The sequence below is a fragment of the Lactobacillus bombicola genome (genome assembly GCF_900112665.1).
GTDB lineage: Bacteria > Bacillota > Bacilli > Lactobacillales > Lactobacillaceae > Lactobacillus > Lactobacillus bombicola.
In genome coordinates this window covers 1-115,343 of sequence record NZ_FOMN01000004.1, presented here as the reverse complement: position 1 = coordinate 115,343, position 115,343 = coordinate 1, and the positions used below count along the sequence as shown (strand labels likewise).

Here is a 115,343-nt window from a genome sequence, read left to right as displayed (position 1 = left end):
TCCATATCCTTACGAGTATAATAATAAGCAATTGGACAAGCGGTAATCCCAATTTGTTGACTAATTAAATATTCCATTAAATCGGCATTTTGCACTATACTCATACCATGGTCGAGCCGATCAACTTCAATAATTTCAAGAGCTTGCTTAACATGCTCAACCGAGTCAACTTGCTTAGGGTCACAATGCATGGTCAAAAAATATCCTTGTCGCTGTGCCTCATCAAAGACAGTCATAAATTTTAAAGGCGGATTATGGTGTTCAGCTGAATCAAGCCCCACCCCAATAATCCAACCTTTTTCATGATATGGTTTAGCTGATGCTAAGGTTTCCCATGCCGATTGTTTGGAAAGCTCACGTAAAAAACACATGACTAATTGCGTATCAACTCCTAAAGCTTGCGCATCCACAATTGCGGCGTGAATTCCCTCGATCACAGTTTCAAAAGCAATCCCCCTAGTAGTATGGGCTTGAGGATCAAAAAACAACTCAACATGTTTAACATTACTTTGAGCCATCTTTTGTAAAAAGGACCAAGTTACTTCATAAAAGTCTTGTTCAGTACGCAAAACTTTCATACCTCGGTAATAGGCCTTCAAGAATTCCGTTAGACCATAACCATAGCTATGATCTATATCAGCCGGTGACTTAGCTTGAATATCAATTTGATTACGTTGCGCACAGGTAAATTCTAATTCTGGTTCAAGCGTTCCTTCAATATGAACATGTAGTTCGGCTTTAGGTAAACCAGCAATAAATTCACGGGTCAATTCTTTATTCATTTGTTCCTCTTTCTTTTTCTTAAATTTATTATTTATACCTAAATAAGCACTATAAATAATTGCTTTTCAGCAAATATAATCAACTTAACACAAGAAATATAACTACTTATTTTTAACTTAAAAAAATAATATCACTTCGCTTAAATGTTTACAATAAAAATAAAAACTATTTTTTTGTTCGGATTACATAAAAAATTTAATTTTATTAAAAATTAACACTTGACCGCCATGCAATTCCCTAGTAAAGTGTAATCAATTTAACTTTAATAATTCTAAGTAAGGAGAGTGCACTAAATGTCAAATTGGTCAACGAAATTTAATAAAGAAGGTTTAACCTTTGATGACGTCTTATTAATCCCCGCTGAAAGTCACGTTCTACCTAATGAGGTTGATCTTCACACGCAACTAGCACCAAATATTAAGCTAAACATTCCTATTATTAGCGCCGGAATGGATACTGTAACAGAAGGTGCCATGGCAATCGCAATTGCTTTACAAGGTGGGTTGGGAGTCATTCATAAGAACATGTCAATTACAGCTCAAGCCAGTGAAGTTGCCAATGTTAAAAATGTCGTTGTCCCAAATAATTTTACTAAAGCAGCCATTGATCAAAACAATCATCTGCTAGTAGCTGCTGCCGTTGGAGTTACTAGTGATACCTTTGAACGCGCTACTGCTTTACTTGAAAATGGCGCTGATGCAATTGTTATTGATACCGCCCATGGGCATTCAGCAGGTGTTCTTCGTAAAATCAAAGAAATTAGAGAGCATTTCCCTCAAGCTACTTTAATCGCTGGCAATATTGCAACTGGTGATGCAACCAGATCCCTCTTTGATGCAGGTGTTGATGTTGTTAAAGTAGGAATTGGCCCTGGCTCAATCTGTACTACTCGGGTAGTCGCTGGGGTTGGCGTACCCCAAATCACTGCTATTTACGATGCGGCTACTGCAGCGCAAGAATATCATAAACCAATCATTGCAGATGGTGGTATGCAATATTCTGGCGATATTGTTAAGGCCCTAGCCGCAGGTGGAAATGCGGTAATGCTTGGCAGTATGCTTTCAGGTACAACTGAAGCACCGGGGGAAATTTTTGAAAGTAATGGGCAAAAATATAAAGCATACCGCGGGATGGGTTCAGTTAGTGCAATGGCCCAATCTCATGGCTCATCTGACCGTTATTTCCAAGGTGGTGTTAACGAAGCTAATAAACTCGTGCCAGAAGGAGTGGAAGCTCGGGTTGCCTATAAAGGCGATGTTTCAGACATTATTTTTCAAATTCTTGGGGGCTTACGTTCAGGTATGGGCTACGTTGGTGCTGCTTCAATCACTGATTTACGGGAAAATTCACAATTTATACGTATTACTAATGCCGGACTACGTGAATCTCACCCCCATGATGTCCAAATTACTAAAAAAGCTCCAAATTATACTAAGTAATTATTGCTAATTTAAGTTAGACCCGCACAAATAGCCTAAATTTGAATTTTTTAAAAACGCAACAAAATAACCGCTAGTCTTTAAGACTAGCGGTTATTTATCTAATTAATCATTTAACATTTTTAATTATCATGTCCATTTTTTTTCGTAATTTTCAAAATTGGTGGCCAGAGAATCAGAGCAACCAACCCGATGGCTAAGCCTAACCAAAGTGCAGACGAAGTGATTAACGTGATACCATGATATTGCATTTGTAAATTATGCAAAACATTATTACTGTAGAACTGTAAGGCTCCAAAAGAGCCAACAGTAGCTAACAAAATAGCAATTGATGCCCACCATTTACCAAATAAAACAAGGATAATAGCAATTGCAAAGAGAATAATCAAACCAAAAAAGCAATAATGAAAGATAGCAATAGTTTGGTTAACATCTTTTTTATTTTTTTTAAGGTTATCATTAATGTTATTTATAATTACATAATTTACTGCTTCTTGTACTTTGTTATTAGCTGGTAGAGCTAAATTTTTTGCGGTTAACTCTCCATTTTCGCGATAGGTAACACTAAGGTTATACATACTAACATAAGATATATTTTGATGGTATTTGCGCGGCAATTGTTCTAGAATTTTATCTTCTACGCCCAATTCCTTAGCCAACCGATATGTACCTTTAAAACTATCATTATCTGATTGGTCAATACTCTTTTGAATAAGTGTTTTAGCCATTTGCGGGACATTAGGTACAGCCATAATTACTGGACTTTCCAGTAACAAAAATCCTGATACACATAACAAAACAGTAAATACCAAACGCATTAAAATACTGCCAAACCTTCTCATTTATAACCTCCTAATTATTAATTTGATTAACAATTGTGTTGACCTGAAGCTAAACAATTACAAGGAACCATTTTAGGTGCATGGGCTTTTTTTAAAATAAGCTCATTTTCAATAGTTGCAATATCACTTTGAGATAGGGGCAGCCCTTTTAGTATTTCAATCAATACCTGACCCTTATGCATATCACACATATGATCCATTAATTGGTTAGTCACCTTAATCATCATTTCAATTTGACTAACTGTCGCCGAATAAGCAAACCGTCGCCCATCTTTGCGCGTTTGTAGTAAGCCCTTCTTGACCAAACGTCCCATTAAAGTCTTGATTGTTGATTCTGACCAATGCTTTTTTGTTTGCAGTTGTTCAATCACGTCACCAGTATGAGTCTCACCAAGGGTCCAAATAATCCGCATTACTTCCCACTCAGCTTCTGAAACATTATGTTCTATCTTTTTTTCTACCATAATAATCAACTCTACTTTATTTTACTACAAAACAAATTTTTTTATTGCTTTAGCAATTCCATTATGATTATTATCATCAGTTACATAATCAGCTTTATCCTTAATTAATTCGATAGCATTACCCATCGCTATTTTTTTAAAGTTGGGGTTAGAAAACATTGAAATATCATTACCCTGGTCGCCAAAAATCATCACGTCTTTTTGCTGAATTTTAAGGCGATCAGCTAATTGGATTAAAGCATTACCCTTAGAAGCAATCTTATCATTGATTTCAATGATTTCTGCAAAACTTCTTACTACATCGTACTTCTTAAATACCCATTCAGGAATATTATTCCATAGCTTGTCCATTTCTTGAAGATCATCAATTAAACTGAAACCAATCTTGTTAAAAGAAAAAGCTTGCGGAATTTCTTCTGGTCGTCTAATTTTAATCATATTGTTAGTAACTGCACCGTTATTTGCCAAGTTAGTTCCTATATCACGATCACAAGTCCAAAAGCAATCAGGCGTTTCAAAATGTAAATTCACATGAGCTAAACGTTGTAAACGTAACATATTAGTAAAATCTTGATAGCCCATCTTTTGATTCATTAAAATGTTACCAGCTAAGTCTTGAATTACTGCACCATTAAAAACAATGTCATATTGGTCTTTTCCCATTAATTCTAATTGTCGATTATAGGGCATTGCACCAGATAAAGGACGACCTGTTGCTAAAACAACTTTAATTCCCTGACGACTTACCTGCTTTAATACTCTCTCAGTTTCAGGCAAGATTTGATTATTACTTGTGAGCAGAGTTCCATCCAAATCAACTGCAATTATTTTAATTGCCAAAATTTTTTCCTCCCACTTTTTAGCATTATTAGCTTCATTATACAAAAAGTCGTAATTACTTACGACCTTTTCTTTTTATTTAGATATACTTTATTCTACGGTAACACTTTTAGCTAAGTTTCTTGGTTTATCAACATCTAGTCCTTTTATTTTAGAAGTATAGTAGGCAAATAACTGTGCCGCTACAACAGAAATAAGTGGACTTAAATAATAATTAAGATTAGTCAAAACGATATCATCATTAGCTTTAGCCAAACTTTGACTAGCAATAGTAATTACTTTTGCCCCTCTGGCAATAACTTCTTGAATGTTTCCGCGCATTAAATCTGCAGTTAATGGATCATTGATTAATGCAATTACCGGCGTACCGGGTTCAATTAATGAAATCGTACCGTGCTTTAATTCTGCAGCTGCAAAACCTTCTGTTTGAATATACGAAACTTCTTTTAATTTTAATGCTGCTTCTAAAGCAACAGGGTAATCAATTCCCCGTCCAATATAAAATGCATTACGCGATGATACTAAATATTTTTGGGCTAGTTGAGCAATTTTATCTTGGGTCGAAAGAACCTGCTCAATTCCTTGAGCAGCCAAGGCAAGGTTTTCTTTTAACAAGAAATCTTTCGCTCTTTTTTTAGCTAACTTCTCACCTACAGCCTTAGCCAAAATGGCTTCAACTGTAATTTGGGCAATGTAAGCTTTAGTTGAAGCTACTGCAATTTCTGGCCCCGCCTCAAGCGACATTGCATAATTAGCTTCACGGGCTAGAGTTGAATTGGGAACATTAGTCAAAGTTAAACAAGGAATTTTATGCTTTATTGCTTCCTGCAAAACCACCCGAGAATCAGCCGTTTCTCCAGATTGCGAAAGAAAAATAAAGAAAGGATGCTGCGATAAGATTGGAAAATGATATCCTGCTTCTGAAGCAAAAGCAACTTCGGTCGGTATCTCTGTCAATTCTTCAATAATTTCTTTGCCAACTAGACCTGCATGATAACTTGTACCTGCAGCAAAAATATAAATACGATCAGCACGAGATAGACCAGTGGTAATTTTCGGATCAACTTGAGGTGTACCAGCCTGATCGAGATAAGTTTGTGCCAAATGATGTAAAACAGTTGGTTGTTCACAAATTTCTTTTAACATATAAAATTCGTAAGTTCCCTTACTTGCAGCATTAGGGTCAATATTAACTTGATATGACTGATGTGCCACCGCTTTTCCATCAAGTGTTTCTAATTTATAGTTATTTTTAGTAATATCACCAACTTCACCATCTTGGATATCAATAAAAGTTTTTGTTTGATCCAAAACTGAAAGAGCATCTGAAGCTATAATATTAAAATTATGGCCTAAACCTAACATTAACGGCGACTTGTTTTTAGCGATATAGATATGATCAGGATATTTATTATCAACTAATAAAATTGCATATGAACCCCTAATTAAATTCAAAGCTTGTTTTAGTGCACTAAAGGTATCTAACTCCTGTTCTTGAACAATTTTACTGATTAATTGAACCATAACTTCAGTATCCGTATTTGATTTAAAAATTACATTTTTTAAGTATTTATCTTTTATTTCCTGATAATTTTCAATTACCCCATTGTGAACCATATAAAAGCGTTTCATTTGATCAAATTGAGGATGAGCATTGTTATCAGTAGGTTCGCCATGTGTAGCCCAGCGAGTGTGCCCAATTCCTACTAATCCTTGCTCTTTTGTTTGCATTTGCTCTTTTAAATTTTGAATTCTACCGGTAGTCTTAGTCAAATATTCATTACCCGCCAAATCATTCAAATAGATTCCGGCAGAATCATAGCCGCGGTACTCTAACTTAGTTAGACCATTTAGCACGATTTCTTTTGCTTCTTTACCTACGAGACCAACAATTCCACACATATTATTCTCCTTTGGTATATTTAATTTTGTTAAATTGGTTTTGTTTAAATATTAGTTGTAACAAAAGGAATAATAGCCTTTTTATTAAAGATGGTCAAGTTAAATTATCTAAATTGGTATATACTAAATGCAATATTTTTATATTAATCTAAAAATAAAAAGCAGATCAAACACATTTTCTCAGTGTTTGGTCTGCTTTTTTATCACTTTATAAAATTTAAATACCCATCTCTTTTTCAACTACATCAGTAATTTGCTTTACATAAGCATCGGTTATTTCCTGTGTTGGACCTTCAGCCATTACCCGTAATAATGATTGTGTGCCAGAAGGACGAACCACTACCCGGCCATCTCCCTGCATATCTGCTTCAACTTTCTTAATTACATCAACAATCGCTTGATGATTTTCCCAACTATGTTTATCAGTAACTGGAACATTTACTAGACATTGAGGATAGTCTTTAAAGTCTTTTAATAACTCAGTCAGTAACTTACCCGTTTTTTTCATTACTAGCATTAACTGTAACCCAGTTAGCATCCCATCCCCAGTATTATGATAATCACTCATAATTACATGACCAGATTGTTCACCACCTAAGTTATAGCCATGCTTTCTCATTTCCTCGGAAACATAGCGATCTCCAACTTGCGTACGTACATTCTTAATACCATGTTTTTCTAAAGCTTTTGTAAATCCCAAGTTGCTCATTACAGTAGTCACAATTGTATCATCTTTTAAGCGCCCACTATCTTCCATGTAAGTACCTAAAATGTACATAATGTGATCACCATCAACTTCGTGACCATTTTCATCTACAGCAATACAGCGATCAGCATCGCCATCAAAGGCCAAGCCTAATTGAGCCTTTTGCTTAACCACTTCTTCTTGTAATTTTTCAGTATGTGTGGCACCAACATGGTCATTAATATTTAAGCCATTAGGATGAGTAGCAATGGTGGTAAAGTCAACACCGCAATCAGCAAATAAGCGTGAGATTAAACTACTTGCCGCTCCGTTAGCGCCATCAATAACTACTTTAATACCGTTGAGATCTTCAGGAATAGTATTTTCAATAAACTGCAGATATTTGGCACTACCTTCATGAAAATCAGTTACCGAACCTAGTCCTGTAGCTGATGGACGTGGTAAGGCATCTTTTTCATTATCAATTAATTTTTCAATTTCTTCCTCCATCTCATCGGATAATTTTAGACCATCACTACCAAAAAATTTAATACCATTATCTTCAGCTGGATTATGCGAGGCTGAAATTTGAATGCCAGCATCAGCTCCTTGCGCTCTAACTAAATATGATAGACCTGGAGTAGTAATTACACCAACTTTTAATACTTCAATTCCCACTGAAAGTAATCCTGAAATCAAAGCATATTCAAGCATTTGTCCGGAAGCCCGAGTGTCTCTTGAAACTAAGACTTTCGCCTGTTCATTTTTAGTATTCTTAGTTAAGATGTAACCCCCATCACGCCCTAGTTTAAATGCCAGCTCAGGAGATAAATCTCGATTAGCTACGCCACGAACACCATCTGTACCAAAATATTTCAACATTTTATAAACAACCTTCCTTATCCATTATTTACCTTTAATTTTTTCATTATTCGTATTCTCGACTTTTAGATCCACACTAATTTGACTCGGATCAGCCTTCACTATACCTTGAGGCAATTTTAACTTTACTAACTTAGTCGTTGAACTGTTAATCTTGCTTAAATCAAGCGGTACTTTCAAGTGTTTCACTTTAGTCAAAGCCTCTTCGGTCCCAAACAAAGTAACATAATTACTTCTAGTACTAATCGAGTATAATTTATTTTGCTTTTCATGCATTGGTTGTAATTCAACTTTTACCATTTTTTGAGCAATTGTGATTGGAATTATTACCTTAGCCGTTGCCGGTTCGATGACTACGTTGAGTTGGCGTCCTTTATGATCTTCAGCAATCAAACTGACTTGCCGTTCAAAGGTATGATCAATACCATTAGGTAAAACTACTTTAGCTATTATTTGATCAATCTGGTCAACTTCACTACGAGCACCGGTTACTTCAGCTTCTTGTGGGTAAATGTTAACATCCCCTAACCTATATCCACGAGCGACTGCCCCTTTATTATACTCTGTTTGTATAGGCATTGTGGTAGATTTTCGTCGTTGAATATTCACATTTACTGTTTTAGGATTAACAGAATATGATACCTGTTTACTCATTCCAGTAATCTTTATTTTAACCGTATGCCGACCAATATTTTTATTAGTCAAATCAATATATGCCCGAAAGTTTTGAGTATTGACCATTGATGTAACTAAAGCCGTCGAACCTTCTAAAGTAACACTAACTTTTTCAGGATAACCAATCACATAATACTTATCAGTGTCAACCGAAACTTGCAAAGGAACTTTAATAGTTTGCGTTTTATTAGCAGTTTGTTTAGTCCGTTCAGGCTGCCCCTGTGTCCAAAATCCACTTTGAGTATAATTTACATAAATCACCAGTAAAATAGCAATTAAAAGTGAGACTAAACGAATGAACCATGCTTTGCGCCAAAATTCTTTCATCGGTCGGCACCCCATTTCCAAATTTTACGTAAAGCCTTTTGATACCATTTTTCATTATTATTTTTCTTGGGAACAAGCGCGGCAGTTAAATACTTCATATACTCATCCCGACTAATATCCAAAAGTAGCCGCCCATTACGAGTAATAGTTACGCCACCGGTTTCTTCAGATACTACAATCGTAATTGCATCAGTTACTTCCGAAATACCTACAGCAGCTCTGTGTCTAGTACCAAGTCTTTTAGGAATCATCGTACTATCTGATAAAGGTAAATAAGCCGCTGCGACCGCAATTTCATGGTCTTGATTAATAATCACTGCCCCATCATGTAGTGGAGTATTAGGAATAAAAATATTAATTAATAATTCACCTGTAACACGAGCATCTAAATTAATTCCTGTTTCGATATAATCATCAAGCCCAGTCTCTTGTTGCAAGGTAATTAAGGCACCAATCCGCCTTTTGGACATGTACTGGATAGCCTTATCAAGTTCATTAATAAACCTAAGCGATTCATTACGCTCGCTATCTTCGCGCTCACCAAAAATTGGTAATCGTCCTAAATGCTCAAGTCCACGACGTATTTCAGGTTGAAAAATAATAATGATACCAATGACTGACCAAGAAACAATTTGATCTATCAACCACGTTGTCGTGTGCAGCTGTAAAACACCTGCGATAATGCGGACAATAAAAATTAAGACGATACCCTTGGCTAGTTGAACTGCCTTAGTACCCCTGATTAAGATAACCAAATGATAAACTAAGAACCAAATGATTAATACGTCAAGAATAATTGACAAGTTATTCCAAGTAAAGATGTTGCTAACATTAAAATTCATCTCTGCTCCTTTCCACTATTAGAGATTTACTTTTTTATTCAGTGGGTTTTCCAATTATTCTAACTTCAGTTTGTAAATCCAGCTTAAACTTTTCTTTAATTACACGTTGAATCAAGTGAATTAAATTCAAATAATCAGTAGCAGTGGCATTGCCTTTATTTACAATAAAACCAGCATGTTTCATGGAATCTTGTGCCCCCCCAATTTGCTTACCTTGTAAGCCAGCTTCAATAATCATTGGGCCCACAAAATGACCTTTTGGTCGTTTGAAAACACTACCACATGACGGATACTCTAGTGGCTGTTTATACTTACGCAAGGCATTTAAATAATTCATATCAGCTAAAATTTTACTTTTAGTTTCCCTTTTTAAAGTAAAATCTGCAGCTATTACGATATCACCATTTTCCTGAATAAGTGAGTGTCGGTAAGCAAATTTCATTTCTTCATTAGAATATACTTTAAACTCACCTTTGCGTGTCAAAACTTTTACATTTTTCACTACTGCACAAGTTTCTCCACCATAGGCTCCTGCATTCATAAAGACAGCTCCGCCTACACTACCAGGAATCCCAGCGGCAAACTCTAGCCCACTTAAACCATGTTCAGCTGCGGTAAAAGCAGTATCAATTATACGTGCACCAGCTTGAGCTGATACTTGCTTATCTGCAACCTTAATTTGGTTCATTTTAGTTAAAATAACCACTAAACCATCTATTCCGCCATCACGGATAATTAAATTAGATGCATTACCAATTACTGTTAAGGGTATCTCATTCTCAAATGTATAGCGTACTAGTTCCTTTAATTCAGTTATAGTTTGCGGAAAAGCTAAATATTCTGCTGGACCACCTGTTTTAGTAAAAGTATATTTGCTTAGCGGAACTTGTTTCTTAATTTTAGTTCCTGCTTGTTCTATATTAAATAACTCCAACGTTAAAATCCCCTTTATAATACTTTTTCTATTTTACCGCATTAAGGCATTTGCTTCACTCTATGTTATACTAAAATTAATTATTTAAGGAGAAAAAATGAATTTTATTGCTATGGATTTTGAAACTGCCAATCGGCAGCCTGAAAGTGCTTGTTCCCTAGCACTTGTAATGGTGCGAGATAATAAAATTATCGACCGCTTTTATACCTTGATTAATCCACAAATGCCATTTGACAGTCGTAATATTCAAGTACATGATATTACCGCAGATGAAGTAAAAACGGCACCAACAATGGCTGAAGTTTGGCCTCAAATTAAAGACTTATACCAACCTGGCATGTTAGTGTGTGCACATAACGCTCGTTTCGATACTAATGTCATGCGTAAAAGCTTAGCACGTTATGATATTACCGAACCGCATTATTTCGTTCTTGATACACTTAAAACTAGTAAGTTATTTGAGCCTGATTTGCCAAACCATAAATTGGATACTGTAGCTAAAGCACTTCAAGTTGAACTATGGCATCATCACAATGCCTTAAGCGACAGTGAAGCTTGTGCGGGAATTTTGATTGCCCAAAATAAGCAATTTGGTGACGAGGCACTTAAGAATTTAGTTGAACAAGTATAAAGGCTAGAAATCGGCCATATTTAAAAGAGTTAGCACTGACCAATGCTAACTCTTTTTACTAATAAAATATTTTAAAGCTAAAAATTTAAGCTTCAGCTAATGGATTTAAGCTGCACTAAAATATCCGCTAACCATTGTTTAGCACGCTCACCCTGCACTTCAAATTCAACCGTTCTTTTAGTCGAATCCCACTGATCATCAACACGGCGGATAGTCAATTGCAAAGCATACTCTGGTAATTGCGCTTTAATCACTTGGGGCCATTCAATCACAACTAAGCCAGGTTCAGCTAGATAACTATTTAGATCAATTGAGGACAAATCGTCGTTTTCTAAACGGTAAAAATCCATATGAAAAAGGGGCAGACATGCCTCGCGATATTCCCGAACAATTGTAAAAGTTGGGCTCTTTACTGGTCGCTTAATTCCAAGAGTACGACCGATTCCTTGCGTTAACGTCGTTTTGCCTGCACCCAAATCACCTTTTAAAAGCAAGAGATCATGTGGCTTAGTTGTTAGAGCGATAGCTGCACCGATTTTATTCATTTCAGCTGCCGAATTTACAGTTAATTTCATCTTACTCACCCTCTGCACTTACTTGAGCAGCAGTTAATATTGCCATATTATATATATCTTGACTACTAGCACCTCTTGAAAGGTCATTAATGGGTTGCGCAATTCCTTGCAAAATTGGTCCTATTGCTGTGAAATTTCCTAACCGCTGCGTCATTTTATAAGCAATATTACCTGACTGTAATTCTGGGAAAATAAAGATATTAGCTCGCCCTTTAAGCGGAGATGTCGGCGCTTTTTTTCTAGCCACTTCAGGTACAAAGGCTGCATCAAATTGCAATTCCCCATCAGCAAGAACATTGGGGTGATTGTGAACAAATATTTGATAAGCCTCCGCTACGCGGTCAACCATAGTCCCCTTAGCTGAACCTTTAGTTGAAAAACTTAAAAAAGCTACCCGGGGTTCAAGGTCAATCATACGAGCAGTGGCAACTGACTGATAGGCAATTTCAGCTAGGGTTTTACTATCAGGTTCAGGATTAATCGCACAATCTGCAAAAATATATCTTTCTGCTCCACGTTCCATAATAAAGCTACCAGAAACTCGCTTCATCCCTGCAGCTGTATGAATTAATTGTAGAGCTGGTCGGACAGTATCGGCTGTAGAATGAGCAACTCCAGAAACCATTCCATCAGCTTTACCTAATTTGACTAGCATTGTTGCATAATAATTAGCATCATTCAGTGCTCGTAACACATCGGCCTCAGCCACCTCTTTACCGCGAGCAGCAATGAAGGCTGGTACTAATTCACTAATTGCTGAATCATGCTGATAATCAATAATTTTTGGTTGCGGATAAGTTAACTTGCTACTCCTAATAGTAGTCATAATCTTTTGGGGATTACCTAATAAGATTGGCTCAACAATTGATCCCGCAGCTAATTTACTGGCTGCTTCCAGAACCTTTTGCTCATTTCCTTCAGGAAACACTAAGCGATATTTTACGCCCGTTTTTTTTAATTTGTCTTCTAATAATGTAAAAATACTCATTTTTCATTCCTTATGCTAAGTCTATCTGTTTAATTTCTGCGGGTAGCTGCCAATCAATGGGACCTGTCCCAAATTTTTTCAAAGCAGCATTACAACGTGAAAATGGTCGGGACCCAAAAAAGCCACGGCTAGCTGACAATGGGCTAGGGTGAGCTGATTTAATCACAAAATTACGATTTTGGTCAATTAAATTAATCTTATTTTGAGCGTATCTTCCCCATAAAATGAAGACCACTTTTCCGCGATCACTAAGTGCTTTAATTGCTGCATCAGTCACCTGCTCCCAACCTTTACCTTGATGACCATTTGCCTGACCCAAAGGCACGGTTAGAACGGCATTAAGCAGTAAAACACCTTGATCAGCCCATTTTTTTAAATAACCATGATTAACTGGCGCACAGCCAACATCATCATACAATTCACGGTAAATATTAACCAATGATGGCGGTAACGAGATGCCAGGCATTACGGCAAAACTCAGACCAGTTGCTTGACCAGGGTTATGATATGGATCTTGACCAAGAATTACTACTTTAGTTTTAGTAAAAGGGGTTAATTTAAAAGCGGTAAAAATATGGTACATATCTGGAAAAATTTGCCTAGTTGCATACTCTACTTTTAAAAATTCATGCAGCTTATGATATTCATTACTAGCAAATACTGGAGCTAAGACTTGATCCCAGTCATTGCCGATATATTTTTTCATTCTGTAAAACGTCCTCGCTTTCATTAGCTTTTATGGTATCATGAAATTAATTGTTATTGAAAAGAAGCTGAATAATTTTAGCGCTTCTTTAGCAAATATAATCTTAATAGACAGAATATTTATTACCTTATAGAATTATTAGGAAGGGGAACATTTAACCTTGATTAAATTAGTAGCTTGTGACCTTGACGGAACACTATTCAATAGTAGTTTAGACATTTCCGCCGAAAATATTGCCGCAATTAAAGCAGCCCAACAAAATAATATTGAATTTTTAATAGCAACTGGCCGCTCACCTAAACAATCACGTCAAGCAATTAGAAAATATGGGTTACAGACCGGTTTTATCAATATTAATGGCGCCTTAGTCTATGATGCTAATGACCAATTACAAGTCAAACATGCCCTTCCTCAATCAAAGGCTAAGCAAATTGCCGCTATTTTAGAACGACATCAACTTTATTATGAACTTGTAACTGCCGATCAAATTTATTCTACGGACACGAGCCAGCGGATTGCTAATTTAGCACGATCATTGATGCAATTAAACGCTGAACTAACTTTTAAAAAGGCCGTAGCAATTGCTGCTGGGAGTAATGCGATGTTAAGCATGAAATTTGTAGCTAATTTTGCCAAACTTTTAAATGATCCGCAAATCGAAGTCATGAAAATTATTTCTTTTAATGCTAATGGGCAACAGGCATTTACGCAAGCCAAACAAGAAATTGCTGCCTTAGGCGGCCTAGCAATTACTTCTAGCGGTCCCGTCAATATTGAAATCAATGATGTTCACGCACAAAAAGGACCAGCTTTACTTGATTATGCCCACAAGAAAAAAATCAAGCGGGAAGAAGTTGCAGCTATTGGAGATAATCTAAACGATTTAAGTATGATTCGTGATGCAGGCGTCGGTGTAGCAATGGGCAATGCGGTTTCTAAAATTAAAGAAATAGCCCAAGTAACTACTAAATCAAATGATGATCATGGTGTCGGTTATATATTAAGGAAGTTTATTAGCGCAAATGCTAAGGAATAGGAGTCGTTATGCGCTATTTATTGGAACTCAATCAACGACAAGAATATGGGCAAATTCCTGTCGCCAATGAAAATGGCAAAATTCGCTACATTATTGAAGGTAACTTGAATAATCCTAATCATACCCTATATTTAAAAACGGTAAATGGAACAGAAATTGGCCGCTTATATGCTGATGGTAATGGGTTAATCTCCTCTTTTACAATTGATGTGGTCAATCATTCGCTGGTTAAGGTCAAGCACCTGAATAATAGCCTGGCCAATCTTTTTTATATTACAAGGTTAAATTACCTTGTCACTGGTAATATCAAAAATGGGCGTTATAAATTTTTAACTGGCGTTAAAAAAATTGCTACTGTTCAAACCACTATGGTTAAAATCGGCGTGGTGCTAACTTGTAAAATTTCACGTCCAGAAGACGTCCCCTTTATCCTCTTATGCGCAACCCTTTTTACTCAATGGCACACAACTCCCTTACGCTTGCCTACCTTTCCACCAATTGGTCCGCGGTATAATGTGAATTTTAACTAATTTACCGCTACAAATAAAATTAGCTCCATTACAATTTCCGCTCCACAGAGTTACTAAAAATAGGAGCGGATTTGTTTTACTTTCAATTACTTAATAAATATTTTATCTTTGGTTTCTTATAATTCGCACAAACAAAAAGGGTCTTACTTAGTAGTAAGACCCTAAATAACTATTTAACTAACTTATTTGTTTTTTGATCTAAGCAAAACCCATTTACTATATTCCATATTCTTAAATTGGTGCTTACCATACTTATCAGCTAATTCCTTAGTACGGAAATATTGTTGGGTAGCTGCACCAACATGTGGATTAGCTTCAAAAATAACAGTTTCCTTTTTGCCATTAAGTTTTTCAGTTCTAGCCGCAAAAGCAAAACCATTATCAATTGACTTTTTACCAACTGGAGTAACAATAATCCAGTCAATACCGTTTACCTTCTTTTTACTTACACGAACGTACTTATTTAATTCTTTAGCATTCTTAGCTTGCCAATCAGCAGACATTTGCCATGGATACTTATTAGTCCCCTTTAATTTTGCACTTGTAACTGCTTTAGCATATTCACCACTTCTTGGTGACCCTAATCCATTTTTATGAAAATCTAATGGCTCCATCCGTAAAAGATCATTACTATACCATTTACCAGCCCACTCTTTAGGGAAGGTATATGACTTACCAAAGGCAACTTTAACTGATTTAGCTTGTTTACTTGGCTTAACCGTCTTAGCTTGCTCAGCAGCCGCATGAGATGTTTGGACTTGCGTAGCACCTAGGCTAGTAGCAGTAGAAACACCAATTGCAGCAGCTGCCAATACAGTTAAAATTTTATTACTTTTCATTTTTTATCTCCTAATAAACTTTTATTATTCTTAGGATTATACCACAGGTAATTTGCGATACAAGCTAATTGGACCACAAAATTTAGATGTAAGGTTATAGTAAACAAACGGTCATATTAGTAATCAAAAAGATACAATAAAATTACTGGCATTCATAACCTAATTTGCTTAATAACAGTCATAGTACGCCCTTTTACTTCTTGGACCTATTAAAGACAATATTCACTATAGTATCTTTAGTTATTCATTCCATAGGCATTTGTTTTCCTGCAATATAGTCAACTAGTTTGACATACTGCCCTTTATGTTGAATCGCAATGTACTCTTTTGAGGCATCATAGCCACCAACAAAGTTTAATTTGTAAGGTAACTTCTTGCCTAATTTATTAACAGCTTGAACATTATAATATTTTTGTGTGTTTTTAGGCACCTGAGCATAAGAAATTTCCGTTTTTAGTAAAGGGTTAAAATAATCAGTATATTTATTATGAATTAAAAATGGAAAAGTCAATAAAACAGCTAAAGTAGCAATCATTGAAAAAAATATTTTTTTCATTTTCAAACCTTACTTTTATTAATTTTTATTTTTTTATTATTTAATTTAATCATATAATCACATTATTACCAAACATTTGGACCATGTGGTGCCACCATAATTATGGCTACTTAATTAAAGCCTGTTAATATAGTATTTTATTAAAAAGAAATTTATCATTATTGAGGCCTTGGTTGCACCTTGCAAGCAGCAACTTTATAAAAAAATTAAAAAAAGGAAGTAAAAATATACTTTACTATCTATACTAATTACTTTATTATTACCCAGTATTTCAATAAAAAAACAGCTATTACACTATGCAATAGCTGTTTTTTAGATTTTATAACTTAGTCTTGGTAATTAACTAAGTCTAAGTATGAATCTGATTTTAAGCTGGCTCCGCCAACTAAACCACCATCAATATTTGGTTTAGCCATTAATTCCTTAACGTTAGCAGGATTAACTGAACCACCATATTGAATGCGAACATTTTCAGCAGTTTCATTATCATATAGATCTCTAACTGTATCGCGAATGGTTTTACACATTTCTTCAGCTTGATCTGATGTTGCAGTTTTACCAGTACCAATAGCCCAAATTGGCTCATAAGCAATTACCAAGCTTGAAACTTGGTCTGCAGTCAAACCATTTAAGGCAGCCTTAATTTGACCAACAACCCATTCTTCTTGCTGATTAGCTTCACGCTTTTCAAGTGATTCACCACAACAAAGAATTGGGGTAATGTTATTGGCAAATAATGCTTTGGCCTTCTTGTTAATATCTTCATCAGTTTCGTGGAAATAATCCCGACGTTCTGAATGCCCAATAATGCAGTAGTTAATACCCATTTCTTTGAGTACTTTAGGTGAAGTTTCACCCGTAAAAGCACCTTCATTTTCAAAGTAGGCATTTTCTGCACCAATCTGTAAATCAGAACCTTGGGCTGCTTTTTGTAAAGCATCAAGGTCTACAGCTGGAGCACAGATTAAGGATTCAACTTTACTTGCTTGGGGTAACTTATCCTTAACAGCAGTCGCAAATGCAACAGCTTGTTCAGGATTCATATTCAACTTCCAGTTACCAGCAATAATTGGTGTACGCATATCTTAAATTCCTTTCTAAGAACTATTTATCTGAAATGCAGACAATTCCAGGTAATTCCTTACCTTCAAGGTATTCAAGTGAGGCTCCACCACCGGTTGAAATGTGGGTAATCTTAGGAGCAATACCTAATTGTTTAGCAGCTGCAGTTGAGTCACCACCACCAATAATCGTAGTGGCATCAGTTAATTCTGCTAATGACTTACCAACTTCTAAAGTACCTTCAGCAAAGTTTGGCATTTCAAAGGCACCCATTGGTCCATTCCAAACAACTGTTTTAGCATCTTTTAAGATGTCTTTGAACTTCTCAACACTCTTAGGACCAATATCAAGTCCCATCATGTTGTCAGGAATATCATCACCAACAACTTCACGAGCAGCATCATTTGAAAATTCAGTTGCAGCTAAGTTATCAACTGGTAATACAATCTTACCATCAGCATCGTTTAGCAATTGCTTAGCCAAGTCAACCTTATCTGGCTCAAATAATGACTTACCAATGTTATGACCTTGAGCTGCTAAGAAGGTATAAGCCATCCCACCACCAATTAAAATGTGGTCTGACTTTGGAATTAAATTGGTAATAACATCAATCTTGTCAGAAACTTTAGCTCCACCTAAGATAGTTACAAATGGGTGAACCGGATTAGCTACGGCATCACCTAAGAATTTAATTTCTTTTTCCATTAAGTAACCAGCTGCTGCAGGCTTGCCAGCTTTCTTCATAGCTTCGGCAATACCAACGTTTGAAGCATGGCTTCTGTGCGCAGTACCAAAAGCATCGTTTACGTACATGTCGCCAAGAGATGCCCAATATTCACCAAGAGCGGGATCATTCTTACTTTCACGCTTGCCAAAGTCGTTATCAATGTCTTGGAAACGTGTATTTTCAAGAACTACAACATCGCCATCTTGCATATTGTTAATTGCATTTTCAACTTCTTGACCTTCATTTTCAGGTACAAAGGTTACTGGCTTCTTCAATAATTCACTTAAACGTTCAGCAATTGGCTTAAGTGACAATTCTTTTTTATCATCAGCAGTCTTTACTCGGCCTAAGTGACTAAGTAAGATAGCCTTACCACCATTATCAATAATATAATTGATGGTAGGAAGGGCGGCAACAATACGGTTGTCATCACCAATCACACCGTCTTTAATTGGCACATTGAAATCAACACGAACTAAAACCTTTTTATCTTTTACATCAAGGTCTGAAACAATTAATTTAGCCATCTATATCCTCCGATAACTTAATTATTTTAATGATAAGAAAAAAGACGGAAGGAAGAATTTCCCTCCGCCTTCTCTTTTACTACTTAATTAATTTAAAAATTAAAGAGTAGCAAATTTCAACAAAGTACGAACCATTTGGCAAGTGAATGAGTATTCATTGTCGTACCAAGCAACAGTCTTAACTAATTGGTTGTCACCAGCAGTGGTTACCATAGTTTGAGTTGGGTCAAAGATTGAACCAGCAGTCATACCAACGATATCACTTGAAACAACTTCATCATCGTTGTAAGCAAATGAGTCACTTTCGTATTTCTTCATTGCTGAGTTAACTTCATCAGCAGTTACATTCTTGTCAAGAATTGAAACTAATTCAGTTAATGAACCGTCAGTAACTGGAACACGTTGTGCGTGACCGTTAACTTTGCCGTTCAATTCTGGAACAACAAGACCAATAGCCTTAGCAGCACCAGTTGAATGAGGAATAATGTTAACAGCAGCAGCACGGGCAGCACGCTTGTTACCACCACGAACAGGTCCATCCAAAAGCATTTGAGTTGAAGTGTAAGCGTGGATAGTAGTCATAGTAGCTACTTTAACACCAAATTCTTTTTGCAATGCATCAACCATTGGTGCTAATGAGTTAGTAGTACATGAACCAGCTGAAACAATAGTGTCGCTAGCATCTAAAGTGTCATCGTTTACTGCGTAAACAATAGTCTTCAAGTCGTTGCCAGCAGGAGCTGAAATCAAGACTCTCTTGGCACCAGCATCAAGGTGAGCTTGTGACTTAGCCTTGCTGGTGTAGAAACCAGTACATTCAAGAACGAAGTCAACACCATCGTTCTTAACCCATGGAATGTTTTGAGCTTGTGGCTCAGCGTATACACGGTAGTTTTTACCATCAACAACGATTGAATCTTCAGTAGCTGAAACTTCGTGGTTGAAAGTACCATGAGTTGAGTCATACTTCAATAAGTGAGCCAAAAGTGCTGGAGTAGTCAAGTCGTTAATAGCAACAACTTCAATATCCTTTGACTTTTCGCCTAAATCCATAATGCGACGAAATGCTAAACGACCAATACGGCCAAAGCCGTTAATACCAATTTTAACTGTCATATTCTAAAGTCCTCCTTAGGAACTATGTAAGAACTACATACATCTTTTATTTTAAACGAGAATTATTTCTCCTTTAAAATCTTATTTGAGGCACCTTCATCAGTTATTAGCCAGGTTTGATGAGGTGCATTAGGCATATAAGCATTGATTGCTTTAGCCTTATGGCTACCGCAAGCAAAAGCAAATATGTGGGGTATTTTATTTAGATTCTCGAACTGCAAGCCAACCTGTTGCACGCGGTCGACAATCTTACCTTTGTTATCGAAGAAACACCCAAAACATTCGGTAACGACTCTTTTTTCACGCAATTCAGATAGCCGCATTGCGTCATAACCTCTGCGTCGAGCCATATCATGAGCAAGTCCAATGCCGTGAATTAAAACATCTGTTTTAGAAATGTCTTCTAAAACATCAGCCACGGTAGATTCACGAATTAGTGATTTATAAGCTGCAGTTGAAACTTGCTCGGGCAAATACAATGTCTTGTATTTGCCGCCAGTTGCTACAGCCATTTCTTGAACAATTGTATTGCTTTGAATAGCAACATTTTCGCCCAAGGCACCACGTCCAGGAACAAACTCTAATTGCCGATTTTTCCCTAAACTTTTAGACAAATTTTTAGCAGATTTAGCAAGTGCTGCCCCACCAAGTACGGTGATAATCGAATGACCTAGTGGTAAAAGCAAGTCAAGCGCTGCACTGAGCTCTTCACCCATTCTTTCAAAAACTAGTTCTTGTAAATCACTATCACCTGGTACAATGATTGTTCGTTCAATGCCCAGTTTACGTGCCAAATCAATTTCGGTTTTGCGAGCATTAAACAAACGGTCAATCAATGGTGCTGCATCTTGCAACATCTTCTCGCCCTTCTCTGTCATAAACATGCCAAAATTCTTAATTTCGATTAAACCGAGATTGCGAAGATTCTCTGTTTCCGTTCGCACGTTTCTTTCAGAAAGACCCAATGCCTGAGCCACACTTCTGCGACCAACGGGCGCATTCAGCGATATCTGTTCAAGAACAAGATATCTTTGCCGAAAAACTTTTAGTATGTCAGGAACGAGAGCTTCAAGCACTGGAAATTCCGCGTACATCAACTTCTCTCCTTATCTTGGGACGCAAATTGACCCATTAGTTGTCATTTTTTGTCCCGCTTTGCCTAAAAATATAAGAGAAACGTAGACTAATAGATATTAAATCTCCCATTTCTCAATCGACACCTATAGTATAACAACCAATTTTAAATAATTCAAGAAAAACAAAGTTATGCAAGATAGCCAAGTTCTTCTTTAACTTAATCATACTACAACTTTCTTTTTTAGCGCTAAAAAAAGATTTCATTTTTACTTCTTTTTCTGCTATAATAGCTAAAGTATTGTTTGGGTCCTTAGTGTAATGGATCGCACGTAAGATTCCGGTTCTTAAAATCTGAGTTCGACTCTCAGGGGACCCATTAAGATAAAAAGCTAAGTAGTAATACCTACTTAGCTTTTTTATTATTTATTTTTATCAAAGATGCCGTAGACTTATATTTTGAAAAAAAAAAAAGGCTCACACCAATGAGCCTGCTTTTAAACTTAATTAATTTTTCCTGCTGTTAATTCACCTCGTTGGGCAAACTCAACATATAACTTGCCCTTATCGGCCGATAACCCCTCAATTTCACGTTTAACATGTAAATGATGGGTTGCTTGATAAGTACCATTTTCTGCAACTTTAAAAATGTAATCATTAAAACCAATAAAGAATTGACGGTGCTTTTTATCATAGGTAAAGCCTTGGACGGGCGAGCCATTGCTAATAAAATTACCTTTAGTAGCACCAACTTGAATAGGAGTCCAAGTATCACCTGAACGCGTTACTTTCCAATATTCATAGTAATTATTAGCACCATTATGGAAGAGACAATACATCGTGTTGTCATCCGCAAATGTCGCATTATGGATATAACGAGGTGATGTACCGCTCCAAATACGAAAACTCCAAATTTGATTAATCTTCATGTCAGACTTGCGAATTTGCAATATTTCTTCCGAATTATTTGAATTTTTCGACTTGTTATTATTGGCAATTACATAAATGTAATTCTCTGACGAACCAATCGCTTGACCATGACCCAACTTAATATATGGACTGACTTTAATATGAGAGGCATAGTGCTTAAAAGTTGACCACTTAAGTTGCGGTAAATTTTGTGCCTTAAACTTATTTATCTGATTTAAATTATATGAAACAAGGTGCCCATAAGCAGCACTGCTAGAATTAAAAACTGCAACTGTAAAATTAGCGTCCTTAACCGTTATTCCTTCTGGAATTACCCCAACTTGTCCCATCTTATCTGCGGCCTTATTATAGTCAAGGCTGACAAATCGTGGTTGAAATAGTATTGTTTTCAAAGTTAAACCATTATTTCTAAAGGCGTTTGCTCTAGTCTCTGATCTAAAATTATGGGCAGCATTCCAATTACGAGAAGAAGATGGAGAGCTACCTTTCCAAGTCGAAACTTCTTTAGGTCCGTTCATTGGACGTAAAGAAGCCCGAGCAATCCCTTCATTCTTATCAGAGCGAACTACAACATCAACACTAGCCTTAGCCGAACCATAAGTGTATTCAACTGTCGTCTTTCCTGGTGAAGCAGAATTTATACTAGAATGAGATGTTTTTACTTTAGCAAGATCAATGGCCGTTCCTTGAGCATCTGTAACATAATTAACTGCATCTTTAGGATCAAAATTAAAGGCACTATTTTGGACTAAGCTAACATTTTTGGCAACCGATATTTGATTGCGGACAAAAAAATCTTGTTTTACCCATCCTACTGGTCGTCCATCCACAATAATTTTCCAATATTCTCCCTTTTTAGTAGAAATTGACTGTTTGGACTGAATTTGAGCAAATTTAAAATATTTAGTAGAAGAAAATTTACCGGTAGGTCCCTTCTTTGAAACATGATGGTAAATCGGATAATTTACATTACCAGCAATTTTAGTAACAGCTTTATGATAAGTCTTAGCACTTACAACTGAATTATTACTTCCAATAAATAAAGCAATAACTAAAATCAAGTTTGTAATAAGCGCTAAGCTTTTAATTCTTTTCTTCATTATATACCTACCTTCTAAAATTATATATATGTATTCTTGCATAATTATTAATTATAAGCAATAGGTGTATTATGTTATCTAATTATTTATTTAAGCTATAAAATGATAGATTTTTTTCTTTGTCTAGTTTAAAATAAACTAGTTATTATAGTTTTCATTAGGAGCATTAATTTTATGATTGAATCAGAAAAAAATTCAAAAAAAATGATGTGGACCACCCTAGCAATCATGGCCTTTTCGACCGTGTGGGGATTTGGTAACGTAGTTAATGGTTTCATCTACTTTGATGGAACAAGAGTTATTTTTAGTTGGATTTTAATTTTCCTACTATTCTTCGTTCCATATTCATTAATGGTCGGCGAATTAGGATCTGTTTTTAAAGATTCCGAAGGTGGTGTTTCTTCTTGGATCAACGCTACCATGGGACCAAAATGGGCCTATTATGCCGGGTGGACTTTTTGGGCAGTCCATGTTGTTTACATCTCAAGTAAAGGTACCGGTGGTTTAAGAAGTATGGCTTGGGGCATTTTCGGTAATACTAATTGGTATGATAGTTTACCTACTGCCTGGACACAATTAGCTACTTTAGTTGTCTTCTTATTCTTCTGCTGGGTAGCCAGCCGCGGTGTGCCAGTTATTAAGACTTTGTCAACAATCGCTGGATCGTCAATGTTTATAATGTCTATTTTATTTATTTTGATGATGTTTGCCGCACCAGCAATTAATCCTCACGCAGGTTTTATGAACATAAGTTGGAATGTGAAGAATCTTATCCCTGACTTTAACGTTAAATACTTTACTTCCTTATCTATTTTGGTTTTTGCCGTAGGTGGGTGTGAAAAAATATCACCTTACGTTAATAAATTAAAAGATCCTTCAAAGAATTTCCCTAAAGCAATGATTGGTTTAGCCATAATGGTTATGGTCTGTGCCATTCTGGGAACAATTGCTTTAGCAATGATGTTTGATCCAAAAGTTGTTAATAATAACCTTAACGAATACATTTCTAATGGACCTTACATGGCCTTCAACAAGTTAGGTGAATATTATGGGGTTGGTGGCTTATTCATGTACATCTATTCATGGTGTAATGTGATTGGTCAATTCTCTACATTAGTATTAAGTATTGATGCCCCATTGAGAATGCTTTTAGGTAGTAAAGAAGCAAAGGACTACATACCTAAAAAATTACTCAAAGTTAATAAGCATGGCGCATATATCAATGGTATCTGGATGATTGTTATTCTATCTGGTGGCTTAATTGTCTTCCAGGCTCTGCTACCTGATGCTCAAGCAGTCATGGCACAATTAATTAAGCTTAACTCAATTGTGATGCCAATGCGTTATTTGTGGGTATTTGTGGCTTACATTGCTTTGCGTAAGCAAATCAAAAAATTCCACACTCCTGGTAATTACCAGATGACTAAACACCAATGGTTAGCATATTCTGCTGGTTTTTGGGCTTTCTTTATTAATTTTGCTTGCTGTCTGTTGGGAGTTTACTCAACCGATCCAGTAACTTTAACTCTAAACATTGCAACACCGATTGTCTTGTTCTTACTCGGGCTGATTCTACCGGCTATTCGCAATCATCAAGAAAATAAAGCTTAAATCAAAAGGACATTTAAAATTAACTATTTGATTTACTTTAAGAACTCATTCTGACCTATAGTTGGAGCGAGTTCTTTTAGTTTGTACTAAAATTCCATTTGAAAGTAAAACTTTAATATAATTTCCCCAATAATTAAACTCACAATTTACTGATAATTTCGCACATGAACAACTTCTTTAAAATTACAGCTAATTACTATCATTCAGCACCTCAACTTCAAACTGATGTTGTTACACTCTCATAAAAAGTGGCGCCAATAATTAATACCAACAATAAACCCGCAAATAGCTGATTCGCTGTTTGCGGGTTTAGAAAATATTGATTCATTATTTAAAAATGTTTAGCAAGGGGCCAAATTACTCCGCCAAAACTTACTAATAATAAAATGCCTCCTAATAAAAAATATAGATTCGCCAGTTTCTGATTGGTGCCAGTCTGTGGTAAAGAATTGTTAGGTGCAGCAGGATGAAGATGCCTTGAGTTAGTAGGTCGAGCTAAGTGATTAACCTTAATTGCCAATTGCTTTTTTGCTTTATTAACTGGGCAAGCTATCTCATAATGACCCAAGTCAGGATCAGTATTCTTAGGTTTCTCTATAACAGAAGCACCAGATTGAGGACCGTCACTAGTAGTAGATTTGATATACACATAAATAACTACTTGCGGCCGATCAGTAAAAAATCCAATCGCATTATCTGGCCGAGCTTTTAATTGATAACCAGCTATTTCTTTACTCATTGAAATATAGCCATCACCAACATTACCGTGAAGAATTTCATCTGAAGCTATTGTATTACCCTGAGCATCCTGATAATGAATTGTTACATCAGCGCCCTTAAGTGGGGGACGACTAGAGCCACTATCCTTTAGCAGGGAATAAACATAGATGACTTCTTGTTCAAATATGCCAAATTTCCCCTGAGCATTGCTAGGATGGTATTTAAGGTAATACTTTGCAATGTTCTTAGGTGTAGTTACATAATTTTCACCAAGTTTTCCAGTTAAAACATCATCCGGCGCTAACGCTTGATTATTTTCATCAACATACTTCACTCTGACAACTGCATCTAAATCAAAACGAACATAAGTATCTGCATCTTTTTCACCATGATAGTTTTGCTCTAAATCTGCTGCCGCAAAAACTTTACTACCCTCTGGAGAATTAATCGTACCGCGACCAACATTAGTCCATTTACCACCAATAGTTGAAAAATAGGTGCTCTGCAAATCAGTAATTTCCGTACCCAGATGAATAATCTTTAACTTAGGTAGCCCCAACATCCAAAATTTGTCCGTAACTTGCTTAGTATTAAAATTTTGAATATTTAATTCTACTAAACTGGCACAATTATCAAACATTGCCATCATACTAGTTACTTTAGCAGTATTGAAGTTGCTCAAATCCAATTTAGTTAAACTTTTACAAGAATTAAACATAATTTCCATCGTTTCAGTATTTGAAGTGTCAAAATTACTTAAGTCGAGCTGTGTCAAACTATAACAATTATGGAACATCCACCTCATATTCTTAACTTGGGCAGTATTAAATGATGACAAATCTAATTTAGCAAGACTTTCACACCCATTAAACATACCACACATATTAGTAACCTGGGTAGTATCAAAAGATTGGATATTTAAGGTGGTTAAATTACGACAGCCATTAAACATATCTGACATATCAGTTACTTTAGCTGTGTCAAAATTAGTTAAATCAAGCGACCTCAGTTGATCACACCATTCAAATAAAGAAAACATATTAGTAACCTTACTAGTATTAAAATGGCGGACATCAAGCTCCTTTACTGAATTACAGCCTTTAAACATTGCCTCCATTCTCGTCACTTTACTGGTATCAAAACTACTGATTATACTTAAATCTGCTAAGTTTTTACAATTTGCAAACATTACAGCCATATTTGATACATTAGAAGTAATTAGTTCTCTATGCAACAATTTAGTCAAATTATAGCAATTATTAAACATATAGGCCATACTAGTAACCTTGCTAGTTTCAAATGACTGTAAATCTATCTCTGACAAAGTTTGACAATTACCAAACATTCTCTCCATATTGGTTACTTTAGTAGTATTAAACGCACTTAAATCAACACTAGATAACTTCTGACAGAGATAAAACATTCTTGACATATCAGTAATTGTTGTAGTATCTACCTGATTTAGACCTTCAATTGTAGTCAAATTCGGCAATGAGGCAAACAGAGAACTTGCTGATCCAGTGATTGTTAATGGAGCTGTGATTTTTATACTTTTGATATTATTTCGCTCTTGTGGGAGTGCTCGAAAAATTGGTAGTGGATTATTAACTAGACCCCCGTTAATTGTCAATACACCCGTAGTTTGATCAAAAACTAACTGTGAATTTCCCCATTGAATCGGTGCTAGGGCTGGCCGAGGAGTAGGCGGATCAGTTTGAAATTCTGTAACCACTTGACTAGACTCTTGTTCAGATACAGCACTTGTACCTTGATCTTGGTTTGACTCAAAATAATTAATTTCTTCATTATTACTATTATCTGCACTGGATTGAATTTGATAAGAAGTAACTGTTTCTTGGTCAGTTGCACTAATAGTCTGAGTATCTGCTTTAATGACATTAAAACCAATCATGAATAAGACAAATACGTATATACTAATCAATAATAACTTTGCTTTCAATAATTTTTTGTTTACGTACATATGAAATATCTCTTCTTAGATAAGATAACTTGAGGCACTATAGTTGGGATAATTATTTAACAAAGTATACATAATATCCACCAAATATGCAAGTATGTACATAAAATATATGCAAATATATTATTGAATTATATGATTTAAAAATACAAAAAAGCGACAAACCATAATAGCTTGTCGCTTTTCATATGTAAGCTAAAGATATATTAGCAAAATCATTTAAAATGTTTACATTTTATTTTGAAGGAGTTATAGCTTTTATATCTGCCTCGGCACTCGCTTGTAATGCTTTAAGTTCAGAATGAGATTGAGCTTTCATAACTTTTGATTTAAATTCAGCTACTGTTTGCTTGATTTTATTTGCATCACCAGTTGTGTTAGCTTTAGCATATCTATTAATTCTAGTAATCACATTTGCTTTTCTTTGCTCTATAGAGATAAGCAAAGTAGCTTTATTGTTAATAGCAGCTATATCACTTACCTCTTTAGCTGATTTTAAATCTGTATTCACATTAGTTTGAATATCTTTAATCTTGTTGGCTATTTGTTCTTTATAAGTCTTATCTTCATCACTTGTAAGTTTTGATAAAGCTTTAGTATTCGAACGATCTACAGAAGCTGTGATATCAGCTGTAACTTGATCAACTACTTTGTCCTTAAGATTAAAATTTTTCATTAAACTATTAACTGTTTCACAGAAGGTACTTTGCGCATTTTCAATATCAGACAATTTACTTGCGTTATCAATTGCAAGATTAGCAACCTGTTGCGCTCCATTTAATCCCATGGAAATTGAACCCGTTGGATCCACAGTTTTATTAATCGCTCCATTAATTATAGAAAAAATACTTTCAATATTACTTTTTATACTATCTTTTTTATTTTGCAATTCGTTTGGAACTACTAATTTACCAGTATTATCAGTGGCAACCAAATTATCAATTGCCTTTAGCCAAGTATTTTTAGCATTTTCAATCAACGCAACATTAGAAGATGCCTTGATTGACTTTTCAGCACTAGAGCTTAACTTTGTAATTAAATTCTTACGATCAGTTTTATCAATATCACTAGCTTTGCTATTATCAATAGCTTCATTAGCTGTGTTAACTTTAGCTTTAATTTCATCAATAGCTGCGGCTTGCAAATCTGCTACAGGGATAGCTTTATCAATTGCACTAAAGAAACCTTCTCTTGCACTTTTAATTTCTGCAGGCTTGGTAGCTTTGTCAATCGCAGTTATTGCTGATGTAAAAGCATTATTTATTGCATCTTTAGCTGCTTGCTTCTTATCGTCAGCTAATTTATCAGCCGCTTTTAATACTGATTCTTTGATATCACTAATTAAATTACGTGCTAAAGTTCTTTGCTCTTTAAATGCATCTGGAGCTGTAACTAAGTTTTGAATAGTATTAGTCCATGTATTTTTCAAACTTTCAATTAATGCAGCGTTAGAAGCGCTGTCGATAGCCTGCTTGGCACCTTTTACTGCATCTGCAACTAATTCTTTACGAATTGCTTTATCATTCTCATCAGTTAACTTGTTTATAGCTGCATTAGCTGCGGCGGCGGCATTATCAATTGCGGCATTAGCAACGTTCTTTAAAACCTTCAGTGAATCTTCTGAAATACTGTTGCTTTTAGCATTAATACTGTCAATACCTTCTTTTTGAGCCTTAGCAACTTCTTCTGCAGTCTCAGCATTATTAATTGCATCTTTAGTCTGAGTAGCTACTGTGTCAACTGCCTTCTTGGCTTCCGTTTTTTGGGCATCATTTAAAGCAATATCCTTACTAATTCTTTCTTTAGCAGCAGTTACTGCATCATCAATTGCAACCTTAGCTGTTTGTTTAATTTCAGCAAGTTCTTCTACATTAGTAATAGCTTGCTTGCCAGATTCCACTTCTTTAGAAATTTCATCAGTTGATTTAGCTGCAGCAATTTTACTTTTTATAGTTTCAACTACTTTATCGATTGCATTTGCGCCTTCTACATTATCTTTACCAATTGAAGTTTTTGCTCTAGATGCGGCGCCAATAATTTCTGACTCTGCCAGATATTTTGGAAGGGCTAAGTTAATAGCATCTTTCCCACTAGCTATAGCTGCAGTTATATCAGCTAATGATTTACTACTATTAATCTTTTCAACAGCATTATTTTCAGCATCATCAATTACTTTATTTTCAGCAGCTAAAACGTCTTCTGGCAAATCTTTACCAATCTTACCTTTAGCAGTTTTTGCAATATCCTCTATTGTTTCAATTGCTGTAGCCTTAGCTTCTTCCAAAGAAATTTCTGTACTACTTGGAACTTGTTTTCTAATTTCATTTACAGCCGTAGCCTTTAACTGTAAGACTTCTTCAACTGTATTACCTTGTTCAACTGCAACTTTACCTTCACTTAAGGCCTTGTTTACCGCATTGATTGCCTTGGACTTATCAGCATCAGATAAAATGGAAGAAACAATTTTTAATCTAGCCTCATTTGCGGCGTCTTCTAAAACGTTAACCGCTGCAGTTTTAGTTTCTTTCAAGGTATCCGCTGGAACTTGTTGCTTGATCTGTTTTACAGCCTTAGTCTTAATTTGTAATACTTCTTCAACTGTATTACCTTGTTCAACTGCAACTTTACCTTCACTTAAGGCCTTGTTTACTGCATCAATTGCTTTTGCCTTATCAGTATCAGATAAACTAGAAGAAATAATCTGTACTCGAGCTTCGTTTGCTGCATCATCTAAGACACCAACGGCCATTAATTTTTGATCTTCTAAAGAATCACCCGGCTTAGTTGTATCTTTAGCATTAACATTAGCAACACCGTCTTTTTGAGCTTTAGCAATTTCTTCAATTGTCTTGGCATTGTTAATTGCAACCTTAGCTTGACTAACTACATCATCAACTGCTTTATTAGCTTCTGTTTTTTGCGCATCCGTTAAACTAATATTTTTACTGATTCTGTCCTTAGTTGCTTTTGCTGCATCATCAATGGCCTTAGTTGCTGCTGCTTTAGTATCTTTTAATGTATCTACTGGGGTAGTAGTATTACCTGCACCAGTATTAGAACTTGAACCAGAATTATTTGAACTAGAATTATTTGTATTTGCGTTGTTAGAGCTTGAATTATTAGTATTTTCAGCTGGCTTGTTGGTATCAGCTGGCTTGTTGGTATCAGCTGGTTTATTAGTGTCTGTTGCTGGCGTGTTTACCTTGTTGATTGGAACTTCATCGGCAACTTTCTTAGCCAAAGCCTTTACTGCAACATAACCCTTACCAGTTGAGTAATACTTCTTACCTTTAATAGTTACAGCAGTACCATAAACTTTAACACTTTGACCTTTACGTAACTTGCTATGTTTAATTACTTTACCGCTTCTAGTATACAAAGCTACACTCTTAGCAAGCTGACGGGTTTTACCATCAAGGTTAGCAGCCTTAACATATTGGTCTTTACCAATACTGTAATATGCTACACCAGCAATGGTCTTTTTACCATAAGTCTTAACTTTCTTACCAGCACTAATAGTCTGCTTAGTCTTAACTACTTTTTTACCAGCTTTTTTATAAACAGCAGAAGTCGCACCAACAACCTTGGTTTTTGCAACAACTTTCTTAGCTGATTTTACTGTAGCAGCGCTAACATTATTAGCAGCAGTAGTGCCTTCAGTAACGCCAACGGATAATAGCGCAGCACCAGCTACAGAAATTATCATTTTTTTATAAAAACTATTTTTACTCATTATTCTAAACCTCACAAACCTAAGCAAGTTATTAACAGTAACTTAAGTAGCAAGCATTAACTAAATTGTAAAAATTTTTGTTATCTTCATTGCGTGTCTAATTTACCATTAACCAATGTGACTATTTATGTTAGATTAGTCAACTTATACACATGTATAATTAAAAAATCTATCCCTTTCAACTGTCACTATTATTAGAGCCACTTATCATACAAAGAAGTAACCAAATTAATACTTAGCGCTTACTTTACTGTTAAAGCAGTTGCTCACAGCAAACATTTTTCATTGGTGATAATTTATTATAAATAGTTAATGAATATACAGACAACTGTGCAACTATATCTGCGCATCAAAAACTGAATATAAAATTACTATGTTTATGTTAGCTCTATCAGCCAAGTAGTTGAAGTTTATATAAAATAAAATTTAATTGACAATATAAAGGGATACAAATATACATATCAAATGTTATTTTTAAATAATAAGCAAGCGCTTAAATTTACTTATATACCAAAGTTTTTGGTATACGCTTTCAGAATATAAATTTATATAATAATTAATTATTTATGTCAATTATTGGAATTTTTTAAGTTTTAATAACATTTATTATTAAATAGATTAGTCTTTTAATAATTTTTTATTTTTAGCAAACTGAAATTTTAGCAACAAAAAAAAGAGCTGAAAAGCTCTTTTTTTGTTTCAACAACTTACTTAATAGCCATACTTTCTAATAATTCTGCTCGTTGAGCCAGATTAACATATAATTTATTGCCACTAACTGACATTCCTTCAATTTCGCGTCCAGTATCAAATGAGTAAGTTTGCTTTAAAGTACCATCACGCCCGAGTTTAAAAATCAAATCATTAAAAGCTAAATAGAAATTTTTGTGTTTAGGATCATAAGTAAGGCCTTGACAGGGAGCATTGTTATTAACAAAACTACCACTAGTCTTACCCACTAATTTAGGATACCAATTATCACCGCTGCGTGTTAATTGCCAAAATTCATAGCAATCATTTTTAGTATCACGGTAAACGGTATACATCTCATAATCAGACAGCATTACTCCATTTTGGAAATAACGCGGATTAGTTTGATCACCAACCCAGGTTTTAATTGTCCAAATTTTATTGATTTGTAAGTCACTTTTACGTATTTGAATTAATTCTTCTGAATCAGGTCGACCATCACGAATCGTATTAATATTATTTAAAACGTAAATATATTTATCACTAGCCCCCATGGCTTGACCATGCCCAATTGGAATATATGGACTAACCTTAATATGTTTGACATAATTGTTAAAAGCTTTTTGTGACATATCAAGTAAGTGTTGCGCGTTATAAGGGCTCTTTAAATTATTCAAGTCATAACCAACAATATGACCATTATTTAAGTTTGTATGACTTAAAAGACTAGTATAAGCCCAGCCTTGTGAAACAGTTAATCCTTCTGGAATATGCCCTACACGGTTAATATTATCATCACTTGGATCTTTAACACTTAATAAAACAGGTTGATAAAAACGCGTTCTAAGCGTTAAGTCGCCACTAATCAATTCGCGCGAATCATTTTCGGGGCTATATTCATTAGGACTGATGTAGTTAACGGAAGAACCATAATGTGTTTTCCAAGTTTTATAGTCATTGGTTCCTTCCTGTGTCGGAAAGGAATTAACTACTTCGGCGTCAGCAATACCTTCTGTAGTACTCTTTCTGACAGTCACTTTTACGGTTGCAGAAGTATCACCGTAAGTATACTTAACTTTATAAGTTTTAGGAGTAGCGCAATCTATACTATCTCTTGAAACTTCAACTTGTTCATTATCAATTACTGTACCCATGCCGTTAGTTACATATGAGATTGCATCTTTAGGGAAAAAGCTATAATACTCATTACGTACTAAACTTACAGTCTTGGGTACAGCAATTTGATTACGGGCAAAGAATTTTTCATTAACATAGCCTACTTCACGACCATTTACATATATACGCCAGTAGCGATTTTTCTTAGTTTCAATTAATTGATCTGATTGAATATGGCTATAACGATAGTTAATTCCATCAGCGATTTTTTTGCTAACTTTACCATCAACTACATCTTGCCATACCGCATAATTCTTAGTACCGGCAACTTTAGTCATCATTGCAAAACCTGTAATAGTTTGCTTAGGCTTAGATTTTTTTTGGACTGCTGACTGGCTATCATCAGTCTTATCCTTGGCAGAGCTATCAGTCTTATCCTTAACTTGACTGTTTGAATCATCACTATCAGATTTAGTATCATCAACTGATTTACTAGCATCATCTTGCTCTTGGTCTTGCCTTTGTGCTTGCGAATCACTTGCATCTGCCGCTAAAACTGAAACAGTTGCTAATTGGCTTGAAACAGCAAAATTTGACATTAATAGTGTAATCGCAGCTAATTTTTTAAAAAGCTTCAAAATAGTTCCTCCAAAATTTTAAATTCCTTTTACATTATAATATAAAAATAACATTACAGAGAATACAAATTTGATACACTTTCATTGACAGCACTTAATGTAAGTGATTTAATTAGCACTGTACTATTTTGAGTGCTAATATTTCTAATTTAAACTAGGAGGTAGAAAAGATGCTAGTACCTACAGTTATCGAACAAACTGCACGTGGTGAACGTGCTTATGACATCTATTCACGCTTATTAAAGGACCGCATTATTATGCTTAGCGGTGAAATTAATGACGACATGGCTAATACAATAATCGCACAATTATTGTTCCTTGACGCCCAAGACAATACTAAAGACATTTCTCTTTATATTAATTCTCCTGGTGGGGTGATCACCTCCGGCTTAGCAATTATGGACACCATGAATTTCATTAAATCTGACGTTTCCACTATTGCTATTGGTATGGCTGCTTCAATGGCTTCCATCCTTTTAACCAGTGGAGCTAAAGGCAAGCGGTTTGCTTTACCAAATTCAACGGTCTTGATTCATCAACCTTTAGGTGGAGCTCAAGGACAACAAACTGATATTCAAATTGCAGCTAATGAAATTCTGAAGAGTCGCGAGAAGATTAACAAGATTTTGCATGAAGCTACCGGTCAACCACTTGAGAAAATTCAAAAAGATACTGAACGTGATAATTATCTAACAGCCCAAGAGGCTAAGGATTATGGCCTAATTGACGAAATTATGGTCAATCAAAAACAAGATTAGTAATAAAAAATGCCTCCCTTTACAGGAGGTATTTTTTATTACTAATCTTGCAAACTCTGCGCCAAATCATGCAACTTTTTTAAGCGGTGATTGGCACCTGATTTAGAAATTGGACCATCTGGTATTTGCTGGGCTAGCTCCTTTAAAGACAATTCCGGATTAGCTAACCTAAGCCGGGCAATCGTCTGTAATTTTTCTGGAATATTTTCTAAGCCAATTTTACGTTCAATTAATTCAATGTCTTCGACTTGCTTAGCAGCCGCTGTAGCTGTCTTTTTTAAGTTAGCCGTATCACAATTAACCAACCGATTAACTGAATTACGCATATCCCGCATAATACGTAAATCTTCAAACGATAACATTGCGTTAAAAGCTCCAACGATATGCAAAAAATCACCAATTTTTTCTGCTTCTTTTAAATAAACAATAAAACCACGCCGCCGTTTAGTCGTCTTAGCATTAAGATGAAAATAGTGATTCATTAATTCCAGCAAGTCATTATTATGATCTTCATAAGCTGAGTAAATTTCTAAATGATATCTACTAGTTTCAGGATTATTCACACTACCACTAGCCAAAAAAGCCCCCCGTAAATAAGACATAGCACCTTCACGCGAAGAGGTAATTCGGGGAGGAACTCGCGTAATTATCCCTAAATCAGTAGCTAAGATTTCTAGATTAGTTAGAATTTCATGAACATGATTTTGCAAACGAACTAAGTATTGATTATTTTTTTTTAATTTCATTTTACGTGAAACAATCAAAAGTGGTTCTACTTGATAAGCTGTTTTTATCAAGGAAAAAATTCGGCGGGCAATTGCAGGATTTTCAGTAGTAATATCAAGACTATACCGGTGATCATGAAAATTCAAAACACCATTCATACGTAAAAAAGCAGCCAGCTCCGCCTTAGCATGTTCTGGATGAATTGTTAATGAAGTTAATTCTTTTTTCACCTTACTTGCATAGCTTGCCATTATTTAACTATTCCTTTCTACGAGACATTGCAGCAAAAGCCAAATTAATAATCTCCTTAGCTACTTTTTGTCCATCATGAAAAACTAACCCACTACGTTGATCAATAAAATCATCAGTGATTACGCGGCTACCTTGAGCACGTAACCCAGCAAAATCGTTTTTAACTGGTTCAATATATGCATCATAATCCTTAGGATTAAATTTAGACATATCAATTTTGGCCCCATTAACCAAGGTCGTATTAATATAATGTCCCCCTAAGTGCTTATTAATTACTGAAACATGCTCGCAATCAGAAAAATGATCTGTTTCACCTAGCTGAGTCATAATATTGCATATATAAATAACTTCAGCTTTAGTTTGACGCACTGCTTCACCTAAGTTAGGTATCATTAAATTAGGTAAAATCGAAGTAAATAAACTACCAGGTCCTAATACTACTGCATCAGCCTGCATAATAGCATCAAGTACAGGTGGCATTGCCTCAGGTTCAGCGGTCAGATTAGTATTAGTTACCCAAACTCTTTTTATTCTCTTATCTTGATTAGTAATTTCTTTTTCACCAGCTTGGATTGTACCATCAATAAATTCAGCATTTAAAGTCAACGGTTCATTAGAAGCCGGAAAAACATGACCATCAACCCGCATCATTCTGGAAAGGGATTGAACGGCATCAAAAATATTACCGTGCATTTCGTTTAGAGCGGCAATAATTAAATTACCAATTGCATGACCAGAAAAGAAAGCGTCAGATGAATCAAAGCGATATTGAAAAATATCCTTTTCTTCTTGCGAAATTTCACTCAAAGAAACCAAAACATTCCGAATATCACCTGGTGGAACAACATTAATAAAATTACGAATCGAGCCTGATGAACCACCATCATCAGATACGGTAACAATAGCAGTAATTTCGGCATTTTGGTCTTTTAAAGCATTTAAAACTACAGGCAGACCGGTACCACCACCAATCACCACAACTTGTGGTCGTCTACTTTTAGTTATCCGAACTACTTTTGCATCTTCATATTTCATACTTTACCTTTTTCTAATATAACGACTAATTTCACGATGGGTAAGATCAACTGTATAATTATTGGCTAAATCATGAGCCAGTTGCTTAGCAATTGCAACACTACGATGTTGACCACCAGTACAGCCAATAGCAATTGTCAACTTAGCCTTACCTTCCTTAATATAACTTGGTAAGGTACACTCGATTAGATTAAGCAGTTTATGGTAAAAAACTTGTGTTTCTTCTTTATTCATTACATAATCAAAAACTCGCCTATCAAGACCCGTAAATGGTCTGAGTTCAGGCAAATAAAAAGGATTCGGCAAAAAACGAACATCCATTACAATATCTGCATCGATGGGGAGACCATATTTAAAACCAAATGACATTACTTCAACTGAAAATGGCTGTTTTGCTTGATCACTAAACTCATTAAGCAATTTTTGCTTTAGTTGTTGCGGAGACATATCTGAAGTATCAATTATATAATTAGCGCGGTTTTTAATGCCTGTTAGTATCTGACGTTCTTCTAAAATACCATCAAGCAAACGTCCGCTTTTACCTAGTGGTGGAATTCTCCTAGTCTCCTTGTAGCGGGCAACTAAAGTGTTATCAGCCGCGTCCAAAAAAACAATGATTGAACGAACACTACCATTATCTTCTAATGAATTTACTTCATTGAGCAAATCTTTATAAAAATTTTTAACGCGTAAATCTACAACGACAGCCACTTTAGTAAAATCATCTGAATTAACAATCAGTTCCCAAAAGCTAGGCAAAAGCGTCGGCGGTAAGTTATCAACCACAAAATACCCCATATCTTCTAAGGCATGTGATGTTACAGTTTTACCGGCACCACTCATTCCCGTTACAATCAGCAACTGTTTTTTTTCATCAGCCATTTCATAAGTCTCCTATCATCTAAATTATAGCACATGCAGTTTTTATATTTTTTTATAAAAAAAAAGCTCTAAAGCGAACTTTTTATCTATAAAATTAACGATTTCCAAATGCTGCTACAATCTCACTTACTCCAAAAATTAATAACCAGAATGAAACTAGCCAAATTAGAGTTAATGCTGATAATGCTGGGTTAAACATCATCCCAATGGCGATAAATAAGCTTAAAACACTTAAAATCATATTAATCCAAAAGTAAGGACCTAATGTACTTTTTAAATGCCAAGTAAAGCTAATACCTGATACTGAATCAAATAAAAACCAAAAAGCAAATAAATAAGCAATAGTTAGTCCTGCGGCATCATACGAATAGAGAAATAAAATACCAATTATAATATCAATAACTCCAGAAATAATTGCTAACCAACTAAAGGAAATAAAATAACGTAAATGGCTATAAACTGCTAACCAAACAAAACCTTGAACGATCGACAAGATAGCAAAAAGCAATACAAAAGCATGCAAAGCTCGGCCAGGATGAAGTATCAAGAATAGGCCAGCAACAATCATTAGTACACCAGCTATTAAAGCAGCCCAGTTAAAGCCATGCTTTTCCCTATAAGTAGAAAAATTATCCATCTCTTTTCCCCCTTGCAGAGTATTCTACACTGTATTAAAAATAATTACTATTTGTTTGCTTTTTTGTGAGCGTTTTCTGTTAAAATTTTGTCACGTTTCAGCACTGGTTTAAGGTATTGTCCAGTATAGCTTTCTTTAACTTGAACAAGTTCTTCTGGAGTTCCAGTTGCAATAATTGTGCCGCCTCTTTCTCCTCCTTCAGGTCCTAAATCAATCAACCAATCTGCACTTTTAATAACATCTAAATTATGTTCAATAATCAAAACAGTATTTCCTTGATCTACTAACCTTTGGAGCACCTCAAGCAAACGTTTAATATCGTCAGTATGTAACCCAGTAGTTGGTTCATCTAAGATATAAAAGTTTTTACCAGTTGAAAGTTTTTGTAGTTCAGCCGCTAACTTCATCCGTTGAGCTTCACCACCAGATAATGTAGTAGCAGACTGACCTAATTTAACATAACCCAAGCCCACATCAACAATTGTTTGTAGCTTACGTGCAATTTTCGGAATGTTTTTAAAAAAGTCACACGCATCAACAATTGTCATGTCTAACACTTGTGCAATGTTTTTATTACGGTAAGTTACCTCAAGTGTTTCTGAATTATAACGATTACCATGACAAATTTCACACGGTACATAAACGTCTGGTAAAAAGTTCATTTCAATCTTAATAATTCCATCCCCATGACACGCTTCACAACGTCCACCTTTGACATTAAATGAAAATCTTGCTTTAGTGTAGCCCCGTAACTTGGCTTCATTAGTCTGCGCAAAAAGCGAGCGAATATCATCAAAAACGCTAGTATAAGTTGCCGGGTTACTTCTTGGAGTTCGCCCAATTGGACTTTGATCAATATCGATAACTTTCTCAATATTCTTATACCCGCTTATGCTCTGATATTTACCAGGTTTAGTTTGATTGCGATTTAACTTTTGCGCTAATACCCTTTTCAAAATCATATTAATCAAAGTTGACTTGCCTGAACCGGAAACGCCAGTTACCACTATTAATTTGCCTAGTGGGAAGTCTACCTTTATATCTTTAAGATTGTTTTCCGCTGCTCCGGTTATAGTTATCTTTTTGCCATTACCCTTACGTCTTGTTAAAGGAACCGGTACAAATTTTTTACCAGCTAGATATTGTCCGGTTAGTGATTTGGTATTTTTTTCAACTTCTTTTGGTGTGCCAGCAGCCATAACTTTACCGCCAAAACTACCAGCACCTGGTCCCATATCAATTAAGTAGTCTGCCTGGCGCATAGTTTCATCATCATGTTCAACCACAATTAGGGAGTTCCCCAAATCACGCATTCTTTTTAGGGCAGCAATCAAGCGATCATTATCACGTTGATGCAGACCAATTGATGGTTCATCTAAGACATACATTACACCTGATAAATTAGACCCAATTTGGGTGGCTAATCTTATACGCTGCGCTTCACCACCAGATAAAGTATTAGCAGTTCGTGATAAAGTCAGATAATCAAGACCCACGCTATCTAAGAAAGTTAAGCGATCACGCACTTCTTTTAAAATTGGCTTAGCAATAACTTCTTCTTGCTCACTAAGCTGAATATGATTAAAAAATTCTATTGCTTTACTAATCGCTAAACTTGATGTTTCCGCAATATCTTTACCCATTATTTTAACAGCTAAAGCTTTACGATTTAATCGCTTGCCATGACAGGTTGAGCAAGTTAATTCTGCCATATACTTGGCCATCACATCACGCATAAATTTAGACATAGGGTGCAAATAACGCTTTTCCACATTCTCCATTACGCCCTCAAAAGGAGCAGTTGTATCATTGACACCAAAATCACCAGTCACATGAAATTTTATTTTTTTAGTTGAACCATGCAAAATTATTTCTTTTTGTCTTTTGGTTAATTTGGCGAAGGGCTTATCTAGCGGTATCTTTAAGGCCGCGCAAGCTTGAGTTAACATTTCACTGTAGTATTTAGAATTTTTCCATGGTGCAATTGCCCCTGCTGCCAAGGTTTTACTTTGATCCGGAATAACTAATTCTTCATCTACTGCTAATTTTATACCTAAACCATCACAATCTGGGCAAGCACCAAAAGGAGCATTAAATGAAAAAAGCCGTGGTTCCATTTCGCCAACTGTAAAGCCACATTTCGGACAAGCGTAGTATTCTGAAAAGTTGAGTATCTCACTATTAATCACGTCCACATTCATGTACCCATCAGACAAGCGCAACGCTGCCTCTACTGAGTCAAATAAACGCGAGCGAATACCATCTTTAATAACTAAGCGGTCAACTACAATATCAATAGTATGCCTTTTATTTTTATCAAGCGTAAAATCATCACCGATTTCATGCATCTCACCGTCAACAATTACACGGACATAACCTGCACGTTGAACACGCTTAAATACCTCTTGGTGAGCACCGCGCTTAGCTCGAATAACTGGGGCTAGCAATTGAATTCGACTGCGATCAGGTAATTCTAAAATACGGTCAACCATTTGTTCGACTGATTGCCGTTCAATTGGGGTTTGATCATTAGGACAAATTGGATGACCAACTCGTGCCCATAATAATCGCAGATAATCATTAATCTCAGTCACTGTACCAACAGTTGAACGTGGATTATGCGATGTGGTTTTTTGATCAATCGAAATTGCGGGATTTAAGCCATCAATTGCATCAACATCGGGTTTATCCATTTGTCCTAAAAACTGTCTTGCATAACTTGAAAGTGATTGGACATAACGTCTTCGTCCCTCAGCATATAGGGTATCAAAAGCTAATGAACTTTTACCTGAACCAGATAAACCAGTTATTACAACTAATTTATCCTTAGGAATTGTTAAGCTAATATTTTTTAAATTATGTTCTCGTGCGCCACGAATAACAATTTGATTATTTGCCATTTATTTTATTTCCTTTTTTGATACTTGGTTTTCTAGTAGAACTCTCCAATTCCATTATCGCATCGCGCAAAGTGGCTGCTCCTTCAAAATCCAATTTTTTAGCAGCTTGCTGCATTTGCTGACGCAAGTCTTTAATCATTGTTTTCTTCTGTTTAGCATTCAATTCGTCAAAATTTAAATCAGCAAAACTTTCATTTTGTTCTTCATCAACTGCTTTAGTTGCCGAAATAACTGCTCTAATTGGTTTAATAATTGTCTGCGGTTTAAGTTGATGTTCTTCGTTAAATTTAATTTGTAAGTCACGTCTGCGCTTAGTTGACTCAATTGCTTGGCGCATTGAGTCAGTAATCGTATCCGCATACAAAATAACTTCACCATTTGCATTACGTGAAGCTCGCCCCATTGTTTGAACTAAGGGACGATAAGCCCGCAAAAAGCCTTCTTTGTCAGCATCTAGAATAGCCACTAGGGAAACTTCTGGTACATCAATTCCCTCACGAAGTAAATTAATCCCAATTAAAACATCATACTTACCTTCTCGTAAATCATGCAAAATTTGCATCCGTTCTAGGGTTTTAACATCTGAATGCAAATATTGCACTTTAATTCCAATATCTTTTAAATAATCCGTTAAATCTTCAGCCATTTTTTTGGTTAAGGTTGTTACAAAAACACGTTCGTTATGGTCAATGCGTTGATTGATTTCTCCAACTAAATCATCAATTTGACCTGCAACTGGTCGAACATCAATTTTAGGATCAAGTAGCCCTGTCGGCCGAATTATCTGCTCCACCTTGTGATCTGTTCGTGCTAACTCATAATCACCTGGAGTAGCTGAAACATATAAAATTTGATTAACATGCTGCTCAAATTCTGCTATTTTTAGTGGCCGATTATCAAGGGCTGAGGGCAAACGAAAGCCATAATCAATCAAGGTTTTTTTTCGGTTACGGTCACCATTATACATGGCCCGAATTTCAGGCATTGTAGCATGCGACTCATCAATCAAAATTAAAAAATCATCTGGAAAAAAATCTAACAGTGTATAGGGCGGTTCACCTTCTTTTCGTCCCTCCATATGCCGCGAATAATTTTCGATCCCGTTAGTGTAGCCTACTTCGCCCATCATTTCGAGATCGAAAGTTGTCCGCTGTTTAATCCGTTCCGCTTCTAATAGTTTACCTTGTCCCTCAAATTCTTTTACCTGAACTTTCATTTCTTGCGAAATTGCCTTAATAGCACGCCGCAATTGTTCTTCATTAGTCATGAAATGAGTAGCAGGAAAAAGTGAAATACTTTCTCTTTCACCTATTACTTCACCAGTTAGGGAATCTATCTCCACAATCCGATCAATTTCATCACCAAAAAATTCAATTCGATAAGCATGATTAGAATTTCCAGCTGGAAAAATTTCCACTACATCCCCACGGACACGAAAACGTCCCCGTTGAAAATCGATATCATTACGGTCATATTGAATATTGACTAAATTTCGCAAAAGCGTATTGCGCCCATAGTCATCACCCTCATGAACTGTAATTACACTAGCAGAATATTCCTTAGGATCGCCTAAACCATAAATACATGAAACAGAGGCAACCACAATTACGTCATTTCGCTCCATTAAATCACTAGTTGCTTGATGACGTAACTGATCGATTTCATCGTTAATAGCGGAGTCCTTTTCAATGTATGTGTCGGATTGAGGCACATATGCCTCTGGTTGATAATAATCATAATATGAAACAAAATAATCAACTGCATTATTAGGAAAAAATTCCTTGAATTCACCATAAAGTTGGCCAACTAGCGTTTTATTATGTGAAATAACCAAAGTTGGTTTATTAAGTTGAGCAATAATATTAGCCATCGTAAAAGTTTTACCTGTCCCGGTGGCTCCTTCAAGAATCTGCTCTTTATATCCTTTGTTAAAGCCAGCTGTTAGTTTAGTAATTGCCTGCTCTTGATCGCCTGCAGGCTTAAACTTAGATACAAGCTCAAATTTACGTTTTTCTTGTCGTTTAATCATAGAAAGGCTCCTTCTAAAAAAGTTGGACATTTATAAGTCCAACTTCAATTGGCAGATATTATTTTACGCTCTCGAACATATTTTCGCACAATATTTGCTTATTGTAATAATTGTTTTAAAGTTAGTTGGTACTGTTCAGCTTTAGACTTAGCTTTTGCAATACTTGACTGGTTAACTCCAACATAGGCTTTAATTACTGGCTCAGTTCCAGAGGGACGCAGAGCAAGCCAAGTTTCATCAGCTAAGTAATATTTTAATACGTTAGCTGGTGGTAATTCGGTTAATGGTTTTATTTCATTATTAACTATTTCTTTTTGCTGTAAGAAATCTTGCGTTTTGACAACTTTACTTCCATTAATTTGTGTTAGTTGCTCACTACGCAATTGACTCATTAACTTGTTCATTTGGCTTTGCCCATCAATTCCAGGCATCTCAATTGCAGTAGTAATTTCATAAGAAGTGCCATATTTTCCCCATATTTCGTTTAAGCCGTCAAATACGGTCATTCCTCGACTAGCATAATATGCAGCAACTTCAGCAAACATCAATGCCCCTTGCATCGCATCCTTATCACGAGCAAATGGCTTAAATAAATAACCATAGCTTTCTTCAAAGCCCATTAAAAATTTGCCATCCTTTTCTCTTGCCATTCGATCAATTTCTTCGCCAATAAACTTAAAGCCAGTTAAAACAGACTTAGTTCTTATCCCGAAATCTTGAGCAATTTTAAGTGGCATGCTACTTGAAACTATTGAAGTGATTAATTCATAATCATTAGAAAGGCGCTGACTTTCTTTTAAATTATTCAACAAATAATAAATCATTAATGTTGCTATCTGATTACCGGTTAAAACCTCAAAACTACCAGTTTTTGTTCTGACACAAGCCCCCATCCGATCAGCATCTGGATCAGTTGCAATAATCAAATCCGCATTTTTTTCATTAGCTAATTTAATTCCTACGTCAAATACATCCCGGTACTCGGGATTGGGTTTCTTAGTAGTTGGAAATTCGGGGTCAATAATCGATTGGCTCGGAACTGGTATTACATTAGTAAACCCCCCTTGCCTAAACGCACGATCATATAATATTTTACCAGTTCCGTGTAACGGCGTATAAATAATTGTTAGTTTGCTAGCATTTTTGGCAATCATATTTGAATTAACACAAACCGTTTGTAATCTAGCTAAATATTTTTCATCAATATCTTCACCAATTAATTTAAGTAAGCCAGCAGAGCGTAATTCATCAACACTAGCTGCCTTAACTTGAAAAATATCTTCTACATTTTGGGCATAAGTAAATACTCGATTTGCGTCAGCAGGTCCCATCTGCGCGCCATCAGCCCCATAAACTTTATAGCCATTATACTCTTTGGCATTATGCGAAGCTGTGATATTGATTCCTGCAAAGGACTTTAAGTGACGAACAGCGTAAGATAATTCTGGTGTGGGCCGAATATCATCAAATAAATAAACTTGAATACCATGAAATCCTAAAATTCTAGCCGCATGTTCAGCAAACTCACGCGAATGATAGCGTGAATCAAAAGAAATCACTACTCCCGCTTTTTTTTCTTTGCAGCCTTTTTCAACAATTAAACGAGCTAATCCTTCAGTGATTCGACCAATTGTAAATAAATTAATCCGATTAATTCCAGGTTCAAGTTTGCCACGCATCCCAGCTGTACCAAAATTTATATCTTGACCAAAGGCATCATCAATCCACTGTTGATTTTGACCAAGTAAATTTAATTGTGCTTGCAAATAATCAGGCATATTTTGCGCTTTTTGCCATATTTTAAAAGTTTCTTTTGCACTCATTACTGCACTAAACCTCTTTTTCTATAATAAATTCGTTTTCATAACCCCTATTCTAGCATTTATTAACTTAAAAAAAGAATTCAACCCACAAGCTGAATTCTTTTTTAAGTTTTTTAATCATTTAAAGCTTGCAAATAATTATAAGCTTCTTGTCCAGCAATGCTACCGTCACCAACAGCATTAGCAATTTGCCGTAAATCTTTCGCACGGACATCTCCCACAGCAAAGATACCGGCCACTTTAGTTTTCATATGTTCGTCAGTAGGAATCCAGCCCTGTTCGTTAACAATGCCGATGTCTTTTAAAGGAGCAGTTTGCGGAATCACACCAACATAAATAAAGACCCCACGAGTAGTTAATTTCTTAGTAATACCCGTTTCCTTATCTTTATAGGTAACACTAGTAACGCGATTGCCATCCCCATCTATTGATTCAGTTTCTGCGTTCCAAATGAAATTCATCTTTTCATTGGCAAAAGCCCTTTTTTGTAAAGTTGGTTGTGCGCGTAATTGATCGCGGCGATGGACAACTGTAACCGACTTAGCATTTTGAGCTAAGTAAATGCCCTCTTCAATAGCCGAATCGCCACCACCAATTACAGCAATATCCTCATTTTTAAAGAAAGCAGCATCACAAACAGCACAGTAAGAAACACCTTTACCAGCGTATTCATCTTCACCAGGAATATTCAAATGCCGATGATCTGCTCCAGTTGCAATAATTAAAGCAGGTGCACGATATTCACCGGTATCAGTTGTTACAACTTTGTAGTTACCTTCAAGACTAACCTGTTGTACATCACCATATTCAAATTTTGCACCAAATTTCATAATGGAATTGTACATTTTTTCGCCTAATTCCGGACCTTTAATTTCGCTAAATCCAGGATAATTATCAATTGCATCAGTGTTATTCATTTGACCGCCATAAAGTCCGCGATCAAGAAGCAAAACTGACAAATTAGCTCGCGAGGCATATAAAGCTGCGGTTAAGCCACCTGGCCCAGCCCCTATAATAATTACATCATAATTTTGAGTCATTTTTTCACCTTAGCCACTTTCTTTTAGTAAGTAAATACTACTCCTAAATAACTCTAAAGTCTAATTTCCTGTTTTGGCTTTCTATCCATCATTTTAGTGATTTCAGTAGCAACACTACTTTTTTCATATAAAACACGATAAACAGCTTCGCTAATTGGCATGTCAATTGCTTTTTCCTGACATATTTCATGAATTGCCTTAACAGTTGTTGCGCCTTCAATTACCTGCCCCATATTTTCAACAATATAAGCAAAACTCTTACCTTCACCCAATTGCTTGCCACAACGCCAATTACGAGAATTGACTGATGTACAAGTTACGATTAAATCGCCAATTCCCGCTAACCCACTAAAAGTCATCGGCTGTGCTTGGTAGCAGTTTACACCTAAACGCGTAATCTCAGCTAATCCTCGCGTCATTAGTGCTGCTTTTGCATTATCACCATAACCTTTACCAGCTAAAATGCCTGCAGCAATTGCAATCACATTTTTAACCGCACCAGCCACTTCAACACCAATTAAATCACTATTGGTATACAAGCGTAAATAGTCATTAGTAAAAATAGTTTGCACTCTTTGTGCATTTTCCTTACTGATTGAAGCACATGTAATGGCAGTAAGGTCTTTTTGCGCTACACTTTCAGCATGGCTCGGCCCAGAAATAGCAACTATTTTCTCTGGATTTTCCGGATATATTTCTTCTGTTAAAATTTCTGAAATTAATTTTTTAGAACCGGGTTCAATTCCTTTAGTAGCAGTAACTACCAATGGCTGAAGATTACTTTGGTTTAAAACAAGCTTAACTTCTTTTGCAACACTGCGAATTGCTTGTGTAGGTAAAACAAATAAGATAATTGCAACATTATTTAAAGCCTGCTTTAAGTTAGCTGTTGCCCAAACCGTTTCATTCACTTGCCAATCCTTCATGTAATGTGTATTAGTATGCTCAGTGTTAATTTCTTGATTAACTTGAGCATTATTACCATAAAGTATAACCTCATTACCTTTATCAGCAAGTAAGGATCCTAAAACTGTTCCCCATGAACCTGCTCCTAAAACTGCAATTTTTGTCATTTAACTTCCAAACTTTCTTTAATAACTATCTCAATATTTAATCCCTTGTATACGGGTATTTTAACCCACTACCATCTAAGTACCACTTAGGCTTAACCACTACTCGACGGTAAATAAATAACAAGAAAACCACGATAAACAAAACTAGACTTAGCAGTTGCGATACCCTGATTGTCTTTGCAATATATAAACTATCTGTGCGCAAACCTTCAACAAAAAATCTTACCGCAGCATACCAAGCTAAATACAGCATAAAAACTTCCCCCTGCTTGAAAATATGTCTGCGATGGCGCAAAAGTAAAATTAAAATTAAGCCAATAAGATTTAGTACAGATTCATATAAAAACGTCGGCTGATAATAAGTGCCAGCTATTTTCATTTGATTAATGATAAATAGTGGTAAATGTAAACTCTGCAAAAATTGGAGTGAAGTCGCTGCGCCATGGGCTTCTTGATTAAAAAAGTTACCCCAACGACCTAAAATTTGGGCTGCCATTACTCCAGGAGTGATTATATCTAACATTAAAAACGGTGGTAATAATTTTTTATAACAAAATACCAATAAAACAATTAATCCAGCTATCAATCCACCATATATAGCAATGCCACCATTCCAAATTGCAATAATTTGATCCGGATGTTGCGCATAATAGTCCCATTCAAATGCAACATAATATATCCTCGCACCTAGATAGCCAATCGGTACTGCCCATAAAAGTAAATCTACAAAATCATCGCTTATAATATGTCTTTTTTGGCCTTCAATAATTGCCATTACTACTGCTAAAATAATTGCAGTTGCCATAATGACGCCATACCATTTAACACTAATATCACCCAAGTTAAACGCAACTGGATTGATTGTTAAAGTCATTTTATTTTCCTTTATTTAATTATTTAATTTTCTCGTGAATTCTGGGCAATTAAAGTAGTTAAATTATCATCAAAAGCAGAAGTTGCATTGTAACCCATTTTTTTAGCTCTAAAATTCATTGCTGCTACTTCAATAATATCTTCCATATTGCGACCGACTTTAACTGGAATTGTAATTTGCGGTACTTCTACATTACAAATATCACGTTTACTCTCTTCAAAGCCAAGACGGTCATAGTTAGCCTTATTATCCCAATTAACTAATTTAATTACTAATTGAATATTAGCTCGATTTTTGACAGCTCCTACGCCAAATAAATCCATTGCATTAATAATACCGATGCCACGAATTTCCATCAAATGCTTTAAAATTTGCGGTGGTTCACCCATCACAGTTTCAACATCTTTTTGATAGACATCAACACGATCGTCAGCAATTAACCGGTGCCCGCGTCTAATAAGTCCTAAAGCCGTTTCTGATTTCCCTACACCAGAATCACCGATTAACAAAATACCTAATCCCTTGACCTCAATAAACACCCCGTGAATTGTATCGCGAACAGCAAGGCGCTCACGTAGATACTCCGTCAAAATACTAGCTACATAAGTAGTTGATTCTGGTGAAGAAAGAATCGGGATTTGCGCCTTATCAGCAGCTTCTTTTAATTCATGTGGTACTGGCAACGAACGTGAAACAAAAAAACATGGTGTTTCTGGTGTACATAGTTTGGTGAAAACCCGCACTAGACTTTCATGATCTAGTCGAGCAGCATAAGAAATTTCTGTACGACCCAAAAGTTGAATTCTTTGCTGCGGATAAAAATCAAAATAACCAGTTAATTCTAAGCCTGGTCGATATATATCAGAAACAACAATTTCTTTCTCACTAATATATTGCGCTCCCTGAACAACGTGAACTATCCGATTATCACGAATTAGATTTTTTAATTTAATGGCATTTCCCATTCTTATACCTCTAGACTTTACTTATCAACATCCTTAGTTTCGGCATCACGCACTTTTTTACGCTTATGCTTGGGGGAATTTTCGTTAGCCCAACCTGTATTCCAAGTTTTTTTCTGATTAGCCGAGCTATTATCTTTGCCTTTAGTGAAATAATTGATTAGCCAAATGATTAAAGCAATAACTATAATTGCCGGTAAAAGCATAAAGATAATATGAAACATAGCAAAAATAATGCATAAGGCAATTAACACTAACAATAAAATACTGACAATTCCCAAAAAACTCATTTTTACACCTATTATTTAACCTATTCAGGATTCTCTTGACTAAGCTGCCATTGTAAATATGCATAAACAAATGGCTGCAATTTTCCATCCATTACACCGCTAGTATCAGCAGTTTCATAACCTGTACGCAAATCTTTAACTAAATTATAAGGGTGAAAGACATAAGACCTAATTTGCGAACCCCAGCCATTCTCCATTTGCTCACCTTTAAGCTCTTGTTTATGCTGGCGTTTTTTTTCTTCTTCTAAATGAAAAAGCTTTGCGCGTAACTCATTCATTGCAGTTTCGCGATTTTGTAATTGTGAACGCTGTGCTTGCGAAGTGGTAACAAAACCTGTTGGCAAATGAGTAATTCGCACTGCACTCGATGTTTTATTAATATGCTGGCCGCCTGCGCCACTTGAACGATAAACATCAATTCGTAAATCTTTGGGATTAATATCAATTTTAATACTATCATCAATTTCGGGAATAATTTCAACCGCAGCAAAAGAAGTATGTCTTCTTTTAGCCGAGTCAAACGGTGAAATTCTTACTAAGCGATGAACTCCATTTTCTGATTTCAATAAACCATAAGCATTTTTACCGCTAATTCTTACGTTAACACTCTTAAGCCCGGCTTCTTCACCTGCTTCATAATTATTAATTTCAAAGTTAAAACCATTCATTTCACAATAACGCTGATACATTCGCAATAGCATCTGTCCCCAATCCATTGCCTCTGTACCACCTGCACCAGGATGAATTTCTAACAGGGCATTATGGCTGTCATATTTACCTGCTAAAAGCAAATTCATCTCATAGTTATGGAATGCACTTTGCAGCTTTTCTAAATCAGCCTCAACTTCTATTTGTAAATCTTGATCTGGCTCTTCATTTAACAATTCAATGGCGGTCAATTCATTTTGATAATTTTCCTGCAAACTTAAAAAAGAATCACGCTTTTCCTTTAACAAGTTTGTTTCGGCAATTAATTTTTGGGCACGCTCTTGCTTATCCCAAAATGAGGGCTCTTGCATTTTACTTTCATTAATCGCAATACTTTCAGCAATTGCATCAAGGTCAAAGAGACCCCCTAAAGTGGTTTAACCGCTTTTGCAAGTTAGTCAACTCACTTTGAATTTCACTAATTTCCATCATAAGTGTTTCTCCATCATAAATTTATAGTAAAAAAGAGAAAGCTGTAACTTTCTCTTCAATCTTAACTTTTACCGACTAAGATTTTGTCTGATTTCAGCCTTCATAAATAAGCGAGTTACATCAAATTCAATATTTGAAATCATTTCTTCAAACATACTGTAACCAGAATCTTGATATTCAACAAGTGGATTAAGTTGCCCATAACCACGCAAGCTAATTGACTGCCGCAATTGATCCATTGCATCAATATGATCTGTCCAGCGGTCATCAACCACTCGCAAAATAACAACTTTTTCAAATTCAAGCATCTCAGATGGGTCAGCCAATGCTTGCGACTTTTCATTATAATTAGCTTCTACAGCATCATATAATTTTTGCTTTAATTCAGGAACTGTAATCGTCTTGAAGTTGATTTTATCTACTTCATCTTCTCTTAACAAACTTGAACTAATGAAGTCCCGCAATGAATCAAGCCGCCACTTACTGTGATCTCCTTGAGTAAACATATCAACTTGACTATCAATTGTACGCTTAATCATCGGTATTAAAACAAAGTTAAGTGAATTATCTTCATCAATAACTCGCATTCTTTCACCATAAATAATTTCACGTTGAATTCGCATAACATCATCATACTGTAGTGTTTGTTTACGGGTATCATAGTTATTACCTTCTACTCGTTTTTGAGCAGATTCAACTTGGCGTGTGATTAAGCGACTTTCAATCACTTTTTCATCATCATTGTCAGATAGTCGATCCAAAAAGTCCTTAACCCGATCACCACCAAAGCGTTTCATTAAATCATCTTCAAGTGAAAGGTAAAAACGGGTAACACCTGGATCTCCTTGCCGACCAGCACGTCCACGAAGTTGATTATCAATTCGCCGTGATTCATGCCGTTCAGTACCAATCACTGCTAGTCCACCGAGCTCTTTTACTCCAGGTCCAAGTTTAATGTCAGTCCCACGACCAGCCATATTAGTAGCAATAGTTACAGCACCACGTTGACCTGCATTCATGATAATCTGGGCTTCTTTAGCATGATTCTTAGCATTCAAAACAGCATGTGGAATACCCGCTTCTTTTAGTAGCTGACTCAACCGCTCTGAACTTTCAACAGCAACTGTACCAACTAACACGGGTTGACCTTTTGCATGACGTTCTTTAATTTCTTCCACTACTGCAGTTAGTTTTGAAGTTAAAGTTGGGTATAGGATATCAGACTTATCTTGACGAATTTTAGGTCGGTTAGTTGGAATCGTAATCGCCTGCATATTGTATATTTCACGAAATTCTTCTTCTTCTGTTTTAGCGGTACCAGTCATACCAGATAGTTTCTTATACATTCTAAAGAAGTTCTGGTAAGTAATTGTCGCCTGCGTCTTTGATTCTTCTTGAATTTTAACGTTTTCTTTTGCTTCAATTGCTTGGTGCAGACCATCAGAATAGCGCCGTCCACTCATAACCCGACCAGTGAAAGAATCAACAATTAAAACTTCCCCATCTTGAACAACATAATCAATATCTTTAAGCATGATGTAATTAGCGCGTAAAGCTTGGTCTAAATGGTGAACTAATTTTTGATTTTCTACATCATACAAGTTCTTCAAGCCAAAGTGATCACAAGCCTTCTGAATACCAGTTCTAGTTAAAGAAATCGTCTTAGTAGGCCAATCAATCTTGTAATCGCCATGATCTTCATCGTCATCCGCATCATCACCACTAGTATCTTCTTTCAAAGTCTTAACAAAACGATCAGCCCGAATATAATCACCATTAGCCTGTTCTGCTTCACCTGAAATAATTAATGGCGTCCTTGCCTCATCAATTAGGATGGAATCGACCTCATCAATAATGGCATAGTTAAGTTCTCGCTGCACCATTTGTTCCTTATAGACAACCATGTTATCCCGCAAATAGTCAAAGCCTAATTCAGCATTAGTTGAATAAGTGACATCACAATTATATGCTTCTCTTTTTTCGTCAGGTGACATTGAATTAAGATTCAAGCCAACCGTCAAACCTAACCACTTATAAAGCTGACCCATTTCTTCTTGATCACGGCTCGAAAGATATTCATTAACTGTGACAACATGAACACCTTTACTTGTTAAAGCATTCAAATATACAGGCATTGTGGCAGTTAAAGTCTTACCTTCACCAGTCATCATTTCCGCAATATTGCCAAAGTGTAATGCAATTCCACCCAAAATTTGGACATGAAATGGGAATAGCCCCAGTACTCTTTTGGCTCCTTCACGCGCTACTGCAAAAGCTTCGGGTAAAAGATCATCTAAACTTTCACCCTTAGCTAGCCGTTCACGAAATTCTGGAGTTTTTGCTTTTAGTTGATCATCAGTAAGTTGATCATATTTGTCAGCATAACTTTCAACTTGATTTGCTATTTTTTCAAATCTTTTTAGTTCTCTTTTATCGTTATTGTATAGTTTCTTTAAAACGTTTACCATTTAATCGATCCTTATATGTACTTAAGTATAAAAACACATGCTAATTTTAACATGATTAGCGCTAAATGAAAAATTAACCAAACAAAAACCTCACATTAAATGTGGGGTCCTCATTCAAATACACTATTTTATTTAGTTTCAATTAAGCCATATTGCCCATCATTCCTGCGATAAACAATACTAGTTCCGTTTGTTTCAGCGTCTTGAAAGACAAAGAAATCATGTTCTAGCATATTCATTTGTAAAATAGCTTCTTCAGGATTCATTGGCTTTAAACCAATCTGCTTATTACGCACAATGGTAAATCCACTATCAGTATCCTGAATTTCTTCATTTGCATCTTCATCTACCGCTTGTTCAACGAAGAAATTATTCACACCCTTTTCGCGCCCCTTACGGTTTACACGTGTTTTGTATTTTCTAATCTGTCTTTCCAGTTTTTCAGAGACAAAGTCGATGCTACGATACATGTCATCAGTTGTCTCTTCTGCTCTCAATACCAAGTATGGCAGTGGAATAGTAATTTCAACTTTGGCAGTCCGATCACGATACACCTTTAAGTTTACATGAGCAACCATCTCTTGAGTCATATCAAAATATTTTTCTAATTTTTTTAAGCGCTTCTCAACGTAACTACGCAAAGCATCGGTTACTTCAATATTTTCACCACGAACATTATACTTTAACATATGAGATTCTCCTTTCAACTGCTATGCAGTCTTACGATACTTACATTATAACAAAAATTGAAAGCGCTGAACAATATTATTCTATCTGCAAACTGAAAAGCTACTTATTTTAGCCTTAGGGAAGGTCGTCAAAACCGCATCCCGTGCATGATACAAGGTCCTGCCTGTAGTATAAATATCATCCAAAAGCAAAACTTTTTTCATATTTAAGTCAATATTATATTTAGCTTTTATAAAAAAGCTTTGCTTACTTTGCAAGCGCTCTTTTCTACTTTTTTCACCTTGTGCTTGTTGCCCATCAATTTTACCCAAAATAGCAGTTAAATTAACTAAATCACCATAAATTGCACTAACTGTGTCAAATTGCCGCTCAGCTATGTGACTAGCAGATGTGGGAATTGGTACATAGTAGTCGGCCTTTATTTTAGCTAAATTTTTATAGCATAAATCTTGTAAAACATAACATAAAACATAATCTCCATAACGTTTATAATTGACCATTAAATCGTGAAATGCCTGATTATATAGATAAACCGCTTGATGATAGAGTACATTGTTACCATAGATTTTTTGCCAACGGCGGCAATCTGAACAAATCAAACTTTCCTTATCAGCGTCTTGTAGTAATTTTCCCGAGCAAATTTTGCAGCTAATTGTAGGTAAAAATTCAAATTGGGCTAAACAATGATGACATAACTGTTCTTCATGCCATTTTCGCCAAGAAAGAAGCTGATTTAACGATAAAACAGGCGCAAACATTTGATTACATAGTAAACATTTTTTCATCTATTAAGTTCCTTAATCTGCTGTGATGCTTTCCGTAACTGGTTTGTATACTTGTGATAGCAAAATAACACTAACCCATCAGTATCATTTTTAGCCCGTCCTACTCTTCCCGCAATCTGCACTAAGCTCGAGGCGGTATAAATTTTATCATCTGCTTGAACAATAATCACCCAAACATGCTTAAACGTCACTCCCCGCTCTAAGATTGTCGTTGTTACTAGAATTTGCAATTTTTGATTGCGAAATTGCTGTACTTTTTCTAGACGCTCTTTATCGCCAGCATAAACACCAGCTATTTTTATTTGCCTAAGTTGTTCAACTTGTTTAAGAGCTGACAAATACAAAGGGATTTGTTCAATTCGTGGTACGAAAAGTAAAAGTGGATGTCCTTTTTTAATTACAGCAATAATCTCCTTTAGTAACTTAGGATGAATTTTGCCCTTACTTAAAAAGGGCCGTAAAAACATTTTCTCTTTTGGTAAGGGTAATTTTCCACCATGAAACCGCCGCTTTACCTGTAAAATTTCAATTTTCCCTACTTTAACATCTGCTAATAAATCTTTAGTTGGTGTAGCTGTTAGATAAACTTGAACACCAGCTATTTTTAATGCATTCTTAGCCGCAAAATGCAAAGTATTATTTTCAACATACGGAAAAGAATCAGTCTCATCAATTACTAACAGATCAAATGCATGATAAAATTTTAATAATTGATGTGTAGTACAAATTGTTAATTGATCAAGCCCTGGATCAACATATTCTTGACCGTGATATTTACCAATTTTAGTTTTATTAAAAGCCGCTTTAAAACGCGGGTATAATTCATTAACAACATCGATTCTAGGACTAGCAATACAACAGCGTTGACCCCAACTTAAGCTTTGATTGATCAAGGCAAAAAGCATTTCTGTTTTACCCGCCCCTGTCACCGCATAGATCAAAGTATTTTTTTTATTTATAAAATTTTCAACTAATTTTTGCGAAATTTTTTCTTGCAAAGGCGTTAACTTACCATTCCATGTTAATTGGCGTTTATCTTTGGGAAAAACAACTTCTTGTTCATTCCGAATCAAAATGTCACCCTCAACAATTCGCCCCAGTTCAATACATGAACGACAATACCGCTTACCGTTTGGCAATTTGGCATTAACCATTGCCCCACACCGCTTGCAATGACTATCTTCAATCGCATTTACTTTGGTTAAATCGGTATTTATGCTAAAATCCTCTTGACTGCCAATCCATTGGCGGCCGATGAGACTAGTTAAATTTTCCATCTACTTTCCCTCCAATCTATAAGTACGTAAAACGAAGGTGAATTCTTTTGATACAAGAAAAAAATTATTTAACTATTAAGAATAATGGTACAAATGAATTAATAATTAAGAAAAGTCGCTTTATTACCACCTTAGTACGAACTAATACAATAGCTGAAGCTGACCAAGCCATTGCGGCTATTACTAAAAAATACCGAGATGCAACCCACAATACCTATGCTTATGTCGTAGAAGATCATGTCAAAGCTAGTGATAACGGCGAACCTGCTGGAACAGCAGGAGTTCCGGAATTAAAAGCACTGCAATTGATGAATCTAAAAAATGTAACTGCTGTAGTGACACGTTATTTTGGTGGAATTAAACTTGGTACTGGTGGACTAATTCGTGCTTATTCAAATAGCGTGACTGAAGCGGCTGAAGCAATTGGAGTGGTTAAACGCATGCAACAGCAAAAAGTCGATTTTCATGTTGCATATAATAAATTTGATGAGGTACAACATTTTTTAACTAATGAACAAATTTTTATTGCTAATATTGATTATGGAGTGGATGTAAATATTCAAATTTTTATCGACGAAAAAGTACGAACTGTTGTCGAAAATAACCTTACCAATCTTTTAGCTGGACAAATCACGTTCAACCTAGGCGAAAAACGTTATATCGAAGTTCCTATTACCGAACATAATTATCATTCACAATAATTTAAAAGCCATGGAAATCAAACTATTTCCATGGCTTTTTTATTGAATTAAACTCGGTTAATCATGCTTCTTATTTTTTAATTGTTCTGGTTTTTCTTGACCTAAATGCCATACTTCAACTGTTGGATCATTTTTACTGCGCATACTAATTAGTTTTTGAAGTAAACACAATAAGGGCTTATATTTTTCTCCTAGCAGACCAATCGATTCCACAAATACTTCTAATGCAACAACTAGTCCTGCAATTAACAACCACATCCCCCAAGTTGGTGATAACAAGAACAATAGTGAAATAAATGAAAAAATCAATGATAAAGAATAGATTGCTAACACTGTCTGTCGATGAGTCAAGCCCATCTTCATTAATTGATGATGTAAGTGGTGCTTATCTGCTTGCGAAACAGGTCGATTATTCAACTTACGCCGAATCATTGCATAAATGGTATCAGTAATTGGCACACCTAAAATTGTTACTGGTACTAAAAGTGAAATAAAAGTAACATTCTTTAGTCCCTTTAAAGAAAAAATAGCAATCATAAAACCAATATACAAAGCACCTGTATCACCCAAAAATATCTTTGCGGGGTGAAAATTATATGGTAAAAAGCCCAGTAAACAAGCAGCTAGCATAAAACAGCTAATTGGAATATAAAGTTGATTGGTATGTAAAAAAAAGTAACCAACAATTCCCATAGTAATCAGCGATATTAGTGATACACCATCAGCTAAGCCATCTAACCCATCAATTAAATCTACTGCATTAGTCAATGCAAGAATCCAAAAAATTGTAATTGGCAAACTCCACCAGCCCAAATTAATCTGTTTATTCAAGAGTGGCAAATTAAGCACATTCATCTTAATGTCAGCCAAAAAATAAATAATTAAAGCACCAATTAAAATGCCAAACATTTTTTGACGCGGCTTTAGTTCTAGAATATCATCAATAATTCCCGTTAAAACAATTACACTAGAAGCTAACAATACACTAAAAGCTTCATGCGTGGGAAACTGCTCTCGCAATAGAACAAATGTACCAATATTATAGGTCACAAAGATACCCAAGCCACCAAGAGTTGGCATTGGTTTTTTATTAACTCTTCTAGCATTAGGATTATCAACCGCCCCCAAAACAAAGGCAAGACGCCTAATAAATGGTGTAATTGACGCTTGAATAATCACTAGAAAGAACAATTCAACAATAATTTTAAACATAGTCGACTACTTTCATAATTAATTGCTTTAATTATACAGGGTGAAGCAAAAATCCACAAATCACAAAATTTACTATTTAATAATTGGATTTTTTACTATATTTAAACACAAATCAAAAAAGCTGAATTAAAAAATTCAGCTTTTTTATCTTGCAACTGCGACTACCCGTTTTTCACGGATAACCGTAATTTTAATATTACCTGGGTAATCAAGTTCCTTTTCAACTTGCTTACGAATATCATGGGCCAATACAGTAATTCGGTCATCTGAAATCTTATCTGGCTTGACCATCACGCGAACTTCTCGTCCAGCTTGAATGGCATAAGCTTGATCAACTCCATCATATCTTTTAGCAATTTGTTCTAATTCAGTTAATCTTCTTATATAATTTTCTAAACTTTCACTTCTTGCCCCAGGTCGAGCCGAAGATATCGTGTCTGCCGCCACTACTAGCTCAGCAATAAATGATAACTTCGGTACATCACCGTGATGGGCCGCAATTGCATTAACAACTACATCTGATTCATGATATTTTCTAGTTAATTCTACACCAATTTCAACGTGTGAACCTTCAATATCATGATCGATGGCTTTTCCTATATCGTGTAATAATCCCGCGCGAACTGCTAATTTTTCATTTAAACCAAGCTCAGCCGCCATTGCTCCAGCTAATTTAGCCACTTCAATTGAATGCCCTAAAACATTCTGGCCATAAGACGTTCGATATTTAAGGCGACCAAGAATTTTAACAAGTTCAGGATTCATTCGATGAATCCCTAGCTCCATTAATGCGCTTTCACCAGCTTCATAAATGTCATCATTGACTTCTTTGCGTGCTTTATCAACCATCTCTTCAATTCGAGCTGGATGAATACGACCATCCTTAACCAGCCGTTCCATTGCTCGTTTAGCAACTTCACGTCGAATCGCGTCAAAGCCACTCAAAGTAACTACTTTAGGAGTATCATCAATTATTAAATCAACTCCAGTTAGAGCTTCAAAGGAGCGAATATTCCGACCTTCTCGACCAATAATTCTTCCCTTCATTTCCTCATTAGGCAGATTAACTACTGAAACTGTTGTTTCAGCAACAGTATCAGCCGAACTACTTTGAATTGCATCAATAATAATTTTACGGGCATAATGATCAGCTTTAACTCGAATTTCTTCATTACTATCCTTGATCATTTCTGCCCGTTCCTTAACTAGTTCATCAGATAATTGGGTCAAAACTAACTTCTGTGCTTGATCTTTACTCAGTTGAGCAACCTCGTACAGCTTTTCCTTAGTTTGATCGACTAAGTCAGTTACAACCTTTATATTTTTCTTTAGCTCTAGTTCTTGCTTACGAAAGTGATTTTCTTTTTCAGTTAATTCGGCTTCCTTTTCCGTCAATAAAGAGTTTTTATGTTCAAAAGTATCTTCTTGTTGCTTTAAACGATTAGTATCGCGTGCAACCAAATCGCGCTTAACATTTAATTCATCTTCAACCTTTTGTCGATAAGTTTGAATTTGCTCTTGCGCTTCAAGAATTTTTTCTTTTTTAATATTTAGTGCACTCTGCTTTAAAGTTTCAGCAGCTTGCTTTTGAAAACTTATTTCAGCTTGAGTAGCTGCCACTTGAGACTTTGCTTCAGCTAAAATATTATCAGCATTCTTTTTGGCATTTTGAGCTTTCTTTTCCCAAATATTTTTTCTGAAATAATAGCCAATAATTAAACCTAGTAAAATTGAAATAATAGCAATCGCGATGGGAACCAAAATTGTTTTTATCATGATTACTATCGCCTTTTTTATTTTTAGATTATTCACACAAACTTAATGATAAATAACCTAATCACTTATGTCAATCAACTAAAAAAAACCTTGACCAAAATTTATAGATCAAGGTTAATTTCTTCAATTCTAATTACTTTTGTCATCTACTTCTTTTTCAGCAGAAGTCGTTTCAGTTTCTGGTTTGGTTGCCTTAGCTTTTTTAGCTTTAGCATTTGCTGGATCTTCACGTTCAAAAATGGCTTCTTCATCAATACCATAAATATGACGAACTTCCTTTTGAACCTCAGCGTATATTTCTGGATGGTCTTCTAAATATTGCTTTGCATTTTCACGCCCCTGACCAATACGTTCATCTTTGTATGAATACCAAGAGCCAGCTTTCGCAATAATATCTTTATCAGCTGCCATATCTAGCAATTCACCACTTTGGGAAATACCTTTGCCATACATCATATCTACTTCCGCAACTTTAAAAGGCGGTGCAACTTTGTTTTTAACAACTTTAATTTTGACACGATTCCCCGTTATTTCGCCACCAGTCTGCTTAATTTTTTCTGCACGTCTAATTTCTAAACGGATTGTCGCATAAAACTTAAGTGCGCGCCCACCTGGAGTCGTTTCCGGATTACCAAACATAATGCCAACTTTTTCTCTAATTTGATTAATAAAAATGGCAATTGTCTTTGTCTTGTTAATATTTCCAGAAAGCTTACGTAAAGCCTGACTCATTAAACGTGCTTGTAACCCCACATGACTATCACCCATTTCTCCGTCAATTTCAGCTTGGGGAACTAGAGCAGCTACAGAGTCGACAATTAAAATATCAATTGCACCACTTGTAATTAGTGTATCTGCAATTTGTAATCCTTCTTCACCAGTATTAGGCTGCGATAAAATGAGTGAATCCACATCAACCCCTAAGGCTTCTGCATATGCTGGATCCATTGCATTTTCAGCATCAATGTAAGCAGCCGTACCACCACGCTTTTGTACTTCAGCTACAGCATGTAAAGCAACCGTAGTCTTACCAGAAGATTCGGGACCATAAATTTCAACAATTCTTCCCCGTGGATAGCCTCCGACCCCTAAAGCTGAGTCAAGTGCAAGTGAACCAGATGGAATCGTTGAAATTTTAGTATCTGCTTTATCGCCCATGCGCATAACAGCGCCCTTACCGAAGTTCTTTTCTATTTTTTTAAGCGCATTTTCCAATGCTGCCTGCTTTTCATCTTTGGGCAAGACTTTTCCTCCTCTAAAATAATAATCACCAGTTTATACTCATTAATTATACTTTGCTTGAAGATATATTTGCAAGAAATATAGCGAACAAATGTTTAAATAAGCTTAAGCCCTACTAATATATATGCAAAAATAACCCATATTTTTTGATTTATTTTTTTAATCCTTTAGGTTGTACCCAATTTTGAACCAAGTTAAGCAATAGATCAACTAATACTGCCATTAATGCAGTGGGAAATGCCCCAGCTAAAATTATTGCGTTGCCGCTAGTTGCATTAGTACCACGAATAATAATATCGCCTAATCCACCGGCACCAACAAAAGAACCAATTGAAGTAATTCCAATTGCTATTACTAAAGCATTTTTTAAACCGGCTACAATTACTGAAATTGATAAAGGTAACCGAACCAAATAAAGTAATTGTAGCTTAGTCATTCCCATACCTTTACCTGAATCAATAATATTTTTATCAACACTGCACATACCAGTATATGTATTTTTAATAATTGGTAACAATGAATATAGCGTAACAGTAAAAACAACTGTTTTTACTCCCAAACCCATTCCAATCATTACGATTGACAAAAGAGCAAGTGAGGGGATTGTCTGAATGAAATTAGCAAATTCAAGCACGAAACTTCCCAAATGTGTATTACCGGCAATCACAATTCCCAGCGGAATACCAATAATTGCTGCAAACAATACACCATAAACTGACATTAAAAAAGTACGATTAAATTGACTAAGTATATAATTGCCATTATGTTGATAATAATAAATAAATTGTTGCCATAAAGTTAAATTAGCCATTATTTTTACCCCTAAAAAAATTATGTTTTACCAAAAATTGATGAGCCACGGTAGAGGGTTCTAGTAATCTATCATCTACTTCAAAATTCATTCTTCGTATGTCATGAATACTAATATTCCCCACTAATCTCATCAAAAGCGGCTTAAGGTCGGGATGATTACGTAATAAATAATTATTAATTAACATGCCGCAATTATATGGCGGAAAAAAATGCTTATTATCCTTTAATAATTTTAATCGATAGCTATCAATTCGCCCATCTGTAGAATAACCTAAAATCACATTCACTTTACCACTTTTTAGGGCGGAATAAACCAGACCAATATTCATTGGCTCAATTTTGGTAAAAGCCATATGATACGCTTGTTTAAAATGCCTATAACCAACTCCTGGCGCATTAATCCATTCCGAAGCAACTCCAAATGAAAATTTATTTTGCCATTGTTTTAAGTCAGAAATTTTATATAAATTATATTTTTTTTGTGCACTTTTTTTCACCATAAAGGCATAATTATTGGCAAAGCCGTAAGTAGGAAGATATGTTTGATCCCACCTTTTTTTCGCCTCACTTCGCACTGTTTGATTGGCTCTTTTTGCATTTTTAATTGGAGTTAGATGTAAATTAGCAGTCAATTCACCCCCATCATAGGCAACCGCTTGGATATCAGCATCATGACGATACAATGCTTGATGCTGCATTGGGGCTGACCCTAAATTATTAACAATGGAAGCTCGATATGGCGTTTCATGTTCAATTAGTTGAACAATTATGTTAGCAACAATTTGAGATTCAGTTGTTGTTAAGGCAGTTACTCTAATTTGATTGCTACTAGGTTGATTATCAACTAGTCCACACGCACAAGTAGCTATCATGGTCATAAATGTGATGGTAGAAATTAATATTTTTGCTCGTCTTTTCATTACTAAGCCTCCCTACATACCTTTAGGAATAATTTTTTTCTCTAGTAAACTAAGTAAAAAATCTGTTAATAGTGCTAAAGCAATTACTGGGAGGGTGCCACCAAGAATTAAATCAGGTTGATAAAGACTAAGACCACTAAAAATAAAATCGCCTAATCCTCCAGCTCCAATATAGGAAGCCAATGTTGCCCAAGCAATTATATAAATTGCAGCTAAACGAATTCCAGCCATAATTACCGGCATTGCTAAAGGGAGCCTTACTTTAGTAATCAATTGTATTTTGGTCATGCCAAGACCACGAGCAGAATCGATAATATTAGTATCCACATTGGTTAGTCCCACATAAGTGTTACGCAAAATTGGCATTAAACTATACAAAAAAAGTGCAATAATTGCTGGCAAACGTCCTACTCCAAATAATGGAATCATCATTGCTAATAATGCAAGAGCTGGAATAGTTTGCAAAATGCTCGTAATCGAAATTATTATTTTCGCAATTTGCGGAATTTTTAGTAAAAAAACACTTAACGGAATTGCTACAATAATTCCTAAGGATAATGAAATAGTCGCTATATAAATTTGCTGCCAAGTTTTAACAATTAACTCTAATCCATGTTGAGCTAAAAAAGCAACCATTATTTTACCTCTTTTTCTGATTTTTTAATTAAAGCTGTTTTATCACCCCATATTTTTTCATAAATTACATTAACCAGGCTAGAACGAGTTACTATACCTACTAATCTTTCATTATCGTCAACAACCGGAATATATTGTCCAGCGCGGCTTAAAATTCGACTAAAATTATCACGTAAATATTCATCTGGTCTTAGGACTGGAATTTTAGTTAATAAAATTTCACTAATCTTATTAGCTTGGTTATATTTTTTCTGTAACTCATTAATTGAAATATATCCTTTAAAGTGATTTTCGAGATCAACAACTAACAGCGTATCAACTCGATGTTCCTTCATCATTGCTAATGCAGTCGTTAAAGAAGCCGTTTGATTAATTTTGACGGGATCAGTGAGCATCACGTTTTTTACTTTAACAGTTTCATATTTTGCTTCAGAAAGGCGCTTTTCACCAATCAAATTTTCTACAAATTTATTTTTGGGATAGTGCAAAATTTCATCTGGTGAGCCAACCTGAATTAAATGACCCCCGTGTAAAACAACTATTTTAGTAGCAAGCTTTAGGGCTTCATCCATATCATGTGTAACAAACACTATTGTTTTACCTAACTTGGATTGTAAATTTTTCACTAAAGTCTGCAAACTTTCACGCGTAATCGGATCTAATGCACCAAATGGCTCATCCATTAAAATCAAGTTTTGATTTGCAGCTAAAGCTCTAATGACACCTACTCGCTGCTGCTGACCACCAGATAATTCATTAGGATAGCGATCTAAATATGATTTAGGTAACTGAGCTAATTCTATTAACTTATTTACAGCAACAGCTATTTTTTTCTTTGGCCATTTTAATAATTTTGGTACCAGAGCAATATTTTGTCGAATCGTCATATGAGGCATTAAGCCATTACTCTGAATCACATATCCAATATGTCGTCTTAAAAAAACAGGATTAAATTCTTTAACATTTTTCCCTTTAATTAAAACCTTTCCCTTAGTTACACTATTCATCTGATTAATCATTCGCATTAGTGTTGTTTTACCCGAGCCAGAGGTTCCAATTAGACAGCAAAATTCACCCTTATTTATTTTGAAGTTAATGTTGTCAACAGCTGGTTTGCTCATTTTAGGATATAGCTTTGTTACATTCTTAAATTCAACCATCGGTATATTTTGTACCATAATATTTCCCCCTTTTTTCAATAGTATTATAGTTCAATCCTATCAACATAATTAAAGACGGGCAATAATATACTATTACATATTTTTCAAATTATAAAACTAAAATAAAAAACACTAACATTGTTAGTGTTTTTAAATATTTAAAACTACATTGAACCTTTGAAGATATTCCAAGAACTACGAAAATAATCATAGCCAGAATATATTGTAAAAATCAAAGCAAGATAGAGTAAAACTGTTCCAATATGATAAATATCACCAATTAATAAGAAAATAATCGACAGCATCTGACAAGTTGTCTTAATCTTTCCCGGCATCTCAGCTGCCATTACTTGACCTTTATTTTCAGCTAAAATCAGCCGTAACCCAGTAACTGCTAACTCACGACAGACAATAATTGCCACAATCCAAGCTGGTGCTAATTTTAATGAAATTAACATAACAAAAGCAGTCATAGTTAACATCTTATCTGCTAATGGATCCGCAAATTTACCAAAATTGGTTACTAAATTGCGTGAGCGAGCAAGATGACCGTCAAACCAGTCAGTAGCTGATGCTACTGCAAAAACTATCGCTGCAATAACTAAATTCCAGTAAACAGTACTACCTGCTACTTTAAAACTTGCATCTCCGCCAAAGATAACAATTAACATAAATACCGGTATTAGAAATATTCTAAACACCGTCAACTTATTGGGTAAATTCATTCTTAAATTTTCCTCCTAAAATACAGTAATTAGTTACTGCTGCCACTTTGGTTATCAGACGAACTGCTTGAGTTATTATTAGCTTGATGATGATCAGTAGTACCGGTTTGATTATCATGGTTTACCTGACCGTTAGTTTGCTGTCCAGTAGATTGATTATTGGCAGTGGTGCTGTTATTTTCAGTATTATTGGTCTGATGGTGGTCTTGATTTTGCTCAGTTTCAGTACGCTGGTTTTGGGTAGTACCAGTATTAGCATTCCCTGTATTGTTATTTTGATTTACCTCACCATTTGTTTGAACTTGGTGATGCTTACCAATAAATAGGGTTAGTGATAGTCCTGCACTTTGGCCATTATAAGGTACTTTTTTGCCACCAACTGAAACGGTCGTTCCAAGAGCATTGCTAAAAGTAACAACTACTGTTTGGGCACTTTCAGGTATACGCACTGTATGTTTTTGTCCTGCAGTCAAGGTCTGGGCACCTTGATTCACACCATTCATTGCAACCGAAATCGTTGTTACTTGATTACCTGCTCGAACTACTATATTACGATTCTTCTTTAAACCAGTAATTTCATATTGGTTTACAGCTAATTCCCTAACTTTGACTAGGTTGGGTTTAGCCTTTTTAACTTTTTTTGGTCTGCTAGTATTTTCTGATGAAACCGATACATCGTTAGCAGAATTATTATTCTGATTTCCTGCTGATGAAAAGTGAGCATATACCATATAGCACACTAGCACAACTACTACGATTCCTAAAATAATAATAATTCGCGGAAGATAATCTTTCCAGAGCTTTTTTTTACTGTTAGTAGTCTTACTTACTTCTTCACTTTTATTATCGATAGATTCTTCAACATACTCATCAGGTTCAGCTTGTGGTATTTCTTGGTGATATTCATTAAGTAATTTTTTACCATCTAATCCGACTACTTGAGCATATTGTCTAATAAAGGCACGTACATAAAAGTCACCTGGTAGCTTATCAAAATCATTTTGCTCAATTGCCGTTAGATATCTACCTTGAATCTTAGTTGCTTTTTCAACATCTTCAATTGAAAGTCCTTTTGCCTCTCTGGCACTGCGTAATTTGTCTCCGATATCCGCCATAGTTACCTCTTTAAATTCTTTATTTTATACATTGAGTATAACATATACTACTAACTATTAATTTTTATTTATATAAGCCAGCCCCCACTGACATAAATTGTTTGTCCCGTTAAATAATTCGCATTCGGATCAAGCAAGGTTCTGACCCAGTAAGAAATATCCGTACTCTTTGCTAAGCGACCCAACGGAATTTCTTCCTTAACTTCTACCATAGTTTCAGATGAAAGTAACGCATTCATCTTCGTATCTACTGCCCCAGGAGCAATAACATTAACTGTCAAATTTGCTGATGCCACTTCTCGCGCATAACTTTGTGCAAAACGCGACAATCCAGCTTTAGTTGAACTATATACTGCTTCTAGTGCACTACCATTTCCACCATAAACAGAACCAAGATATACAATACGGCTAAAATCATTTTTTATCAGTAATGATTCAAGTAAACTTGTCAATTTAATTGGTGTGTTCAAATTAACTTGTACAAGTTGATCAATTTTATTCAGATCTTGGTCACTCAGAAAAGTGTAATCCGTAATGCCCTGAGAAAAAACAACAGCATTAATAGGTAATAAACTATTAACAAACTCCATTAAACCTTTATTATCTGTCAAAAAACTCAATTTGATTGGAATAAAATCTTGTTGAGGATAAAGCTGACTATATCTTTGCACCATATTAGATGCCTTTTGCTCATCTTGATTATAGTGAAGATAAAGCGACCAGCCGCTATTAGCTAAGTCAGTACAAATAGCTTGTCCAATTCCACCCGTGGCACCAAATACGATTGCTCGTTTCAAATAAAACATTCCTTTTGATAAACTATCAATCAAAAACAGCAATGCAATTATACCGCACTTGCTACATTTCTACTATAATTGCACACAACATCTTTAATTTTACCATGAATTTAAATAAAACTAAGCAAAATTGTGACATGCTAAACTTTCTTAAAAATTACTATTTTGTTTGATCTTTTGTAGGTTTAACAAGTACCTGACGCGGTTTAGATCCTTCTGATGGACCGACTACTCCTCTTGCTTCCATTTCGTCCACAATTCGTGCCGCTCGATTATATCCGATTCGAAAACGTCTTTGTAACATTGATACACTGGCCGCTTGCTGCCGCTGAACCATGTCAACTGCTTGATCGTATAATTCATCTACCGGTTCATCAGCAGCATTTTCGGTCATTTCTTCTCCTTTTTTAGGGATTAGTTCTTGATCATATTCAGGTTGCTGTTGCTCCTTAACCCAAGCAATCACTTTTTCTACTTCATGCGAAGATACATATGCTCCCTGAATTCGTTCAGGCTTAGCAGCTCCTACTGGCATATACAGCATATCGCCTCGCCCTAGCAATTTGTCAGCTCCAGTTTGATCGAGAATTGTTCGCGAATCTATCCCACTGGAGACAGCAAAAGAAATTCGTGAAGGTACATTAGCCTTAATTAGTCCAGTAATAACATCAACACTGGGACGTTGCGTAGCTAAAATCATATGAATACCGGCTGCTCTAGCCATCTGTCCTAAACGGACAATTGCCCCTTCAACATCATGTCCTCCAACCATCATTAAGTCGCTTAGCTCATCCACAACAACTAAGATATACGGTAAAGGATTCATCACTGGATTGGCCTTATCTTGATTATTTATACGAACCTTTTCGTTAAATTCACCCATATTGCGGGCCCCACTTGCTGCAAATAACTTGTAACGCCGCTCCATCTCTTTAACAGCTTTATTTAAAGCATTTGCTGCTAATTTAGGGTCAGTTACAACCGGAATTGATAAATGAGGTACACCACTATAAACTGATAATTCAACCATTTTAGGATCAATCAAGATAAGCTTGACTTGATCAGGATTAGCTTTCATTAAAATGCTAGTTAAAATAGTATTAATGGCTACTGATTTACCTGATCCAGTTGAACCAGCAATCAATAAATGGGGCATTTTTGCTAAATTAGCCGAAATTATTTGGCCAGTAACATCTTTTCCCAGCGGAACTTCCATTGGATCAGCTTGTGCTTTTTTATCTTGATTTTGCATTACATCCTTGAACGCCACCACACTATTAGTCCTATTAGGAACTTCAATACCAATAAAAGGCTTCCCCGGAATTGGAGCCTCAATTCTAATATCCTTAGCAGCAAGAGCCAAGGCTAAATCATCCGCCAAATTAACTATACGACTTACTTTTACTCCCACCGCTGGTTGAACTTCGTATCGGGTAATGGTAGGGCCCAAAATCGCCTTTTTAATAATTACATTTACGCCAAAACTTTTAAAAGTTGTCTGTAAAGTTTGCGTATTTTTTCTGATTAATGCTTTATCTGAACTTTGATCAATATTCTTAACTGCATCAAGTAGCGATAGCGGTGGCTTTTGGTATTTTTGCTTTATTTGCTTAGTTTGCCTTGAAGCAACATGTTCAACATTGCTTATTTCTCGTTGTAATTTCTGATCTTCAGCAACGAAAGAATGCGGTCGCGGCAAATCAGTTTCTTCTAGAGGAGAATTTGCCTTTTCATCATTTTCACTTGCAATTTGAATTGGTGGTTCAAATTTTTCTTCTTCGATAGCAGAATTTGATTCAGCAGTCGCAGAAGATTCACTTATTTCAGTTTCATCGTCATTTTGACTATCATCATTTTTTTCTGTTTGCTCATTAAAATCAGTCACATTCGGGAACTCCAATGGCTCTTCAGCTAAAGGATCGGCTAAATCTTGTACTTTTTTATTTTCTCGTCTTTCTACTTGCTTAGTGCGGATAATATTATATTGATTTTTTATTTTAGAACTTGCTTCTTTATTTTTACTGATAAAGAGTTGACTAAAAAGCTGAAACTTTCGGATAATATCCGCAAATTTAATATCAAAAAACATTAAAATTCCAATTGGAATGAATAAAATTGCAATGATTTTTATTCCAATGTGCCCAAAAAGCGGATAAAGAAATTGGTAACACATTGCTCCAATTATGCCTCCACCAACAGATTTGGTAATTGAAACACGCATAAACTCTGCCTGCATCTCATACCAAAAAACATTCATAAAAGCATTATTGACCAATTCATGCGCAAAATAATTACTACTTTGCACCAGTAAAAAACCCAGAATTGCTAAAAACAGGCCACAACTTCTTTTAAATTTAAAATGCATTGGCCTATTATAAATCAGCATAACCAAACCGAAAACAATGCATATCCCTGCTATAAGTAAATAAGAATCACCTACAAATAGACGAAAAAAATTAGCAACCTGCTTGCCTAAATTACCAAATTTAGTAAAAGCAGTAATAGCAATACTCAGCTGAATGAGCCCCACAATAGCCCAAGTCATGTCTGTTTTCTGGACCTTCTTACGTGCCTTAGTTGTTTTTCTTTTTTTCTTAGGCATCTTTTCACCTAATCAGCATTAAAAATTGGCCTGGAAGTTCAAATTAACTGGTTCATCGAGTGTAATTTGAGTAACTTCATAAGTTAGTGTTTCAATATATTCGATCAAAGGTCGACTTAGCAATTGATAATCTGTCTTAGCTAAATCACTCCCATCACCAAAATAATCTTTAATTTGGACAATTTGACTAATCATCCCACTAACAGTAAATTGACCCGGAGCAGGGGCAACTTCAAAAATGACAGTTACATCAAAATATTTTCCTTCCCTACCCTCATCAACTGAACCGTCCTCATTTTGTTTTTCTACTTCCTTCAAACCAAAATTTACTTGGTTCTTAGTTTGTAATTCTTCATTGATATCGTAGTGAAAATTTTTAACTAATATTGGTGTTTCTTTACTATAATCCATTTTTACTCTCCCTTTAAATTGCGCTCATAACGTTGTGGCCGATTATAATTATCTTTTAACTTATCATTTGCATAATGATGTGTTATTTCCATGTTAGGAAAACCTTGTTGCCGTAACGCTTCAAGCAAAACAATTGCAACTGAATTAGCCAAATTATAGCACCGAATATTATCGGACATTGGAATGCGTAAGTTTCTTTCTTGGTATTCACGCATAAAGGTTTCAGGTAATCCCGTTGTTTCTTTACCAAAAATAAAATAATAATTTTTATTTGAATCAGTATAATCGACCTCAGCATAATTTTTAGATGAAAATTTTGAAATAAGATAAATTTCATCGTTTGGTCCTAATTTTTGTAAAAATGCATCTAAATCATCATGCAAACGAACATCAACCTTGTCCCAATAGTCTAACCCCGCTCGCTTCATTTTTTTATTATCAAATTGAAATCCAAGTGGCTCAATTAAATCAAGCACTGCATTAGCCCCGGCACAAGTTCGAGCAATATTACCAGTATTAGCTGGCATCAGTGGTTCATATAAAACAACGTGATTGGTCATTTTTTCTCCTTAATCAAAAAGTGTGGCAACACAACCACACAGTTCTAACTCTTTGTCACTTTTTAACCTTTTGCTGATTAAACGAAGACAAAGATGTACTCTCATCTTCCTCAAATACTTGAGAAACTTTACGGTAATAATTGTACACCCGCATAGTAATAATTTTTAAAATTGCATAAATTGGAATGCCAAAAATAACTCCCCATAGCCCCCAAACAGCACTAGAGCCTATCAAAAGTAGAATTGTAGTAACCGGATGCATCGCCATCTTATTGCCCATAACTAAGGGACTAATAATTCTAGATTCAATGGTTTGCTCAATTACAAAAACAATCAATACTTTAATAACCATTGGCATTGACATCATAATCGCAATTACAATTGCCGGCACAAAAGCAATAAATGTTCCAAAATAGGGAATCAAATTTAAAAATGCACTCAATACCGCTAATGCAATTCCATACTCTAAACCTACCATACTATATCCAATAGCAAACATTACTCCTACCCAAAAGGCAACGGTAATTTGCCCACGAATATATGAGGCAAGAGCTGTATTAATATCATAAAGTAACTGACTAAAACTTTTTTGCCACCGATAAGGGGCAAATTGGGTAATGTATGGGCGTAAATGGTGTGCATCTTTCAGCATAAAAAACAAAATAAACGGTGCTGTTAAAACTGTCATGAAAATAATTGTTACAATACTAATCGCAGACGAAATATTATTCATAGCAGTATCAATAGTGTTCCTACCTGATTTAAAAATCATATTTTGAGCCCTAGTTAGAGCATCATTTAAGTCATTTCTCACACTATTTAAATGCGGATCATTTAAAGTGTTCTGAACCACCATTGTGGCATCTTTCCAAATACTAGGCCAATGTTTAATTAAAGAGTCTATCTGCCCTTGAACAATTGGCAAAAGCGTATTGACAATCCAGATAAGTAGAACCGTAACTAATGCAAACAGACCAATAATAGTAGCAATCCGCGGCACTTTAAACTTACGCTCCAAAAAGTCAACTAACGGATTCATAATATAAAATTGAATTAAGGCCAACAGTAGTGGTGGTAAAATCGCACTTACAAATACTTTAGCTGGATTTAATATAAAAGAAATTTTATTAAACATCCAAATTACCAAAAAGAATAATAAAATGTTTAATAATGCTACGCTAAAGCGGTTATTCGAAAACCATTTTTGCATAATCGTTGATTTCTTATATTTTTTCTCGTAGTCCATTTAATTTACCCCATCAAATATGCTCGTATTCAATGCTTTCATTTACCTTAAATTTAGGCATACTCTGATTATTGGCAAAAGTAAAATGAATAGCATTAGCTAAAGGATTATCGTCACTTTTTTTATCAAAGCACAAAGTTACCTGTTCTAAAGTTCTCATATTATTTTCAACCATTGTGCCCACATAATCAGCCACATAGGTCTGATTGTCAATCGTAATCTTATCCCCTTTTTGGAAAATAAAATCTTCGCTTGGTGTAGCTGTACTAAATTTTTGAATAACTGATACATCAAATAATTCAGTTGCAACATTTTCACCAAATAATATTATCATATTGTCCTCAGTTGTAAGAGCTTCTGGGCCAATTTTCTTAATTGTTGCAGTCCATTTCATTTTTTACACTCCTTAACTTCTAATTCTAGCATAATAAAAACCGCTTAACTAATATATAAGCGGCTTTCTAGAATCCTATTTACTTTTTACGATAGAGTATCCATTTTTTTAATTCATCAAGTAAAACTAACGGAATTGGTAAACAAAAGAGAAATAGCCAATCAGTCATTAACAAATTAGTAGTATTAAACAATTGTTGTAACCCTGGAGTTATCGTCAAAATTAAGAACAAAAGGATTTCAAAAATAATTCCATACCAAATACCAGTATTACTAAATAAGCCCTTTTTAAAAATTGAAATACGATTCGTTCGACAATTCAAAACGTTGGCAATTTGAGTAAAAATAATTGTCCCCAAGACCATCGTCGTTGCTCTTAGATAAACTTCTCCATTACTAGCTAAGGGAATTCTAGGCCAACCATTTTTCAAATTAACTAGAAAATAAGCACTAATTGAGATCATGCTTGAAATAAACCCATACCAAAGAAAAGCTTTAGCAATTACCGTTTTATTAAGTAAATGTTCTTTACGATTTCTAGGTGCCTGTTTCATTACATCAGAATCGACAGCTTCTCCTCCTAATCCTAAAGCAGGTAACATATCTGTACCTAGATCAACTGTTAGAATTTGCATTACCGTCATGGGTAAAGGTATTATGCCACCAGACAACAAGAATAAAATTGAGGGAAAGGCCTCAGGTACATTTGAGGTGAGTATATAAGTTAAAAATTTTCGAATATTACTATATACAGCTCTTCCTTCTTCAATCGCGGCTACAATTGAAGCAAAATTATCATCTGTCAAAATAATATTTGCAGCATCTTTAGCTACATCGGTTCCTGTCATCCCCATTGCTATTCCAATATCGGCTTGTTTTAATGCTGGTGCATCATTCACACCATCTCCAGTAGAGGCTACTATTTCACCGTTTTGTTGTAAAGTTTTTACAACTTTATATTTTTGTTCTGGTGCCACACGCGCAAAAATAACTTCTCCTTTTAGTGCTACACTCAATTCATGCTTGCTCATTTTTTCAAGTTCATCACCTGAAATAACCCGTGCTTGATTAGTAGTTAGTCCTATTTGAACCGCAACCGACTTAGCCGTTAATTTTGAATCACCTGTTACCATAATGATCTTTATTTTTGCTTCATGACAACGTTTAATTGCATTATAAATTTCTGGCCTTGGTGGATCACTCATCGTCGTTAAACCAACAAAGATTAAGTGTTGCTCAACAGTCGTAGCAGTCACCTTATTAATATCTATACTATCTTTATCAACAATCCGATAAGCCATTGCCATACTGCGCAAACCTTTTAGTGCATATTGAGCATTGTGATTAGCAGCTGCTTGCTGCTGACTAGGAGTCATTGGTTGGATTTGACCATCAATTTGAATTTGATCACACTGCTTAATAACATCACTAAATGAACCTTTAGTAAATATAATGAATTGTTGATCATTCCAGCGATGAATTGTTGACATGCGTTTGCGCTCAGAATCAAATGGTAATTCATACAATCTAGGATATTTAATAATTACTTTTGGTCGATCAAAGCCTCCCTTTTCAGCCATAATAACTAAAGCTGCTTCTGTAGGTGTGCCTAGTATTTTGGGTTTAGCACCCTTCATTTTAGTCTGCTCAACTGAAGTATCATTATCTAGCGCCGTAATTTCAACCAGTTTTTGTAAATCTGGATTCTCATCATACCATAATTGCTTTTTATTTAATTCTATCTGCCCATTGTTTACATAACCGTTACCAGTTACCCGATATTCATTTTTAGGTGTCCAAATATAATGGATTGTCATTTGATTTTGGGTTAAAGTACCAGTTTTATCTGAACAAATAACAGTCGTCTCACCCAAAGTTTCCACTGAATTAAGTTCTTTAACTAAGGCATGTTTTTTTGCCATTCGCTTTACACCTTGCGCTAAACTCAAAGTAACCGTCGGTAATAACCCTTCCGGAATAAAGGCTACTACCATGCCCAATGCAAAAACAAAGGCTTTGGCAAAAGGATATTTGACCCAAAAAATAGCGGCCAATAAAAACAATAATCCAATCGATACAGCAATCATTGATAATTGTTTAGTCAACCGATTAAGTTCTTTAGTTAAGGGACTATCAACCTTTCTTTGTTTTTGAGTTAATTGAGCAATTTTACCAAATTCTGTCTCCATTCCCGTAGCAAAAGCAATCGCTCTTGCCGTTCCAGCAGCAACAGAAGTTCCAGAATAGACCAAATTAGTTTCAGCATAATTTCCTTCTCCTGGTGCATACTCAACTGATTTTGATTCTGTCGTTGACTCACCATTTAAGGCACTCTGGTCCACTTGTAAAGAGCTAGCAGAAATTATACGGGCATCAGCCGGAATGGTATTGCCAGCTTGCAGAATAAAAACATCACCTGGGACTAATTTTTTGGCATCAAGCTGAACCTTTTTACCATTGCGAATCACCTGCACATAGCTGGGCAGCATATTATTTAAGGCATTTGTAGCTTTTTTAGCTGCTCGTTCCTGCCAAAAACTAAATAATCCATTAATAATATTAACTAGCCAAATAGCAATTCCTAATTCCAAAGTACCACTTAATATGGCAATTGCACCTGATATCCATAGTAAAATGGCCATCATACTAATAAAATTTTTTAAAAAAGATTTCCACTCTGATTCTTCTTGTGGTTTTTTTATTTCATTTAAGCCATACTTTTTTAACCTATTATTAGCTTCTGTTGAAGTCAACCCAACATCAGCAGATTTCAAATTTAAAAAAACTTCCGAAATTTTATTCAGAGCATAAAGTTTACGAATTATATTCTGATCCATTACAAATCCACCCCTTAGTTATAAATTTCATTTTTATTAATAAAGCTAACTATATACTCTAACATTTTTTTAAATATTTACCTGATTATAAACTTATCCGCCAATTTAGCATGCTATACTTAATATGGATATTAAATTTAGGAATATTAAATTTGGGAGGCTTACAAATGAAATTATTAATTGGCGGTTACACTAAGAAAAAGGCGACAGGTATTTATGAATTACCCCTAGCCAATTCTAACGAAAATTCCCAGCCAGAAGTTGGCTCAGCTAAAGAAATAATTAAGATTGGTGGTCCAACTTACTTTGTCCAAGATAATGATTTACTTTTTACTATCAATAATGCTGGTAACCAAGGCGGAATTAGTTCTTTTCAATTGCTCAAAGGTAAGTATCTAGAAAAGGATTCATACTTAACTACTGGATCTTCACCTGCATATATTGGCATTAACCAAGAAAATAAACTTTTATATTCAGCAAATTACCATACTGGTCTCTTAGCGGTCTTTTCTTACGACAATAATGGTACTTTAAAATTATTGGCTTCTCTTACTCATACTGCTGATTCCCTGGGACCCCGTCCCGAACAAGTTGATGGCCCACATCCACACTTTTTTGATCAAACACCGCAAAAAAATTTAGTTAGTTGCGATTTAGGCAATGATTGTGTTGATTTTTATAGTTTAGAAAATAACCAGCTAAAGCATCTAGCCAAATATCAAAATGAAGCAGGATTTGGTACCCGTCATTTAGTCTTTAGTCCTGATGGACAGTATTTTTATGTTGTAGGTGAACTAGCAAGTAAGATTAACGTCGTTAAATTAGACGAAAAAAACTGGTCCTTCGAAAATATCGCAACTTATTCAACAATTCCGACCGATTATTCAGAGCATAATGGTGCTGCTGCAATCAGAATGAGTAATGACGGAAAATTTATCTATGTTTCAAATCGAGGACACGATTCAATTACTGTTTTCTTAGTGAAAGCAGACCATACTTTAGAATTACAGCAACGAATTTCAACTTTTGGTGAGTTTCCTCGTGATTTTAATTGGGACAATAACCAAAAATTGCTTGTAGCAACTAATCAAAATACAGATAATGCTACACTGTATACCCGTAACGCAGAAAATGGCTGCTTGACCCCTATTCAAAAAAACATTTATATTCCAGAAGGAACATGTGTCCTTTTCGATGAATAATAAAAAACGGTATTGTTCTAATACCGTTTTTTTATGTTAGAGATAAAAATTTACGTTCCTGCCACAATTTTTGCATATCCGCCGCATCTGCAACTTCTACTTTAACTAATTCATTTTTTGCAAAAGGATCTGGAAAAGCTAAGTAAAAACAATTTAATGCTTGCCGCTTAAACTCATCCTTAATACCATATAATTGATCCCCATATAAAGGATGACCAATTGCTTGCATATGAAGTCGAATTTGATGTGTTCGCCCTGTATAGAGACGAAGTTCTACTAAACTCATGTCTGGAATTTGGTCAATAACCCGATAAGCGGTTACTGCCTCTTTGCCTTTTACATCAATGGTTCGCTTAATAGATTTATTCATACGACCGATTGGCAAATCAATCATACCCTCTAGTTTATTTTGGCTAAAATTACCATGAACAATTGCATGATATTTTTTGACAAAATCAGCTTTACTAATTTTGCTAAAACGACCATGAGCAATCGCATTCTTACCTACAAGCACCAAACCCGAAGTATCACGATCAAGTCTAGTAATTATATGTGGCTTTACTTCGGTTAACTTATTTCTAGCAAAGTAACCTAGGACTCGGTTAACAATAGCATTATCATCATAGCGAGATGGTATTGACAGTAAGCTAGCTGGCTTATTAATTACTAAGTAGTTTTCAGTTTCCTTAATAATATTCAATGGCTTATTCGATGGTTTTAACCACAAATTAGCGGGTTCTTTACCAGGTATAAAAATAACTTCATCCCCAGAACGAACCAGATAATTTGTATAACGCTTTTTGTGATTAACTAATAGCCAACCCCCTAAGTTCTTGGCATTATTAATTGCTTGCTTTGAAAAGCCACTTTTTTCTAAAAATGAACCCAAAGATATGGGTTTATCTGTTGCGACCATTACTTTAAAAATCGTCATCTTTATCACCAATAAAGGCATTTTGAACCCGCGTCCAAAAATATGTATGCCCAAAGCGATCAAATCTAATCACTTTATTAGAAATACGATAATTAATTTTCTTAGCATTGCGCACATTAATTTGACTACCATCAATTGTCATTACAAAATGATCAGCTTTAGGTACAATCGTAATCCATTGCTCAGGAGCAATGACTATTGGGGAAGATAATGTTCTAAAAACCCGATTATTAATCGAAGCAATTTCTGCCATTTGTAAAGCCTTAAGTTGTGGGTGAATAACCGCTCCACCTAACGATTTGTTATACCCAGTAGACCCTGTTGGCGTTGAAATACACAAACCATCACCACGAAAGTTTTCAAAAAGTTGATCGTCAATATAAATATTAGCCTCCAAGGTATGCGATATTCGTTTAACAGCTGACTCATTCAAGGCTAAATAATGTTTGGTATCCCCGGCTTCTGTGACTAGTTCTACTTCAAGTAGGGGATACTTAGCAGATTCGGGTTCACGCAAAAAAAGTGCATCTACCATCTTATCAACATCGACACTTCGCCAATCTGTATAAAAGCCTAAATGTCCCGTATGAATACCGATAAATCTAATTGAGCTAATTTGGCTTTCATAGCGATGAAAAGCATTAATTAAAGTCCCATCACCGCCAACTGTTATAACCACATCAGGATACTTTGCATCAAAAACCACATCGCTTTTAGTAGCAAGAAGTGACTTAAGTCTTGCTACCACCTGTAAAGTTTCATCATTATTATTGTGGGCAATTGCTATCCTCATTAATTTTCCTTACCTTTATTCTTGGTAAAAACTTTTTGCGCTTCTTGTACCTCATCTTTAATGAGCGACATCTCTTCATCAAGCTTATAAGCTGTTTCCGCAGTCGACTTTAACCGTTTAGAAATGTCTTTTGGATATGAACCTTGATATTTGTAGTTCAAGGTATGTTCAACGGTTGCCCAAAAATTCATTGCTAATGTTCTAATTTGTATTTCAGCAAGTAATTTTTTTGATCCTTCCGGTAAATAAATGGTGTAAGAAATCACCATATGATATGAACGATAACCAGATGACTTAGCGTTTTTGACATAATCTCTTTCTTCAACTACTTCCATATCATCACGTGCATGAATCAGATCTACAACTTTATAGATATCGTCAACAAACTGACAAACAATCCTAATACCAGCAATGTCCTGCATGTCCGTTTCAATTACTTCTGGACTAATAACACGCCGTTGCATTTTTTCTTTAATAGAATCAACCGATTTTACACGACCAACTACAAATTCTATTGGCGAATGTTCTCTTTCAGTTAAAAAACTCTGTCTAAGGGAACGAAATTTTATTTTTAACTCACGCACAGCCTCATCATAAGGCCATAAAAAATTTTCCCAATCAATATTCATAGAAATAATCCCCTTCTTAAACAGCATCTATATTTTAACACAAAACTGATGATAGCAATTTCACGCCTTTAAGCTTACTACTGATTTAAGTTTTTTTTATGAATTATGCATATTAATTATATTAGATTAATTTTAATAAAAAATATTTTTTTATTTATTATAAATTTAGTAATTTAATTATTTTATAAATTATATATCAATACTATCAGAATAACTTTCTTTTAGCTTATAAACTACAAAAAGCAAACATTGTCAAACCTATTTTTTGACTAATATGGGCAAAATAGCGCAAAATAGTTAACGATTCCTTTTATCAATGAAACATTCTATATTCTATCCAAAGCAAGACTATACAGCAATTAAGGAGTATAATTTTAAAGTAAGCCTTCTCATGGCTAAATTTTAAATTAAAAAATATAATATTCTGAATTATAACTTGGCAAAAGATTGGAGTAACTTCAGATGGCAAAAAATAGTGAAATTGAAGCTAAAATTATCCTACCTCAAAAAACTTATCAACAACTTTGCGATAATTTTACAATAAAAAGTAATTTTGACCAAGAAAATTATTATTTTGATACTGCAGCTGGCTCACTTAAAAATATGCAAATAAGCTGTCGTATTCGTATTTTTAACAATTATGCCGAACAAACTTTAAAGATACCAAGTAAAATTGCTAAACAAACTAATTTTCATGTAGCAACTGAGCTTACCGATACTTTAACTTTAACTGAAGCACAAGAAATGATTAACAGCGGCCAACAGGACATTCCTGTTACTTTTGGTAAAACTGGTGGTCATTTTCTTGTGGAACATTTGGGACAAAATTATAAATTATATTTGCAAACTTTTAGTAAAACTCATCGAATTTTAGCTTACGGACCCAAAAATTGCGAGCTAACTTTTGATGACACTGTTTATCCTGATGGTTATGAAGATTATGAACTTGAAATCGAGAACTCTAAAATTTCATTAATTAGCGAAGTTTTAAATTTACTAAAAAAGGAATATGCAATTAAGCAAAGCCCGGCTAATACAAACCAAGCAAAAATTAAGCGAGCTTTCAAGCATGGTGCTAGAATATGACCATGTTAGTATATTTTTCGGAGGATAGATATTGTTAGATTAATAATTGCACAGACGATTATGGAGGACCTGATTATGTTCGAGATTTTTCTCTTTGTAAATCCTATAGGTATCTATTGCTACGACACAGAGATTCTGATTAAAGAAGCAATCGATGAACTCAACCTTAATACTTCGTTCCATTTTATCCCTATAACTAATACTAAGGTTGCTAGAGAAGATATTATACGAAGAAAAAAAGAAGGTCAAAAGGTAAATGATATTCCACAGTACACAGTTGCTTCGCATCAAGCTTTACGCTATTACCATGCAATAAGATTTGAATATGGTAATAAAAAAGCAAGATTATATTTGATTAGTTTACAAAGGGCAATCAGTAGAAATTTCAATAATTATTCTACCGATTTACCCAAAAAAATAACATTAGATTTAAATCTAGACTTTAATCGTATCAATAATCCTAGGATAGATAAATATATCAAAGATTCAATTCAGCAAGATAAAGAACTTGTTAAAAAGTTCAATGTCCACAATATTCCCACAACAATTATTTTTAATGAAAATGGTAATTATAATGGTATCTTAATAGAAGGAACAGTTGCTCACGATAAATTAATCACCCTTTTTAAAAACGATTATCGGCTTAACGAGGAACCAGGATATCTGCCAACTAATCATCTACATTTGATGTAAAAAAGTAATAACATTATTACAACTATTAACTCTACGAAAATTACTAAATATGGTTGGTGGTAACTCATCAATGGTAAGGTTACGTTGATATAATTGATTAGCGATTTTCATACCTTTAATAGTTTTTTGTGTTAATTGTAATTGTAAATAGTTTTTTTGTGTTCTAGGATCAACGCAATATTGTTTCAATATCGGCTTAAAATGCCATAATTTAGCTAAGCCATAAGAACTAATAACGAAATTCTCTATTTGATAGTGAACTTTACTTGTAATCGGTTCAAGCTGAACATTATATTTTAGCCGTAGTATTTTTTGTTCAGGCAAAATTTCTAAATAATAGTCATGCCACAACTTGTTTTTGCGAAAAAAAATAAGTTGTGACTTTTTTATTTCTTGTAATAAATAATGACGCTTACCAACAATCCAAATATCTGCAACACCAATATTTTTATATAAATTATGCCTTTTTGTAAACTCTAATTTACTCAATGGTGCACACTGAATTTCAAAGGCCAGTTTTGAATTCACCAAAATATCAGCTCGTAATTGCCCGTTAGCCAAACTAGTTTCTGTTTGTGCATTAAACTTTGCCTCTAAAAGTGCATTTTTTAATATAGCCTTACTTAAGGCATGTTCTTCTTTTTCCCCGCTTAAATTATTATTACTAGGAAAATGCTTAAAGTAAGCCGATTTTTCTTTAATTATCAATTTAACTCTTTGCTTACACTGCGGACAAATATAATTATTTTTAGCTAACATTTTTGACTGACTTTGTGCCTCAGTCACCGCCAATACTAACTGATTGTTTAACAAAGCTGCATACAAAAAAATCACCCAAGATTATGTACGCAAAAAAAGGTTAAGTTTACCTTAACCTCCTCTACTTTCATTATGACTGAAATAATTTTTTAAAACTTCAAGTGCATCTTGCTTAATTAAACATTTACCTGTTGTTCTAATACGTGCCATTTTATTAGGACGTACCTGAACACCATATTCATTTGCAATTGACCAAACTTCTGCTGGCCTCAATTCATTAAAATCATTATCTTTAAAAGCTAAATCCAAATAAAACAGCTCGCGCTCAAAATAAAGACTCGAAAGAAGCATTTGTTCTGGCAAGCTTTCTGCTAGTTCAGTTACCTGATTAAGATCACTAAAGCTATAAGCTTGCCGCTTATGTAATTGCTGATCTGACTTTTTAATTTTTGGTTTAAGTGAACTAGCTAATTCTGATAAAGGCGAATTTTCATCATCTTCTTGTCGCTGTTCATCAGTAAAATCATTTTCATCGTCGTCATCAGCAGTATCTACATCATCTGATTCTAAATCTTCAAAAGCTTTATTTAAGACCGGATTATCATTTTTTAAATCACTATCAAATAATTGTGACAACTCTGCACGATCTTGCTTTGTCACTTTTGTTATTAATAAATCTAAGCCGCCATTATTGGGCATTACTTGAAAAGTGACTGGGGCATCTTGACTAAATGAATGGTCATTATCAATTTCTTCTAAAATTGAATAAAAGAATTGCTGAATTTTATTTTTATCCCCTAATAAATCTAATACCTTAAGCCCACGCTTGGACAATTCATTTTTATCTATTCGTACTCGGATCGTGTTTTCATTAATACGTTTTACTTGCATGAATTCTCACCTCCATCGAATCCTTTTATCTATTGTAGCTTATTTTGTAACTAAAATAAAAGCGTTAGTTTAAATACCAACGCTTTTATTTAAATTTTTACATTAATTATATGTCAGCGATTTTTTGCATTTCTTCAAGTTCGAGCCGACGAACTTTACGCGGTAAAAACCGCCTAATTTCATCTTCATTATAACCAACCTGTAAGCGACGATCATCCATAATAATCGGACGTCTTAACAAACTAGGATTTTTTTCCACTAAATTAAGTAACTGATCGATTGATAAATCATCAAGATTAATCTTTAACTGTTGAAAAGCTCTTGAACGTGTAGAGATAATTTCTTCGGTACCATTCTCAGTCATTCGTAATATTTGAATAAGTTCCTCTTTTGTAAGTGGCTCTGAAAAAATATTTCTTTCTTTAAAAGCAATATCATGTTTTTTCAACCAAGCCTTTGCTTTACGACACGAGGTACAACTCGGAGATATATATAAATTCACCATATATTTCACGCTCCTTTGAACAATACGATTTCTTTTACCTCTTTAGTATAACATAACACTTCTTTTTTGTAAGTAATATCTTGTATACTAACCATATCTTTATATTAAATTACAAAGATGAATAATCTGTGACTTTTTTATCAAGAAAACGTTAAGATATAATAAAAGAGTATTAATGATATTAATACTCTTTTATATTTTTTATTTAATTAGTTAACTTTGACATTAAATCATTGACTAACTTCTCATTGTCTTCCGCTGTTTCCGATACAAAGCACGCCTGATTGGCCAAATCTTTAATATCTTCAGTATTCAGCTTCTTCATTAAACTTCTAATTCGTAAAATGGATGTTGCACTCATTGAATACTCATCAAGTCCCATTGAAAGTAAAATTGGAAACATGATATTATCGCCAGCAGCTTCACCACACATACCACACCATATATTATTTTCATGGGCAGCATCTATAGTGTGCTTGATTAAACGTAATACGGCTGGATTGGCTGGTTGATACAAATAGGAAACATTATCATTACCACGATCAGCAGCCATCGAATATTGAATTAAATCATTGGTACCAATTGAGAAGAAATCAACTTCTTTGGCAAATTGATCAGCCATTACCGCCGCAGCTGGTATTTCAATCATCATTCCGACTTGTAAATCGGAACCAACTTTAACGCCTGCTGCTGTTAATTTATCTTTTTCAGTTGCTAAAATTGACTTAGCCTTACGCAATTCACCCAGAGTACCAATCATTGGGAACATAATTCCCAATTTTCCATAAGCCGAAGCCCGCAATAATGCACGTAGTTGTGTTCTGAAAATTTCTTCATTTTGTAAAGATAATCTGATTGCTCGTACACCGAGGAATGGATTCATTTCTTCGGGTAAGTCCCAATAATCAAGGTGCTTATCACCACCAATATCCATGGTTCTAATAATAACTTGCTTACCATTCATACCTTCGATAACTTCTTTATAGGCTTCGAATTGTTCTTCTTCAGTTGGAAAATTTTTCGAATCCATATATAAAAATTCAGTACGATATAGTCCAATAGCTTCAGCACCGTTATCATTCACACCTTGCATGTCATTAGGTGTACCAATGTTAGCAGCAATAATAAACTTCTTGTTATCAGCAGTAACTGATGGTTCATTTTTCAGTTTTTCCCATTCAGCTTTTTGCGCCAAGAATGCTTCACTTTTTTGCTGGTAAGTTGCTATTTGGTCAGCATCTGGTTCAATTACTACATCACCATTTAATCCATCAACAGCTATATTTTGACCATTTTCAACATCAGCAGTGATTGATTCAGTACCAACAACAGCTGGCAATTCAAGCGAACGAGCCATAATTGCTGAGTGCGCCGTCCGCCCACCAATATCAGTGACGAAACCTTTAACAAAGTTCTTATTTAGTTGAGCAGTATCACTTGGCGTCAAATCATGAGCTACGACAACCACTTCATGGTCAATCGTTGCCGGATTAGGTAATTCTTTTCCTAATAAGTGAGCCATAATTCGCTTAGAAACATCACGAACATCGGCAGCACGTTGCTGCATATATTCGTTATCAGTCATACCTTCAAAAATTGTAATAAATTTTTGGGCAGTTTCATCAAGTGCAGCTTCACTATTAATTTTTTGTTCCTTAATTTCGGTTTCAATTGCACCAGTAAATTCAGGATCATTTAAAATCATCAAGTGAGCTTCGAAAACTTGTGCTTCTTCTTCTCCCAAGCTTGTTTTAGCACTATCACGAATCTTTTCAACTTCAGCAGTTGAAACTTTAATTGCTTCGTGATAGCGAGCTAGTTCACCTTCAACATCGCCGACATTAGTCTTTGAAAATGAAAGATCCGGTTCTACCAAGAGATAAGCTGGTGCTACAGCAATACCATCACTTGCAGCAATTCCTTTTAATGTCTTGGTCATTATTCAGCTAAGCCTTCTTTTTTCATTGTTTCAGAAATAGCTTCAATAGCATCCTTTTCATCATCACCATCAGCACTAATTGAAACATCAGCATTTTTGCCAACACCAAGTGACATAACACCCATGATTGACTTCAAATTAACTGATTTGCCATTGTATTCCAAGTTGATGTCTGAACCAAACTTAGAAGCAGCTTGTACTAACAAGGTAGCAGGACGAGCATGAATACCTGTTTCTGCAATAACATGAAAATCGCGTTTTTCCATTATAATATCTCCTTTGAATTCAAAAAAATAAAACCGGTAGTAAATACCTATTCGTGTACTTAGACTATCATTTTTTTGCAAAATAGACAACATTAATGTAACAGTTTACATCATTAAACTTGTGTCTTCTTTTGCATGTAAATTATTTGACCTCCACGGAGTGCCTTACCAGTTATATTTTGTCTTTTCCCAAAAGATCTTAAAGCAGCTTGAAAAGCAAAGGCTTCTTTTGGGTGAACTTGATATGAATCAAGTTCACCGCTAGCTAACTGCTCAAGAATTTTTTGATAATCCAAATATACCACCGTTTCTTTCAAATTAATAATAATCTAGATAAATTTAGCAAATTTTTGACTACTTTGCTTATCTACATTTTAACATATTGTACCTACATACAACCACCAAGCTTTTATGTTTAGCACTTGATTATTAAGAGTGCTAATTATATAATTTAGAAAAAGATGAATCAAAGCGAAAGGCGGTAATATAATTGCTTTGTCAAAACTGTCATAAACGACCTGCTTCCATTCACCTCTTTGCTCAGGTAAATGGTGAAAGTCGCGAAATCAATTTATGTGGTCAATGTTATCAAGAACTTGAACAACAAGGAAATATTAATATGAGCAATAACAATAATAGCTTTTTCGGTGATTTTAATAATCCATTCAATAATGGTGGTAATGCCGATGATTCACAAATGAATAATAATGGTGGGACTTCAGTTGGCAATAATAGCGGTAAGCGGTCACTTTTAGATCAGTATGGAACTGATTTAACTGACTTAGCTCGAAAGGGTAAAATCGATCCAGTGATTGGTCGTGACCAAGAAATCGCTCGTGTAATTGAAATTCTAAATAGAAGAACTAAAAATAACCCTGTCTTAATTGGCGAGGCTGGTGTAGGTAAAACTGCAGTAGTTGAAGGATTAGCTCAACAAATTGTTGACGGATCTGTCCCAGCTAAATTACAAGACAAAAGAATTGTTTCATTAAATGTGGTTTCTTTAGTTCAAGGGACCGGAATTCGTGGACAATTTGAACAACGTATGCAACAACTGATTAATGAATTGCAAAATCAAGATGACATTATTCTTTTTATTGATGAAATTCATGAAATTGTTGGTGCAGGAAACGCTGAAGGAGGAATGGACGCTGGTAATATTATTAAACCGGCCCTTGCCCGTGGTGATCTACAATTAGTGGGAGCAACTACTCTCAAAGAATATCGTGAAATTGAGAAAGATTCAGCCTTAGCTCGAAGATTTCAACCAGTTGACGTAAAAGAACCTTCTGTTAAAGAAACAATTCGCATTCTACAAGGAATTAAAAAACGTTATGAAGATTATCATCATGTACAATATACAGATGATGCTATTCAGGCTGCAGCTGAACTATCTGAACGCTATATTCAAGATCGCTTTTTACCAGATAAAGCAATTGACCTACTTGATGAAGCTGGTTCGCGTATGAATCTAACAATCCCTTATGTAGACAAGGATAAAATTAAAGAGCGCATTGAAGCTGCACAACAACTTAAACAGGAATCGCTTAAAAACGAAGACTATGAAAAAGCCGCTTATTACCGTGATCAAATTGAAAAATATAATAAAATGAAAAATCAAAACGTTGATCCGGATAAGTCACCTATTATTACAAATAAAATAATGGATAAAATTGTAGAAGAAAAAACAGGTATCCCGGTAGGGGAATTACAAAAGCAAGAAGAAAATCAATTGCAAAACTTGGCTACAAATCTGAAGTCACATGTTATTGGCCAAGATGAAGCTGTTGATAAGTTGGCGCGAGCTATTCGCCGTAACCGAATTGGCTTTAACAAATCGGGTCGTCCAATTGGCTCATTTCTTTTCGTTGGGCCAACTGGAGTTGGTAAAACAGAGCTAGCCAAGCAATTAGCTAAGCAAATGTTTGGTTCAGAAAATGCCATGATTAGATTTGATATGTCAGAATTTATGGAATCCTATTCAGTTTCTAAATTAATTGGTTCTGCACCGGGTTATGTTGGCTATGAAGAAGCTGGTCAATTAACTGAACAAGTTCGACGTAATCCATACAGTTTGATCTTGCTAGATGAAATTGAAAAGGCTGATCCATCTGTAATGAATTTATTCTTACAAATTTTAGATGATGGTCGCTTGACTGACTCACAAGGACGCCAAGTTTCATTTAAGGATACAATTATCATTATGACTTCAAATGCAGGTCAAGGAATTAAACGTGCCAGTGTAGGCTTTGCTGCTGAAACCGCAGGTAAAAAACCCGATTCTGTCCGTAATTCAATGAGTGAATTCTTTAAACCTGAATTTTTAAACCGCTTAGACGATGTAATTGAATTTAACGAATTATCAACTAAAGATTTAATTAAAATTGTCAATTTAATGCTTGATGAAGTTAACGGTATGGTCAAAAACCAAGGAATTAATATTACCGTTACAGACGAAGCTAAGGAACAATTAGTTCAAGAAGGATATAATCCAGCAATGGGTGCACGCCCACTTAGAAGAATAATTCAAGAAGAAATTGAAGATAAAGTAGCAGATTTTAAACTTGATCATCCAGCAGCTAAAAAATTACTTGCCAAGGTTGATAATCAAAAAATAGTCATTAGTGAAGAAAAATAATATTTTTATTAAATATTAAAGAAGAAAAAAGTAAAAATTAGCGTTATAATAAAGTAAGGAAATAGTGAAAATAGAAGAAATGGGTGAATAGCATGCATTTGATAGATGTGACCAATAGTTATCGTGAATTAGTTCATAGTCAACTAAATACAACTAACGTCAATTATGTCAAGGTTTATTCCCTAGGCAATACCTCTGTTATCTATACTGAAAGTGACGATGCAATCGAAATTGTTTTGGAAAACCACAACCGACGTGTTCGTAAAGAAGAAATTGATTTTATCATTGAACGACTAATTAAAGAAGAAGCTCCAGCATATACATTGATATCTGATAAAAATCAAAGAGTAATGGAAATTCACGTTGATAAATAAGAGTCTAAAAAGAAGCTAGCTCTTTAAACTAATATAAAAAGGGTTTGAACATAAATGTTCAAACCCTTTTTGGTGGTCTGGGAAAATAGTTTTTCCCAGATTCTTATTTTTTTACACACTGTAAAGTGTTAATTTATGAAAATATTCTAATTTCAAAGAAAGTTCTTTTTACCTATAATTTTTCAGTCAATTTAACATCTGGATATTTATCTTGGAAAAATCTTTCAGCAAACTGATTTTCAAATAAAAACAAAGGTTGATCATAACGATCCTTTACAAGCAAGTTACGACTACTTGACATTGCTAGATCCAATTGACTAGGATCAATCCATCTAGCTACACGATGACCAATATTAGTCATTTCAATCTCAGAATTGTACTCATTCTTCATTCTAAATTTAAAAACTTCAAATTGTAACTGACCAACTGCACCTAAAATATAATCATCTGTTTGGTAATTACGATAAAGCTGGATTGCCCCTTCTTGTACCAACTGGTTCATTCCTTTATGAAAGGACTTCTGTTTCATCACATTTTTAGCCGTAACACGCACAAACAATTCTGGCGTAAATTCTGGCAAGGCAGGATACGTTATCTTGCGTTTACCAGCATAAATACTGTCACCAATTTGAAAATTACCCGTATCATATAAGCCAACAATATCGCCAGCGACAGCATCAGAAACTTGAACTCGCTCACTAGACATAAATTCAGTCGCATTATTTAATCTAATTGGCTTATCAGTTCGCGCTAAAGTTACATCGAGTCCCTTTTTGAACTCACCACTACCGATTCTAACAAAGGCTATTCGATCACGATGCTGTGGATTCATATTTGCTTGAATTTTAAATACAAAGCCAGAAAATTCTGTATCATCTGCCTCCAAGCGTTCATCCTGATTAACCACATGGCTTGCAGGGGCAGGTGCTAATTTAACAAAACCCTTTAAAAAAGTTTCCACGCCAAAATTAGTTAAGGCTGAGCCAAAAAATACTGGGGTCTGGTCACCAGCCATAATCTTAGTAAGATCAAAAGTATTTCCCGCTTCTTTAATTAATTCAATTTCACCTAAAGTGTCTTGAAACTGAGGATTTTGACTCATTGGCTCACTGGCTGGTAAAGTTCCCGCTTCATTTAACGGAATGAATTGTTTTGCCCCTGCTTGATGATATAATTCAACCTGGTTGTTTGCTATATCATATAATCCTTGCAGTGTTTGACCGGAGCCAATTGGCCAATTCATCGCCACCCCCTCAATTCCTAACAAGTCTTCTAATTCAGCAATCAAGTCGAGCGGTGGGCGCCCATCGCGATCAAGCTTATTCATAAAAGTAAAAATTGGAATGCCGCGTTGCTTGACGACTTTAAACAATTTTTTGGTTTGAGGTTCAATTCCCTTAGCCGAATCAATTACCATAACGGCAGAGTCAACTGCCATTAAGGTCCGATAGGTATCTTCTGAAAAATCTTCATGTCCCGGAGTATCGAGAATATTTATCCTTTTTCCTTGATACTCAAATTGCATCACAGAACTAGTAACAGAAATACCACGTTGCTTTTCGATTTCCATCCAATCACTAGTCGCATAGTGGCCCGTTTTTCGTGCTTTAACGGTACCAGCATTACGAATTACTCCTCCAAAAAGAAGCATTTGCTCTGTAATTGTCGTTTTACCTGCATCAGGGTGTGAAATAATAGCAAATGTTCTTCTTTTTTGTACTTTATCTAAAAGTCCCTCACTCATTAATTACTCTGCTCTTCTTCCTTTTTTGCTTTTTGTACTTCTTTTTCTGGTATGGTCAAAAGAACGGTCGCTAACCTCGAACGCATCATTCTTCTAGTGGTCAAAATCATACCATTATCAAGTTTAACTGATAGTTTTTCACCTTTAGCAGGAATAATCCCCAATTTGGTGATAACAAAGCCAGCAATTGTATCAACATTTTCCATTTCTAAATTTGTTCCAAATTGCTCATTAAATTCATCAAGTGACATTTTGCCATAAATGACGTACTTATTAGATGCAATTTGCTGAAATAATACTTCAGCGCGATCAACCTCATCATCAATATTGCCAACTATTTCTTCAATTAAGTCTTCAATTGTAGCTAATCCAACTACGCCACCATACTCGTCCGTTAAAATAGCAAGTTGTTGCTGACTTTGTTGCATTTCAACTAATAATTCACTCAAATCTGTTGTTTCTGGTGCAAACAAAGGTGGATTCATTACGTCAGCATAATCCAACTTATCAAAGCCCTTTTCACGCGCTTTACGTAAAACTGTTCGAATATGAATCACCCCAACAATTTTATCCTTATCCTTTTTATAAACCGGAATGCGTGAATATGGCTCGCGTAAAATTTCATCAAGATTATCTTGAAAACTTTCGCCGCAATCAACCATAAAAGCATCAATTCGTGGAACCATTACCTCACGAACCATTCTGCTTTGAAAATCCAAAACGGCAGTTAACATAGAAAATTCGCTATCATTAATCTCACTGCATTCATGTAAAGCTTTTATTTCTTTTATTAAATGCTCTTTTGTTTCTTCATCACTTGAAGGGGATAATTTATTTTTGAAACGTCGAAATAAATTACCCTTTTCGGGGTCGCTAGCCATGTTTTTTCTCTCTTTCTTAAAATAACAATTCAAGTAGTCACATTATATCATGTACCACGCTAATATGTTAAAATACACGTAAGAAATGAGGTTTAATCTATGAAAAAAAGTCACGTCTTACTTGTCTTCACCTTTTTACTATTAATTCCCTATTTGTGTAGCCTCACAATTATTGGCATCGGCTATGATGCACTCGTTTTACACTCGGCTGATTTATTTAGAACGGTCATTGGAGCAATAGTTGGTGCTTTTATTATGTTTGCCATTAAAGCAACTATTCAGCGACCTGTCGATCTATTGGCTGTAGAAGTTAATGATGGCATTCTTAAGCAACTGCTACGCTTTTTCAGTATTAGGCGGCGATATGTACTCCTAGTGGCAAACGTCATACTTGATTTTATTTTATGTTTTGCGGCAACTTTTGTGGTTAGACATTTTCTAACTTTAGATCAAATAGTTGGCAAATCTGTCGGCTTTGTTTTCTTGATTATGCTTTTATCAACATGTTTAGGTGCTTATGTTGAATATGACAATCTTTCTATTGACCCTAACCAACATTAGCTTTTAATTATCAACCTCAAGATACAACATTTGGGTTAATTGTTTAGTATTTAAATTTAAGTCTTGCACTATATATGGCATTGAACTATCACCAAGATTTTCATAAGTTTGAATACCTTCATCCCTTACTTCTTGTAAAAATTGTGCTACCACAACATTTAAGGGCTGACTAAAAAATGAAAGATTTTGATTATTCTGTTGTTTAATTGCTACTTGCGTCTCAGGTAAAACAAAACGCAGCATCCCTTGCGGAACTTCAATTTCTTTAGCAACAGTTACTCCATACCAATACATAAAATTTTCTGGACCAAAAACAATCATATTACTTCTTTTTGCCTTCAAATTATTATTAGCCAAGAAGGACTGAAAGACTTCATTTTGCTCCATTTCTAAATTAGCTTGTGTAAAAGTGCGTTGCTCGTCTAGCAACTGATCAGCAAAAGGGCGGCCGATAAAAGTTAACTGCGGTTGTAATTTTTTCATAATCAATCTCCTAATATTCTCCCAATTCATCAAGTGGAATAATTTCTCCTTGCAGGAAAGACTCAATTTCGCTACTACTAAAGCCATGTGCATAAAGATAATTACGTATCTTAATTTCACGTTCACTTTTATTTAACCTTCGAAAACGTTTATAGGCTTTTATCCCCTGCTTTTTTAAAGCGGCTAATTGTGCTACTTGATTTGTTTGTAAATTGCTTTGGGCAACAATTGCAGTGCTAAGGTCACTAGTAAAGCCATGGCTCAACAATTTTGTGCGCATCTTACGTTCGAGTTCAAGTTGTGCTATCTGACCAATTTTACTTTTCAATGACCGTAAAACATGTAATCCTGGTTCTTGCCACTGTTCCTCATCAACCTGCTCAAACGCTTGCTGAATTATTTCAGGATCAATTCCCTTTTGCTCAAGCTTACGTGCTAGACTTAGTGGTCCATCAGTGCCAATACGTAAATTTTGTTGTAATACAAGGTTTACGTATTGCCGATCATCCAAAAAGCCCATTTCACTAAGTTCTCGTACTGCACTTTGGGCTGACTGTTCAGCAATACCATGCTTGCTTAAATATTGTAACACTTCATAAACCGTACGCGGTTCATAACTTAGAAAAATTGATGCCATACTTGTTGCCTTAGCATCAGCATCAAATTGTTTTACGGCTTCAACTTTCTCATTACTTAATTCTTGTCCTTTTAAAAGTACAAATTCAGCTATTGTTCGTTCACTAGCTGAAAAAGCATACTGACCATCTAAGAAGATATTATAGCGACCAGGTTTTTTTTGACTACTAACTTTAGTAATAATCGGCATCTTTATCCACCCTCCTATTATTTCTCTTTTATGCTAACAAATTTCTTTGTTTCTTGCTAAAAACTTTTTCGATAGAGTAGAATATGTTATTAACCCTTAATATTTTTATTGTAGAAAGAAAAAATTATGAACCAAAAAGTTAAGCAAACAATGACTAACGAAAAAAATGTAATTATTACGATTAAAAGACTTGGCATTAATGGCGAAGGTATTGGCTATTATCGTAAAAAAATTATCTTTATTCCAAATGCACTACCTGATGAAGTGGTAGTTGCCAAAATTATTAAAGAATTCCCCCATTACATTCAGGCTGAACTAGTTCGCATCAAAGAAAAAAGTCCTGATCGAGTAGATTTTCCTGCGGGAGTAGATTTAGCAATTGGCGGCTTAGAATTAGCCCATCTGTCCTATCAAAAGCAACTAAAATTTAAACGGGATAATGTTTTAGAAGCCTTGAAAAAATATCATCCCCGCGGTTATAACAAATATAAAGTCAAGCCCACAATTCCAGCACCCAATCAATGGCACTACCGTAACAAAGCTCAATATCAAATTGAACAAGATCATGGGCAGATTAATTTAGGTTTATTTGCGCCTAATTCCCACCAGCTATATGACTTACCCATTATGCCAACCCAGAGTGAAAAAACGCAAAAAATTGAGCGCCAAATTAAAGAGCTAGTAGAAAAGTTTCACGTAGCGATTGCCAATCCATACCGCCATACAGATGGTTTAAAAACTATTGTAGTCCGTCAAGCCCAAGCAACTAACGAAATACAGGTTACTTTAGTAACCGTTGGTCATCTTATTAAAAACTTACCGGCATTAAGTGCCGAAATTATTAATTTACCAAATGTTGTCAGTGTCTTTCAAAATGAGACAGATTGGCACAATCCACAGGTCTGGGGTAATAAAACCACCAAACTAATGGGTAAAAATCAAATTATTGATGAGATTTTAACGAAAAAATTTGCTCTCTCACCACGAGCCTTTTTCCAGCTTAATCCAGTCCAAACCGCAACACTTTACTCACATGCTCTGAAGTTTTTAGATTTAGGTCCAGAGGACACCCTAATTGATGCTTATAGTGGAGTGGGAACTTTAGGAATCTTAGCAGCTGATCAAGTTAAACAAGTAATTGGTATTGAAACTATCCCAGAAGCTGTTGCAGACGCTAACCATAACGTTAAATTAAATCACTTACATAACGCCAACTATATCCAAGGTAGTGTTGAAAAAATTCTTCCTCAACTAGAGCAAAATGGGGTCTCAATCGATGCACTAATCGTAGATCCACCTAGAACAGGTTTAGCCAAAAGTTTAATTAAGACTTTACTAAAAATTAAACCCAAAACTTTTGTTTATATTTCTTGTAATCCATCTACGCTAGCGCAAGATCTCGTTTTACTTAGTGATGTTTATAATGTTCGTTTAATCGAAAACGTCGATATGCTACCGCAAACACCGCGGTGTGAATGTATTGTTAAGTTAACTTTAAGATAATAAAAAACTGACACAATTTAAAGTAAGTTCCAAAAGTTGAACTAATAAATTTTAATAATTACTGGGCTAAGGCTTGCTGGCAATCTTCAATTGGCATTAAGCCTTTTAGTCTGCACCTTATGCAGATAATCATTAATCACTTGCCTTAATTCAAGTAAATTGTGATAGCCAGCTTCGTACCTAGAAAAGATTTCCGTTCTTAAGCCTGCAAAAAAGTGCCCGTTAAATTAAACCATCATTAAGTGAATTGCCCTTGGGCGAGAGAAAATTAAATTCCTGAATTTGAAAAAAGGAAAGAAAGAAAATGTGTGAAGCTACAGACTATGTAAAAGAACAAGGACATGTCATTATCATTTGCGGCAATATCTAAAAATTATGATTATATTTTTATTAGCTCATAACGAGTTCGTTGACCCACATTCAACAAAACACAGATAAACACTAAAATTTAACTTTACCAAGTTATGAGATGGGACTTTAAGCCAAACATTGTTTAGCGAGTTACCCCCTTTGTTTTGATTGCACCCATAATCTTAGTTAAGTCTTGCTTATTGCACCCTAAGCGATCAAGTTCGGTTACAATTGCCACATCATCTTCACGGATCTAATCTAACATGTTTTGCAGTTGGGGTCATTTAGTATTTACCCCCGGCATTTTGGCACTAAATAAGCAATTCAATTAATTATTTAACATAATAATAGTTTTGCTTAATAATTTTCAATTAGGATTGCAATTATTATAAATCAATTCCACAATAAAAAAGTGTAAAAGAAATTAGGCTAAAGGAGTTAATAATGGAAATTGGTGAACTATTAAAAAAATATCGCTTAATGCACGCTGCAACTAAAAAGGCTTGGGCAAAAAATGTACTTAGCCCGTCTTTTTATGCGCGTGTGGAAAAAGGACTGAACCGCATCTCCGCAGATGATCTGATTGACCTGTTGCATGCAAATAAAATTTCGGTAATAGAATTTTTTGAGAAGTTAAATCCACATGATCGCTTAATAAGCTCAGAAGATCGAGCATTACGTTTGGCCGCTAATAAGGCCTATTATAACGGGAAAAGGGCTGATTTGCTCAAGCTTTATAATCAGATTGCTAAGGGAGATTTGCCGAATAAAGAAGAGCATTTAATGCTGCTTAATATTTACATAGCGATCATTGATGATGACTATTCTAGTATTGATGCGGCTACCTTAGAAAACATGAAAAACCGAATCTTTGTTGCCGATGTTTTTGATGCTAATACCCTTAAACTTTATTGCAATTGTATATCTTTTTATAATTTAGATGAAAATTTAGTCATCAGTAAACGCGCAGTTACGCAATTTAAAAACAATAATTCAATTTCTATTCAAAAAAACATTTTGGGAATAATAATTAATATTTTGATTTTTTGCATTAAGGAAAAGCGCTACCAAGAAGTAGATTTTTATATCAATAGTGCCGAAGAAATTGCTACTATACCGGAAATATACTTTTATAAAACTTTATTGCTTTTCTTTAAAGGCCTATTACAATACCAAGAAAAATCAGAAGAACATTACTTAGATCAGTGCTATGACGTTATCCGAAATATAGCTTTGGCAGACATGACTGAATACAGTAATGAACTTAAAGACTTTCTGATAGAAAATAAGTAACTTGTAGTCAATTTTGCTAATAAAACTGGCATATTTGCTATAAAAGTAGCATTTATACCACTTTTGCATTTGTTTTTAAAAAACGAGTTAATATAACCATATAAAAATTAATTTTTATAGTTGTGAGGTAGTAATATGGATCGTCTGTTTCATTCAATTATTATAGTAATTATGAATAATGGTATAACAGATAATAATCTTATTTAGGAGGAATATTATGAAAAATTTAAAGAAAATTGTTGCTGGTGTAGCTACAATTGCTACACTTGGCATGACTAGTCTCCCTGCTCTTGCTTCAACTTGTAAGTAGTGATTGGAAACCAAAGGGTGTTCAGTCAAGAGCGTCTGCTCCTAAAGCTCCACACGGAAATACTGCTTATTATGATATAAGCTAATTTTAATTAATAATAAAAATAATTAAACTCACGACTTTACTCGTGAGTTTTTTAATAACATGAGGTTTAAAGATGCTGCGGAAAACAAAAATTGTTTTTTATTCTCTAATCACGGTTGTCGTGCTTGCCTTATTTGCAGACTTTATTCGTGAGTATGATAATAATTCAATCCCAGAAAACAATACCATTATAAACATTACTAGTTGGAACCCAAAAGTAATTGCCAAATGGCAGAAACAATTAACTAGCAAACAGTACACTAAAAAGGTCAAAAAAAAGACAATTTTTACTAAGTTGAAGCAAGTAGCTCAAGCTGAAAATAGTTCTTTAGTTAAGTTACGCATTAATAAGTTTAACGGGCAACAAAGCAAGGTGGTTTACAATTTTGGGACTCCAATTAATGACTATTCACTATATCAAGCTGAAGCTATTAAAAAATTGACGAATACCGAGCTAAATTTAGAAGAAATTAATGGCCTATATTGCACTAATGCCAAAAATGAAGCTTTAGGCCAAATATTGTCAAAATTCCATACCCTTGGATTAAAGACGGAGGTTATAGATAATTCCTTATCAGTAAAAAGTTTGGGGCAAATAGTTGTAGCTAATTTTTCAAAATTTGATTTAATTGTCTTGATTGGAATTATTGGCACTTTATTTATTGTGATGGTACTAGAGAAAGTTTTTCGCTTTAAAGCTTATGCAATTATGAAGATTAATGGCTTAAGCGACTGGCAGATAATTAAGAACGATTTGAAAGATGAATCTCCTATGTTAATTGGAGCTTTGGGGGTAATTATGTTAGCGATGATTATCTGGGGGCTAACTACCTTTACAATCAGCGGCTGGCGTTTCTTTTTGCCCTATGCTTTAGTTCTACTATCAATTGTCTTTTTGAGCTTTTTGGTTTTGAATACTATATCTTATGTAGTTTTAGCGTTGATTGACCCTTATCAGGCAATTAAGGGAGCAGAAACAACATATATTTTCTTACTAATTGGCTATGTTTTAAAGATACTTCTGCTAGCTTTGATTATGATTAACACCATTTCTTTAACTAATCACAATAAAATTTATATTAGAGATACTAATATAATTAATAAATGGCAAAGGCAAAAAAATACTTATTCACTTGAACTTGCTTGGAATCCTGATAACCATCGTGAAGAAAATAAAATAGGTAGAATGATCCATAAATTAGTGGTGCAGTCACCTGGAACAATTGTTGCCCAGAATTCGCAACAATTTCACCCAGCAATGCGTGATACTGAGCCTGAAAATGGCAATGTAATTATTGCCAATAATAATTTTATTAAGAATAGTAAACTTAATTTTAATCCTACTAGGCTTACTGCTAACAAAGTTTTTCTATTAATCCCATATAACCGGTTAGACCAAGTAAAACAGGCTAAGAAGCAGCTACGAAACTTTCTTAAATTTCAACAGACTTTACCTAATTACTATCAAAAGCAGAAAAAAAAGCTACCACCTATTCAAGTTGTACCCATTGCCAACGGACAGAATATTTTTAATTACACAGTTGGTTACGAAATTACGTCATCGCTCTCGATGAACCCCTTGATTATAGTTGTGAACAACAAGCTGTTATCAGATAACTTTTATTTAGCAAGTATTAGTCAAAAATTGGTTCAGTTTTCGAACTTTCGGCAACTTGAAAACTTAATTAAGCACTTGGGAATAAAATCTTACACTATTGGTATTACTAGTCAGAAAGCACGAATAGCTGAATATCAAAGAAATGCTAATCGACAATTGCTCATTTTAACCATTACAACTATGTTATCGCTACTGCAGCTGATCTTTATCATTGTGTTTGTTAGTACAACCTTTTTGCAGAGTCAGCGTCGCAAGATAGCAATTTATCGAGTGTTTGGTAGGTCGAATGCTCATTTGATGGGAAGCTTCTTGCTAACTAACTTAGGACTAGACTTCTTGGTAATTGCCCTAAGTTTAACTAGGTTGCACTACCTGTCCTTAATGCCGGTTGTCTACGTTTACCTGTTGCTAGAGGCCGGCGTTATCTTATTAACTTATTGGCGTGCGCAGCACAATTTATTGATTACCCTTAATCACGGGAATTAGGAGTCATAAAATGATTAAAGTAGAACATCTTACCAAAAAATTTAAAGAAAAAACTATATTCGAAAACATTAACTGCAACCTCGAAACAGGCAAAAGTTATGCCATAGTGGGCAATAGTGGTGCTGGCAAAACAACTTTTCTTAATGTTTTAAGTGGGTTAGAGGAGCCGACAGCGGGTAAAGTATTTATTGACGATTTGCTTGTTAATGCTAAAAATCAACGAAAACTGTATCGTGAAGATTGCGGGTTTGTTTTTCAAAACTTTGCTTTAATCGATACGGAAACGGTTAGACAGAATCTGCGCCTTGGATTAGCCAATCAAAAATTGGCTAAAACAGAGGCCGATGCCAAAATGAAGGCTGCTTTAAGTCAGGTTGGGTTGGCCAGTATACCATTGAAGCAAAAAATTTACACGCTAAGTGGTGGAGAACAGCAACGGGTAGCATTAGCACGAGTAATTTTAAAAGAGCCGAAAGAGATTTTTGCTGATGAACCAACTGGTTCACTTGATGCAGATAATGGTAAGATAGTCTTAAAGACCCTGCTGACTGGATTTGATCCAACTGCAACAGTGGTAATTGCAACGCATGACCCAGCAGTTTGGCAGCAATGTGACTATGTAATTAAAATTGCCAATAAGAAAATAACGATTACCAACAAAGAGGTATACAAATGAAAAAATTGGGTCTTACAATTATTATTGTTGTTACTATTTTATGTGCTGCCCTGTTACTAATTCATAACCAATACACTGACTATCTTAATCCAATGATTAAGATGGAAACTGATTATGCCAAGGTGCCTAAGCATACGCAAAAATATTACAATGTACAGGCGATTAACAAGTCGGGCAAAAAATTGCCGTATAAGATAAAATATGTTGGTGGAAATGATCCAAGTCGGCAATACATAGTAATCCGCCACAAGGGTCAGTATGTCAAGGTTATTGACTATATCACTAAGAATGAGATGCCAAGATTGCAAGATTGATTTTTTAAGTAAGATTAACTCCAAAACTAAAGGACCGCTATCATTTAGAATACTGTACATTTGCCAACCGCTCTCAAAACAAATTGTTTTGAGAGCGGTTGGCAAATTATGCTTTAATCAAAAAGGCCGTCCCAATATAATCTGTCAAAATTATGTTGGAACGGTCTTTTTATTTACTTATGATTGTCGATATAAGTCAACAAGACAATAATAAATGAGGTAAACGCCAGCGCTAATTCTAACGCATGGCATAGACTCTTTTAGCCACATAAATACCTAATACTTATTTTTATATTCTACAATATATTGGGCAAAACAATATGTGTTTCATTCAGATATTAATTTATAATCTTTAAGATAGAGTTTTTGATCTGCAACTTTTTGAAAATTATCGTCATGTGAAACCACTATAATTGTTTTATTATATGATTGTATATCTTTAAAAATTTTAGTCACGGCTTGAGCATTTTGGTAATCAAGATTGCCTGTCGGTTCATCAGCAATAAGTACATCAAACGGCTTAATAATTGCTCTCGCAATACCCACTCTTTGCTTTTCACCGCCACTTAATTTATATACTGATTGATTTAATAATTCTGATTGTAAGCCAACACGAGATAACACTTTTAGCATTTCGTCTTCACTGATTTTTCTTTTTGCTAACTTTAAATTATCCTTAACAGTTTTGTCGTCTAGCAAAAAATAATTTTGAAATACAAACGAGAAGCGTTTTCCCCATAAATCTGGATAACTAATTTTTCTTAATTCGGTATTATCTAAAATAATCTGTCCAGAAGTGGGCTTTTCTATTCCGGCAACAATTTTTAAAAATGTTGTTTTTCCAGCCCCACTTTCTCCCGAAATACTACAAAAAGAACCCTGTGGTATTTCTAAATTGATGTTTTGCAATACTGGTGTGCTGTTATAATATTTTGATACTTCTTTTACAATTATCATTCACTAATCACTCCCCATTGTTCTATTTCTATTATGTATATCATATATAATTATAATAAATGATAATGCTATAGCTGCAACACAAAGTAACCCTGATATTACCAGGCTTAACCAATCTATTGCATGTGCTAGATAAACAGAAATTATACTAGAGATTACAAAAATACTAACAATAAAAATTATAAAGTTAAAAATAATCTTATAAATTGGATAGCCCATTAAACGCTTAACTATAATTTCTCTTTCACGTAACATATAATATTGACTTATTAACACAGAAAGCAAAACAAAAGAAATAACACTAAACAGGATCAATTGAGTTAATGTCATACTTACATCTTTTTGAGTTTGTTGAACAAGTTGTGCCTTTTGCGTATAGATAGAGGTTACATAATTTATAGTACTTCCCATTCTACTTTCAATAAGTTGCGGTTTTATTTGATCATAGGCTTGGCCAACATGCTTATTAAAAAAGAAGAAACCTCCATTCAAAGTAAATAGGTTGCCATAACTAAGGCTATTCTGATAGTTATCAAATAGTCTTATGATTGGATCTCTAACCATATTAGATGGTAAATTATCACCAGAGTTAGGATTATAAGTAAAATAATTTTGTCCGTTTTTAGCATAAACTATCTTTATTTTTAAATTTTTACGGGTGAATTTTGGAGTATGTTCTCTATGACGCCAATCTTTAAAATCAGTATTCAATTGAAACAGAAATTCAGATAAATAATTAGAACGAATCCGAGATTCAAACTTTTTATATTTTTCTGGTACTATTAAAATCTTTGTAAATAGTGTTGGTTGTAACTCAGCTATCTTGGCTCCACTTACTAACTTTGTTTTAGACAGTTTTAAATAATTTATGTCTGCAGTAATGGCTCGTCCAGAAGGAAGAATTATGTAATCTTGTACTGACTTATTATCAGAATTAATTTTGTACCACGGAACTAGCCGCTTAGTTGAACCACGTCTAACTACACCATAAGTACCTAATAGGTTATCAGAAAAAAACAACAAAAGTTTTATGTTGTTTTTTAAGCCGTTGCCACAAATCTTTCGCACTAATATCGTAAGTCACTTCAGTTCGATCCAACTGATTAGTTACATTCGTTTGATATATATTTTTGGTCGATATCCAGGAGTTAAGACTTTTTATTTGTTTTTGATAATATAAAAAATCTTGATGAATTGCTGGAATCTTAATACTAACAAGTAAAATGCAGACTATAAATCCTATTGCACTAGCAGCTGTAACCATTAATGAACCTCTTGCCCAGTTAAATGAAGTTATTTGAGACTTTGCTTGTATACTTTTTGCAGCACCATAAATCAAAATTATTAAAAATAAGTAACTGGCATAAAATACTGATAATGATGACACAAATGTTTTATAGTAAATCAACATATTGTTATAGGCTGCATAAATAATTAGTAATATTACACTAGTAATTATTGCAATAACTATTGCAACCGATATACTTCGAAAAGATTGATATACATTATTAATAAGTCGGTAACCAAAAAATTTTCGTAATATAACAGCTTGTCGTTCTTTTATAATAACAAACATTAACGAAATTAATGATACTATTCCTGTGAGAAGCGCTAGTGTAATAAAATTTATTCTATTATTATTTTCAGGAGCAGTTTCGTTAACTTCCGATTTTATTTTAACTATACCAAAGTGACGCATTATTCTGGTAATTTTAGCAACATTTCCACGTACATAAAAGACATTATTTAACCCCAAATTTTTTATCTTGTTAAATGGATATAATTTAACTTTGTATTGCGAGTTTGGAAGCAGTAACGCTGACCCTGTTTTTTTATAATTTGTAACGTCACTGCTAGAAGCGGTTCCTCTTTTGATGGGTAAGTTTGTATTAGCACTATAAATAATCAAGTCATTTTGCCCAGTAAAAAAATACTGGGATACACTGGTAGTTCCTGTTGCTGCTTTTTGAAGCTGATTAATTAAGCTTGAATAATTTGCATTGTCTCGTAATTGTAATGCTACCTCTTTTTGCTGATAATACAGTACTTGGTTGAAATAGCTGTTAATCGAAGAACTTATGATCAATATTCCAGAAAAAGTTAAAAAGAGTATCATGCTAAATGATAATATTTTTTTCATAAAATTATCCTCTAAATTTATTTCCTTTGATAGCTACATTAACCTTTGAAAAGGCGGTTGATCCTGCACGGGCATAATCGCGTCTACCATCGCCATTGGCATTTTTAGCCGCTGCAGTATGATTCCGACTACTATGTTTATATGTTTCCATAAACGCCAAACAGTCAATCTCCATCATCTATGTGATGCCATTCATATGGAGCTGATGTATCACTAGTTGCAAGAGCTGTGGTTAATTTTTTTAACATTAAATAGGCCTTCTTTCTGTTATGATTTATGTTTTTTCATAATGATATCGCTTTACTGTTAAAATTATAACATGCTATTTATTTTTTACACATGTTTTTATAATTTTATTTGTTTGATATTAGACGCTTATTATTTGCCTCCGACATTTTGTCACAGAACAATTGGTCTACTTTACTTTTTACTAATGAACTGTAACCAAAATAGGTATAGCACAAATTTTAATATGAATAATAGGGTGGGCTCTATTGAACTAACTGCTTTAAGAGATAGTAGAAAAAGCTATAAATTTACTTTTTCCTTTAGATTCAATATAAAATTAAGCATGCGTGGATTCAATTTTTACTTTTCTATTGACCGCTTGAGCAATTTCGCTTAGCAACATAGTGGAAGCGTTAAATGAGCCATTTTCAATTCTTGCAATTGTTGATTGCGGCTTGTTTACCAGATTAGCAAATTTCCTTTGCGTTAAGCCCAGACTATCACGTAGTTGCTTAACTTGAACTGCAACCTCAAGGTTGATATTGTACTGTGTCACAGCCTGGGCAAATTCAGAACTGTCCTGGCTTCTTTTGCTAATATAGTCGTCAATTTTACTCATTGTCATTATCTCCTTTGTAATTATCACGAAGTGCCTTGGCTTTGTTGATTTCCTTTGCCGGCATTTTTTGCACCTTTTTGGTAAAACCATGAGTGATGACGTAATGGTTGCTAGCAAACGTGAAATATATTGCTCTTTGTATATTTGATGAATATTGAGAACAAATTTCGAATAGGTTTTTAACTCATTTTTGTTTTTTGGCCGTTGGTAAAGCCATACATTGGAACTTTTTAAACAATGGTGATTATCATTGTAAAACAACTGTCTAAACTTTATAGATGGGGCCATAGGCAGATACAATGATGGTGTTTATAAAATCATCCAGAAGTTTGATGATTGACAAATCACTTTTGTAAAATCAATTAAATAATAAAGGAGAGCTTATGCGACATTAAAACTATATAGCAGAGCTCTAATGGGAATTGGTTTGACTGGCATGAAAACAACCTAACTGGACGTTATAGAATGTTTTACGACAAGAGTAAGGGAGCTAAAAGTCGGTATGGCGCAATAATGTATATCGATGATGGAAAAAATGTGATCCATGGTTGGTATCTTACCGATGATTATCTCGATACTCCGCATGAAATACCAAGGAAAAATTTTAATGGTAATTTGGGTGATTTTATCGAAAAGGTAATCTTGGGTTAAATTGTTAAACAGAATAAAAGTCGCTCTGTTAAGAGCGACTTTTATTCTGTTTATTATTAAAACTGCTTTGTTAAAAATTTAGAAAGACTTGTCTTAGCACGATTCAGTGTTTTAAAAGATTTGTAAGTTTTGATCATTGTAAGACAAGGTACACCTGTTACTTTAAAATGTTTACGCATTTTTTTAAGTATGGGGACTGTATCGGTGTTTGTTGTGTCAATATAATAAATTTCTATGTGACGTTTTTGACTAATTTCAGCAAGTTTAGGAACAAATGCACGATAGAATGGGCAAGATTTCTTTTCCCAAAAAAGATAATCATATTTTTTGGGGAGATATTTTTTTGAAACCAGCAACTGATTTAGAATAAGTTTTATTTTGATAATCAATAATGGCTTTTATATTATTTGAAGATACTGATGCGGTATCCATTTCTGCATTTACAAGTGTTGGTCGTAGAAAGCTTAAACTTAACAAATAAACAAAAAAATATGTTACTTTTTTTAACTTCATTGTATATAATCATATTTATACATGTATAGTAATATTATATTATAATTAAGCTTACATCAAAAAGATTAGGTAGTTATGGAAATGGCAGATATACTATTTTTGGGGGAAAATGAAAATCCGCTCTTAAGAAAAAAGAAGAATAGAATGTTGTGCAGTAATACTTTTAAATATACTGGTGATGCCCTAGGAACTGTTTTTATGGGGGCCGGTTCGGCACTGGGTTCTCCATTGGCAGGTGCGGTTTTCGGATATGGTTATAAGACACTTATGCATACTGTGGGCAATGCGGTTTGCTAATGTTCGTTAAACATTTATAAGGTTTTATGGTAATTATATGAAACTACTTAAAAAATTATATGGTAATTATCAAACCACTTGTGTAAATTGTATTTTCTTTCTTTTTCCCTTACAGGCATTACTTCTCGAGCATAGCATGAGATCTTTTATAAGTCTTATAATCTGGGAAATAAGTATGTTGTTTGCAAGTTTAATTGGAGACATTAATGCTAATAAGGCAGAGACTGAAAACGTGAGAATAAAAAGACAACAAACAGATGGCATCATAATTGCACTCATTTGGTTTATAGCATTAGGAATACTTGAGTGGTAATGATTATGGACATGTTTTTGGGGTAAGAATAATGTCACTTTTTGGAGGATAAATTTATTAAGTGATTTAGCGTGTAGTTGCAAATAAGACTAGTTCCCGTTTTATTCACATTCAAAACAAAAAAGGTGATTGCAATGTTTTGATACGACCCTCGGAATTAAAATAATTTCGGAGGTCGTATTTTTGTGTGCTTTTTTGTTCAAATATACATTTAAAAGCTAATTTAAACTCTTGTCAGCCATTTTACTGGGGCAGGCTATAATTTTTACGCGGACCTTTGCATAATCAAGAAAAAAATATATTCGAAAGCATTAACTGCAACCTCGAAGCAGACCAATAGTGGTGCCGGCAAAACAACTTTGCTTAATGTTTTAACTGGGCCTAGAGAAGCCGCCAGCAGGTAAAGTATTTATTGTCAATTTGCTTGTTAATGCTAAAAATTAGCGAAAACTGTATCCTGAGCGATTTTGTTTTTCAAAACTTTTACCAGCAAAGCGGACTGCAAATGAAAAAATTAGGTTATGCAATATTTGCTATAATTAAGCTTAAATTGATAGCAAATTGTTTTGCGGCCGGTTGGCTGTTTCACTTGAGCCGACTAAAAGGCTTAATATCGATTAAAAATCAACATCAAGCCTTAGACTAGTAATTATTAAAATTTATGGTCCACCTGTTAGTAATCATTCAAACTGTGTCAACTCTTTTTATCCGTCAATAATTACTTCACATACCGCGACAAAAAATCACCAATCTTTTGCCGATAAAGCTTAGGATGATCAGCAAAAGACTTTGCATGCTTAGAATTAGGAGTTACCCACAACTTTTTAGGACCTCTAGTTGCAGAGTAATTAGTATAAACCATTTTAGTAGGAACAAATGTATCACGATCACCATGAATAAATAACATTGGACGTTGATTTTTATGTAATTGGTTAACACTTGAGCCATCATTCATAAAATACCCAACCTTAATTCTATTAATACCACTCAAGATTTCAACTAATGGAAAGCGCGGAAATGCTGGCATATTATAAAGAACTTGTGCCTCATGCTCAATTTCATCCTTAACACTGGTATAGCCGCAATCTTCAATAAAGGCTCTGACTTGGTGCGGTAATTTTAATCCACTAACCATCATTGCAGTGGCTGCTCCCATACTCAAACCATAAACCACAATTTGTTGCTTAGCACCGTTTTTTTCCAGAACTAAGTCAATCCATTTTTTAATATCATCTTTTTCGGGCCAACCATAGCCAATATACTTTCCTTCACTCTTACCCTGTGAACGAGGATCAGGTGTTAAAGTATTGTAGCCTAACTCGTGAAAAAGAGCATCGTACTCACCCATGTCTTCTTTAGTATCCATATAACCTGGTAAAACAATTACGGTTTTGTTTGAACCAGACTTAGGGATATAATTAGCATCTAACTGATAACGATTATCAGCAGAATTAATATACCATTTTTGTTTATTAATTTTTTTAAACCACAGCTTTTCTTTATATAGGGGATCAGATTTTTTGAGTTTATTGCTCGAAGAACTCAAAAAACTCTTAGGTCCAGGAACACATGCCATTTTGAAGAAATAGCATCCTGCTCCAATGAAGATAACAAAAACCAGCAAAGTAACTGCGCTCAATGATAGCCACAACTTTTTGTGTTTTATTCGTTTCAATGTGAAGCCACCTTTTCTTAATACAATATTCAATAGTATAACATTTTTAGTTTGTATAGGATGAAATTTATGAGATTAACTGATTTATTACAATTGACTGCCGATTTAAATCAACAAACCAAATTATTTTTTAGTATTGATAACCAGGTTTACCCACTTACGCAGTTAAAAATTACTAGTAGCGCAGGTCTGTTATATCCCGGGAAATTGCCAATGACAAAGGCCAAAGTCATTTACCTAGTTAAAAATTTATACGGCTTAAGTATTCCGCTTTATGTGCTACTAAATGAGCAAAAATTTACTTTATATGGTGTCCAAATTGTGCCAGAAAAAAATGCAATTTATCTTCAATAAGACCGTCATTAAAAATTTTACTTAATACAATTCTTTTATGAATTTTTTCCAGTTGTTATTCACCAAAAAAGAGGATCGAATTGATCCTCTTAAATTATTTACGTTGATATTGACGAACATGATTTTTAGTACCGGCAAAATACCAATATCCAGAAGCTTCATCACTGCTTAATTCAATATTATCCGCTGGTAATTGTAAAGCTTGCTTAAAAATTTGCTCATAATCAGCAATAGTTAGTTGTTGTCTACGCGCAATCATTTTCTCATCGGCCACCTTATTCAAAGCTTGCTTATAATTAACCATTACTTTTCCGGCATAGAACTCACCCATTGCCCCAGAGCCATAAGAAAATAGTCCAATTGTGTCTGCAGCTGATAGTGTTCCATTTTCTAATAAACTCAATAAGCCTAAATAAAGTGAGGCAGTATAAATATTACCAACCTGCTTACTATATAAAGTAGAGGCGGTAAAATTTGCTTCCAAACGCTTTTTCGTTTTTGCATCTTGCTCTGCTACTGCTAGTCGATTCGCCTTCAAGCCCATTTTAACAAAAGGTAAATGATATAAAATTGCCGTAAAATCAGCCGTTGTCATTTTCTGCTTAGACTTATATGCTTGAAAAGTCCGCTGAAAGAAATCTAAATAAACCTCAGTAGAATATTTACCATCAACTAAGGCAACTGCTGAATTATTTGGGCGCCAAAAATCATTAATATCAGCACTATAAGCACTATGACCACTAGTTAACGCAAGTATACGCGGATTGGCCTTAATCAATACACTAACACTACCAGCACCTTGAGTTACTTCACCACCCGTTTTTAAGCCATACCGCGCAATATCACTACCAATCACAATTGCGCTATGTTCAGGATGTAAACGAACATAGTCACGCGCAACCATAATGCCAGCAGTCATCCCAAAACATGCCTCCTTAATTTCAAAAGTTCGCACCTCGGGAGGCAACTTTAAAGCACTTTTAACAAAGAGTGAAGCTGATTTAGATTGGTCAACGCCACTTTCCGTACCCATAATAAGTAAACCAACTTGTTCGAGATCCACTTTATTAATATAACTCAAAGTTGCGTTAATCCCCATTGAAACAGCATCTTGCGATTGATCGGCTACACTCATCTTACTCTGACCAATGCCAATTAAATATTTATTGGGCTCTACTCCTCGAGCATGTGCCAAATCTAGCATATCTACATATTTGTTTGGTGTATAAAAACCAATTTGATCAATTCCGACCTGCATTATTTTTCCTCTCTTAATTGTTTCAAAAAATTTTGTGCGTCTGTTTGCGAATATAAATGTTGCTTAGTCATTAAGGCTAGAACATCCCTTTTTTCCTGCGGGCTAGCAACAAGATTAGCAATAACATTTCTAGCCTGCAATTTCATATGTCCTGCTTGAATACCTGTTGTAGCAATTGCCAGTAAAGCAGCTAAATTATTGGCTAAGCCAACTGCAGCAATTATATTAGCTAAAACTTGACTAGTTATTCCTTGCCCCAAAATACGATAATTTTGCTGGACATCTTTTCGGGAATTAATTGATCCGCCCACGGTTCCAAGCGCTAAAGGAACGGTTAATTGACCCAATAAGTTTTCACCTTCAACTTGCCAACTACTTAAGCTGCGATAAGTTCCCTGACGGCTAGCCCATACACCACAAGCTGCTTCAACAGCTCTAGTATCATTACCACTTGCTAAAAGGACACCATCAATTCCATTCATAATTCCTTTATTATTAGTCACGGCTCGATACGGATCCGTTTGTCCAATTTGGCTTAACAAAGCTATTCGAGTTGCGACTTCTGCCCCGCCAACTAGACTGACATGCAATTTTGCCTTGCAAGAAGTTAATTGACTGGGGTAATTTGATAAAATTGCAAACAATTTTTTCTTAATACCACTGTAATTAGCTAACTCGCTAGCCATATACTCCAAAATTGAGTTTGCCCGATTAGCACCCATAGCTTCTGCTGGATTAATTAATACCCTTAGGTAAAGCAGCGTATTTTGCCGCTTAATTTTAACCTCCTTAACTCCACCACCATGCTTAACTAAACTAGCAAACTGCTTATTAGTCTTAGCAATTAAGTTAGGTAAATAGTTTTTTAAATTATCAATGATAAAAACTTCAGAAATTTCTAAAACAATCTGACCATAAATACCATTTCGAAAACTTCTTGCTGTGACACCACCACTTTGAGCAAATAGACTAGCGCCATGATTAGCAGCCGCAACTACTGAAGGCTCTTCAGTTACCAATGGGACCAAGTAGCTATGATCATTAACTCGTAAATTTTTGACCAAACCAACTGGCAAACTTAATTGTCCTACAACATTCTCACTCAACTGATTAAGTGCATGTAAAGTTTGCTGATCAATCTCATCTAGTTCAATCCCTTGTTGTTTAAGCCATAAGCGCCTTTTTTCCGGAGTTAATTCATAAAACTTCATTTAAAAATCTCTATTTATTTCATAAGCAATTGCTTGACCACCACCAATACAAAGTGTGACCAAGGCTGTTTTACCAGTAACGTGTTGCAATTCATTAATTGCAGTAGCAACTAGCCTAGTTCCGGTTGCTGCCAAAGGATGCCCTATGGCAATAGCACCACCAAATATATTTAGTTTATCCATTGGAATTGATAGGGCTTTAGCCAATGCTATACTTGGAGCAGCAAACGCCTCATTAACTTCAATTACATCATAATCAGCAATTTGACGCTTAGATATATCTAATAATTTTTTAACTGCAAAATAAGGTGCAAAGCCCATATAAGCCGGGTCCGTACCAGCTTCAGTATATGCTCCTAGACGTGCTAGTGGTTGCAAATTTAATTCTTTAACTTTTTCTTGAGTGGCTAAAATTACTATACTAGCACCATCACTTAATGGTGAAGCATTACCAGCTGTTATTTGCCCATGTTCTTTAAATACTGGTTTTAATTTATTTAAAGCATCCATACTAGTATCTGCACGAATATTTTCATCCCAATCAATTACTTCTTTGCCATGAGCAATTTTGATTATTTCGTTCTCAAAATAACCATTTTTTACTGCCCTAGTTGCCTTTTGATGTGAATTAAGACTATATTCATCCATTTCTGAACGCAAAACGTGGTACTTATCTGCTACCTTTTCCGCTGTAAGGCCCATATGCAGGCCCGAAAAAGCATCAGTTAGTCCATTATTAAGCATTTCACTTTGCAAGTTTGAATCATGCTTATCTTTAGCATAATATACCGCATTAGTCATACTTTCAGAGCCGCCAACGGCCACTAAATCAAAGTCACCTAACTCCATTTGCCCTTGGGCAAGGCGCAGAGCTTTTAAACTTGAACCACAAACATCATTTATTGTAACGCTTGTACTTTTTTGACTCATTCCAGCCTTTAAAGATACTTGACGGGCCATATTTTGTCCTAAACCCGCACTCAACACGTTACCCATAAAAAGAGCATCCAGCTCAGTAGCCTTTAACCCGATACTTTTTAGTGTTTCACGTAAAGCAATAGTACCCAAGTCTACTGCGCTTTCTTGCGCAAATAATCCGCGGTAACGACCAAAAGGTGTTCTCTTAGCCGCAACAATGAAAATATCTTTCATCAAGTCTGTCCCCCAGTATAAAAATTATTCAATTCGATATTACTTAATTTTAGAAACGATTAATAGTAATTAAACTGACATTTAGAAAAATTTACACAAAAAAGAAGTCACTTAACAGTGGCTTCAATTTAATACCCAATATTACTTACTCTTTTGCTCTTCAGCTTGAAGTTTTTGACCTAAATTAATAATATATTTCCGTAAGGCATCTTTAGTTTCCGCATGATTCAATCCATACTCAACCGAAGTTTCAAGATAACTTTCTTTATTACCAACATCGTGGCGCGTCCCCTTAAAGACATGGGCAAACACGCGTTGCGTCTTATTCATGGTATCAATGGCATCAGTCAATTGGATTTCTCCACCTTTATCTGGCTTTTGCTTAGCTAAAATTGCAAAAATTTCAGGTGTTAATAAATAGCGTCCAATAATTGCATAATCGCTTGGCGCCTTATCGATAGCCGGTTTTTCTACGAAAGACTTAACGTTAATTAACCCCGGCATAATCTCATTAGCTGGTTCAATTACCCCATATTTAGAGACTTCTTCATGTGGTACCGGCATAACCGCGATGGTCGATGCATGCGTCTCATTGTAACAGTTAATCAATTGCTTTGTTAGTGGAACCTCGTCCATCATCAAGTCATCACCAAGCATTACAACGAAGGGTTCATCGCCCACAAAGCTGCGCCCTCGAGCTATTGCATCACCTAATCCAGCAGGATACGGTTGCCGCGTATAATAAATATTGATACCCAAGTGAGTTATCTCTTGTGACATCTTCAATAGCCCAGTTTTGCCCTTTTCTTGTAAATTTTGCTCTAATTCAGGATTAGAATCAAAATGATCTTCAATTGTTCGCTTATTTTTTCCAGTAACAATTAAAATATCTTCAATTCCAGAGTTTTTTGCTTCCTCAACAATAAATTGAATTGTAGGTTTATCGACAATTGGTAACATTTCTTTGGGCATTGCTTTGGTAACAGGCATAAACCGCGTACCAAGGCCAGCTGCCGGAATAATGGCTTTCCTTACTTTCATACCTTATACACTTTCTTTTACATTCTTTCAGTGCTTAATATATCAGATTCAACTATTCGATTCCAGTAATTAATGGTGCCGTTTTTTTTGAATATATTCGGCTAAATGTCCCACAGAATATTGCACTTCGCCATAATTAAGCGATACTATTGCTGCATTCACGCAAGTACCAATTAGAAAAAGAATTGAACAGAGATTCAACCATAACATGAAAATAATAAAAGTACCGATAATACCATAATTTTCCCAGCTAATATGAAAATGATGTAAATAATAACTAAAAAGCCAGGATAAACTTAACCAACCTAGCAAAGTTGTAAAAACCCCTGGCCAGATAACTCTTTTTTTAAGTTTAATATTGGGTAAAAAATAATTTAAATAATACAAGCTACTAATCATTGTAATAATTACGACCGGATAGCGGAAATTGAATATCTTCTCCAACTCGCCTACTGAAATTGCAAAGATTGGTCGTAAAAATTCTAATATTTGTTGACCAAAAATAAAAGTTAAACTAAGCAAGCTAAAGCTAATAATCATCAAATTAGTTAAAATTATTGTAATTGATCTTGTCCATACTGCAATCGGCCAATTTTGTTGCAACTCAACTTTTCGTACACCATAAATACGATTCATTCCAATTCGAATCGCATTAACCAAGGAAGAAACTGACCACAATGCCAATATAATACCAAAAGAAATGTAACCAGTTGAGTTGTTTTTTAAAAGCGAATTAATAATTGGCATAATAAACCCAGCAATTCGATCAGGAAAAATCAGTTTCAAATAGCTAGCGATTGGTGCAGTGTCAATGTGAAGTAATGGCAAGATATTTCCAATAATAATAATTAAAGGAAATATTGAAAACAAAACATAATAGGCCATTGAAATTGCACTAGTTAATACCTCACCTTGCGTAAACTTAAGTGAGATTGTTTTATAATACAAAGCTAGCCGTTGGCTAATTGTTGCAACTTTTTTACCCATTCACCTTAGTCATCCATTTCATCAAAGTGAGGTAAATATTTTTCTAACCCATCATATGGCTTTTGCAGTGTTAAAATTTTAGGACCATCTGCCGTAATTACAAAAGTATGCTCAAATTGAGCCGATTTAGAACCATCTGGTGTAGCATAAAATACCCAATCATCATTTGGATCATCAACTGTCTTTTGAATAATCCGCCAATCTCCACCAGCTTCTACCATTGGTTCACAGGTAATGGTCATACCCTCGCGAAGGCGTAAACCATGGCCAGCTTTACCCCAATGAGGAACTTCGGGATCTTCGTGAATACTAGGCTGAATACCATGACCAACCAATTCTTTTACATCACCATAATTGTGCTCATCTTCTACATAGTGTTGGATGGCGGCACCAATATCCCCAATGCGGTTACCTAAAATAGCTTGATCAATTCCTAAATACATTGACTTTTTTGTAACTTCCATCAAATCACGGTCAGCTTCTGAAATTTCACCAACAGCATAAGTTGTACATGAATCAGTTTCAAAACCATTTAAATTGCACGTTACATCAACTTTAACTAAGTCACCATTTTGTAAAATCGTATCTCGACGCGGAGTTGCATGAGCAATTTGATCATTTACCGAAATACAGGTGCCGTACTTATAACCTTCAAAGCCTTGTTCAGATAGGCGACCGCCACGACTGTTTACAAATTCTTGGCAAAATTCTTCAATTGCCCAGGTTGTTATTCCTGGTTGAATTACATCACGTAAAGACTCAAACATTGACGCTAATAAACGTCCTGAAGCCTGCATCCCCTTTAATTCTCGAATGGATTTAATAGTAATCAAAGTTAACTTCTCCTCTATAAAAAATGATATTTATTTACATTATAGCGTTTTTTAAAAGTTTACTAAAGAGTTTCGTTAAGTGTTCAAAATTATGTATAATACTATGATAGAAAATATGTGAAAGGCATGAAAAAATATGAAGGCAAGAATTGTTTATGCTAGTATGACTGGCAATAATGCAGATATAGCCGATATCTTAGAAGAAGAGTTACAAGATTATGGTTTTGATGTGGAAACCAGCGAAGCTGAATTCACTGATGCCAACGATTATTTAAGCAGTGATTTATGCATATTTGTCACTTATACCTATGGTGAAGGTACAATGACCGATGAAATATCAGATTTTTACGAACAGTTAAAAGAATTAAACTTAACTGGAAAATATTTTGCTGTACTGGGTAGCGGTGATCTGGTTTATGCTGACCATTTTTGCGAAAATGTTTTTGATTTTGAAAAAATGTTTAAACAAGTAGGAGCTAAGGAAATTACTAAACCAGTTACCATTGAAAACGCACCTGATGATGAAGCAATTTCTAAAATTGAAAATGCGGCAAAAGAAATGGCTGACCAATTAAATGATTAAGGATAAAAAAATAAATACTGACAGATTTAATTCAATTACTGATCCTAAAATTCATCATTTAGCACAAAAAGTAGTCACAAAACATCGCAATCTTGTGGTTTACATGATTTTTGGATTTATTGCAGCATTAATCAATACCGTGGTTTTTATGATCCTGCATAAATGGTGGCACAGTGCCGTTTTAATTTCTAATACAATTGCGTTTATTATTTCCAACTTAGCTTCGTTTGTGTTTAATCAAAAAGCTGTTTTTATTAATAATGTTGATCAAAAGCACTCCACTTGGCAAAAGTTAATTGTCTTTTTTACCTACCGCATTATTAGTCTTATTCCTGATAGCTTAATTATGCTAGTTGGGCTTTCTTGGCTCGGACTAAACGCGCTTTGGGTTAAAATTATTGATCAGGTATTAGTTGGTATTTTTAATTATTTAACCACTCGTTCCGTATTTCAAGCCCAAGAATCAACAATGATTGAACGAGCTAAAAGAAAAATTAAGTCACATCAAGCAAAAAAATAGTAAAAAAATAAGTCACATAATTGTGACTTATTTTTTTATTCAAAATCGGCTGGTCGTTGCTTTTGACCATCAGCAAAATAATAAGCAATATCTTCCATAATTCGCTCACAAGCATGACCATCACCATAAGGATTTTGGGCATTAGCCATTTGCAAATAAATATCTTTATTATCAAGTAGTTCACGCATTGCTGAACGGACATCAGCTTGTTGCGTACCAACTAATTTCAATGTACCAGCTTTAACTCCTTCAGGACGCTCAGTGGTGTCTCTTAAAACTAGTACGGGCTTATTTAATGCTGGCGCTTCTTCTTGTACACCACCTGAATCCGTCATAATAAAATAACTTCTTTTAGCTAAATTATGAAAATCGACGACATCCAAAGGAGCAATTAAATGTATCCGAGAATCATTACCCAGAATTTCATAAGCAACTTCTTGAACTTTAGGTGAAAGATGAACTGGATAAATAATTTCTACATCATCATGTTCAGCAACAATCTGTTTCATTGCTTTGAAAACTCGTCTCATTGGTTGGCCTTGATTTTCACGCCGATGCATTGTTACCAAAATAATCCGATTACCTGGTTGAATTAAGTCCAGCACATCGTGATGGTAGTTTGATTGAACTGTCTGTTCGAGTGCATCGATTGCTGTATTACCGGTAACAAAAATTCGCTCTAGTTGGTGATTTTCTCGTAGTAAGTTGGCCTTACTTGTTTTAGTTGGCGCAAAATATAAGTCAGCTAAATCATCTGTCATTTGGCGGTTCATTTCTTCAGGAAATGGCGAATATTTATTCCAAGTTCTAAGACCAGCTTCTACATGACCAATTGGACACTGCTCATAAAAGCTAGCAAGACTAGCCGCAAAACTAGTTGTAGTATCGCCATGTACTAAAACAAGGTCTGGTTCTTCTTTTTTAATCACATTAGCAAGATCAAGCATTACTTTTGCGGTGATTTCTTCTAATGATTGATTCTTTTTCATGATATTAAAATCATAGTCCGGCTGAATATTAAAAATGGTAAGTACCTGGTCAAGCATTTCTCGATGTTGTGCACTAACTACGGTGATTTCATCAAAGCGATCATCGGCTTGTAATTTCAGTACTAGCGGTGCCATTTTAATTGCTTCCGGTCTTGTGCCGAAAACCATCATTACTTTTATTTTAGTCATAAAAACCTCCATTTTAATAGTAATAACTTAACTGCTAAAAAACAAGTTTTTATGTTTTAATTACTATAATCGTTTTAATTATGAGGAAACCGATGAACTACAACTTTACTTTACTGCTTTTCACCAGTATTTTAATCATTGTCTCTAGCTTTAGTCTTGTCTTTAGCTTTGATCGGCAAAAAAATAGCTACCAACGAAAAAAGCTATTTTTAATTGCTACAATAGGATTTATAATAGCCGCTATTTTAATGGTAATTATTTTAGAGTCACCTCTGGCTACAATTTATCCAATGCAAAAATGATAACGCTTTCTGAAATGTGCTGTATAATTAATAGTGTCTAAATAAATAGAAGAGAGGTAAACACAATGAGTGAAGAAAAAAATGGTAAAAATGTTTGGGTTACTACCCATGGCGAGCAATGGGCCGTTAAAGTTGAAGGCGCTGAACGAGCTCGTAAAGTCTTTGATCGCAAAGAAGATGCGTTAGCCTTTGGCAAACAATTAGCGCAAAAAAATAAGGGCGAGTTAATTAGTCAAAAGAAAAATGGTCAAATTAATCTTAAAAATTCATATGGCAATGATAGTCCCAAAGACAAAGGCTAAAATTTATCTTTTATAAATTAGCTACAAAAAGGCTTCAACTTTTAGTTGAGGCCTTTTTGGAACTGATATATCAAGCTTTATAGTCTTAAGTTAATGACCCCGGTG

At 34.9% G+C, this 115,343-nt stretch carries 106 protein-coding genes and 1 pseudogene (1 of these 107 running past the window's edge); 25 read left to right on the top strand and 82 right to left on the bottom strand.

The genetic code is table 11. The features are described 5' to 3' along the window. Positions 1–782 carry the 5' portion of an adenosine deaminase gene (add, locus tag BM203_RS04640; protein WP_090093139.1) on the bottom strand. The gene continues 244 nt to the left of window position 1, outside the view, so 782 of the gene's 1,026 nt are visible here — the first part of the coding sequence; it begins with the start codon at positions 780–782; its stop codon lies beyond the left edge, outside the window. 294 nt (positions 783–1,076) lie between these two features. Here add and guaB point away from each other — a divergent pair, with 294 nt between their 5' ends. After that, positions 1,077–2,222: an IMP dehydrogenase gene (gene guaB / locus BM203_RS04635; protein WP_090093137.1), complete on the top strand. Its 1,146-nt coding sequence runs from the start codon at positions 1,077–1,079 to the stop codon at positions 2,220–2,222. A 122-nt stretch (positions 2,223–2,344) separates the two neighbouring features. Here the strand turns inward: guaB and BM203_RS04630 are convergent, their stop codons facing one another. The 8 genes from BM203_RS04630 to murB all read right to left on the bottom strand — a co-directional run bounded on the left by BM203_RS04630 (position 2,345) and on the right by murB (position 10,615). Beyond that, complete coding sequence (locus BM203_RS04630) at positions 2,345–3,064, bottom strand: hypothetical protein (protein ID WP_090093135.1); 720 nt, start codon at positions 3,062–3,064, stop codon at positions 2,345–2,347. A gap of 26 nt (positions 3,065–3,090) precedes the next feature. After that, entirely contained in the window at positions 3,091–3,528 is a 438-nt protein-coding gene (locus BM203_RS04625; protein WP_090093134.1) for a CopY/TcrY family copper transport repressor, read from the bottom strand. Positions 3,529–3,552: 24 nt separating this feature from the next. Beyond that, entirely contained in the window at positions 3,553–4,368 is an 816-nt protein-coding gene (locus BM203_RS04620) for a Cof-type HAD-IIB family hydrolase (protein WP_090093250.1), read from the bottom strand. A 90-nt stretch (positions 4,369–4,458) separates the two neighbouring features. After that, positions 4,459–6,270 (bottom strand): glutamine--fructose-6-phosphate transaminase (isomerizing), encoded by a 1,812-nt coding sequence (glmS, locus tag BM203_RS04615; protein WP_090093132.1) that lies wholly within the window; start codon positions 6,268–6,270, stop codon positions 4,459–4,461. A 217-nt stretch (positions 6,271–6,487) separates the two neighbouring features. Next, positions 6,488–7,837 carry a phosphoglucosamine mutase gene (gene glmM, locus BM203_RS04610; protein WP_090093131.1) on the bottom strand — a complete coding sequence of 450 codons (1,350 nt, stop codon included), beginning with the start codon at positions 7,835–7,837 and terminating at the stop codon, positions 6,488–6,490. 24 nt (positions 7,838–7,861) lie between these two features. Further along, positions 7,862–8,839 (bottom strand): CdaR family protein, encoded by a 978-nt coding sequence (locus BM203_RS04605; protein ID WP_090093129.1) that lies wholly within the window; start codon positions 8,837–8,839, stop codon positions 7,862–7,864. Continuing rightward, a complete protein-coding gene (gene cdaA / locus BM203_RS04600) occupies positions 8,836–9,681 on the bottom strand; it encodes a diadenylate cyclase CdaA (RefSeq protein WP_090093127.1) in 846 nt (281 codons plus the stop codon). The genes BM203_RS04605 and cdaA overlap by 4 nt, the downstream gene beginning before the upstream one ends. Positions 9,682–9,715: 34 nt before the next feature. Next, complete coding sequence (gene murB / locus BM203_RS04595; RefSeq protein WP_090093126.1) at positions 9,716–10,615, bottom strand: UDP-N-acetylmuramate dehydrogenase; 900 nt, start codon at positions 10,613–10,615, stop codon at positions 9,716–9,718. A gap of 97 nt (positions 10,616–10,712) precedes the next feature. Between murB and BM203_RS04590 the strand changes: the two genes are divergently transcribed. Next, complete coding sequence (locus BM203_RS04590; protein ID WP_090093124.1) at positions 10,713–11,246, top strand: 3'-5' exonuclease; 534 nt, start codon at positions 10,713–10,715, stop codon at positions 11,244–11,246. A 92-nt stretch (positions 11,247–11,338) separates the two neighbouring features. Here the strand turns inward: BM203_RS04590 and tsaE are convergent, their stop codons facing one another. From tsaE to BM203_RS04575, 3 genes are read right to left on the bottom strand one after another with little or no spacing between them, the layout of a single operon-like run. Continuing rightward, positions 11,339–11,821, bottom strand: coding sequence for a tRNA (adenosine(37)-N6)-threonylcarbamoyltransferase complex ATPase subunit type 1 TsaE (gene tsaE, locus BM203_RS04585; RefSeq protein WP_090093123.1), 483 nt, complete (start codon positions 11,819–11,821; stop codon positions 11,339–11,341). A 1-nt stretch (position 11,822) separates the two neighbouring features. After that, entirely contained in the window at positions 11,823–12,809 is a 987-nt protein-coding gene (gene pta, locus BM203_RS04580) for a phosphate acetyltransferase (RefSeq protein WP_090093121.1), read from the bottom strand. A 10-nt stretch (positions 12,810–12,819) separates the two neighbouring features. Next, on the bottom strand, positions 12,820–13,515 hold the full coding sequence (locus BM203_RS04575) for a uracil-DNA glycosylase (protein WP_090093120.1): 696 nt from the start codon (positions 13,513–13,515) through the stop codon (positions 12,820–12,822). A gap of 160 nt (positions 13,516–13,675) precedes the next feature. Here BM203_RS04575 and BM203_RS04570 point away from each other — a divergent pair, with 160 nt between their 5' ends. Then, complete coding sequence (locus tag BM203_RS04570) at positions 13,676–14,551, top strand: Cof-type HAD-IIB family hydrolase (protein ID WP_090093118.1); 876 nt, start codon at positions 13,676–13,678, stop codon at positions 14,549–14,551. Positions 14,552–14,559: 8 nt separating this feature from the next. Then, on the top strand, positions 14,560–15,081 hold the full coding sequence (locus BM203_RS04565) for an LURP-one-related/scramblase family protein (protein ID WP_090093116.1): 522 nt from the start codon (positions 14,560–14,562) through the stop codon (positions 15,079–15,081). 182 nt (positions 15,082–15,263) lie between these two features. On the opposite strand, the gene BM203_RS04560 is transcribed toward BM203_RS04565, so the two are convergent. The 7 genes from BM203_RS04560 to BM203_RS04530 all read right to left on the bottom strand — a co-directional run bounded on the left by BM203_RS04560 (position 15,264) and on the right by BM203_RS04530 (position 23,012). After that, positions 15,264–15,920, bottom strand: coding sequence for a hypothetical protein (locus BM203_RS04560; RefSeq protein ID WP_090093115.1), 657 nt, complete (start codon positions 15,918–15,920; stop codon positions 15,264–15,266). A 244-nt stretch (positions 15,921–16,164) separates the two neighbouring features. Next, positions 16,165–16,476: a YxeA family protein gene (locus BM203_RS04555; RefSeq protein ID WP_090093113.1), complete on the bottom strand. Its 312-nt coding sequence runs from the start codon at positions 16,474–16,476 to the stop codon at positions 16,165–16,167. A gap of 326 nt (positions 16,477–16,802) precedes the next feature. Continuing rightward, a complete protein-coding gene (gene tpiA, locus BM203_RS04550) occupies positions 16,803–17,558 on the bottom strand; it encodes a triose-phosphate isomerase (RefSeq protein ID WP_090093112.1) in 756 nt (251 codons plus the stop codon). A 22-nt stretch (positions 17,559–17,580) separates the two neighbouring features. Then, positions 17,581–18,792 (bottom strand): phosphoglycerate kinase, encoded by a 1,212-nt coding sequence (locus BM203_RS04545; RefSeq protein WP_090093110.1) that lies wholly within the window; start codon positions 18,790–18,792, stop codon positions 17,581–17,583. Between the two features lie 99 nt (positions 18,793–18,891). Next, positions 18,892–19,908 (bottom strand): type I glyceraldehyde-3-phosphate dehydrogenase, encoded by a 1,017-nt coding sequence (gene gap / locus BM203_RS04540; RefSeq protein WP_090093108.1) that lies wholly within the window; start codon positions 19,906–19,908, stop codon positions 18,892–18,894. Between the two features lie 62 nt (positions 19,909–19,970). After that, positions 19,971–21,002, bottom strand: coding sequence for a sugar-binding transcriptional regulator (locus BM203_RS04535; RefSeq protein WP_090093106.1), 1,032 nt, complete (start codon positions 21,000–21,002; stop codon positions 19,971–19,973). Between the two features lie 483 nt (positions 21,003–21,485). Then, the gene (locus BM203_RS04530; protein WP_090093105.1) at positions 21,486–23,012 is read right to left on the bottom strand and encodes an LBA0864 family S-layer associated protein; all 1,527 of its coding nucleotides are present in this window, start codon (positions 23,010–23,012) and stop codon (positions 21,486–21,488) included. Positions 23,013–23,186: 174 nt separating this feature from the next. On the opposite strand from BM203_RS04530, the gene BM203_RS04525 reads away from it, so the two are divergent. Beyond that, the gene (locus BM203_RS04525; protein ID WP_090093104.1) at positions 23,187–24,623 is read left to right on the top strand and encodes an APC family permease; all 1,437 of its coding nucleotides are present in this window, start codon (positions 23,187–23,189) and stop codon (positions 24,621–24,623) included. A 331-nt stretch (positions 24,624–24,954) separates the two neighbouring features. On the opposite strand, the gene BM203_RS04520 is transcribed toward BM203_RS04525, so the two are convergent. The 3 genes from BM203_RS04520 to BM203_RS04510 all read right to left on the bottom strand — a co-directional run bounded on the left by BM203_RS04520 (position 24,955) and on the right by BM203_RS04510 (position 33,498). Continuing rightward, positions 24,955–27,324 carry a BspA family leucine-rich repeat surface protein gene (locus BM203_RS04520; protein ID WP_090093102.1) on the bottom strand — a complete coding sequence of 790 codons (2,370 nt, stop codon included), beginning with the start codon at positions 27,322–27,324 and terminating at the stop codon, positions 24,955–24,957. Between the two features lie 232 nt (positions 27,325–27,556). Next, positions 27,557–31,054 carry a DUF1542 domain-containing protein gene (locus tag BM203_RS04515; RefSeq protein WP_090093100.1) on the bottom strand — a complete coding sequence of 1,166 codons (3,498 nt, stop codon included), beginning with the start codon at positions 31,052–31,054 and terminating at the stop codon, positions 27,557–27,559. A gap of 707 nt (positions 31,055–31,761) precedes the next feature. Next, positions 31,762–33,498: an SH3-like domain-containing protein gene (locus BM203_RS04510; protein ID WP_228150094.1), complete on the bottom strand. Its 1,737-nt coding sequence runs from the start codon at positions 33,496–33,498 to the stop codon at positions 31,762–31,764. A gap of 170 nt (positions 33,499–33,668) precedes the next feature. Between BM203_RS04510 and clpP the strand changes: the two genes are divergently transcribed. Beyond that, positions 33,669–34,256 carry an ATP-dependent Clp endopeptidase proteolytic subunit ClpP gene (gene clpP / locus BM203_RS04505; RefSeq protein ID WP_090093099.1) on the top strand — a complete coding sequence of 196 codons (588 nt, stop codon included), beginning with the start codon at positions 33,669–33,671 and terminating at the stop codon, positions 34,254–34,256. A 41-nt stretch (positions 34,257–34,297) separates the two neighbouring features. Here clpP and whiA read toward each other — a convergent pair whose 3' ends face one another. The 17 genes from whiA to BM203_RS04420 all read right to left on the bottom strand — a co-directional run bounded on the left by whiA (position 34,298) and on the right by BM203_RS04420 (position 55,139). Continuing rightward, positions 34,298–35,233: a DNA-binding protein WhiA gene (whiA, locus tag BM203_RS04500; RefSeq protein WP_090093098.1), complete on the bottom strand. Its 936-nt coding sequence runs from the start codon at positions 35,231–35,233 to the stop codon at positions 34,298–34,300. A 7-nt stretch (positions 35,234–35,240) separates the two neighbouring features. Beyond that, positions 35,241–36,269, bottom strand: a complete 1,029-nt coding sequence (locus tag BM203_RS04495) for a gluconeogenesis factor YvcK family protein (protein ID WP_090093096.1) — start codon at positions 36,267–36,269, stop codon at positions 35,241–35,243. Between the two features lie 3 nt (positions 36,270–36,272). After that, a complete protein-coding gene (rapZ, locus tag BM203_RS04490; RefSeq protein WP_090093093.1) occupies positions 36,273–37,151 on the bottom strand; it encodes an RNase adapter RapZ in 879 nt (292 codons plus the stop codon). Between the two features lie 94 nt (positions 37,152–37,245). Beyond that, entirely contained in the window at positions 37,246–37,788 is a 543-nt protein-coding gene (locus BM203_RS04485; protein WP_090093092.1) for an HdeD family acid-resistance protein, read from the bottom strand. A gap of 47 nt (positions 37,789–37,835) precedes the next feature. Then, positions 37,836–40,688 (bottom strand): excinuclease ABC subunit UvrA, encoded by a 2,853-nt coding sequence (gene uvrA / locus BM203_RS04480; protein ID WP_090093090.1) that lies wholly within the window; start codon positions 40,686–40,688, stop codon positions 37,836–37,838. After that, on the bottom strand, positions 40,678–42,717 hold the full coding sequence (gene uvrB, locus BM203_RS04475; RefSeq protein WP_090093089.1) for an excinuclease ABC subunit UvrB: 2,040 nt from the start codon (positions 42,715–42,717) through the stop codon (positions 40,678–40,680). The genes uvrA and uvrB overlap by 11 nt, the downstream gene beginning before the upstream one ends. A gap of 98 nt (positions 42,718–42,815) precedes the next feature. Continuing rightward, positions 42,816–44,540: a phospho-sugar mutase gene (locus BM203_RS04470; protein ID WP_090093087.1), complete on the bottom strand. Its 1,725-nt coding sequence runs from the start codon at positions 44,538–44,540 to the stop codon at positions 42,816–42,818. A 113-nt stretch (positions 44,541–44,653) separates the two neighbouring features. Beyond that, complete coding sequence (gene trxB, locus BM203_RS04465) at positions 44,654–45,580, bottom strand: thioredoxin-disulfide reductase (RefSeq protein ID WP_090093086.1); 927 nt, start codon at positions 45,578–45,580, stop codon at positions 44,654–44,656. A 53-nt stretch (positions 45,581–45,633) separates the two neighbouring features. Further along, positions 45,634–46,653, bottom strand: coding sequence for an NAD(P)H-dependent glycerol-3-phosphate dehydrogenase (locus tag BM203_RS04460; protein ID WP_090093084.1), 1,020 nt, complete (start codon positions 46,651–46,653; stop codon positions 45,634–45,636). A gap of 37 nt (positions 46,654–46,690) precedes the next feature. After that, positions 46,691–47,527 (bottom strand): prolipoprotein diacylglyceryl transferase, encoded by an 837-nt coding sequence (gene lgt / locus BM203_RS04455; protein WP_090093083.1) that lies wholly within the window; start codon positions 47,525–47,527, stop codon positions 46,691–46,693. Positions 47,528–47,550: 23 nt separating this feature from the next. Then, a complete protein-coding gene (gene hprK / locus BM203_RS04450) occupies positions 47,551–48,492 on the bottom strand; it encodes an HPr(Ser) kinase/phosphatase (RefSeq protein ID WP_090093081.1) in 942 nt (313 codons plus the stop codon). A gap of 17 nt (positions 48,493–48,509) precedes the next feature. Beyond that, the gene (locus BM203_RS04445; protein ID WP_090093080.1) at positions 48,510–48,779 is read right to left on the bottom strand and encodes a hypothetical protein; all 270 of its coding nucleotides are present in this window, start codon (positions 48,777–48,779) and stop codon (positions 48,510–48,512) included. Positions 48,780–48,799: 20 nt separating this feature from the next. Continuing rightward, a protein-coding gene (prfB, locus tag BM203_RS04440) for a peptide chain release factor 2 (RefSeq protein WP_118896846.1) occupies positions 48,800–49,916 on the bottom strand; the annotation gives its coding sequence in 2 pieces (ribosomal slippage) (positions 48,800–49,843 and positions 49,845–49,916; 1,116 coding nt in all). Between the two features lie 71 nt (positions 49,917–49,987). Next, positions 49,988–52,387, bottom strand: a complete 2,400-nt coding sequence (gene secA, locus BM203_RS04435; protein WP_090093076.1) for a preprotein translocase subunit SecA — start codon at positions 52,385–52,387, stop codon at positions 49,988–49,990. A 128-nt stretch (positions 52,388–52,515) separates the two neighbouring features. Next, complete coding sequence (hpf, locus tag BM203_RS04430; RefSeq protein ID WP_090093075.1) at positions 52,516–53,076, bottom strand: ribosome hibernation-promoting factor, HPF/YfiA family; 561 nt, start codon at positions 53,074–53,076, stop codon at positions 52,516–52,518. An 81-nt stretch (positions 53,077–53,157) separates the two neighbouring features. Further along, the gene (locus tag BM203_RS04425; protein ID WP_090093073.1) at positions 53,158–53,862 is read right to left on the bottom strand and encodes a ComF family protein; all 705 of its coding nucleotides are present in this window, start codon (positions 53,860–53,862) and stop codon (positions 53,158–53,160) included. Next, complete coding sequence (locus BM203_RS04420) at positions 53,859–55,139, bottom strand: helicase-related protein (protein WP_090093071.1); 1,281 nt, start codon at positions 55,137–55,139, stop codon at positions 53,859–53,861. The genes BM203_RS04425 and BM203_RS04420 overlap by 4 nt, the downstream gene beginning before the upstream one ends. A gap of 47 nt (positions 55,140–55,186) precedes the next feature. Here BM203_RS04420 and BM203_RS04415 point away from each other — a divergent pair, with 47 nt between their 5' ends. Further along, positions 55,187–55,840, top strand: a complete 654-nt coding sequence (locus BM203_RS04415; RefSeq protein WP_090093070.1) for a YigZ family protein — start codon at positions 55,187–55,189, stop codon at positions 55,838–55,840. A gap of 57 nt (positions 55,841–55,897) precedes the next feature. Here BM203_RS04415 and BM203_RS04410 read toward each other — a convergent pair whose 3' ends face one another. From BM203_RS04410 to BM203_RS04335, 16 genes are all read right to left on the bottom strand, one after another. Continuing rightward, positions 55,898–57,052, bottom strand: coding sequence for a glycosyltransferase family 4 protein (locus BM203_RS04410; RefSeq protein WP_090093068.1), 1,155 nt, complete (start codon positions 57,050–57,052; stop codon positions 55,898–55,900). A gap of 144 nt (positions 57,053–57,196) precedes the next feature. Further along, positions 57,197–58,828: a ribonuclease Y gene (rny, locus tag BM203_RS04405; protein ID WP_090093067.1), complete on the bottom strand. Its 1,632-nt coding sequence runs from the start codon at positions 58,826–58,828 to the stop codon at positions 57,197–57,199. A 129-nt stretch (positions 58,829–58,957) separates the two neighbouring features. Continuing rightward, the gene (recA, locus tag BM203_RS04400) at positions 58,958–60,070 is read right to left on the bottom strand and encodes a recombinase RecA (protein WP_090093065.1); all 1,113 of its coding nucleotides are present in this window, start codon (positions 60,068–60,070) and stop codon (positions 58,958–58,960) included. A 151-nt stretch (positions 60,071–60,221) separates the two neighbouring features. Next, positions 60,222–60,881 (bottom strand): ABC transporter permease, encoded by a 660-nt coding sequence (locus BM203_RS04395; protein WP_090093064.1) that lies wholly within the window; start codon positions 60,879–60,881, stop codon positions 60,222–60,224. Next, a complete protein-coding gene (locus tag BM203_RS04390) occupies positions 60,874–61,803 on the bottom strand; it encodes a glycine betaine ABC transporter substrate-binding protein (RefSeq protein WP_090093062.1) in 930 nt (309 codons plus the stop codon). The genes BM203_RS04395 and BM203_RS04390 overlap by 8 nt, the downstream gene beginning before the upstream one ends. Positions 61,804–61,815: 12 nt before the next feature. Next, positions 61,816–62,439: an ABC transporter permease gene (locus tag BM203_RS04385; protein WP_090093060.1), complete on the bottom strand. Its 624-nt coding sequence runs from the start codon at positions 62,437–62,439 to the stop codon at positions 61,816–61,818. Beyond that, positions 62,439–63,617, bottom strand: a complete 1,179-nt coding sequence (locus tag BM203_RS04380) for an ABC transporter ATP-binding protein (RefSeq protein ID WP_280139157.1) — start codon at positions 63,615–63,617, stop codon at positions 62,439–62,441. Before BM203_RS04380 ends, BM203_RS04385 begins: the two co-directional genes overlap by 1 nt. A 146-nt stretch (positions 63,618–63,763) precedes the next feature. Next, entirely contained in the window at positions 63,764–64,324 is a 561-nt protein-coding gene (gene pgsA, locus BM203_RS04375) for a CDP-diacylglycerol--glycerol-3-phosphate 3-phosphatidyltransferase (protein ID WP_090093058.1), read from the bottom strand. A gap of 29 nt (positions 64,325–64,353) precedes the next feature. After that, on the bottom strand, positions 64,354–65,439 hold the full coding sequence (locus tag BM203_RS04370) for a helix-turn-helix domain-containing protein (protein WP_090093056.1): 1,086 nt from the start codon (positions 65,437–65,439) through the stop codon (positions 64,354–64,356). Between the two features lie 68 nt (positions 65,440–65,507). Beyond that, the gene (gene ymfI / locus BM203_RS04365) at positions 65,508–66,236 is read right to left on the bottom strand and encodes an elongation factor P 5-aminopentanone reductase (RefSeq protein WP_090093054.1); all 729 of its coding nucleotides are present in this window, start codon (positions 66,234–66,236) and stop codon (positions 65,508–65,510) included. A gap of 160 nt (positions 66,237–66,396) precedes the next feature. Further along, positions 66,397–68,838 carry an FtsK/SpoIIIE family DNA translocase gene (locus BM203_RS04360; protein WP_090093053.1) on the bottom strand — a complete coding sequence of 814 codons (2,442 nt, stop codon included), beginning with the start codon at positions 68,836–68,838 and terminating at the stop codon, positions 66,397–66,399. 18 nt (positions 68,839–68,856) lie between these two features. Beyond that, on the bottom strand, positions 68,857–69,249 hold the full coding sequence (locus tag BM203_RS04355) for a DUF1149 family protein (RefSeq protein ID WP_090093051.1): 393 nt from the start codon (positions 69,247–69,249) through the stop codon (positions 68,857–68,859). A gap of 2 nt (positions 69,250–69,251) precedes the next feature. Continuing rightward, a complete protein-coding gene (locus BM203_RS04350) occupies positions 69,252–69,809 on the bottom strand; it encodes a tRNA (cytidine(34)-2'-O)-methyltransferase (protein ID WP_090093050.1) in 558 nt (185 codons plus the stop codon). 55 nt (positions 69,810–69,864) lie between these two features. Continuing rightward, positions 69,865–71,055 carry an AI-2E family transporter gene (locus tag BM203_RS04345; RefSeq protein WP_090093049.1) on the bottom strand — a complete coding sequence of 397 codons (1,191 nt, stop codon included), beginning with the start codon at positions 71,053–71,055 and terminating at the stop codon, positions 69,865–69,867. 13 nt (positions 71,056–71,068) lie between these two features. After that, positions 71,069–71,449, bottom strand: a complete 381-nt coding sequence (locus BM203_RS04340; RefSeq protein ID WP_090093047.1) for a PTS glucitol/sorbitol transporter subunit IIA — start codon at positions 71,447–71,449, stop codon at positions 71,069–71,071. Positions 71,450–71,528: 79 nt separating this feature from the next. Beyond that, the gene (locus BM203_RS04335) at positions 71,529–74,285 is read right to left on the bottom strand and encodes a cation-translocating P-type ATPase (protein WP_090093046.1); all 2,757 of its coding nucleotides are present in this window, start codon (positions 74,283–74,285) and stop codon (positions 71,529–71,531) included. A gap of 167 nt (positions 74,286–74,452) precedes the next feature. On the opposite strand from BM203_RS04335, the gene BM203_RS04330 reads away from it, so the two are divergent. After that, positions 74,453–75,487 carry a lactonase family protein gene (locus BM203_RS04330; RefSeq protein ID WP_090093044.1) on the top strand — a complete coding sequence of 345 codons (1,035 nt, stop codon included), beginning with the start codon at positions 74,453–74,455 and terminating at the stop codon, positions 75,485–75,487. Positions 75,488–75,518: 31 nt separating this feature from the next. Here the strand turns inward: BM203_RS04330 and BM203_RS04325 are convergent, their stop codons facing one another. From BM203_RS04325 to yjbM, 3 genes are read right to left on the bottom strand one after another with little or no spacing between them, the layout of a single operon-like run. Next, the gene (locus BM203_RS04325; RefSeq protein ID WP_090093043.1) at positions 75,519–76,421 is read right to left on the bottom strand and encodes an RluA family pseudouridine synthase; all 903 of its coding nucleotides are present in this window, start codon (positions 76,419–76,421) and stop codon (positions 75,519–75,521) included. Then, on the bottom strand, positions 76,408–77,214 hold the full coding sequence (locus BM203_RS04320; protein WP_090093039.1) for an NAD kinase: 807 nt from the start codon (positions 77,212–77,214) through the stop codon (positions 76,408–76,410). The genes BM203_RS04325 and BM203_RS04320 overlap by 14 nt, the downstream gene beginning before the upstream one ends. Further along, positions 77,214–77,843, bottom strand: coding sequence for a GTP diphosphokinase (yjbM, locus tag BM203_RS04315; RefSeq protein WP_090093038.1), 630 nt, complete (start codon positions 77,841–77,843; stop codon positions 77,214–77,216). The genes BM203_RS04320 and yjbM overlap by 1 nt, the downstream gene beginning before the upstream one ends. 462 nt (positions 77,844–78,305) lie before the next feature. Here yjbM and BM203_RS04310 point away from each other — a divergent pair, with 462 nt between their 5' ends. Beyond that, positions 78,306–78,929: a CYTH domain-containing protein gene (locus BM203_RS04310; protein WP_090093036.1), complete on the top strand. Its 624-nt coding sequence runs from the start codon at positions 78,306–78,308 to the stop codon at positions 78,927–78,929. A gap of 75 nt (positions 78,930–79,004) precedes the next feature. Beyond that, positions 79,005–79,622: a DsbA family protein gene (locus BM203_RS04305; protein ID WP_158593116.1), complete on the top strand. Its 618-nt coding sequence runs from the start codon at positions 79,005–79,007 to the stop codon at positions 79,620–79,622. On the opposite strand, the gene BM203_RS04300 is transcribed toward BM203_RS04305, so the two are convergent. From BM203_RS04300 to BM203_RS04275, 6 genes are all read right to left on the bottom strand, one after another. Next, positions 79,608–80,408: a competence protein CoiA family protein gene (locus tag BM203_RS04300; RefSeq protein WP_462923157.1), complete on the bottom strand. Its 801-nt coding sequence runs from the start codon at positions 80,406–80,408 to the stop codon at positions 79,608–79,610. The genes BM203_RS04305 and BM203_RS04300 overlap by 15 nt on opposite strands. Positions 80,409–80,492: 84 nt before the next feature. After that, positions 80,493–81,272, bottom strand: a complete 780-nt coding sequence (locus BM203_RS04295; protein ID WP_090093033.1) for an adaptor protein MecA — start codon at positions 81,270–81,272, stop codon at positions 80,493–80,495. A 106-nt stretch (positions 81,273–81,378) separates the two neighbouring features. Continuing rightward, complete coding sequence (gene spxA / locus BM203_RS04290; RefSeq protein WP_090093032.1) at positions 81,379–81,777, bottom strand: transcriptional regulator SpxA; 399 nt, start codon at positions 81,775–81,777, stop codon at positions 81,379–81,381. A 205-nt stretch (positions 81,778–81,982) separates the two neighbouring features. Beyond that, entirely contained in the window at positions 81,983–83,716 is a 1,734-nt protein-coding gene (ptsP, locus tag BM203_RS04285) for a phosphoenolpyruvate--protein phosphotransferase (protein WP_090093030.1), read from the bottom strand. Further along, positions 83,716–83,982 carry a phosphocarrier protein HPr gene (locus BM203_RS04280; RefSeq protein ID WP_090093029.1) on the bottom strand — a complete coding sequence of 89 codons (267 nt, stop codon included), beginning with the start codon at positions 83,980–83,982 and terminating at the stop codon, positions 83,716–83,718. The genes ptsP and BM203_RS04280 overlap by 1 nt, the downstream gene beginning before the upstream one ends. Positions 83,983–84,095: 113 nt before the next feature. Next, positions 84,096–84,278 (bottom strand): hypothetical protein, encoded by a 183-nt coding sequence (locus BM203_RS04275; RefSeq protein WP_090093245.1) that lies wholly within the window; start codon positions 84,276–84,278, stop codon positions 84,096–84,098. Positions 84,279–84,472: 194 nt separating this feature from the next. Between BM203_RS04275 and BM203_RS04270 the strand changes: the two genes are divergently transcribed. Both BM203_RS04270 and BM203_RS04265 read left to right on the top strand, forming a co-directional pair. Then, complete coding sequence (locus tag BM203_RS04270) at positions 84,473–86,620, top strand: ATP-dependent Clp protease ATP-binding subunit (protein WP_090093027.1); 2,148 nt, start codon at positions 84,473–84,475, stop codon at positions 86,618–86,620. A 92-nt stretch (positions 86,621–86,712) separates the two neighbouring features. Continuing rightward, positions 86,713–86,994: a DUF1827 family protein gene (locus BM203_RS04265; protein ID WP_090093025.1), complete on the top strand. Its 282-nt coding sequence runs from the start codon at positions 86,713–86,715 to the stop codon at positions 86,992–86,994. Between the two features lie 172 nt (positions 86,995–87,166). On the opposite strand, the gene BM203_RS04260 is transcribed toward BM203_RS04265, so the two are convergent. Both BM203_RS04260 and BM203_RS04255 read right to left on the bottom strand, forming a co-directional pair. Then, positions 87,167–88,738: a peptide chain release factor 3 gene (locus BM203_RS04260; protein WP_090093023.1), complete on the bottom strand. Its 1,572-nt coding sequence runs from the start codon at positions 88,736–88,738 to the stop codon at positions 87,167–87,169. Further along, complete coding sequence (locus BM203_RS04255; protein ID WP_090093021.1) at positions 88,738–89,619, bottom strand: hemolysin family protein; 882 nt, start codon at positions 89,617–89,619, stop codon at positions 88,738–88,740. The genes BM203_RS04260 and BM203_RS04255 overlap by 1 nt, the downstream gene beginning before the upstream one ends. A gap of 99 nt (positions 89,620–89,718) precedes the next feature. Here BM203_RS04255 and BM203_RS04250 point away from each other — a divergent pair, with 99 nt between their 5' ends. Further along, positions 89,719–90,180: a hypothetical protein gene (locus tag BM203_RS04250; RefSeq protein WP_090093019.1), complete on the top strand. Its 462-nt coding sequence runs from the start codon at positions 89,719–89,721 to the stop codon at positions 90,178–90,180. 3 nt (positions 90,181–90,183) lie between these two features. Here the strand turns inward: BM203_RS04250 and BM203_RS04245 are convergent, their stop codons facing one another. Together BM203_RS04245 and recX are read right to left on the bottom strand one after the other, a co-directional pair. Next, entirely contained in the window at positions 90,184–90,663 is a 480-nt protein-coding gene (locus tag BM203_RS04245; protein WP_090093017.1) for a hypothetical protein, read from the bottom strand. A 10-nt stretch (positions 90,664–90,673) separates the two neighbouring features. Further along, positions 90,674–91,489 (bottom strand): recombination regulator RecX, encoded by an 816-nt coding sequence (gene recX, locus BM203_RS04240; RefSeq protein ID WP_090093015.1) that lies wholly within the window; start codon positions 91,487–91,489, stop codon positions 90,674–90,676. 126 nt (positions 91,490–91,615) lie between these two features. Between recX and rlmD the strand changes: the two genes are divergently transcribed. The 5 genes from rlmD (at position 91,616) to BM203_RS04215 (ending at position 98,124) form a co-directional block, all read left to right on the top strand. Next, positions 91,616–92,992 (top strand): 23S rRNA (uracil(1939)-C(5))-methyltransferase RlmD, encoded by a 1,377-nt coding sequence (gene rlmD / locus BM203_RS04235; protein WP_090093013.1) that lies wholly within the window; start codon positions 91,616–91,618, stop codon positions 92,990–92,992. Between the two features lie 795 nt (positions 92,993–93,787). Beyond that, positions 93,788–94,636: an Rgg family transcriptional regulator gene (locus BM203_RS04230; protein ID WP_090093011.1), complete on the top strand. Its 849-nt coding sequence runs from the start codon at positions 93,788–93,790 to the stop codon at positions 94,634–94,636. 467 nt (positions 94,637–95,103) lie between these two features. Continuing rightward, positions 95,104–97,134, top strand: a complete 2,031-nt coding sequence (locus BM203_RS04225; RefSeq protein WP_090093009.1) for a hypothetical protein — start codon at positions 95,104–95,106, stop codon at positions 97,132–97,134. A gap of 10 nt (positions 97,135–97,144) precedes the next feature. Beyond that, the gene (locus BM203_RS04220; RefSeq protein WP_090093006.1) at positions 97,145–97,810 is read left to right on the top strand and encodes an ATP-binding cassette domain-containing protein; all 666 of its coding nucleotides are present in this window, start codon (positions 97,145–97,147) and stop codon (positions 97,808–97,810) included. Next, positions 97,807–98,124, top strand: coding sequence for a YxeA family protein (locus tag BM203_RS04215; protein WP_090093004.1), 318 nt, complete (start codon positions 97,807–97,809; stop codon positions 98,122–98,124). The genes BM203_RS04220 and BM203_RS04215 overlap by 4 nt, the downstream gene beginning before the upstream one ends. Before the next feature lie 327 nt (positions 98,125–98,451). Here the strand turns inward: BM203_RS04215 and BM203_RS04210 are convergent, their stop codons facing one another. The 6 genes and pseudogenes from BM203_RS04210 to BM203_RS04190 form a co-directional block, all read right to left on the bottom strand. Continuing rightward, positions 98,452–99,081, bottom strand: a complete 630-nt coding sequence (locus BM203_RS04210) for an ABC transporter ATP-binding protein (protein WP_090093003.1) — start codon at positions 99,079–99,081, stop codon at positions 98,452–98,454. A 3-nt stretch (positions 99,082–99,084) separates the two neighbouring features. Next, positions 99,085–100,101 carry a hypothetical protein gene (locus BM203_RS04205; protein WP_090092999.1) on the bottom strand — a complete coding sequence of 339 codons (1,017 nt, stop codon included), beginning with the start codon at positions 100,099–100,101 and terminating at the stop codon, positions 99,085–99,087. Next, positions 100,088–101,221, bottom strand: coding sequence for a hypothetical protein (locus BM203_RS04200; protein WP_090092997.1), 1,134 nt, complete (start codon positions 101,219–101,221; stop codon positions 100,088–100,090). Before BM203_RS04200 ends, BM203_RS04205 begins: the two co-directional genes overlap by 14 nt. A gap of 4 nt (positions 101,222–101,225) precedes the next feature. Continuing rightward, positions 101,226–101,372: a hypothetical protein gene (locus BM203_RS08425; protein ID WP_159428288.1), complete on the bottom strand. Its 147-nt coding sequence runs from the start codon at positions 101,370–101,372 to the stop codon at positions 101,226–101,228. A 414-nt stretch (positions 101,373–101,786) separates the two neighbouring features. Continuing rightward, the gene (locus BM203_RS04195) at positions 101,787–102,068 is read right to left on the bottom strand and encodes a helix-turn-helix transcriptional regulator (protein ID WP_090092996.1); all 282 of its coding nucleotides are present in this window, start codon (positions 102,066–102,068) and stop codon (positions 101,787–101,789) included. After that, a pseudogene (locus tag BM203_RS04190) lies at positions 102,061–102,237 on the bottom strand (type II toxin-antitoxin system RelE/ParE family toxin); the annotation flags it as partial. The pseudogene BM203_RS04190 and the gene BM203_RS04195, both read right to left, overlap by 8 nt. Positions 102,238–102,533: 296 nt before the next feature. Here BM203_RS04190 and BM203_RS04185 point away from each other — a divergent pair. Then, on the top strand, positions 102,534–102,719 hold the full coding sequence (locus BM203_RS04185; protein WP_090092993.1) for a hypothetical protein: 186 nt from the start codon (positions 102,534–102,536) through the stop codon (positions 102,717–102,719). Between the two features lie 594 nt (positions 102,720–103,313). Then, positions 103,314–103,529: a hypothetical protein gene (locus BM203_RS04175; RefSeq protein ID WP_133158285.1), complete on the top strand. Its 216-nt coding sequence runs from the start codon at positions 103,314–103,316 to the stop codon at positions 103,527–103,529. A 1,031-nt stretch (positions 103,530–104,560) separates the two neighbouring features. Here the strand turns inward: BM203_RS04175 and BM203_RS04160 are convergent. Beyond that, positions 104,561–105,517, bottom strand: a complete 957-nt coding sequence (locus tag BM203_RS04160; RefSeq protein ID WP_228150095.1) for an alpha/beta hydrolase — start codon at positions 105,515–105,517, stop codon at positions 104,561–104,563. Between the two features lie 69 nt (positions 105,518–105,586). Between BM203_RS04160 and BM203_RS04155 the strand changes: the two genes are divergently transcribed. After that, the gene (locus BM203_RS04155; protein WP_090092984.1) at positions 105,587–105,871 is read left to right on the top strand and encodes a hypothetical protein; all 285 of its coding nucleotides are present in this window, start codon (positions 105,587–105,589) and stop codon (positions 105,869–105,871) included. A gap of 94 nt (positions 105,872–105,965) precedes the next feature. Here the strand turns inward: BM203_RS04155 and BM203_RS04150 are convergent, their stop codons facing one another. From BM203_RS04150 to map, 6 genes are all read right to left on the bottom strand, one after another. Beyond that, complete coding sequence (locus tag BM203_RS04150; RefSeq protein ID WP_090092983.1) at positions 105,966–107,129, bottom strand: hydroxymethylglutaryl-CoA synthase; 1,164 nt, start codon at positions 107,127–107,129, stop codon at positions 105,966–105,968. Continuing rightward, a complete protein-coding gene (locus tag BM203_RS04145; RefSeq protein ID WP_090092981.1) occupies positions 107,129–108,340 on the bottom strand; it encodes a hydroxymethylglutaryl-CoA reductase in 1,212 nt (403 codons plus the stop codon). Before BM203_RS04145 ends, BM203_RS04150 begins: the two co-directional genes overlap by 1 nt. Beyond that, positions 108,341–109,492 (bottom strand): thiolase family protein, encoded by a 1,152-nt coding sequence (locus BM203_RS04140; protein ID WP_090092979.1) that lies wholly within the window; start codon positions 109,490–109,492, stop codon positions 108,341–108,343. Between the two features lie 141 nt (positions 109,493–109,633). Beyond that, entirely contained in the window at positions 109,634–110,533 is a 900-nt protein-coding gene (galU, locus tag BM203_RS04135; RefSeq protein ID WP_090092977.1) for a UTP--glucose-1-phosphate uridylyltransferase GalU, read from the bottom strand. A 69-nt stretch (positions 110,534–110,602) separates the two neighbouring features. Beyond that, positions 110,603–111,520, bottom strand: a complete 918-nt coding sequence (locus tag BM203_RS04130; protein ID WP_090092975.1) for a YihY/virulence factor BrkB family protein — start codon at positions 111,518–111,520, stop codon at positions 110,603–110,605. A 5-nt stretch (positions 111,521–111,525) separates the two neighbouring features. Further along, positions 111,526–112,353, bottom strand: coding sequence for a type I methionyl aminopeptidase (gene map, locus BM203_RS04125; protein ID WP_090092974.1), 828 nt, complete (start codon positions 112,351–112,353; stop codon positions 111,526–111,528). A gap of 136 nt (positions 112,354–112,489) precedes the next feature. On the opposite strand from map, the gene BM203_RS04120 reads away from it, so the two are divergent. Beyond that, positions 112,490–112,936 (top strand): flavodoxin, encoded by a 447-nt coding sequence (locus tag BM203_RS04120; RefSeq protein WP_090092972.1) that lies wholly within the window; start codon positions 112,490–112,492, stop codon positions 112,934–112,936. After that, positions 112,929–113,456: a GtrA family protein gene (locus tag BM203_RS04115; RefSeq protein WP_090092970.1), complete on the top strand. Its 528-nt coding sequence runs from the start codon at positions 112,929–112,931 to the stop codon at positions 113,454–113,456. The genes BM203_RS04120 and BM203_RS04115 overlap by 8 nt, the downstream gene beginning before the upstream one ends. 35 nt (positions 113,457–113,491) lie before the next feature. Here the strand turns inward: BM203_RS04115 and wecB are convergent, their stop codons facing one another. Then, complete coding sequence (wecB, locus tag BM203_RS04110) at positions 113,492–114,634, bottom strand: non-hydrolyzing UDP-N-acetylglucosamine 2-epimerase (protein WP_090092969.1); 1,143 nt, start codon at positions 114,632–114,634, stop codon at positions 113,492–113,494. A 92-nt stretch (positions 114,635–114,726) separates the two neighbouring features. Between wecB and BM203_RS08520 the strand changes: the two genes are divergently transcribed. Then, on the top strand, positions 114,727–114,936 hold the full coding sequence (locus tag BM203_RS08520; RefSeq protein WP_090092967.1) for a hypothetical protein: 210 nt from the start codon (positions 114,727–114,729) through the stop codon (positions 114,934–114,936). A 65-nt stretch (positions 114,937–115,001) separates the two neighbouring features. Beyond that, a complete protein-coding gene (locus BM203_RS04100; RefSeq protein WP_090092965.1) occupies positions 115,002–115,238 on the top strand; it encodes a DUF2188 domain-containing protein in 237 nt (78 codons plus the stop codon). Positions 115,239–115,343: the final 105 nt, after the last annotated feature.

What these genes read in the sequence shown, in the direction of transcription:
- BM203_RS04560 (WP_090093115.1), bottom strand. Translation starts at nt 15,920, where the DNA reads ATGAAAAGTAATAAAATTTTAACTGTATTGGCAGCTGCTGCAATTGGT.
- BM203_RS04295 (WP_090093033.1), bottom strand. Translation starts at nt 81,272, where the DNA reads ATGCAAGTAAAACGTATTAATGAAAACACGATCCGAGTACGAATAGAT.
- hpf (WP_090093075.1), bottom strand. Translation starts at nt 53,076, where the DNA reads ATGTTAAAGTATAATGTTCGTGGTGAAAATATTGAAGTAACCGATGCT.
- BM203_RS04215 (WP_090093004.1), top strand. Translation starts at nt 97,807, where the DNA reads ATGAAAAAATTGGGTCTTACAATTATTATTGTTGTTACTATTTTATGT.
- galU (WP_090092977.1), bottom strand. Translation starts at nt 110,533, where the DNA reads ATGAAAGTAAGGAAAGCCATTATTCCGGCAGCTGGCCTTGGTACGCGG.
- ptsP (WP_090093030.1), bottom strand. Translation starts at nt 83,716, where the DNA reads ATGACCAAGACATTAAAAGGAATTGCTGCAAGTGATGGTATTGCTGTA.
- BM203_RS04425 (WP_090093073.1), bottom strand. Translation starts at nt 53,862, where the DNA reads ATGAAAAAATGTTTACTATGTAATCAAATGTTTGCGCCTGTTTTATCG.
- BM203_RS04225 (WP_090093009.1), top strand. Translation starts at nt 95,104, where the DNA reads ATGCTGCGGAAAACAAAAATTGTTTTTTATTCTCTAATCACGGTTGTC.
- rlmD (WP_090093013.1), top strand. Translation starts at nt 91,616, where the DNA reads ATGAACCAAAAAGTTAAGCAAACAATGACTAACGAAAAAAATGTAATT.
- BM203_RS04100 (WP_090092965.1), top strand. Translation starts at nt 115,002, where the DNA reads ATGAGTGAAGAAAAAAATGGTAAAAATGTTTGGGTTACTACCCATGGC.
- whiA (WP_090093098.1), bottom strand. Translation starts at nt 35,233, where the DNA reads ATGGCAAGCTATGCAAGTAAGGTGAAAAAAGAATTAACTTCATTAACA.
- secA (WP_090093076.1), bottom strand. Translation starts at nt 52,387, where the DNA reads ATGGTAAACGTTTTAAAGAAACTATACAATAACGATAAAAGAGAACTA.
- clpP (WP_090093099.1), top strand. Translation starts at nt 33,669, where the DNA reads ATGCTAGTACCTACAGTTATCGAACAAACTGCACGTGGTGAACGTGCT.
- pgsA (WP_090093058.1), bottom strand. Translation starts at nt 64,324, where the DNA reads ATGAATTTACCCAATAAGTTGACGGTGTTTAGAATATTTCTAATACCG.
- BM203_RS04575 (WP_090093120.1), bottom strand. Translation starts at nt 13,515, where the DNA reads ATGAAAAAATATATCGGCAATGACTGGGATCAAGTCTTAGCTCCAGTA.
- uvrA (WP_090093090.1), bottom strand. Translation starts at nt 40,688, where the DNA reads ATGGCAAATAATCAAATTGTTATTCGTGGCGCACGAGAACATAATTTA.
- BM203_RS08520 (WP_090092967.1), top strand. Translation starts at nt 114,727, where the DNA reads ATGAACTACAACTTTACTTTACTGCTTTTCACCAGTATTTTAATCATT.
- rapZ (WP_090093093.1), bottom strand. Translation starts at nt 37,151, where the DNA reads ATGGCTGATGAAAAAAAACAGTTGCTGATTGTAACGGGAATGAGTGGT.
- BM203_RS04350 (WP_090093050.1), bottom strand. Translation starts at nt 69,809, where the DNA reads ATGACCAATCACGTTGTTTTATATGAACCACTGATGCCAGCTAATACT.
- BM203_RS04195 (WP_090092996.1), bottom strand. Translation starts at nt 102,068, where the DNA reads ATGAGTAAAATTGACGACTATATTAGCAAAAGAAGCCAGGACAGTTCT.
- glmS (WP_090093132.1), bottom strand. Translation starts at nt 6,270, where the DNA reads ATGTGTGGAATTGTTGGTCTCGTAGGTAAAGAAGCAAAAGAAATCGTG.
- BM203_RS04530 (WP_090093105.1), bottom strand. Translation starts at nt 23,012, where the DNA reads ATGAAGAAAAGAATTAAAAGCTTAGCGCTTATTACAAACTTGATTTTA.
- BM203_RS04320 (WP_090093039.1), bottom strand. Translation starts at nt 77,214, where the DNA reads ATGAGGATAGCAATTGCCCACAATAATAATGATGAAACTTTACAGGTG.
- BM203_RS04115 (WP_090092970.1), top strand. Translation starts at nt 112,929, where the DNA reads ATGATTAAGGATAAAAAAATAAATACTGACAGATTTAATTCAATTACT.
- BM203_RS04155 (WP_090092984.1), top strand. Translation starts at nt 105,587, where the DNA reads ATGAGATTAACTGATTTATTACAATTGACTGCCGATTTAAATCAACAA.
- BM203_RS04325 (WP_090093043.1), bottom strand. Translation starts at nt 76,421, where the DNA reads ATGACGATTTTTAAAGTAATGGTCGCAACAGATAAACCCATATCTTTG.
- BM203_RS04525 (WP_090093104.1), top strand. Translation starts at nt 23,187, where the DNA reads ATGATTGAATCAGAAAAAAATTCAAAAAAAATGATGTGGACCACCCTA.
- BM203_RS04175 (WP_133158285.1), top strand. Translation starts at nt 103,314, where the DNA reads ATGGCAGATATACTATTTTTGGGGGAAAATGAAAATCCGCTCTTAAGA.
- BM203_RS04535 (WP_090093106.1), bottom strand. Translation starts at nt 21,002, where the DNA reads ATGTACGCGGAATTTCCAGTGCTTGAAGCTCTCGTTCCTGACATACTA.
- pta (WP_090093121.1), bottom strand. Translation starts at nt 12,809, where the DNA reads ATGAGTATTTTTACATTATTAGAAGACAAATTAAAAAAAACGGGCGTA.
- BM203_RS04310 (WP_090093036.1), top strand. Translation starts at nt 78,306, where the DNA reads ATGGCAAAAAATAGTGAAATTGAAGCTAAAATTATCCTACCTCAAAAA.
- BM203_RS08425 (WP_159428288.1), bottom strand. Translation starts at nt 101,372, where the DNA reads ATGGAAACATATAAACATAGTAGTCGGAATCATACTGCAGCGGCTAAA.
- BM203_RS04380 (WP_280139157.1), bottom strand. Translation starts at nt 63,617, where the DNA reads ATGGTACAAAATATACCGATGGTTGAATTTAAGAATGTAACAAAGCTA.
- BM203_RS04555 (WP_090093113.1), bottom strand. Translation starts at nt 16,476, where the DNA reads ATGAAAAAAATATTTTTTTCAATGATTGCTACTTTAGCTGTTTTATTG.
- BM203_RS04250 (WP_090093019.1), top strand. Translation starts at nt 89,719, where the DNA reads ATGAAAAAAAGTCACGTCTTACTTGTCTTCACCTTTTTACTATTAATT.
- BM203_RS04260 (WP_090093023.1), bottom strand. Translation starts at nt 88,738, where the DNA reads ATGAGTGAGGGACTTTTAGATAAAGTACAAAAAAGAAGAACATTTGCT.
- BM203_RS04210 (WP_090093003.1), bottom strand. Translation starts at nt 99,081, where the DNA reads ATGATAATTGTAAAAGAAGTATCAAAATATTATAACAGCACACCAGTA.
- BM203_RS04345 (WP_090093049.1), bottom strand. Translation starts at nt 71,055, where the DNA reads ATGGACTACGAGAAAAAATATAAGAAATCAACGATTATGCAAAAATGG.
- guaB (WP_090093137.1), top strand. Translation starts at nt 1,077, where the DNA reads ATGTCAAATTGGTCAACGAAATTTAATAAAGAAGGTTTAACCTTTGAT.
- gap (WP_090093108.1), bottom strand. Translation starts at nt 19,908, where the DNA reads ATGACAGTTAAAATTGGTATTAACGGCTTTGGCCGTATTGGTCGTTTA.
- BM203_RS04200 (WP_090092997.1), bottom strand. Translation starts at nt 101,221, where the DNA reads ATGAAAAAAATATTATCATTTAGCATGATACTCTTTTTAACTTTTTCT.
- BM203_RS04410 (WP_090093068.1), bottom strand. Translation starts at nt 57,052, where the DNA reads ATGTTTAAAATTATTGTTGAATTGTTCTTTCTAGTGATTATTCAAGCG.
- tpiA (WP_090093112.1), bottom strand. Translation starts at nt 17,558, where the DNA reads ATGCGTACACCAATTATTGCTGGTAACTGGAAGTTGAATATGAATCCT.
- wecB (WP_090092969.1), bottom strand. Translation starts at nt 114,634, where the DNA reads ATGACTAAAATAAAAGTAATGATGGTTTTCGGCACAAGACCGGAAGCA.
- BM203_RS04385 (WP_090093060.1), bottom strand. Translation starts at nt 62,439, where the DNA reads ATGGTTGCTTTTTTAGCTCAACATGGATTAGAGTTAATTGTTAAAACT.
- recX (WP_090093015.1), bottom strand. Translation starts at nt 91,489, where the DNA reads ATGCCGATTATTACTAAAGTTAGTAGTCAAAAAAAACCTGGTCGCTAT.
- BM203_RS04630 (WP_090093135.1), bottom strand. Translation starts at nt 3,064, where the DNA reads ATGAGAAGGTTTGGCAGTATTTTAATGCGTTTGGTATTTACTGTTTTG.
- BM203_RS04590 (WP_090093124.1), top strand. Translation starts at nt 10,713, where the DNA reads ATGAATTTTATTGCTATGGATTTTGAAACTGCCAATCGGCAGCCTGAA.
- BM203_RS04305 (WP_158593116.1), top strand. Translation starts at nt 79,005, where the DNA reads ATGTTCGAGATTTTTCTCTTTGTAAATCCTATAGGTATCTATTGCTAC.
- BM203_RS04360 (WP_090093053.1), bottom strand. Translation starts at nt 68,838, where the DNA reads ATGCCTAAGAAAAAAAGAAAAACAACTAAGGCACGTAAGAAGGTCCAG.
- BM203_RS04220 (WP_090093006.1), top strand. Translation starts at nt 97,145, where the DNA reads ATGATTAAAGTAGAACATCTTACCAAAAAATTTAAAGAAAAAACTATA.
- tsaE (WP_090093123.1), bottom strand. Translation starts at nt 11,821, where the DNA reads ATGAAATTAACTGTAAATTCGGCAGCTGAAATGAATAAAATCGGTGCA.
- BM203_RS04370 (WP_090093056.1), bottom strand. Translation starts at nt 65,439, where the DNA reads ATGGCGGATATCGGAGACAAATTACGCAGTGCCAGAGAGGCAAAAGGA.
- BM203_RS04230 (WP_090093011.1), top strand. Translation starts at nt 93,788, where the DNA reads ATGGAAATTGGTGAACTATTAAAAAAATATCGCTTAATGCACGCTGCA.
- hprK (WP_090093081.1), bottom strand. Translation starts at nt 48,492, where the DNA reads ATGGGAAATGCCATTAAATTAAAAAATCTAATTCGTGATAATCGGATA.
- BM203_RS04445 (WP_090093080.1), bottom strand. Translation starts at nt 48,779, where the DNA reads ATGAGTTTTTTGGGAATTGTCAGTATTTTATTGTTAGTGTTAATTGCC.
- BM203_RS04280 (WP_090093029.1), bottom strand. Translation starts at nt 83,982, where the DNA reads ATGGAAAAACGCGATTTTCATGTTATTGCAGAAACAGGTATTCATGCT.
- spxA (WP_090093032.1), bottom strand. Translation starts at nt 81,777, where the DNA reads ATGGTGAATTTATATATATCTCCGAGTTGTACCTCGTGTCGTAAAGCA.
- BM203_RS04140 (WP_090092979.1), bottom strand. Translation starts at nt 109,492, where the DNA reads ATGAAAGATATTTTCATTGTTGCGGCTAAGAGAACACCTTTTGGTCGT.
- BM203_RS04390 (WP_090093062.1), bottom strand. Translation starts at nt 61,803, where the DNA reads ATGAAAAGACGAGCAAAAATATTAATTTCTACCATCACATTTATGACC.
- BM203_RS04625 (WP_090093134.1), bottom strand. Translation starts at nt 3,528, where the DNA reads ATGGTAGAAAAAAAGATAGAACATAATGTTTCAGAAGCTGAGTGGGAA.
- lgt (WP_090093083.1), bottom strand. Translation starts at nt 47,527, where the DNA reads ATGACTTTAACAATCAATCCAGTTGCGTTTAACTTGGGTGATATTAGT.
- BM203_RS04145 (WP_090092981.1), bottom strand. Translation starts at nt 108,340, where the DNA reads ATGAAGTTTTATGAATTAACTCCGGAAAAAAGGCGCTTATGGCTTAAA.
- cdaA (WP_090093127.1), bottom strand. Translation starts at nt 9,681, where the DNA reads ATGAATTTTAATGTTAGCAACATCTTTACTTGGAATAACTTGTCAATT.
- BM203_RS04515 (WP_090093100.1), bottom strand. Translation starts at nt 31,054, where the DNA reads ATGAGTAAAAATAGTTTTTATAAAAAAATGATAATTTCTGTAGCTGGT.
- BM203_RS04130 (WP_090092975.1), bottom strand. Translation starts at nt 111,520, where the DNA reads ATGGGTAAAAAAGTTGCAACAATTAGCCAACGGCTAGCTTTGTATTAT.
- BM203_RS04335 (WP_090093046.1), bottom strand. Translation starts at nt 74,285, where the DNA reads ATGGATCAGAATATAATTCGTAAACTTTATGCTCTGAATAAAATTTCG.
- BM203_RS04395 (WP_090093064.1), bottom strand. Translation starts at nt 60,881, where the DNA reads ATGGCTAATTTAACTTTATGGCAACAATTTATTTATTATTATCAACAT.
- trxB (WP_090093086.1), bottom strand. Translation starts at nt 45,580, where the DNA reads ATGACTCAAAATTATGATGTAATTATTATAGGGGCTGGGCCAGGTGGC.
- BM203_RS04185 (WP_090092993.1), top strand. Translation starts at nt 102,534, where the DNA reads ATGTTTTACGACAAGAGTAAGGGAGCTAAAAGTCGGTATGGCGCAATA.
- BM203_RS04460 (WP_090093084.1), bottom strand. Translation starts at nt 46,653, where the DNA reads ATGACAAAAATTGCAGTTTTAGGAGCAGGTTCATGGGGAACAGTTTTA.
- BM203_RS04255 (WP_090093021.1), bottom strand. Translation starts at nt 89,619, where the DNA reads ATGGCTAGCGACCCCGAAAAGGGTAATTTATTTCGACGTTTCAAAAAT.
- BM203_RS04340 (WP_090093047.1), bottom strand. Translation starts at nt 71,449, where the DNA reads ATGAAATGGACTGCAACAATTAAGAAAATTGGCCCAGAAGCTCTTACA.
- BM203_RS04495 (WP_090093096.1), bottom strand. Translation starts at nt 36,269, where the DNA reads ATGAAATATGAAGATGCAAAAGTAGTTCGGATAACTAAAAGTAGACGA.
- BM203_RS04545 (WP_090093110.1), bottom strand. Translation starts at nt 18,792, where the DNA reads ATGGCTAAATTAATTGTTTCAGACCTTGATGTAAAAGATAAAAAGGTT.
- BM203_RS04150 (WP_090092983.1), bottom strand. Translation starts at nt 107,129, where the DNA reads ATGCAGGTCGGAATTGATCAAATTGGTTTTTATACACCAAACAAATAT.
- BM203_RS04355 (WP_090093051.1), bottom strand. Translation starts at nt 69,249, where the DNA reads ATGGATTATAGTAAAGAAACACCAATATTAGTTAAAAATTTTCACTAC.
- BM203_RS04330 (WP_090093044.1), top strand. Translation starts at nt 74,453, where the DNA reads ATGAAATTATTAATTGGCGGTTACACTAAGAAAAAGGCGACAGGTATT.
- BM203_RS04470 (WP_090093087.1), bottom strand. Translation starts at nt 44,540, where the DNA reads ATGAGTGCAAAAGAAACTTTTAAAATATGGCAAAAAGCGCAAAATATG.
- BM203_RS04265 (WP_090093025.1), top strand. Translation starts at nt 86,713, where the DNA reads ATGCATTTGATAGATGTGACCAATAGTTATCGTGAATTAGTTCATAGT.
- yjbM (WP_090093038.1), bottom strand. Translation starts at nt 77,843, where the DNA reads ATGAATATTGATTGGGAAAATTTTTTATGGCCTTATGATGAGGCTGTG.
- BM203_RS04245 (WP_090093017.1), bottom strand. Translation starts at nt 90,663, where the DNA reads ATGAAAAAATTACAACCGCAGTTAACTTTTATCGGCCGCCCTTTTGCT.
- glmM (WP_090093131.1), bottom strand. Translation starts at nt 7,837, where the DNA reads ATGTTGAAATATTTTGGTACAGATGGTGTTCGTGGCGTAGCTAATCGA.
- BM203_RS04520 (WP_090093102.1), bottom strand. Translation starts at nt 27,324, where the DNA reads ATGTACGTAAACAAAAAATTATTGAAAGCAAAGTTATTATTGATTAGT.
- uvrB (WP_090093089.1), bottom strand. Translation starts at nt 42,717, where the DNA reads ATGATTAAACGACAAGAAAAACGTAAATTTGAGCTTGTATCTAAGTTT.
- BM203_RS04565 (WP_090093116.1), top strand. Translation starts at nt 14,560, where the DNA reads ATGCGCTATTTATTGGAACTCAATCAACGACAAGAATATGGGCAAATT.
- BM203_RS04420 (WP_090093071.1), bottom strand. Translation starts at nt 55,139, where the DNA reads ATGGAAAATTTAACTAGTCTCATCGGCCGCCAATGGATTGGCAGTCAA.
- rny (WP_090093067.1), bottom strand. Translation starts at nt 58,828, where the DNA reads ATGATAAAAACAATTTTGGTTCCCATCGCGATTGCTATTATTTCAATT.
- BM203_RS04485 (WP_090093092.1), bottom strand. Translation starts at nt 37,788, where the DNA reads ATGGATAATTTTTCTACTTATAGGGAAAAGCATGGCTTTAACTGGGCT.
- BM203_RS04120 (WP_090092972.1), top strand. Translation starts at nt 112,490, where the DNA reads ATGAAGGCAAGAATTGTTTATGCTAGTATGACTGGCAATAATGCAGAT.
- BM203_RS04605 (WP_090093129.1), bottom strand. Translation starts at nt 8,839, where the DNA reads ATGAAAGAATTTTGGCGCAAAGCATGGTTCATTCGTTTAGTCTCACTT.